At 39.1% G+C, this 115343-nt stretch carries 107 protein-coding genes, 1 tRNA gene, 1 other RNA gene and 1 pseudogene (2 of these 110 running past the window's edge); 43 read left to right on the forward strand and 67 right to left on the reverse strand.

All coding sequences use genetic code 11. From position 1 onward, the window contains the following. Together ATK78_RS04000 and gltB are read right to left on the reverse strand one after the other, a co-directional pair. Positions 1-696, reverse strand: the 5' end (the start) of a protein-coding gene (locus ATK78_RS04000; RefSeq protein ID WP_133574755.1) for a glutamate synthase subunit beta. 771 nt of this gene lie to the left of the window's left edge; only the first 696 of its 1467 coding nucleotides appear in the window; the start codon lies at positions 694-696; the stop codon falls past the left edge of the window. Between the two features lie 85 nt (positions 697-781). Continuing rightward, positions 782-5290, reverse strand: a complete 4509-nt coding sequence (gene gltB / locus ATK78_RS04005; protein WP_133574756.1) for a glutamate synthase large subunit — start codon at positions 5288-5290, stop codon at positions 782-784. A gap of 1152 nt (positions 5291-6442) precedes the next feature. Between gltB and ffs the strand changes: the two genes are divergently transcribed. Continuing rightward, positions 6443-6542, forward strand: an RNA gene (ffs, locus tag ATK78_RS04010) — signal recognition particle sRNA small type. A gap of 156 nt (positions 6543-6698) precedes the next feature. Beyond that, entirely contained in the window at positions 6699-7361 is a 663-nt protein-coding gene (gene fsa / locus ATK78_RS04015; protein ID WP_133574757.1) for a fructose-6-phosphate aldolase, read from the forward strand. Between the two features lie 78 nt (positions 7362-7439). Here fsa and ATK78_RS04020 read toward each other — a convergent pair whose 3' ends face one another. Next, entirely contained in the window at positions 7440-7982 is a 543-nt protein-coding gene (locus ATK78_RS04020) for a D-glycero-alpha-D-manno-heptose-1,7-bisphosphate 7-phosphatase (RefSeq protein ID WP_133574758.1), read from the reverse strand. Positions 7983-8153: 171 nt separating this feature from the next. Here ATK78_RS04020 and ATK78_RS04025 point away from each other — a divergent pair, with 171 nt between their 5' ends. From ATK78_RS04025 to ATK78_RS04035, 3 genes are all read left to right on the forward strand, one after another. Beyond that, positions 8154-8990, forward strand: a complete 837-nt coding sequence (locus ATK78_RS04025) for an alpha/beta fold hydrolase (protein WP_133574759.1) — start codon at positions 8154-8156, stop codon at positions 8988-8990. 219 nt (positions 8991-9209) lie between these two features. After that, positions 9210-9282, forward strand: a tRNA-Lys gene (locus tag ATK78_RS04030). Between the two features lie 998 nt (positions 9283-10280). Continuing rightward, positions 10281-11015: a hypothetical protein gene (locus ATK78_RS04035; RefSeq protein ID WP_133574760.1), complete on the forward strand. Its 735-nt coding sequence runs from the start codon at positions 10281-10283 to the stop codon at positions 11013-11015. A 290-nt stretch (positions 11016-11305) separates the two neighbouring features. Here ATK78_RS04035 and ATK78_RS04040 read toward each other — a convergent pair whose 3' ends face one another. From ATK78_RS04040 to ATK78_RS04060, 6 genes are all read right to left on the reverse strand, one after another. After that, positions 11306-11878, reverse strand: coding sequence for a hypothetical protein (locus ATK78_RS04040; RefSeq protein ID WP_133574761.1), 573 nt, complete (start codon positions 11876-11878; stop codon positions 11306-11308). A gap of 11 nt (positions 11879-11889) precedes the next feature. Continuing rightward, positions 11890-15561, reverse strand: a complete 3672-nt coding sequence (locus tag ATK78_RS04045; RefSeq protein ID WP_133574762.1) for a YobI family P-loop NTPase — start codon at positions 15559-15561, stop codon at positions 11890-11892. A gap of 57 nt (positions 15562-15618) precedes the next feature. Then, positions 15619-16107, reverse strand: coding sequence for a hypothetical protein (locus ATK78_RS04050; protein ID WP_133574763.1), 489 nt, complete (start codon positions 16105-16107; stop codon positions 15619-15621). After that, complete coding sequence (locus ATK78_RS22675) at positions 16104-16274, reverse strand: hypothetical protein (protein WP_166664815.1); 171 nt, start codon at positions 16272-16274, stop codon at positions 16104-16106. Before ATK78_RS22675 ends, ATK78_RS04050 begins: the two co-directional genes overlap by 4 nt. 184 nt (positions 16275-16458) lie before the next feature. Beyond that, positions 16459-18942, reverse strand: coding sequence for a DUF4238 domain-containing protein (locus tag ATK78_RS04055; RefSeq protein WP_133574764.1), 2484 nt, complete (start codon positions 18940-18942; stop codon positions 16459-16461). Positions 18943-19006: 64 nt separating this feature from the next. Further along, the gene (locus ATK78_RS04060; protein ID WP_133574765.1) at positions 19007-19897 is read right to left on the reverse strand and encodes a DUF4238 domain-containing protein; all 891 of its coding nucleotides are present in this window, start codon (positions 19895-19897) and stop codon (positions 19007-19009) included. An 819-nt stretch (positions 19898-20716) separates the two neighbouring features. Between ATK78_RS04060 and ATK78_RS04065 the strand changes: the two genes are divergently transcribed. From ATK78_RS04065 to ATK78_RS04075, 3 genes and pseudogenes are all read left to right on the forward strand, one after another. After that, positions 20717-21277 (forward strand): cysteine hydrolase family protein, encoded by a 561-nt coding sequence (locus tag ATK78_RS04065; RefSeq protein WP_133574766.1) that lies wholly within the window; start codon positions 20717-20719, stop codon positions 21275-21277. 123 nt (positions 21278-21400) lie between these two features. Next, a pseudogene (locus ATK78_RS04070) lies at positions 21401-21508 on the forward strand (transposase); the annotation flags it as partial. Positions 21509-21957: 449 nt separating this feature from the next. Further along, positions 21958-22479 (forward strand): hypothetical protein, encoded by a 522-nt coding sequence (locus ATK78_RS04075; protein WP_133574767.1) that lies wholly within the window; start codon positions 21958-21960, stop codon positions 22477-22479. 8 nt (positions 22480-22487) lie between these two features. On the opposite strand, the gene ATK78_RS04080 is transcribed toward ATK78_RS04075, so the two are convergent. From ATK78_RS04080 to ATK78_RS04090, 3 genes are all read right to left on the reverse strand, one after another. Further along, positions 22488-22991 carry a hypothetical protein gene (locus ATK78_RS04080; RefSeq protein ID WP_133574768.1) on the reverse strand — a complete coding sequence of 168 codons (504 nt, stop codon included), beginning with the start codon at positions 22989-22991 and terminating at the stop codon, positions 22488-22490. Between the two features lie 48 nt (positions 22992-23039). Next, complete coding sequence (locus tag ATK78_RS04085) at positions 23040-24407, reverse strand: sulfatase family protein (protein ID WP_133574769.1); 1368 nt, start codon at positions 24405-24407, stop codon at positions 23040-23042. Between the two features lie 66 nt (positions 24408-24473). Next, entirely contained in the window at positions 24474-26036 is a 1563-nt protein-coding gene (locus ATK78_RS04090) for a serine hydrolase (RefSeq protein ID WP_166664816.1), read from the reverse strand. Positions 26037-26966: 930 nt separating this feature from the next. Between ATK78_RS04090 and ATK78_RS04095 the strand changes: the two genes are divergently transcribed. Beyond that, positions 26967-27383 carry a hypothetical protein gene (locus ATK78_RS04095; RefSeq protein ID WP_133574770.1) on the forward strand — a complete coding sequence of 139 codons (417 nt, stop codon included), beginning with the start codon at positions 26967-26969 and terminating at the stop codon, positions 27381-27383. A gap of 128 nt (positions 27384-27511) precedes the next feature. Next, positions 27512-28348, forward strand: coding sequence for a hypothetical protein (locus ATK78_RS04100; protein ID WP_133574771.1), 837 nt, complete (start codon positions 27512-27514; stop codon positions 28346-28348). 185 nt (positions 28349-28533) lie between these two features. Here ATK78_RS04100 and ATK78_RS04105 read toward each other — a convergent pair whose 3' ends face one another. From ATK78_RS04105 to ATK78_RS04135, 7 genes are all read right to left on the reverse strand, one after another. Next, the gene (locus ATK78_RS04105) at positions 28534-28785 is read right to left on the reverse strand and encodes a hypothetical protein (protein ID WP_133574772.1); all 252 of its coding nucleotides are present in this window, start codon (positions 28783-28785) and stop codon (positions 28534-28536) included. 1 nt (position 28786) lies between these two features. Next, positions 28787-29107, reverse strand: coding sequence for a hypothetical protein (locus ATK78_RS04110; protein WP_133574773.1), 321 nt, complete (start codon positions 29105-29107; stop codon positions 28787-28789). Positions 29108-29116: 9 nt separating this feature from the next. Next, the gene (locus ATK78_RS04115; RefSeq protein WP_133574774.1) at positions 29117-29383 is read right to left on the reverse strand and encodes a hypothetical protein; all 267 of its coding nucleotides are present in this window, start codon (positions 29381-29383) and stop codon (positions 29117-29119) included. Positions 29384-29397: 14 nt separating this feature from the next. Next, a complete protein-coding gene (locus ATK78_RS04120; RefSeq protein WP_133574775.1) occupies positions 29398-31206 on the reverse strand; it encodes a DUF4153 domain-containing protein in 1809 nt (602 codons plus the stop codon). A 78-nt stretch (positions 31207-31284) separates the two neighbouring features. After that, a complete protein-coding gene (locus ATK78_RS04125; protein ID WP_133574776.1) occupies positions 31285-31908 on the reverse strand; it encodes a response regulator transcription factor in 624 nt (207 codons plus the stop codon). Then, positions 31905-33215, reverse strand: a complete 1311-nt coding sequence (locus tag ATK78_RS04130) for a sensor histidine kinase (protein ID WP_133574777.1) — start codon at positions 33213-33215, stop codon at positions 31905-31907. Before ATK78_RS04130 ends, ATK78_RS04125 begins: the two co-directional genes overlap by 4 nt. 51 nt (positions 33216-33266) lie before the next feature. Then, complete coding sequence (locus ATK78_RS04135) at positions 33267-34571, reverse strand: hypothetical protein (protein WP_133574778.1); 1305 nt, start codon at positions 34569-34571, stop codon at positions 33267-33269. A 255-nt stretch (positions 34572-34826) separates the two neighbouring features. Between ATK78_RS04135 and ATK78_RS22680 the strand changes: the two genes are divergently transcribed. Continuing rightward, complete coding sequence (locus ATK78_RS22680; protein WP_166664817.1) at positions 34827-34970, forward strand: hypothetical protein; 144 nt, start codon at positions 34827-34829, stop codon at positions 34968-34970. Here the strand turns inward: ATK78_RS22680 and ATK78_RS04140 are convergent, their stop codons facing one another. Next, positions 34971-35396: an SRPBCC family protein gene (locus tag ATK78_RS04140; RefSeq protein ID WP_133574779.1), complete on the reverse strand. Its 426-nt coding sequence runs from the start codon at positions 35394-35396 to the stop codon at positions 34971-34973. An 88-nt stretch (positions 35397-35484) separates the two neighbouring features. Beyond that, positions 35485-36912: a S41 family peptidase gene (locus ATK78_RS04145; RefSeq protein WP_208112293.1), complete on the reverse strand. Its 1428-nt coding sequence runs from the start codon at positions 36910-36912 to the stop codon at positions 35485-35487. A gap of 329 nt (positions 36913-37241) precedes the next feature. Here ATK78_RS04145 and ATK78_RS04150 point away from each other — a divergent pair, with 329 nt between their 5' ends. The 3 genes from ATK78_RS04150 to ATK78_RS04165 all read left to right on the forward strand — a co-directional run bounded on the left by ATK78_RS04150 (position 37242) and on the right by ATK78_RS04165 (position 39711). After that, entirely contained in the window at positions 37242-37799 is a 558-nt protein-coding gene (locus ATK78_RS04150; protein WP_133574780.1) for a Panacea domain-containing protein, read from the forward strand. Then, entirely contained in the window at positions 37800-38255 is a 456-nt protein-coding gene (locus ATK78_RS04155) for a hypothetical protein (RefSeq protein ID WP_133574781.1), read from the forward strand. A gap of 388 nt (positions 38256-38643) precedes the next feature. Further along, positions 38644-39711, forward strand: a complete 1068-nt coding sequence (locus ATK78_RS04165; protein WP_166664818.1) for an OmpA family protein — start codon at positions 38644-38646, stop codon at positions 39709-39711. A 13-nt stretch (positions 39712-39724) separates the two neighbouring features. Here ATK78_RS04165 and ATK78_RS04170 read toward each other — a convergent pair whose 3' ends face one another. Together ATK78_RS04170 and ATK78_RS04175 are read right to left on the reverse strand one after the other, a co-directional pair. After that, entirely contained in the window at positions 39725-40600 is an 876-nt protein-coding gene (locus ATK78_RS04170; RefSeq protein WP_133574783.1) for an aldo/keto reductase, read from the reverse strand. Between the two features lie 36 nt (positions 40601-40636). After that, positions 40637-41026 carry a helix-turn-helix domain-containing protein gene (locus tag ATK78_RS04175; RefSeq protein ID WP_133574784.1) on the reverse strand — a complete coding sequence of 130 codons (390 nt, stop codon included), beginning with the start codon at positions 41024-41026 and terminating at the stop codon, positions 40637-40639. A 197-nt stretch (positions 41027-41223) separates the two neighbouring features. On the opposite strand from ATK78_RS04175, the gene ATK78_RS04180 reads away from it, so the two are divergent. The 3 genes from ATK78_RS04180 to ATK78_RS04190 are packed head-to-tail and all read left to right on the forward strand — an operon-like array spanning position 41224 to position 43295. Then, a complete protein-coding gene (locus ATK78_RS04180) occupies positions 41224-42018 on the forward strand; it encodes an SDR family oxidoreductase (RefSeq protein WP_133574785.1) in 795 nt (264 codons plus the stop codon). 5 nt (positions 42019-42023) lie between these two features. Continuing rightward, positions 42024-42371 carry a hypothetical protein gene (locus tag ATK78_RS04185; protein ID WP_208112294.1) on the forward strand — a complete coding sequence of 116 codons (348 nt, stop codon included), beginning with the start codon at positions 42024-42026 and terminating at the stop codon, positions 42369-42371. Positions 42372-42386: 15 nt separating this feature from the next. After that, positions 42387-43295 carry a helix-turn-helix domain-containing protein gene (locus ATK78_RS04190; protein WP_133574786.1) on the forward strand — a complete coding sequence of 303 codons (909 nt, stop codon included), beginning with the start codon at positions 42387-42389 and terminating at the stop codon, positions 43293-43295. A gap of 16 nt (positions 43296-43311) precedes the next feature. Here ATK78_RS04190 and ATK78_RS04195 read toward each other — a convergent pair whose 3' ends face one another. Continuing rightward, a complete protein-coding gene (locus tag ATK78_RS04195) occupies positions 43312-44649 on the reverse strand; it encodes a S41 family peptidase (RefSeq protein ID WP_133574787.1) in 1338 nt (445 codons plus the stop codon). Positions 44650-44811: 162 nt separating this feature from the next. Here ATK78_RS04195 and ATK78_RS04200 point away from each other — a divergent pair, with 162 nt between their 5' ends. Genes ATK78_RS04200 through ATK78_RS04215 form a run of 4 tightly spaced genes read left to right on the forward strand, consistent with a single transcriptional unit; the run spans position 44812 to position 49213 of the window. Beyond that, positions 44812-45366 (forward strand): RNA polymerase sigma factor, encoded by a 555-nt coding sequence (locus ATK78_RS04200; protein WP_208112295.1) that lies wholly within the window; start codon positions 44812-44814, stop codon positions 45364-45366. Next, a complete protein-coding gene (locus ATK78_RS04205) occupies positions 45363-46094 on the forward strand; it encodes a HEAT repeat domain-containing protein (protein WP_133574788.1) in 732 nt (243 codons plus the stop codon). Before ATK78_RS04200 ends, ATK78_RS04205 begins: the two co-directional genes overlap by 4 nt. Further along, complete coding sequence (locus tag ATK78_RS04210; RefSeq protein ID WP_133574789.1) at positions 46094-46966, forward strand: DUF4097 family beta strand repeat-containing protein; 873 nt, start codon at positions 46094-46096, stop codon at positions 46964-46966. The genes ATK78_RS04205 and ATK78_RS04210 overlap by 1 nt, the downstream gene beginning before the upstream one ends. A 39-nt stretch (positions 46967-47005) precedes the next feature. Beyond that, entirely contained in the window at positions 47006-49213 is a 2208-nt protein-coding gene (locus ATK78_RS04215) for an outer membrane beta-barrel family protein (protein ID WP_133574790.1), read from the forward strand. 3 nt (positions 49214-49216) lie between these two features. Here the strand turns inward: ATK78_RS04215 and ATK78_RS04220 are convergent, their stop codons facing one another. Together ATK78_RS04220 and ATK78_RS04225 are read right to left on the reverse strand one after the other, a co-directional pair. Then, complete coding sequence (locus ATK78_RS04220; protein WP_133574791.1) at positions 49217-50338, reverse strand: FAD-dependent monooxygenase; 1122 nt, start codon at positions 50336-50338, stop codon at positions 49217-49219. 99 nt (positions 50339-50437) lie between these two features. Continuing rightward, on the reverse strand, positions 50438-51295 hold the full coding sequence (locus tag ATK78_RS04225; RefSeq protein WP_133574792.1) for a helix-turn-helix domain-containing protein: 858 nt from the start codon (positions 51293-51295) through the stop codon (positions 50438-50440). A gap of 264 nt (positions 51296-51559) precedes the next feature. On the opposite strand from ATK78_RS04225, the gene ATK78_RS04230 reads away from it, so the two are divergent. Continuing rightward, positions 51560-52456, forward strand: a complete 897-nt coding sequence (locus tag ATK78_RS04230) for an alpha/beta fold hydrolase (RefSeq protein ID WP_133574793.1) — start codon at positions 51560-51562, stop codon at positions 52454-52456. A gap of 5 nt (positions 52457-52461) precedes the next feature. Here ATK78_RS04230 and ATK78_RS04235 read toward each other — a convergent pair whose 3' ends face one another. Both ATK78_RS04235 and ATK78_RS04240 read right to left on the reverse strand, forming a co-directional pair. Beyond that, positions 52462-54693: a B12-binding domain-containing radical SAM protein gene (locus ATK78_RS04235; RefSeq protein ID WP_208112296.1), complete on the reverse strand. Its 2232-nt coding sequence runs from the start codon at positions 54691-54693 to the stop codon at positions 52462-52464. A gap of 65 nt (positions 54694-54758) precedes the next feature. Further along, a complete protein-coding gene (locus ATK78_RS04240; RefSeq protein ID WP_133574794.1) occupies positions 54759-55733 on the reverse strand; it encodes a GlxA family transcriptional regulator in 975 nt (324 codons plus the stop codon). A 254-nt stretch (positions 55734-55987) separates the two neighbouring features. Here ATK78_RS04240 and ATK78_RS22965 point away from each other — a divergent pair, with 254 nt between their 5' ends. The 3 genes from ATK78_RS22965 to ATK78_RS04255 all read left to right on the forward strand — a co-directional run bounded on the left by ATK78_RS22965 (position 55988) and on the right by ATK78_RS04255 (position 58427). Continuing rightward, positions 55988-56902, forward strand: a complete 915-nt coding sequence (locus tag ATK78_RS22965; protein ID WP_133574795.1) for an SRPBCC family protein — start codon at positions 55988-55990, stop codon at positions 56900-56902. A gap of 115 nt (positions 56903-57017) precedes the next feature. Continuing rightward, positions 57018-57542 carry a PPC domain-containing DNA-binding protein gene (locus ATK78_RS04250; RefSeq protein WP_133574796.1) on the forward strand — a complete coding sequence of 175 codons (525 nt, stop codon included), beginning with the start codon at positions 57018-57020 and terminating at the stop codon, positions 57540-57542. Between the two features lie 312 nt (positions 57543-57854). Next, on the forward strand, positions 57855-58427 hold the full coding sequence (locus ATK78_RS04255) for a hypothetical protein (protein WP_133574797.1): 573 nt from the start codon (positions 57855-57857) through the stop codon (positions 58425-58427). Between the two features lie 27 nt (positions 58428-58454). Here the strand turns inward: ATK78_RS04255 and ATK78_RS04260 are convergent, their stop codons facing one another. From ATK78_RS04260 to ATK78_RS04280, 5 genes are all read right to left on the reverse strand, one after another. Further along, positions 58455-61139 carry a TonB-dependent receptor gene (locus ATK78_RS04260; RefSeq protein ID WP_133574798.1) on the reverse strand — a complete coding sequence of 895 codons (2685 nt, stop codon included), beginning with the start codon at positions 61137-61139 and terminating at the stop codon, positions 58455-58457. Next, a complete protein-coding gene (locus tag ATK78_RS04265) occupies positions 61136-61999 on the reverse strand; it encodes a GLPGLI family protein (protein WP_133574799.1) in 864 nt (287 codons plus the stop codon). The genes ATK78_RS04260 and ATK78_RS04265 overlap by 4 nt, the downstream gene beginning before the upstream one ends. Before the next feature lie 3 nt (positions 62000-62002). Continuing rightward, complete coding sequence (locus tag ATK78_RS04270) at positions 62003-62608, reverse strand: thioredoxin domain-containing protein (RefSeq protein WP_133574800.1); 606 nt, start codon at positions 62606-62608, stop codon at positions 62003-62005. Between the two features lie 11 nt (positions 62609-62619). After that, entirely contained in the window at positions 62620-63636 is a 1017-nt protein-coding gene (locus tag ATK78_RS04275; RefSeq protein ID WP_133574801.1) for an NHL repeat-containing protein, read from the reverse strand. An 84-nt stretch (positions 63637-63720) separates the two neighbouring features. Then, positions 63721-63936, reverse strand: coding sequence for a hypothetical protein (locus tag ATK78_RS04280; protein WP_133574802.1), 216 nt, complete (start codon positions 63934-63936; stop codon positions 63721-63723). 503 nt (positions 63937-64439) lie between these two features. On the opposite strand from ATK78_RS04280, the gene ATK78_RS04285 reads away from it, so the two are divergent. From ATK78_RS04285 to ATK78_RS04300, 4 genes are all read left to right on the forward strand, one after another. Beyond that, positions 64440-65042 (forward strand): helix-turn-helix domain-containing protein, encoded by a 603-nt coding sequence (locus ATK78_RS04285; RefSeq protein WP_133574803.1) that lies wholly within the window; start codon positions 64440-64442, stop codon positions 65040-65042. A 77-nt stretch (positions 65043-65119) separates the two neighbouring features. Then, complete coding sequence (locus ATK78_RS04290) at positions 65120-66124, forward strand: DUF3887 domain-containing protein (protein WP_243732432.1); 1005 nt, start codon at positions 65120-65122, stop codon at positions 66122-66124. Continuing rightward, a complete protein-coding gene (locus ATK78_RS04295; RefSeq protein ID WP_133574804.1) occupies positions 66121-66630 on the forward strand; it encodes an RNA polymerase sigma factor in 510 nt (169 codons plus the stop codon). Before ATK78_RS04290 ends, ATK78_RS04295 begins: the two co-directional genes overlap by 4 nt. Before the next feature lie 2 nt (positions 66631-66632). Next, the gene (locus ATK78_RS04300) at positions 66633-67178 is read left to right on the forward strand and encodes a hypothetical protein (RefSeq protein ID WP_133574805.1); all 546 of its coding nucleotides are present in this window, start codon (positions 66633-66635) and stop codon (positions 67176-67178) included. A 46-nt stretch (positions 67179-67224) separates the two neighbouring features. On the opposite strand, the gene ATK78_RS04305 is transcribed toward ATK78_RS04300, so the two are convergent. Further along, positions 67225-67950, reverse strand: a complete 726-nt coding sequence (locus ATK78_RS04305) for a LytR/AlgR family response regulator transcription factor (RefSeq protein ID WP_133574806.1) — start codon at positions 67948-67950, stop codon at positions 67225-67227. A 165-nt stretch (positions 67951-68115) separates the two neighbouring features. On the opposite strand from ATK78_RS04305, the gene ATK78_RS04310 reads away from it, so the two are divergent. The 6 genes from ATK78_RS04310 (at position 68116) to ATK78_RS04335 (ending at position 76139) form a co-directional block, all read left to right on the forward strand. Beyond that, positions 68116-69852, forward strand: coding sequence for a cysteine peptidase family C39 domain-containing protein (locus ATK78_RS04310; RefSeq protein ID WP_133574807.1), 1737 nt, complete (start codon positions 68116-68118; stop codon positions 69850-69852). A 143-nt stretch (positions 69853-69995) separates the two neighbouring features. Beyond that, a complete protein-coding gene (locus ATK78_RS04315; protein ID WP_133574808.1) occupies positions 69996-70226 on the forward strand; it encodes a hypothetical protein in 231 nt (76 codons plus the stop codon). Positions 70227-70273: 47 nt separating this feature from the next. Continuing rightward, positions 70274-71698: a TlpA family protein disulfide reductase gene (locus ATK78_RS04320; protein WP_133574809.1), complete on the forward strand. Its 1425-nt coding sequence runs from the start codon at positions 70274-70276 to the stop codon at positions 71696-71698. Between the two features lie 35 nt (positions 71699-71733). Further along, a complete protein-coding gene (locus tag ATK78_RS04325) occupies positions 71734-73935 on the forward strand; it encodes a peptidase domain-containing ABC transporter (protein ID WP_133574810.1) in 2202 nt (733 codons plus the stop codon). 27 nt (positions 73936-73962) lie between these two features. Further along, on the forward strand, positions 73963-75303 hold the full coding sequence (locus tag ATK78_RS04330; protein ID WP_133574811.1) for an HlyD family secretion protein: 1341 nt from the start codon (positions 73963-73965) through the stop codon (positions 75301-75303). Positions 75304-75383: 80 nt separating this feature from the next. Further along, positions 75384-76139, forward strand: coding sequence for a hypothetical protein (locus ATK78_RS04335; RefSeq protein ID WP_133574812.1), 756 nt, complete (start codon positions 75384-75386; stop codon positions 76137-76139). A gap of 28 nt (positions 76140-76167) precedes the next feature. Here ATK78_RS04335 and ATK78_RS04340 read toward each other — a convergent pair whose 3' ends face one another. After that, positions 76168-76890, reverse strand: a complete 723-nt coding sequence (locus tag ATK78_RS04340) for a hypothetical protein (RefSeq protein WP_133574813.1) — start codon at positions 76888-76890, stop codon at positions 76168-76170. 181 nt (positions 76891-77071) lie between these two features. Further along, complete coding sequence (locus tag ATK78_RS04345) at positions 77072-77944, reverse strand: class I SAM-dependent methyltransferase (protein WP_166664819.1); 873 nt, start codon at positions 77942-77944, stop codon at positions 77072-77074. A 345-nt stretch (positions 77945-78289) separates the two neighbouring features. Here ATK78_RS04345 and ATK78_RS04350 point away from each other — a divergent pair, with 345 nt between their 5' ends. Next, on the forward strand, positions 78290-79387 hold the full coding sequence (locus ATK78_RS04350; RefSeq protein ID WP_133574815.1) for a fatty acid desaturase family protein: 1098 nt from the start codon (positions 78290-78292) through the stop codon (positions 79385-79387). After that, on the forward strand, positions 79377-80441 hold the full coding sequence (locus ATK78_RS04355; protein WP_166664820.1) for a fatty acid desaturase family protein: 1065 nt from the start codon (positions 79377-79379) through the stop codon (positions 80439-80441). The genes ATK78_RS04350 and ATK78_RS04355 overlap by 11 nt, the downstream gene beginning before the upstream one ends. An 11-nt stretch (positions 80442-80452) precedes the next feature. On the opposite strand, the gene ATK78_RS04360 is transcribed toward ATK78_RS04355, so the two are convergent. Beyond that, positions 80453-80938 carry a nuclear transport factor 2-like protein gene (locus ATK78_RS04360; RefSeq protein WP_133574817.1) on the reverse strand — a complete coding sequence of 162 codons (486 nt, stop codon included), beginning with the start codon at positions 80936-80938 and terminating at the stop codon, positions 80453-80455. Positions 80939-81367: 429 nt separating this feature from the next. On the opposite strand from ATK78_RS04360, the gene ATK78_RS04365 reads away from it, so the two are divergent. Further along, the gene (locus ATK78_RS04365) at positions 81368-82591 is read left to right on the forward strand and encodes a 7TM diverse intracellular signaling domain-containing protein (protein ID WP_133574818.1); all 1224 of its coding nucleotides are present in this window, start codon (positions 81368-81370) and stop codon (positions 82589-82591) included. 15 nt (positions 82592-82606) lie between these two features. Here the strand turns inward: ATK78_RS04365 and ATK78_RS04370 are convergent, their stop codons facing one another. Next, positions 82607-82864: a hypothetical protein gene (locus tag ATK78_RS04370; protein ID WP_133574819.1), complete on the reverse strand. Its 258-nt coding sequence runs from the start codon at positions 82862-82864 to the stop codon at positions 82607-82609. A 274-nt stretch (positions 82865-83138) separates the two neighbouring features. Here ATK78_RS04370 and ATK78_RS04375 point away from each other — a divergent pair, with 274 nt between their 5' ends. Beyond that, on the forward strand, positions 83139-83504 hold the full coding sequence (locus ATK78_RS04375) for a response regulator transcription factor (protein WP_133574820.1): 366 nt from the start codon (positions 83139-83141) through the stop codon (positions 83502-83504). Between the two features lie 41 nt (positions 83505-83545). Here ATK78_RS04375 and ATK78_RS04380 read toward each other — a convergent pair whose 3' ends face one another. From ATK78_RS04380 to ATK78_RS04395, 4 genes are all read right to left on the reverse strand, one after another. After that, positions 83546-84778 (reverse strand): glycoside hydrolase family 88 protein, encoded by a 1233-nt coding sequence (locus tag ATK78_RS04380; protein WP_133574821.1) that lies wholly within the window; start codon positions 84776-84778, stop codon positions 83546-83548. Positions 84779-84829: 51 nt separating this feature from the next. After that, a complete protein-coding gene (locus ATK78_RS04385; RefSeq protein ID WP_133574822.1) occupies positions 84830-86704 on the reverse strand; it encodes a RagB/SusD family nutrient uptake outer membrane protein in 1875 nt (624 codons plus the stop codon). Between the two features lie 34 nt (positions 86705-86738). After that, positions 86739-89975, reverse strand: a complete 3237-nt coding sequence (locus ATK78_RS04390; protein ID WP_133574823.1) for a SusC/RagA family TonB-linked outer membrane protein — start codon at positions 89973-89975, stop codon at positions 86739-86741. Positions 89976-90235: 260 nt separating this feature from the next. Beyond that, positions 90236-92083, reverse strand: coding sequence for a 7TM diverse intracellular signaling domain-containing protein (locus tag ATK78_RS04395; protein WP_133574824.1), 1848 nt, complete (start codon positions 92081-92083; stop codon positions 90236-90238). A gap of 188 nt (positions 92084-92271) precedes the next feature. Here ATK78_RS04395 and ATK78_RS04400 point away from each other — a divergent pair, with 188 nt between their 5' ends. Continuing rightward, entirely contained in the window at positions 92272-92736 is a 465-nt protein-coding gene (locus ATK78_RS04400; protein ID WP_133574825.1) for a hypothetical protein, read from the forward strand. Between the two features lie 172 nt (positions 92737-92908). On the opposite strand, the gene ATK78_RS04405 is transcribed toward ATK78_RS04400, so the two are convergent. The 6 genes from ATK78_RS04405 to ATK78_RS04430 form a co-directional block, all read right to left on the reverse strand. Beyond that, on the reverse strand, positions 92909-93925 hold the full coding sequence (locus ATK78_RS04405; RefSeq protein WP_133574826.1) for an SDR family oxidoreductase: 1017 nt from the start codon (positions 93923-93925) through the stop codon (positions 92909-92911). Between the two features lie 93 nt (positions 93926-94018). Then, positions 94019-94429, reverse strand: a complete 411-nt coding sequence (locus ATK78_RS04410) for a response regulator transcription factor (protein WP_133574827.1) — start codon at positions 94427-94429, stop codon at positions 94019-94021. Between the two features lie 129 nt (positions 94430-94558). After that, positions 94559-95182, reverse strand: coding sequence for a pentapeptide repeat-containing protein (locus tag ATK78_RS04415; protein ID WP_243732433.1), 624 nt, complete (start codon positions 95180-95182; stop codon positions 94559-94561). A 65-nt stretch (positions 95183-95247) separates the two neighbouring features. Continuing rightward, positions 95248-95976 carry a siderophore-interacting protein gene (locus ATK78_RS04420; protein ID WP_133574828.1) on the reverse strand — a complete coding sequence of 243 codons (729 nt, stop codon included), beginning with the start codon at positions 95974-95976 and terminating at the stop codon, positions 95248-95250. A gap of 83 nt (positions 95977-96059) precedes the next feature. Then, positions 96060-96914: a helix-turn-helix domain-containing protein gene (locus ATK78_RS04425; protein WP_133574829.1), complete on the reverse strand. Its 855-nt coding sequence runs from the start codon at positions 96912-96914 to the stop codon at positions 96060-96062. 14 nt (positions 96915-96928) lie between these two features. Beyond that, complete coding sequence (locus tag ATK78_RS04430; RefSeq protein ID WP_133574830.1) at positions 96929-97237, reverse strand: hypothetical protein; 309 nt, start codon at positions 97235-97237, stop codon at positions 96929-96931. Between the two features lie 104 nt (positions 97238-97341). Between ATK78_RS04430 and ATK78_RS04435 the strand changes: the two genes are divergently transcribed. Then, complete coding sequence (locus tag ATK78_RS04435; RefSeq protein WP_133574831.1) at positions 97342-97698, forward strand: hypothetical protein; 357 nt, start codon at positions 97342-97344, stop codon at positions 97696-97698. A gap of 235 nt (positions 97699-97933) precedes the next feature. Here ATK78_RS04435 and ATK78_RS04440 read toward each other — a convergent pair whose 3' ends face one another. The 9 genes from ATK78_RS04440 to ATK78_RS04480 form a co-directional block, all read right to left on the reverse strand. Continuing rightward, positions 97934-100105: a GH92 family glycosyl hydrolase gene (locus tag ATK78_RS04440; RefSeq protein ID WP_133574832.1), complete on the reverse strand. Its 2172-nt coding sequence runs from the start codon at positions 100103-100105 to the stop codon at positions 97934-97936. A gap of 64 nt (positions 100106-100169) precedes the next feature. Then, on the reverse strand, positions 100170-101366 hold the full coding sequence (locus ATK78_RS04445; RefSeq protein ID WP_133574833.1) for a PQQ-dependent sugar dehydrogenase: 1197 nt from the start codon (positions 101364-101366) through the stop codon (positions 100170-100172). A 110-nt stretch (positions 101367-101476) separates the two neighbouring features. Beyond that, positions 101477-102163: a hypothetical protein gene (locus tag ATK78_RS04450; RefSeq protein ID WP_133574834.1), complete on the reverse strand. Its 687-nt coding sequence runs from the start codon at positions 102161-102163 to the stop codon at positions 101477-101479. A gap of 21 nt (positions 102164-102184) precedes the next feature. After that, on the reverse strand, positions 102185-103186 hold the full coding sequence (locus ATK78_RS04455) for a hypothetical protein (RefSeq protein WP_133574835.1): 1002 nt from the start codon (positions 103184-103186) through the stop codon (positions 102185-102187). A 206-nt stretch (positions 103187-103392) separates the two neighbouring features. Continuing rightward, complete coding sequence (locus ATK78_RS04460) at positions 103393-104682, reverse strand: gluconate:H+ symporter (protein ID WP_133574836.1); 1290 nt, start codon at positions 104680-104682, stop codon at positions 103393-103395. A 3-nt stretch (positions 104683-104685) separates the two neighbouring features. Further along, positions 104686-106161: a gluconokinase gene (locus ATK78_RS04465; protein WP_133574837.1), complete on the reverse strand. Its 1476-nt coding sequence runs from the start codon at positions 106159-106161 to the stop codon at positions 104686-104688. Between the two features lie 39 nt (positions 106162-106200). Continuing rightward, the gene (locus ATK78_RS04470) at positions 106201-107427 is read right to left on the reverse strand and encodes a hypothetical protein (protein WP_133574838.1); all 1227 of its coding nucleotides are present in this window, start codon (positions 107425-107427) and stop codon (positions 106201-106203) included. Positions 107428-107673: 246 nt separating this feature from the next. Then, entirely contained in the window at positions 107674-107898 is a 225-nt protein-coding gene (locus tag ATK78_RS04475) for a CDGSH iron-sulfur domain-containing protein (protein ID WP_056087622.1), read from the reverse strand. Between the two features lie 85 nt (positions 107899-107983). Further along, complete coding sequence (locus tag ATK78_RS04480) at positions 107984-108331, reverse strand: 4'-phosphopantetheinyl transferase superfamily protein (RefSeq protein ID WP_133574839.1); 348 nt, start codon at positions 108329-108331, stop codon at positions 107984-107986. A 134-nt stretch (positions 108332-108465) separates the two neighbouring features. Here ATK78_RS04480 and ATK78_RS04485 point away from each other — a divergent pair, with 134 nt between their 5' ends. Then, positions 108466-108894 (forward strand): hypothetical protein, encoded by a 429-nt coding sequence (locus tag ATK78_RS04485; RefSeq protein ID WP_133574840.1) that lies wholly within the window; start codon positions 108466-108468, stop codon positions 108892-108894. 63 nt (positions 108895-108957) lie between these two features. Here the strand turns inward: ATK78_RS04485 and ATK78_RS04490 are convergent, their stop codons facing one another. From ATK78_RS04490 to ATK78_RS04525, 8 genes are all read right to left on the reverse strand, one after another. After that, the gene (locus ATK78_RS04490; protein WP_133574841.1) at positions 108958-109473 is read right to left on the reverse strand and encodes a DsbA family protein; all 516 of its coding nucleotides are present in this window, start codon (positions 109471-109473) and stop codon (positions 108958-108960) included. Between the two features lie 9 nt (positions 109474-109482). Beyond that, a complete protein-coding gene (locus ATK78_RS04495; RefSeq protein WP_133574842.1) occupies positions 109483-109941 on the reverse strand; it encodes a peroxiredoxin in 459 nt (152 codons plus the stop codon). An 82-nt stretch (positions 109942-110023) separates the two neighbouring features. Beyond that, positions 110024-110314 carry a hypothetical protein gene (locus tag ATK78_RS04500; RefSeq protein WP_133574843.1) on the reverse strand — a complete coding sequence of 97 codons (291 nt, stop codon included), beginning with the start codon at positions 110312-110314 and terminating at the stop codon, positions 110024-110026. A 242-nt stretch (positions 110315-110556) separates the two neighbouring features. Then, on the reverse strand, positions 110557-111231 hold the full coding sequence (locus ATK78_RS04505) for a response regulator transcription factor (RefSeq protein WP_166664821.1): 675 nt from the start codon (positions 111229-111231) through the stop codon (positions 110557-110559). After that, positions 111224-112018: a sensor histidine kinase gene (locus ATK78_RS04510; RefSeq protein WP_133574845.1), complete on the reverse strand. Its 795-nt coding sequence runs from the start codon at positions 112016-112018 to the stop codon at positions 111224-111226. The genes ATK78_RS04505 and ATK78_RS04510 overlap by 8 nt, the downstream gene beginning before the upstream one ends. Further along, positions 111999-112523: a hypothetical protein gene (locus ATK78_RS04515; protein WP_133574846.1), complete on the reverse strand. Its 525-nt coding sequence runs from the start codon at positions 112521-112523 to the stop codon at positions 111999-112001. Before ATK78_RS04515 ends, ATK78_RS04510 begins: the two co-directional genes overlap by 20 nt. Positions 112524-112671: 148 nt before the next feature. Next, positions 112672-113088, reverse strand: coding sequence for a hypothetical protein (locus tag ATK78_RS04520; RefSeq protein WP_133574847.1), 417 nt, complete (start codon positions 113086-113088; stop codon positions 112672-112674). Between the two features lie 130 nt (positions 113089-113218). Next, positions 113219-113923 carry a hypothetical protein gene (locus ATK78_RS04525; RefSeq protein ID WP_133574848.1) on the reverse strand — a complete coding sequence of 235 codons (705 nt, stop codon included), beginning with the start codon at positions 113921-113923 and terminating at the stop codon, positions 113219-113221. A 140-nt stretch (positions 113924-114063) separates the two neighbouring features. Here ATK78_RS04525 and ATK78_RS04530 point away from each other — a divergent pair, with 140 nt between their 5' ends. Beyond that, the gene (locus ATK78_RS04530) at positions 114064-114486 is read left to right on the forward strand and encodes an SRPBCC family protein (RefSeq protein ID WP_133574849.1); all 423 of its coding nucleotides are present in this window, start codon (positions 114064-114066) and stop codon (positions 114484-114486) included. 3 nt (positions 114487-114489) lie between these two features. Here ATK78_RS04530 and ATK78_RS04535 read toward each other — a convergent pair whose 3' ends face one another. Then, positions 114490-115161 carry a DUF6766 family protein gene (locus ATK78_RS04535; protein WP_133574850.1) on the reverse strand — a complete coding sequence of 224 codons (672 nt, stop codon included), beginning with the start codon at positions 115159-115161 and terminating at the stop codon, positions 114490-114492. A gap of 66 nt (positions 115162-115227) precedes the next feature. Continuing rightward, on the reverse strand, positions 115228-115343 hold the end of the coding sequence (locus tag ATK78_RS04540; RefSeq protein ID WP_133574851.1) for a hypothetical protein. It continues 550 nt past the right edge of the window; 116 of the gene's 666 nt are visible here — the last part of the coding sequence; its start codon lies beyond the right edge, outside the window — the gene reads right to left on this strand; its stop codon occupies positions 115228-115230.

Below are 115343 nucleotides of genomic sequence, written 5' to 3' on the forward strand. Positions count from 1 at the left end.
AATGGAATGGAAATCGCGCAACAGCGTGTTTAGTTCTACATTGACACCCACATTGGAATTGCACTTGAACACAATGCCTTCTTTTTCCATCAGGCTGATGCGTCTTGTGACCACATCTTTCTGCAGTTTAAAATCAGGAATACCATAATTCAGCAAACCACCCGGTGTATCGTCACGTTCGTAAACGACCACTTCATGACCCGCTTTATTCAATTGCGCAGCCGCGGCTAAGCCTGCCGGACCAGAGCCAATAACGGCTACTTTCTTACCGGTACGGATCAGCGGCTCTTCCGCTTTGATGTATCCTTTATTAAACGCAATTTCAATGATGTGCTTCTCTATTTCTTCAATTGACACCGGCGACCTATTGATTCCCAGCACACAAGCAGATTCGCATGGTGCCGGACAGATTCTTCCTGTAAACTCAGGAAAGTTATTGGTGCTTAATAAAATGGTGCTGGCCAGATGCCAGTCGCCCTGGTAAACGGCATCATTAAATTCAGGGATCACATTACCAAGCGGACAGCCCGACTGGCAAAACGGAACCCCGCAATCCATACAACGTGCTGCCTCTTTATTTACTTCTTCTATTTGATATGCGTTTACAAATTCATTGTAGTGCTTTAAACGCTCCTTCGCATCTTCTTTTGAAGGCGGCGTTCTTTCGTACTCTAAAAATCCGGTTACTTTACCCATGATTATTGGTTTTCAAAGTTTAAAATCCTTAATTTCCTGCAAGCGGTGTTCCGCTGCTGGTCCTGTTCCCTGCGGTTGCCCATCTTTATACGTTAAGGGTATTGATCCTGCTTAACAATACGGCTTTGTATTCTTTAGGGAACACCTTGATGAAGTGGGCAGATTGTGTTGTCCAATCACTTAACAAGAACCTCGCTAAATTACTGTCCGTCAGCTGCACATGTTTTTTCAACAAGTGGTTGATGCGCAGTTCATCCTGCTCATCCAGCGGATCAAGATCCACCATCTCCTTGTTGCATTTGCCGGCAAAATCACCTTTAGCGTCATAGATCCAGGCTACCCCACCGCTCATACCGGCTGCAAAGTTGCTTCCGGTATTACCAATTACGAGTACTTCACCACCAGTCATGTATTCACAACCGTGATCTCCCAAACCTTCAACTACCGCGGTAGCTCCCGAGTTGCGGACCGCAAAACGCTCACCAGCCTGACCGCGAACAAACAGCTCACCAGATGTTGCACCATAGAGTGCCACGTTGCCGATAATGATGTTTTGTTCCGGAACATATTTGGTATTGCTGAATGGAAATATTGACAATCGGGCGCCGGACAAACCTTTACCCACATAATCATTGGCTTCACCTTCCAGGTGCAATGAAATCCCTTTCGCCGCAAAAGCACCAAAACTCTGACCGGCAGATCCTTTAAACTTAAAGTTGATCGTATCGGCAGGCAAACCTTGTCCTTTATAGATTTTAGAAACCTCGTTAGACAACATCGTACCGATGGCACGGTTGGTATTTTTCACTTCAAACTCTGCATAGATCGGCTCTTTGTTAAATAAGGCCGGCTGCGCTGCTTTGATGAGCTCATGATCCAGGATGTCTTCCAGTCCATGGTCCTGATCTTCCGTTTTGTATAAGCTTAAGCCATTATCAGGCGCTTTAAACAAGATGGCAGACAAATCCAGGTCTTTCTGTTTCCAGTCGGCCGGATCAATGGCACGAACGCTTAACGCATCCGACTGACCCACCATTTCCTGAATGGTCCTGAAGCCAAGTTCGGCCATGGTTTCGCGAAGCTCTTCTGCCAGGAAGTGAAACAGGTTCACTACGTGATCTGCTTCTCCTGTAAACAGCTTTCTCAGGTTCGGATCCTGGGTAGCAACCCCTACCGGACAGGTATTCAGATGGCATTTACGCATCATGATACATCCCGAAGTTACCAATGCAGCCGTAGCCACACCCCATTCTTCAGCACCCAATAAGGTCGCAATGGCGATGTCTTTACCGGTTTTCAGCTGGCCGTCCGTTTGCAGGACTACCCTGCTGCGCAGACGGTTTTTAACCAGGGTCTGGTGTGCTTCGGCTAAACCAAGCTCCCATGGCAATCCGGCATGCTGAATGGAAGTTAATGGAGATGCACCAGTACCCCCGTCGAACCCAGAAACCAGGATCACATCGGCATGTGCTTTCGCCACACCAGCGGCAATGGTACCCACACCAGCCTTAGAAACCAGCTTCACATTGATGCGGGCTGCCCTATTGGCATTCTTTAAATCAAAGATCAGCTGAGCCAAATCTTCAATGGAATAAATATCGTGGTGCGGTGGCGGAGAGATTAACCCAACACCAGGTGTTGCATGGCGAACCTTTGCAATCCAGTCGTCCACTTTGTGTCCCGGAAGCTGACCGCCTTCACCAGGCTTGGCTCCCTGGGCCATTTTAATCTGTAATTCGTCTGCATTGGTCAGGTAATAACTGGTTACCCCGAAACGTGCAGATGCAATCTGTTTAATCGCCGAGCGCATCGAATCGCCATTCGGCATGGTCTCATACCTCAATTCATCCTCACCACCTTCGCCGGTATTGCTTTTCCCGCCAATGCGGTTCATGGCAATGGCCAGGGTGGAGTGTGCCTCATGAGAGATGGAGCCGAACGACATAGCACCGGTTGCGAAGCGTTTTAAGATCGCTTCAATCGGTTCAACCTCTTCAATCGGCACTGCCGGGCGGTTGTAATTGAACTCAAACAGGCCACGAATGGTGTATGCCTGGTGCGTTTGCTCGTTTACCAGCTTAGAATATTGTTTGTACGTGTTGTAATCGTTTTTACGGGTCGCATTTTGCAGCAGGTGGATGGTTTGCGGGTTAAACAAATGCTGTTCCCCCTTGCGTTTCCATTTGTAGTTACCTCCTGTTGGCAGGATGGTATCCGGACGCGTTGCAGAGCCGAAGATCCGGTTGTGCTTGATCAGCGTCTCTTTCGCAATCTCATCCAATCCCAATCCGCCGATTCTGGATACGGCACCGGTAAAGTAGTCCTGTACCACCGATTTGTTTAAACCCAGGATCTCAAAGATCTGGGCACCATGGTACGACTGCAAGGTAGAGATTCCCATTTTAGAGAAGATCTTTAACAGGCCGCTATTTACCGCGTAAATGTAGTTCTGGATCAGTTTTTCTGATTTGGTTTCCAGTTCTTTTTCAAAACCGGTAATGGTTTCCAACGCCAGGTAAGGATTTACGGCAGTTGCACCGAAACCGATCAGACAGGCAAAGTGGTGTACTTCCCATACATCGCCTGCCTCAACCACGATCCCTACTGCTCCCCTGTACCCTTTACGGATCAGGTGATGGTGAACCGCAGAAACAGCCAGTAAGGACGGAATTGCAGCATGTTCAGAATCAAGGGCCCTATCCGACAGGATAATTACCTGGAAACCGTCTTCCACCGCATCAACTGCGTAACGGCAAAGGCGTTCTAATCCTTTAGCCAACGCACCCGGTTTGCCTGTAGCCCTGAAATAGGTTTGCAGGGTTTTAGACTGGAATACGCCGGTATCGATACTTCTGAGTTTCTCCAGTTCCAGGTTGGTCAATATCGGGTGTTTGATGCCTACACAATGGCATTGCATTGCATTTTCTTCCAGGATATTGCCATTGTTACCCATGAAGCCTGCAAGACTCATCACCACTTTTTCGCGGATCGGGTCAATTGGCGGGTTGGTAACCTGTGCAAAGAGTTGTTTAAAATAGGAAGAAAGGTGTTGTGGCTTTTGCGACAATACCGCTAAGGGGATGTCGGTTCCCATAGAACCAATCGGCTCTTTACCTTCTTTGGCCATCGGTTTAAGGATGAGGTCAATATCTTCCCTGCTGTATCCAAAAACCTGCTGGTATTTAAAAATAGATTCTTCAGAAAGACCACTGAATACCACTCTTGGATTAGAAAGTTCTTCCAGTCGGATCTGGTATTTATTGATCCAGTCGGCATAGGGTCTTTTACCGCAAACCTGCTGTTTAATTTCTACGTCAGAGATGATCCTGCCCTGCTCCATGTCCACCACGAACATTTTGCCAGGCGTTAACCTTCCTTTTTCTATGATCTTGCTCTGGTCCAATGCGAGTGCACCAGCTTCAGAAGCCATGATCACGAAATCGTCTTCGGTAATGGCGTACCTTTGCGGACGCAGGCCATTGCGGTCTAACGTGGCACCGATCAGGTTTCCATCGGTAAATGAAACTGCAGCTGGTCCGTCCCAAGGCTCCATTAAGGTCGCGTGGAATTTATAGAATGCTTTTTTCAGCTCATCCATATCGTCGTTGCCGTCCCATGCTTCCGGAATTAACATCATCAGCACGTGCGGTAAAGAACGGCCGGAATGCAGCAGTAATTCTACAATATTATCCAGACATCCGGAATCCGAGTTGGATTCATCAATTACCGGAAGCAGGATATTTAATTCTTCTGGTGTAAAGTAAGAGGAAGCGAATGACTTTACGCTTGCCCTAAACCAGTTTAAGTTACCCTGCAGGGTATTGATCTCGCCGTTGTGGGCGATGTAGCGGAATGGCTGGGCCAGTTTCCAGGATGGGAATGTATTGGTGGCGAAACGTGAGTGGATCAGGCCAAATGCCGATACCACGCGTTTATCACTCAGTTCGGTAAAATAGGTACGCACCTGCAAAGAGGTAAGCTGACCTTTATAGACGATGGTCCTGGAAGAGAACGACGCGATGTAAAACTCGCCGTTAATTCCCTTAACCGTATTGTTAATGGTTTTAGAAAGATAGTTTTTGAATACGTACAGCTTCCGTTCAAAGTCGGCACCGGCTTTAATGGCATACGGACGGGCAATGAACACCTGTTCCATTTCCGGTTCCACAGAAAGTGCCATATCTCCAATACCGGTGGTATCGGTAATCACTTTTCTGAAGCCGAGGACTTCCAGGTCTAATTTTTCTGCTGCGCGGTAAATGATCTCGCGGCACTCTTCTCTCGCTTTAACGTCTTTGGGTAAGAAAAGCATCCCTACACCATAGTCGCCGGACTCATTCAGGCTGAATCCAATTTTAAGACATTCATCGTATAAGAATTCATGAGGGATCTGGATCATGATACCTGCACCATCGCCGGTATTGATCTCTGCTCCACATGCTCCGCGATGGTCTAAGTTTTCAAGAATGGTTATGGCGTCTGAAATGATTTGCTGCGACTTTCTGCCCTTGATGTGCGCTACAAATCCGATACCACAAGCGTCGTGCTCAAAACGCTGGTCGTATAACCCCCAGTTTTCTTGTGATTGCTCCATAAGTTTGGTTTAATTATATTAGGTTTGGTATTAGTGTATTGTAAACACTAAGATATAAAAAAAACAGGTGGGATTATAATATTGGCATATTTTTTAAGAAACACGCAGGAATTTGCAAATTTAAAACACCAATATTAACAAATCATCAAATTAACAATACTTAATTTATCAACTTCGTAATGCTATTATTTAGAATTGTTTTGGATAGCGCAGATTTAAGGTTTTGCGGGTAGCTGTTTCACAGCGGTTTGAGTAATTCTGTAATAAAACAAGGTGTACCTTGGGGCTGAGTTGCTCAGGAGCTCGGACAGCGTAGTAACCTTATTCACGTCTCCTTCACACCTTGCTCACATTTAGTCCACAAAAAGGTACCTTTTTGTGAAGAAGAAGTGAATGAGGTGTGTATTGTGTGAGGAGATGACCTTAACGCTACCCGAACGCTTACCCTATTCATAGTCTGCCGATCTGGATCAAAAGAAATTTATTTTCCAAAAGCAAACACTTTCGGAACAATCAAACAGTAGTTTAAAACAGTAGTTTAAAAGCAAAATTAAGCAAACCTGATCGCAAAGTTTTTTACGGTGGATTTAAAACTAACGAAGCACTATTTTCCAGCTAAATTCTGTAAGACAGGACATAGTGTGAAAGCAGACGTCCTGCACATAAGTGTACATTGAATCCAAGTGTTATCCAAGTGTTATCCAAGTTCTATCCAAGTATTCCCGTAAATACCTGGAAGGAACGTGGATTTACCCTATATTTAAGTTGTATTCAATGTAGCCTCCTATCGAACACATGTGCCCCCCATCTGCCGGCAATTATGATGAGAATTACCTGGTATTCTAATACGTTTTAGGGTAGCCGCCAGCCGGATGCTCAGCAGGTTTGGAGATTATGATCCATTGAAAGGATCTTGTTGGGATATATGAAATATGAATTGGACCTAAAGCACAGTTTTAAAGTAGCTATTTTGTCTGTTGAACCTTAAAATCAGAATAATTGATCTGCAACATTAAATATTGTGATTTCGCATAAAATTATTTTGCAACACAATATCTTTAACATCAACACCTTACCGCTTCTATGGCTTAAAGAACGCAGAAATTGCGAAATTAACTTTTGTAGATTGGTATGAATTGCTACATTTGTGCCGGGCAAGTCTTTTACGATCAGCTCCTTTTGAACTCCCCCAGGTCGGGAACGAAGCAAGGGTAGAAGGTTGTAGCGGTGCGATAAAAGTTGCTTGCCCATTTTTTACTTTCCCTATAAAGTAAAATTGGTCACATTATAATCCGGATTTCATTTCTTAGATATAATCTATAATTTCTTCGGAGACCTCGATCTAATTGCCTAATTTAGGCCTTTAATAATTTAGAGTTTAAAAATAACATTCCAAAAATTAAATAGCATGAAGTTTTTTATTGATACCGCAAACCTTGAACAGATCAAAGAAGCACAAGACCTTGGTGTTCTAGATGGTGTAACCACTAACCCAAGCCTTATGGCTAAAGAAGGTATTACCGGTGATGCAAATGTTACCGCACATTACAAAGCGATCTGCGAAATCGTTGACGATAATGTAAGTGCTGAAGTGATTGCCACTACGTATGATGAGATCATCAAAGAAGGTGAAGCGCTTGCGCAGTTAAACCCAAAGATCGTAGTTAAAGTACCTATGATCAAAGATGGTGTTAAAGCGATCAAATATTTCTCTTCAAAAGGGATCCGTACCAACTGTACGTTGATCTTCTCTGCTGGTCAGGCTTTATTGGCGGCTAAAGCAGGTGCAAGTTATGTATCTCCATTCCTAGGTCGTCTTGATGACATCTCTACAGATGGTTTACAGTTGATTGAAGACATCCGTTTGATCTTTGATAACTACCAGTATCCTACTGAGATCTTAGCTGCTTCGATCCGCGGACCATTGCATATCGTTGCTTGTGCTAAATTAGGTGCTGATGTAATCACTGCTCCTTTATCGGCAATCACTGCATTGTTGAAACACCCATTAACAGATAGTGGTTTAGCTCAATTTTTGGCTGACCATAAAAAAGCTTCAGAAGCTAAATAATCAAATCTTATTTCGAGCATAAGTTGAAAAAGCCGGCTTCATCATTGATGAGCCGGCTTTTTTATATCCTAATTCAATCTATTTTGTGAGGTTCTGCATCCCGGCAGATCTGGTCTTAAACTCTGCTCCTGCCAGTACTTCTTTAACCAGGTCGTAATCGATCTGCTCATCAGGTACAATTTCAATACCCCTTACTCCTGCCCCATTTGCGGCATCTACATCCCGGGGCTTGTCGCCGATCATGACCGATAATGCCGGATCTATGTTGTAGGTTGCAATGGCTTCCAGCAACATGCCCGAGGCTGGCTTGCGGCAGTTACAAGGTTCCGGATCTACGGATGGGTGGTGCGGACAATGGTACGCATGTGTAATTACAGCACCCTGCTTTTCGAATTTATCAAACAAGATCCGGTGCATTTCTGCCAGTGTCTCTTCTGTATAGCGTTTTAATGCGATACCACCCTGGTTGGTTATGACGATGAGCATATAGCCTTCATCATACAATCGCTTTAACGGCGGGATCTGGTATTCCAGTACTTCAAAATCTTCAACCCTGGTGATATAGTCGTAGATCTCATGATTCAGGACGCCATCACGGTCCAAAAAAATAGCTTTGTTCATTATTGTTGTGTTAACTCCGGGCACTTGATCTGCCCTGGTGATTCTTAATACCCCAAATATGGCGATATATTGTTAGTTATAGCTACATGTTGTTCATTTTATATAAACAATGCGGTTATGCTGCTGTTATCATTTGTGAAAAACATAATTATTGAAATTAAAGATCCTACTATGCCTTACATTAAGAAAAACACCGACAACAGCGCTTCAGTTAACCTATATTTTGAAGACCTTGGAAGCGGAAAACCTGTTATATTGATTCACGGATGGCCAGTATCCCATGAGATGTGGGAATACCAGGTTACTGCGCTGGTAAATGCCGGATACCGTTGTATCTCGTATGACCGCCGTGGTTTTGGTCAGTCTGACAAACCGTGGACAGGTTACGATTACGATACCTTAACAGATGACCTTCATGAAGTGATCACTGCGCTTGATCTGACGGATGTTACGCTTGTCGGATTTTCTATGGGTGGTGGTGAAGTTGTCCGTTACCTGGGCAGATATGGATCATCAAGGGTTTCTAAAGCGGTACTGGTAAGTTCCGTTGTACCCCTGCTTGTTAAAACTGAAGATCATGAAGAAGGTGTTCCGCGTGAAATGTTCGATGAGATCATTGCCAATATCCATAAGGACAGACCGGCATTTTTAACTGATTTTGGTAAACAATTCTTTAGTGAAGGTGTGCTGAATAAACCGGTTAGTCCCGAAATCCAGAACTGGATGCACCACATGGCGGTGATCAGCAGTCCGAAAGCTACTGCAGACTGTGTACGCTCCTTCTCTGAAACCGATTTAAGAACCGATTTAAGGAACATTACCGTTCCGATGATGATTATACATGGTGACGACGATAAAACCGTTCCTATCAAGGCTACGAGCGAAATTACGTCAAGCATGCTCCCTACAGCAGAGTATTATATTTTTGAAGGTGCCCCGCATGGTTTGTTTATTACGAATAAAGATGAGTTGAATAACCTGCTGATCAACTTTCTTAATAAGTATTAAACTGCGAAATTAGCGTTCAGAGGCCAATATTTAGCTTGATTATTTAATTATTAGGTGTTAAATACGGGTTAAGATTGGGTTAATTGTAAATAATTTATCTAGCAATCAGCATCATAAGTGATTTATGCAGATATTATTTGCAGATTATACAATGTACTTCTATATTTGCACCACTTAAAACGGTAACGCTTTAGGTAAAAGTTCAGAAGAACTTTTGATGATTCCGTAGCTCAGCTGGTAGAGCATTACACTTTTAATGTAGTGGTCCTGGGTTCGAATCCCAGCGGGATCACAGAGAATAGTATCAAAACTACGTAAAGCTTGCAAATCAAATGATTGCAAGCTTTTTTTGTTTTACCGGAAACACCAAAATATGCAATAAATCGCATAAAAAAGTGAGTGATTCGGTGAGTAGTTTTATAGAGTGGCATACTCACTGAAAAAGATTTAAGTTATTGATTTACAGAAATTTCAATTTTAGATTGGTATCATTTAGGGAAAGCAAATCAATTAACGCCATGTCTTTTAATACCCTAATTTCACTGTTAAAAGTGAATGAATCATAGTAGTGGGTTTCGTGGGTAAGACTGTAAGCCTATTTCTCCCCCTCTTCTTTTATCGGGCTTTTTAATTCGGCTTTCGTAATGGTAAGAAGATTAAATATCTGTATTTTGGTTAAAAACTGAATTAAGCCGTTCATATTTTATAGATTGTTGTTCAAATACTAAATTAGGTAAATTTTATTTTATCGATTTGTAGGCTAGTCGGTTACATCTGAAGTATGGAACAAGTAATTGTAATAACTGGCGATATAAAAATAAATTATCTGATTAGGGAGGATGAAAAATAGAAATACTTATATCTTAATTGGACAAGAAGTCATATTTTTCTAAATATTCCATGTACTGACTTGTATCATCAGAGGCTTTTTAATTTGGGTTAATTATGATTTATATTTTGTTTTTTCTTTGTTGTTCATAGCTGTAGCATTTTAATGTTGATTAAGACAACCTCAATTAAACAAAAACACTCATAATAGCCTTATTAATCAGTCAATTAAAAATGTTAGTGAGATAGTTATCAACAATCATTACATTGATATTCAGTATTATAAATACTCGCCATTAGCATTTGAAAGGGCTTTAAGCTGTATTGAACTAAATATCACACGAAAGACTTATATGGATGTTGATAAAAAGCGAATACTAATATTTTTTGGAATAACTATTTTTATTCCTAATTACGCATTTATCTACTGATAATCAACAAGTTAATCAAAGCAATTAGATCATGATAGTTTCTACAGAAGTTGAAGTAAAAACGAGAAAGGTTGTAGAAGACCCAAAATTATCCCTTAAACAATTTGCACGGTATTATGATTCAACCCTAAATGGAAAAGAAACAATATTGAGAGGAAGTAAATACCCAGGGAATTATATTCCAAAATATTACGAAATCGCAAGAACAATCATTGTTGACACATTTGCTTCAAATTTTGGGGATTACGATTTATACTTCGATGAGTTCAAAAGACATTCCGACCGATTGAAAAAAGAGTCATTGCCTTTCGATACCAAAACCGACAACTATAAAAATCGCCATTTTTCTGCAATGGCTCTTGAAAAATTTGCTACTTTGAAAAGAGTAATTATCCCTGTCCTCGAGCGTTATGTGCTCAACAGCAACTTGAAAAACAGGCGTCAGTCAATCTTCATCAGAGAGGTGAAAATTGGCGCAATGTCAGACATCCTCCTTTATGATGAAATTGGAAATCAAATAGGTTTATTAAAGTTTAATTTTACTCAAAGTAAATTAAAGGAACATGAAGCTCAGCTTTCTTTATATGTATTACATACCTTTTTCAGTCAGATAAAGCAACTTAATCTTAAGCCCAGACATTGCATTTTCGTTGATGTCTACAATGCCAAAATATTTAACGCTGAAAGAGCTTCTGGAATAGAAGACATTGCAAATTCATCTTGTATGGAGATAAAAAGCAAATGGCCATCGGTTATAAAACCGTAAAAGCATCGAATCGTCGAAAGAAGATTTACGTCATAAAAGAACTTCATGACACTGAGTTCAATTTTATTTAGGGTTGCTCTAGAAGAATGAGAATCCCTGATCAATACAGTTAATTATATAATTATCTAAAGTTTTTACTATGAAAATTGCCTGCTTTAGGATTCAATTTTCGAAAACTTAAAGGTATTATTGTAGATTTTGGGTCTGATATATCTATTCGTTTTGGAGCAAACAACAATTGTAGTTGCAATCCACCCTGCGGGATGTTTGCCTTTGTCCAGAACCCATTTCTAACCCAGTAATTTTACGACTGCACTTACAAACGTTTCGATGTTCAACAATACAAACCATTGCTGTTTCCCACGGCGTCCAGCAAGCCTTATATAGTCCCTGTAATGTTGCCAATGGATTTCCCTGTCCCCCATATCCTGCTGAAATACAATATCATTTTCATGGGCTTCCGATCCATTAACTAAATGAAGTTCAAAAACTTCGGTGTGAATAATTTTATTGCATGTTTGCCGTAAATCCAGATTCAGATCATCAAAGAGTCCAAAGGAAAATTGATCTGCATGCTTTACCTTCTCCATATATTCTTTTCGTTCGGGACTCTCCGATGGAAGATTGCGCATGTGGTCATCCATTACCCTTAGAGTGGCTGCAATCTCTATCATCAACCTGCTCACCTTACGGTCAAAAAAACGCCGATGTAAAAGATTAAGCGGATCTTGTTCATCGTTTAAATCGCACCTGCGGAAAAGTTCTTTGCTGCCAAAGAATATATTTAACAGGTCATAGACCTTCTCCAGCAGAACTTCCTGTTCAAAAACATAAGTGCCTTTTGCCTGTACTTTATTTATCATCAATGTAAAGTCTAATGAAATACCTGATAGTGATTGCGGTTTTCCGGGAAAATACGGATGATTCCCAAATGCTGTAACTTCTCCAAAATAGAACGGTTCACAGGGTTTTGCGGAATGAACGGTGTTTTGGAATGATCAATTATTTCCCCAAACTTATCACCAATATGAGCCAGTAGGACAGCGTTTTCCGAAGTATCGAAATCCTGCACATGCTTTTCGAACAAAATTACCTTTTGCTCTTGCAAGACGTCCTGCGCGAATAGTGCTTCGATAACCTCATAAGAACGTGAAACGTAAGGAGATGAAGCAAAATGGTTTATCACATGTGCGGCAAGCGGGGTGCTTTGTTGTATTGAGGCATAAGGGACTTCTTCGGCCAGCTTTCCTTTGTCCTGAGAAGAAATCCCGCTTTCCATCAATGCAAGATAGTCCGTAATCCGCAGTTGATAAAGTGAAGTATCCTCGAAATATTTATCGATATTTTTCTCTACCAAAGCTGGTATCAGATCACGATGATTGTTTTTTATCTCATTAAAGTTGTATTGGGAAAATGCAATGACATCTTGCCAGATCAATTTGTTAATCCTATCCTCTGCCACGGATGCAAAAAACGGTTCCTCATCGACAGGCTCCTCAATGCTGAGAATAAGTTCGTCAAAGGCAGCCTCTGAGCCCCTACTTTTTATCAGAGCGATTACGAAAGCCTTGTTTTCGAGTTTGTCTTCCGAAAGTGGTTTATAATTATCTTCATGATCTAAAAAGGCCAGTAAATCTTCATCGATCTGGCTGACCGTTTCAAAATAAGTCAGAACATTTTTCCAAGTCGGATGGATTTTATTGGCGTTCAGGATAGGCTTCCACAAATCTTGCTCAACTTTTTCAAATTCAGAAAGCTGGACTTCCTGAAGTTCGATGATTTTCAGCTTCTGATCCATAAGAATATTCTCACCCAGCCAATAAACAACAGTATCTTCCGATTCTTTAGTGTTATCAGGCAATTCCAAGCCAACAAGTAACAAATATCTGTTGATATCCGATTTGAGATAAGAAATTAGATCCTCAGCTTTTGATGCAACTACAGTGGTAAAGTTGGCGGTGTTTAAGTTATTAGGATCAATATGTAGGCTTCCTTTTTTCCTTGCCATCAGACTGATCATATGTTCATTCATTTTATAATGGTTTCCTTTGTAAACCACCTCGAACAATGAAGAACCTTCCTGATCATCATCTAATTCACCAAAAGTAATTCCAAAATATTCGATAACTTCACGCGCTTTCTGGGTAAGGGAGTTTTCATCTATATAAGTTAAAAAGTCCGGTTTCCACATTATATGCCTGATGAAGAGCAATTCTTCATTGATGGCTTCCATTTCTTCAAATGTCGCAGTCTTTATAATGGAGGCCATAATTTTGTCTGTCATTTCTTCAGGGATATCGCTTTCCCTAGAAATGTAAGCCCACATCCCTTGCCAATTTAAATAAAGTACCCGGATGAGGTAATCAAAATGCGTGGTAACTGGAAAATACGCTTTAAGAAAATTGACACTTGTTTCTGACACGTTAGATAGCTGAGCATTCAAAATTTTGATAAATTTAGGATAGCTGGATTTATGCTTAAACAAATATTCAACAAGGGTAAAGTTCAGTAGTTCCTCCAGAATAAAGTCTTCTGGCTCCAGTCGGTGCAAGAGTTCCTCAATATTCGTAAGCTGATAATTATGCGGCAACCCTTCCTGATTACGAACTGCACGCAAGAAGACCATATCCGAGTCGGTTAGGCTCTTTGGATAAAAGTAGGACATATAATGCTCGTAGAGTTCATTCAGATAACCTCCACGTAGTAAATAAACCAGTAACTTTTCTTTGCTGAATTTTTCATTCAAATGTTCTATGGCCGACTTGTTTTCCGCCAAGAGCATTTTAAATGGGCGGGTAGATATAAACTGAATTTTTCGCGAAAGTTCACTGATTTCATTTTGCAGGTTCTTCTCGGAATTGGCTTTGGAATCAGTTATCAGTTGGGCGCGTTTTTCATAATTGACGTTCGGATCGACTATTTTTTCTAGTTCTGCAAAGGAAATACCACTCCCCGTGGTTTCACCACCATAGGTCGCAAGATAATTGTAACCGATTCTGGATGATTTTTGAAAGGCTTTAAAATTTTCATCATCGCTCATTGCTGAGAGCGGTACGTTACCATTGACATTGATCATCGTGACTTTAGCACCCGTTTTGATGACAAAATGCTGGACATACAACATACGAAGTTCGTTGATACCATTGGCTATAGTGCTCTGAAGAAGCGCTAATTCCTCTTTTGCCTTAACTAAACGTTCTGAGAAGTCTTTGGAAATTTTCCCGGTAAGTTCGGCCTTTTCCGACATTACCGAATAAACGATACCCTCCTGAACATGGAGAGCAGCAAAATCCTGAGGATAAATATTCTTATAGACGATCATGCCCATTAATTCATTGGGATCAAAACTGCTGCCGGTGAGCTGTTTGCGATAAAGCATGAATTCATTAAAAATATTCTTCAATATCCGCATATCACTGATGTATAGCGAGATATCGTAAAGAAACTTCTTCTGTAAAAGATCCTTTAGTCCTGCATTTTCCAAGCTGTCCGTCAGAACGTTGATGGAATTCGAATGGTTTATAGCGGGCAATACTGGCAAGATGAAATCAAAAAATTTAGTCCTGTTGTTTTCACGGAAAATATCATCTCTTACCGCATAAATAAACACAATACGTCTGCCAACCTGGGCGGAGTTATTGAGCAGCAGATTAAGTTCACGCAGTTTGGTAAAGATCTCGGGATCATTGAATCGGTCAAGGTCTTCCAGGATAACTACATTGTAGGGTTGCACCTGAAAAAAATACAATATCTCATCAAGGTGCTTATTGAGGATACTATTGGAAATGTCGTTGCTCATTTCGATCTGCCCACCAGTGAGGTTGATTTTGCTGAATTTGGCAGATGCCAAAACCTTCATTCCCTCCATCAATAATCTGAAAGTACCATAAAGAAAAAAGGCAGCACTGATGATAAACAACAACGCCTCTACCCACAGTTCCATAGATTTCCAGCTATAAAATTGCTCACGGAAAGCACGATTGGAAACATAGTAAAGACAAATCCCCCACAGCATCAGAAAAAGTGGCTTTTTCCAATGTTTATACATTTCAAATTTCTTGATCCGTTTGAACCTAGACTCCGGCAACAGTTCATCCGTTTCACGATAAAATATCTGCTGAAGTATGCTGAGTTCTACGAGCCTATGCTGCTCGACGCGTTCAGTTTCATTAGGTTTCTTAATCCTATAATGCGTTACACCATCCTTTTCATACTGTTCTTCAATCCCATCACGAAAGGAAGCTAAGGAAATGGGGAGATAATTGTAATCCTCATATTTCTCTTTAAATGCGCGAAGAATACTGCTTTTTCCCGAACCGTATGCTCCGGTGAGTGCAATATTCAGTACATCTTCATTCTCCATTGCCCATCTAAGGGCACTCAAATAATCCTTAGACTTTTCCGCATTAGACTTGGCGCACAGGTCGGACAGATGAAAAGGATTTTCAACAGGCGTTCTAGGAAAGTTTCTGGCCTTCCAAGCTGGAAGCTTTTTTTCCAGATATAAGATAAATCTTTGTTTAAGAGTCGGCTTTGGCGTATTCATCGGATCGTTAATTTATGCTTAATCTAAATGGTTCTCTTCAAATTATCAAGTTCTCATCTACAATACGTTTTTAGACAGGAAGTACCTATAAAGTAGAGGTGGAATATTGAGGCTGTTGTCATTAATCAATTCTGAATTTTCACTCATCACGAAATCTAAAGGAATTTCAATACCGAGATAATGAGAAAGTACTCCGGATTTCTCGAATGCTTCAGGGTTTGAATTTAGAGTAACATCAACTACGTGACCGTTCAGCAGGTTAAAACCATGAAACAAATAAGACTGTCCATCGCTGGAAGCAAATCCTTCGACATAGTGTAGTCCAAACCTAACGCTCCCAATCTGTGAATTGCCAATACAGCGATTTCTTAAAAATGCTGCATCGGCATAGCCCTTTTCTGCTGACAGTATTTCATAATGCTTAGCATTGGCATAAAACCAGTTCCAGAACAATTCGCCGTGTTCACCGGCTATCTTTAAGTAATCTGCATCTCCATTTGTATTGAAACTGTAATGAACAGCCTCCTTAACCTGCTCATTTATCATTGGTTTTCGAATTCTATAGCCTTAACAAAACCGCCTAAAGAAGAATTTTGATCGTAAATAATCAATCCCATATCTACTTTTGGCATCCACACTCGACCGAACTCTACGGCTGTGTCATTCAAAACAGCACATTCAGCAGAAACCACATTGAAAGGTTTATTAAACATATCTAAAAATGTTTAGCCTTGAATATAGTGTTTTTTTTACACTCTTTATAGGTCAAAACCATCAATGTATTCAAATCACATAGTAGCTTTTTGGTAACGAACTAAAACCAATCTCGCCTATCTCCGGCAAAATCCATCTAAGTTGTGATTTTAAAACAACGTAAGATAGTAAAACAGGAATTATCTAAGCTTTTATTTTCATAAAAACAGCTATAGGAACATTCTTAGCATATTCTTCCAGTCCAGAAGTTAACAACAATCGTAAAACTCGTTTATCGCCAATTCCTCCATTTGGAACTAGAAGTTGAAAGTTTGCGGTGAAACCATATTTAGCAGAATTTATTTCTGGATTCGAGTTCATTAAGCTATCCATTTCTTTCCTAGCCGCTTCAGTAGCTTGAAGAAGTTCTTTATTCAAAAGCGCTGTCGCCTTAACAATTTCAACTTCGCCAGATTTAAAGATAAAATCATAAACAGTTTGCCAAGCCTTCCTCATTTTTCCGAATTTCCCTTCTCTCCACAATTCAAGAACTGCTGCTGGCTCATAATTAAAAGGAAATTCGATTTTCCGAATGTTTTGTGTTAGTACCTTCCATACAGATCCAGTTAGAATACCATCGGGGTTCTGTGCATTTGCAAATTCTTCCAGCCGGGTTGGGCTATCTGTCAAAAGAATTGCACCGGTAATTTGAGCGAGAAATAATGCCATTTCAAAATTCGGGGCCATGGAGTTTAAATCGACTTGTCCACCGTTTAGGTATAAATCATCTTGTAATAAGGCAAGCGGATCATCATTCCGTTTCTTTTCCATTAGTAAGATGGCCCCCTTAATAAGTTCCTCACTTGCTTCTGGGTTTGCTTTTTTAATCTGCGCGCGCTTTTGTTCGGGTGGCAAACAATAGATCATACGTTCATGATCTTCATGCCAGAGATCACTAAAACTTTCCATCTCCTCTTTATTAACTTCGCTACCACTTCGTCTTAACTTAGCAGAATCGATTGCTTGAAAACGCAGATGTTCGTTAAAAAGACCAGGATCTGGAACCAAGTTTATTTTCCCTGCAACTACTAAAGGCTGAATCGTTAACAATAATGCAAGAGCTTTTAAAGTATGTTGTCTAAATTTAGATGGGTGTTCTAAAGGACTAAATTCTGCTTTAAATCCTCGGGGATTAATAAAGGGGTGATGAACAATGAGTTCATCAAAATACAAGGTTGAACTTAATGCGTATTGTGGAATGGTTCTAACATCGATTCTGCCGGAATAAACTGCGCGTATTTTTCCATCGGATTTTGGGAGGAGACTTATAATATTTGTGTCTTCCGGCCACAAGCTAGCAAATATTGAATGAAGCGCACGAACCTGATCATTATTGAGTTCACGGCGAATATCGTCCCATTCTTTTCCCTTGTCAAAACCAAGGATTTTATCGATCTCTTTAAAAAAAATTATGTTTCTTTCTCTTATACTATAAACATCCCAGGCAGGCCTTTTTGAAACATCAATATCTCTGCAGCAGTTTTTGTACTTTTTACCCTGACCACAAGGACAGTAAGCATTAGCTGGAACTTTTCCTTTGGGAATTTGTTTTAACAGAAAATCGCTGTTTTTAGACGTTCGGCCAAAAGCATCTTGGTAATGTACCTTCCCACTTCTTGTACCCGCAAACATTTCTCCACCAAATTTATATACTTTATTTGATGGAGGAAGCAATGTGTTTTTAATATTTTCCCATCGGATCGTTGTGTCTGATTCGGGGTAGAGCCATTCCTTTTCTCCACCTGCAATATAGCGACGTGCACGTTGCTTTATTACGAAATTGATTTCCCTAACTTGGGTTTCTGTTAGACAACGGTCACGAAGAAAGACAGTGGTATTTACCATTGTGTTTCCAAAATTTCGCGCATTAGTTCGTCTATTTTTTGGATCTTTAATTTCCGGTTCGCTGGCTAATTCGTAATTAGTCAGGATTAGACAATGATTACGATCGAGCGCAAAAATGGTTTGAGATCCTTTTAAAGCAATTGATGGATCTTCTGGGTAGGTACATTCCTTGGAGCCTGGCGGACAAGCATAATTGTAAATGGTTACTGGGTGATCCGAAATAATGAATTTGGTTGCAGATTCTTTCGCTGAAACAATCTCGCGAGTTCCTTCAAGCCACATAGTACAATGCATTTGCTGAATGGACTGCATTTCAGTCATTAGATTTTGTTGATCCAATCCTTGATATCTTGCCTTTAGCCAGGTCAGCCCTTTCGGCGTGCGAGTCTTTTGAGCATCGATATATTTGAAAAAATCAAGAAAGTAGTCATGCCGATCAAGGTCATTTCCATCAATAAAGGCTTTTAAGGCTTTCGCTCCAGTACCGTCTATTTCACCGAAGAGATTTCTTTCTATAAGGTCGCTAATGAAAGGCCCGAAAAAAGTAGTGTAGAGGTCATACTCGAAAAAACATTGACCCGGTGCCAGCAATCGTCTTTCATTATGCTTAATAACCCGGCCATTTTCAAGAACTATCTCATCGGGAGCAAGGTTTAAATAGTGAAGTTTGTTGCCATTTTCGATAAATCCCTTCTGGTACCATTGAGGCACATAATGATTATTCCGAGTAAGTTCCTTAGATTCTTGACTTCCATTGATTACAAAGTCTTTCTTTCCAGCCATACCAAATAAAAATTTTTGAACTAAGGCTTAGTAAAAAAGCCAATCAGCTAACGAATAAAAAATATTATTTAAGAAATGAATTTTTAAAGTCTTGTAAATATTTCTGATTTTGGCAGGCAACCTCATCAAAAGCATTATCAAAAAGTATTTTGTTATATGCAAGCATTGTTTCACCATCGAGGTGATAAATACCATGTCCCTGATCAGGACAAAATTCCGCTTTTACAGCAAGTACCAATATCTTACTATTAATCGGTATAAATATCATACCAATTACCATAGCAGGATTTTTAAAAGTTTTACCATCGATAACATCGTCCTCTACTTTAAACCGCTTGGTTGCTGCTGTACAGTCTGGAAGAAGAAAATAGTGATTATCGGGGGCAATCATAATGGAATACGTAGTTTCGCCCATCAAATCAACAAACGCCTTTGCAAGTATGTCATAGTCTAATTTGAGTTTATTCGTAATTCCAGATAGGCTTTGAATGTGGGACACTATTCCATTTTTAAGTTCCTCCGTGGCATTATTTGCTATTTCTAATAATGCACCAAAAATAACATCTTGACTTTCCGACATATCCATCGGATGTCTTGAGCGGCCAACAAAACCCATCTCAACGATTTTGCTTGCTGCTTCAGTAATCTGCTCAGACTGTGGGTATACCATTCCCGTGATTAAATTTGAGCCTACAGCTTCAACAATTACCTTGTAAAATTTTGGGAAATCCTTTTCGAATGCAACGTTTAGTTTATCCTCCACAGATTTGTGATCTAAATTTCCTTCAGCATCGTAAATTGTATTTAAATCGACCTGAGAAAACAAGTTTTTAGTCGAATTTAATGAAGCTATCTGCTTTTTTGATTTACTATATTTATAAATTCGCCCAACATCTGATAGAAATTTCTTGCTCAATACCTGGGATACATAATGATGGTTTCTAGGAGTGCTCATTTAGAAGACTAATTTAAATTTCAAGATGAATAATTTGAAAAGTAGAGAGCGGGGGAGTCGAACCCCCTACGGCACGCCGTTGGGAAGATAGCCTACCTTTTTCCCGTTCACAATGTGTTACCCGGGGTGGCGTTCCAACAACGTGCTCTCCAGCAATGCCCCACCTAAGATTTTTTTGATACAGTGTTTTAATCCGTGTTCCATAATTCTTCGTTTTAAATTTTCGATTAATGATTCCAGTGTTATGTGGAAGAGCACGCCAACGAAACCCACCCCGAAGACACAATGTGATGCAAGAGCTAAACTAATCTTGAACCCCAATATTTTTTCTAAAAATAGCAAATAATTTCGCAGGGTAAAAATTTTTTGTTTAATTGGCTAAGGGCAAAAGGCAAAATGGCCATTTCCTTCAGAAAAGCTGTGATATGTGGAAAATATGCAAAATAACATCGAACCAGAGCTGCTTTTGGCGTCAGGATAAATTTTTCTCAACTCACTATAAAAATGCGGTTACTCTAGTGTCCAAACTTCGAACAATTCACAACCTTCAACCATTGCTGCACCATATGCGTTAAGGCCCAAGCCGGGAGAAGGGCTTCCATGCCATTGAATTGGGATGAAGTGAAAAAGGGACAGAAGATGAAGGATTTTACGAGCAGGAACGGTACCGCCGGGATGGAAGTTGTTGGAGACATCTTCACGCCGGTACTAGAAAAATGAATTGACCAAAAAAAGTCTTAAGGCCAATAGTAATCGAGCATAGGGGATTGATTACATTTGTGTTTGACAAAAATAGTAACTGAGTAAACTTAAACACAAATGAAAGTTAATAGCACAGCACTTTTAGTAATGGACATCCAGCATGGAATTGTGGAGAGGTATTCCGATTCGGCAGATACAATATCGAAGATAAATACTTCGATCCAGTTTGCCAATAGGCAGGAAATACCCGTAATATATGTGATGGTGGGATTTAGGAAAGGAATGCCTGAAGTAGGGGCCACAAATAAAACATTCAGTGCGAGTAAAGAGCGTATGGCTGGAATTGATCCAAAAGAAGTGATGAAACTACACTCGGATTTGGACATTGATACTGATGATATTATTGTCACCAAGCACAGGTTCAGCGCATTTTCCGGAAGTGATCTTGATATGATACTAAGAAGCCTATCGATTCGGCACCTGGTTTTATGTGGGATCGCAACAAGTGGTGTTGTTTTATCTACCTTAAGGGAAGCTTCCGATAAAGATTACCTGCTGACCGTCCTAAGTGATTGTTGCACTGATACTGACCCACAAGCTGAGGAAGTACTCATGCGGAAAGTTTTCCCTGCCCAGGCAGAAGTAAAGACCACAGAAGAGTGGATGGAAAACGAGTAAAATGAAAATAGCTGATCATAATTTCTGATCAGCTACAACTGACTCAATTTAAAACTATTGACAAGCTGTAAATTCAAGCCCCATGTATGGACAGCTGAAGTTATTTTTCTTTGAAAGCTACATATCCTGGTCGCCTGCATCGACGGGCTAAAAGGTTTCCCTGAAGCTATAGCGACTGTATATCCAAAGATGCAGGCTCAGTTGTGTGTTGCCCATCAGATCCGCACAGCTTGTGACCAATAAAGCGTTAATTACCCATTGACAAGCAATACGGTCAATCTTTGGACGCTCACAGGTGCTCCATTTCATCTTTCGGTTTTTGGGGTAATAGCAAAGTTAACTAACGGAAATGATTTTAATAATAATCAGGTGAAGCATGTTTCATACCGTCGGTCACCTATCACAATTGTCTACTCGAAAGCCTCAATTGCCGTTTCCAACTTTGATATGCACACCAAAGTGACGTTTTATTACGAGATATTGTAGGTATAGGCGATATTGATGAAGTACATTGGTGTTTACAGGCATTAAATCACATAAAAAAGGATCAATATTTTACTCGGGTTCGTAGTTGATTTTTGAGAAGTAATCATCTGAAAACTGGTGTCTCAGTGACAATGTGCGTAAATAAATTAACACCAATTGATTACTTAAATGTTATTGAATAAAACACAATTATTATGAACAAAAAATTCATCTTCATCTGTTTAGTTTTAGCTGGCATAGCCGATATTACCAGCGCGCAAGAAAATTTAAAAATAGCCTGGCCGGGAGAGTACAAATGGAAAATAGGCTCTGACCAAAAGAGCGGAAATACGCGTATGGTTGAACTGTTACCCGGAAATGAATCCATGAATAATTGGACAATTATCGGCACTATGGTATCTATGATTGGCTCAACATCTGTTTCGGTAGAACAAGCCATGAAAATGACCTATAATCAAACGCTCAAGAATGCGCCTCAGGCCAAGCTGAAAATGATTGAGAAGGGTATTAAATCGGGCTCTTCCTGGGTATTGTTTCGCATTGAGTCGCCAAAGTTCAACAACAGCGCCATTCCCGAATCGCAGCTCTACTATATCATTCAGGGCAAACAGGCGCTATACTCCAATTTCGTCGCTATAAAGCAACCTGCACTTGGCGTGCTGTTCGTGGAAAAATGGGCTAAGGTATTTAAAAACAGTATGCTTGCAGGTAAATAAAATGCCACTTACAAGGCTGATCTATCAATTTTATATCCTAATGCTGCAGGTTTCGTAATTACGTCACTATCTATCCACTTCGACTGGATATAAAACTTACCATGGTCATTAATCAAAGTAAATTCTGGATTCATACCCTTACCCCTATTATAACCTGATACATTTTTAAAATGAGTTAAGATTAGTTTCGAACCGCTTACTTTAGCCCTTAACTCATCCACAAATGCCATTTGAAAACCTTCTCCTGTAGCGGTAATCTTATCCTTTGTGATATTGATTTCTAATGCCCAGCCAGCATTTTGCCCGGCAATATCCCCATAACTAAAATATGCCGAATACTTACCCTGCCAGATTGCGGGAACTGCTGAAACCAGGGTATTGCCAGATTCAGCTAGTTGATTTGATCGCTGAACTGCTTTGTTGATAAAATGATCATTCTGGGTTCCGGTTTTTTCCGGGTAACTGCAAAAAATGATCAAACTGCCGGTGATAGATAAAATTAAGCTCCTCATATTGGTAGTTATAACAGATTAAATTAAAAAAGGATTTAATTAGTTTTATCATTTGGATGTAAGTCTTGGCAACGATTTCCACCAGTTATTTAATTGTGATTTTAGTTGATTCGTAACTTTCTCGTTTACTGATGTTATGTTGGTTGTCTCGTTCTTGTCCTTTATAATATTGTAAAGTTGTACATCGGTACCATCACTGTTCATTAGCAATTTCCATTCGCCGGAACGGACAGCCAAATTCGGACTTCTATCCTGGGTTTTCGGATATTTAAAGGCTACCTCATTTCGTCCGTATTCCCAAAACATAGCTTTCTTGCGGAACGAAGGTTTTCCCATTAACACGCCACTCCTATCTATTCCATCACCGGGATAGCCTGCCGGGAGTTTTACTTCGGCCAGTTTGACCAGCGAAGGCAATAAATCTACTGCATTAACTTCTGACTGATCATCTATTTTTCCAGCAGGAACTTTTCCAGGCCAACTGATAATAAATGGCATCCTGGTTCCACCTTCGTAAAGCGAGAGTTTTGAACCTCTCAAACCACCGGTGCGGCTTCCCCTGAAACTAGGCAGCGGGCCATTATCGCTTATAAAGACGATGATGGTGTTCTCCAGCTCACCCATTTCCTTTAAGCCAGAGATAAGTCGGCCAATCTGCACGTCAAGTTCCTTAAGCACTAGCTTAAATGCCGCTTCATCCTCCTGTCCTACTGGAAAATTGCCGATGTATCCATCGTCCTTTTTTGGCACCCAGGGTGTATGCACATCGTCTGGCCATAAATTAACGAAACATGGCTGACCTTTATGACCTTTCATGAAAGCGAGCGTCTGATCGACAAAATACTTGGTTCTGTCCCAACGTTTGATGCTGTCCTTTTCGGACCAGATCCAGTTGGTCGCTGTAATCAGCGGATCCGGATCCGGGCTTTCGTAGGTGCTTACATGTTTATCAAAACCATATTTCTCAAATCCAGGGGCATTTTTGACATCTCTGCCTCCACCCATATGCCATTTACCAAAATGACCCGTAGCATAGCCAGATGCTTTAAAAATCCGGGCAATTGAAGGTGCTTCCGGATTCAAAAAATCAGCTTGTTCCGCGTCCCTATTGTGCTTTTTATTATCCAGGTAAGTACTGAAATTCCATCTGCCAGGATACATGCCCGTCATCAAACTTGCACGGGACGGTGAACAAATTGGTGCGCCACTGTAATATTGCCCAAGCTTTAGGCCGTTTTTTGCAAGTTGGTCGATATGAGGGGTGGGAACAAAATTACCGCCAAACACACCGATATCACCAAATCCCATATCGTCGGTCAAAATAACAACAATATTGGGTTTTCTAGTTTGCGCGGATGTCAGCAAGTTAGTAACCATCAGGATCATTAACGCTACTGAAAAGGTCGATCGTTTCATATTAGTGTTCAGGTTTGAGTCTTGGTCTTACACAAATCTAACAGTTATGAAATAAAAAATAGGCGCTTATTTTACTCTCTTTAGATTCAAATCGCCAAAGTCAAAACTAAAATCAATAGCAGGCGAGATCCCCTTCATGATGAAGGATTCTGCTTTTCCTTTTTCATTTAAAGTAAAGGTGGCAAATGCATCACAATTCATATCCTGATACTCCCATTTTATGGCAAAGGTATTTGCATCATAAAAATACATCGGTCCATTTAATTTTGGTGAACGCAGGCTTTTAATCCAAAGTTGTTTACCCTTCATCAACACCTCCATTTGACCAAACCATTTATCTTCATATAAGCCGATATATTTGTCATTCTTAACTTTGGTAGTTTTTACACTATCTACCTTTTCCCAAATCTTTTCTTCAACATCGTTCACCTTATTCGTGTTTGCAGCCAGATTTCTTGCTCTGTTATCTATCCATTTGGCGTCATCCAATCCAAAATAACTGTCTAAAATTGCTCTTGAAAGTGCAAAAGTGAGACTTCCACCTCCACTTTCAGTATTAGTTAACACAACAACACCTAAATTCAGATCCGGAACCAGGGTTACCTGTGACAACATTCCTGGCAAACCACCCGTATGCATGGCTACTAGATTTCCCCTCATATCATTCAGTTGCCAACCCAAACCGTATCCATTAAAATGGGTGTTATACCGCTCTGAAACATAGTTCGGCAAAACGGTTTGTATCGTCCACATTTTACTGCTGTTCGCGGCAGAAAATAACGAGGTCTGAAGACCGTCCCCGTATTTGCCTTTATTAAGTTGCACCATCATCCACTTCGACATATCTGAAACATTTGAATAAATACCTCCTGCAGGGCTGATCATACCAATATTGAAACGATTAATTGCTTTAATGGTACCTGTTGCAGTAGAATGAGGCCTGGCCAAATCTGTTATCTGATGAATCATCGAATCGCCCACAAATGAGTTGTTCATTTTTAAGGGCTGGAAGATGCGCTTTTTAATAAATTCTTCGAAACTCATCTTACTCACTCTTGCAATGATTTCGCCCGCAATAATATAGAGCAGATTGTCGTAGTTATATTTTATCCTGAATGCAGAAACCGGTTTAAAATGCTGGAAAATAGTAGCGATATCTTTTACGGTAAAATCTGCTCCATCCGGTATAAATGTTAGATCACCAGCTCCGAGTCCTAAGCCACTCCTATGGGTTAAAAGGTCAACAATATTGAAATTTTCAGTGACATATTCATTATACATCTTAAATTCTGGCAAATACTTTTTTACTTCGTCATCCCATTTTAATTTACCTTCATCAACCAGTATGGCGAGTGCCGCTGTCGTAAATGCTTTACTGTTAGATGCGATCTGAAAATTTGTAAATTCAGTGGTCGGTCGTTTTGTCTCCATTGAACTCAGCCCATAACCTTTTTGATGGATCACCTTTCCATCTTTTACAATCGCTATTGCAGCTCCTGCTACTTTTAATTTAACCAGGGCTTCCTCCATCAGCGAGTCGATCCTGGAAGATGTTAGCTGGGAATAACCTTGAAGGCTTGTAAAAAGAAAAGCGATGGATAGAACGGTGATCTTTGTTGTTGTTTTCATGATGATTTCGGTTCAATTATAAAGTTTAATTCCATGGTGTGGCTCAAGAATAAATTTAATAGGTCATTGCCGTATTAGCTTAATATATAACGGACAATTGTTTTCTCCTTAAGTTGCATGGCAGATGAATTAAATTACACATTAATGTCCCGATATGACATTTTGTATATGTCATCCCGGCGAGCAACCCGACCTTTCATAACAGTATTGCATCAGCTTTCTGTAAACTGGAAAAGGAAGCCTAAGTTCGAATAAGCAGTGATTAACTGGAATGGTCGAAGATCATGCCTGGTTTGTATTTATTTAGTGGATGACCTTCCGGTCTATTCCTTAAAATTAAGTTGATTATGAAAATCATCTATAAAAAGCAACACAGCGCATTCATGCTCTAAGTTTTTATGAATGACTGAAGCTTTATGGATTATAAATTCGCTAAGGTTAAACTGAAGAAAAACTTGAAGTGCTTTCTTACTAACTATAAAAGCATGAGCTAAAAACAGCCGCTATACTGATAAATCTGTAATAGAAAAATATGTAAATCATCATCTGGCTTAGAACGTACTCTGATACTGGCAAGAGATTTCCACAACCTTATGGGAAACAAGTCGGGTAATCAACTTCGGGCTAGATAGAAAATGTGCAGAACTCAGGCATTAACGAGATCGCCAGTTTTGCAAACGGTCTGCTAACGTACTACCACTCTGTTGAAAACGCAATCGGCTTGCCTTGGAGCAATGGCCCCGGTGGAAGGCAACGTAAATAAGCTTAAAGACTATTAAACGGCAAATGTATGGCAGAGCCAGCTTTAACTTGCTCAAAAAAAGATTAGTGCCGACTTCAATATAACCATCAAAAGTGGGGAGAACTACATTCCTTGAAATATACAAACAATAGCTATATTTACTAATAAGTCTCAATTATTTAAACAATATGTTTGGAAAGCTATTTCGAAAAAAACCCAAAGAACCAGTATTTGTAAATTTAGATTTTTACGCCAACAAGGATAAGTATTTTGTAAGACTCCAACCATGGGACTGGTTTACCGATGTTTCAATCTATACAATAGGTTTGGTCGACAAGAAGCCTACTATGTTGACTATGGATCCGTGGACACAGGAAGTATATCTAAATGCTGACGGCCAATCTACTGTTTCCGAGTATGTGAACCGAAAAGCGCAAGAATATGTTAATAGCAGGTCTATTGTGCCGGTCAAATTGGGGCAAACCATTGTCGAAGAACTTGAGAATTTGGTCCATAAATATGGTGCGATTGAATTGAAAGATGATAAAACCATTTTGCCGCTAAAGCTTGCTTTTCCAATTTCAGAACAAAAAGACCTAAATTAAAGATTATCAAATGAGTCACATCAATAGATTGTCCCTATTCAGATTTGTTTTTTCTTTTTTATTTTAGTTTCGTTAGTCGATTCCAATTATGCAAATCAAGTTAACGAAGTAAAACTCGACGCAATTCTATGGACATCCTAAAAATCTTTGAAATATATCAGAAACAGCTCAATCATATTCGCGTGAATAATTATTATGAACCTCCACAAATACTGCAGGATTTTCGTAACGAATTTAAAGGCTTTAGTGACGATGACGTAGAAACACTTAAGATATTTCTTACTAACAATGATAAAAAGACATTCGTGGCACGTTTACTTGAGTATGTTGATACGTTCCCAATTAACTTGTTAGAACCGATGCTTATGGCAGCGGTTAATGAGCCAGATCCAAGTTTCAATAATGATTTCATAAGACCTTGTCGCCGAGTTTTTGGTTATGTAGACATTCAAAATATTTTGCTCGACATATTTCGCAATGGCGATAAAGACAAAAAAATTGGAGTTCTTAGAGCTTCGTATTGGGCAAGACCTACAGTCTATTTTGTAACAGTTCACGAAGGGAATAAGATTTATAAACAACAGGGATACGACATGTTTTTTTGGGATGATGAATTGAAATCATTTGACGAAGACTTTATAAAAGATGTAAAGATTTTTGAAATGGAATATCCAAGAACACAAATTGCCTATATAGAACGACTGAAAACTTTTCTTTCAGCGTTTTACACGACAACTGATATTGATTTAAAATATCAAATTGTATTGTGCCTTCCAGAAAAACTAAGTAGCTATCCAATAGAATTACAAAACCAAGCAAAAGCTTTTCTGCTCGATGTAGAAAAAGAGGGTACAGCCCGGAATATACCAGAGTTAGAAATGGTTCGAAGTATTAACTCTCCTTTTTTACGCAAATTTTTATTAAAGACAAAAAGACTATTTACAAACACAAAGGCAACATCCTGAAAGGAAGATAAAGTCTGTGGATAGAATCCTCATTTTGTAAGGGTATTGCGCCAATGACCTGCTTCGTAAGTATGCAATGCAAAATGCGTCAATACAGTATGAAGTGGATCAATAATTTCACTGCAATTTCCTGTGATGATTACCAACTGCGTTTTATTGATAAATTCATTGAGAAGATCATCTGTTTAAGCAATTATTAATGTGAAATTTTTTCCAGTTCGGAAAATGTCAAAAAAGTATGCTCCTGGCTCACACCACCAAGTAACTCTTTTTGTTTCATTATCATCTAACCCAATAATTGTATTAAAGAGTTCCTTAACAGGGTTGTTTAACGCATCAGAAGCATCAAACTCCAAATCAAAATCACGATGACGAAAATCAACAAGTAACCAACCATATTTAGGCCTCCCAAATGTGATAGATATTGTATTTTCCATTTTAAAATTCTTCGTTTAAATATTTTAGAATTTCAGATTCAATCTTTAGATCAACTGTAATTGTCAAATTCCAATCATTCAAAATTAAATCCAATTCATTTCCAAGCTTTAATAAAACATCTTTCAGTTTAACTTTAGTTTTATCGTCTTCATGAAATCTAAATCCATTAATCCAAAAATCTTTAATATAGCCTTCTTTTAGGGAAATAAATATCTCAGCTCCATCGAAAGTATAAGCAAAAGTATTTTTGCATTTCCACTTGGTTGAACCGTAACCTTCATAAACCTCTGAAATTTTCTTAAGCCCAAGGTCAATGAGCATTTTGTCCAGTTAGCCAAATGATATTTTTTTATCTTCAATACTTATTGGGTTTTCATTTCGACGGTAAATATCCGTGAATCCATAGCCATTGAAATTTTCTTTTGTAAAATTTTCAATTTGCTCATTCTCTTTTCTGAGATAAAATAAATTTTCACGTGGCAAAAATTCAACTTGATTAAAAAAATCTTCATGAAAATAAACACCGCTTTCAGGATCGTTAATTAAGATGCTTATCTTTTCCCTGAACATTGCTATCAACTTGCTTATGTATGCCATATAAAATAAGCGGTTTATTTCACCTTTTTTATTAACAGATAGCTGGTTGAATTGGTCCAGTTTCCATCCTCGGAATTACCGGGGTAATTATTCTCAATGGAGGTAATTACAACGGTATATTCATATTGTCCTTGCACTTTGCTGAAACGCATCATTTCTGCAGGATAATAATAGCCTTGCTTTGATTTGGCTGGTTTAAGGCCACCTTTTTTATAAATCATTGCTGCCTTATGGAAAACGCTATACAAATCTATATCCAGTACAGACTGACCGTCCACGATTATATTTAGATTACTTCCATTACGATTACTGTCTGTTTTAATTATAGAACCCCCTATTTTCAACTCTTTAGGCTGTGGATAGGTGTTTAGCTCTATCAAATAATCGTATCCACTAACCTTTAAAACCTCGTTTCCTTCGTTTATAAATGTCATGGTGATCGAACCAGATCCTTTTTCCTCTTTGACCTTTAGAATCGATAGAGCAGTATCAATCTTCATTTGCTTTTGGACATAACTATCGACACTTTTCTGATCAATTTTATTATCAATTTCCCTCAGATTTCTTGTGGTAAATGGCTGTAGTGTTTCCAGGCCATGCGCAGTGATCAAATATCTAATAATAAAAGGCCCTTCTTTTTGATCACTAGCATTTTTTGAGGATATAATTTTTTTAAGCCGGTATAGCTGAGAATATTTTGAAACAGAAAACGCACTTTGGGGACCGTATACGGCCAATAATGCGAGAATACATAAGCTGATGGGGATTACCTTGATGTTATCCTTTTTACTCATTAGAAAATATACCATTATCCCAGCCAGCCACAATGCTAAAATGATCAGGATGTAACGGCTTTCTGTAATTCCATAATGGCTTACGCGCTTCCATATGGCAAGTATCAAAAGGATAATCAGTGGGGTCATCATGAAATAAAAGAATCTTGAGAATAACTTGATCCAGTTATTTCCCTCAGTCTCTTTAATGGGATGGACTAATAGCAACGACAAAATGCCAAATACAGCATAACCTAAAATAAGACTCGATACCAAACCTTTTGGCAACTCCCAGAATACGATGATCTTCACTTCATAAACCAATAAAATGGCCAGGTATATCGTCATCAAAGGAATCAATACAAATTGGGTAAATATTTTCAGTCCTTTCGGATAACTATGGTCTTCACTTAACAGATGAAGATCTGCCGGTACTCCCGCTAAGAAGAAAATAGTATTGAAACCCGCCGTAATCACTGCAAATAACACCATATAGGTTCTCCATTCAATGTCCACATTAAAAAGACCTCTTATGGCCGTAAGCGCAATAGCCAGGCCAGCATATAATACGGCCGAGTATAATGCTGAAGTCAGAAATCGCAGAAAAAGTATTTTGTTGAACTGCCAGAACCCGCCGATATTATTTTTTCCTGCAAAGGGAGCAAACGCTATGAGCAAGTGGAATGCAAAAGCAAGTAAAGCAATGCGGTATACATCTGAAATATGATCTGCAGGAGATAAAATGAAGAACAGCAATATACCGATCGCCAATCCAGCCAGGCGGAGACCCCACTTCTTTCCCCGGGTGAATTTGTTTACTTCGGCATATAAATCTAATGCGAGCAAAAGGGCAAGGGAAAGGTTCGAAATCAATATGCCCTTTATCAGGTTATCCATCAAGTCTTCATTTATTCCACGGCCACCATCTGAAAGAAAAATATATAGACACCAGCAGAGCGTTGCGGTGATTGAGCAGATCAGTTGGAGCGGAAATCTATTGGTTACATTTATAAATCCGGAGTAGAGCTGTTGTATAGAGGGCAATTTCATGATTGGTTTTTTATAAAGATATAAAAGTTTTGCTGGTACGATTGATGAAAAACCTAATATCGCAGAGCAGAGTTCATGTTAACCAAACCATCTGTTGCCTCCGGCAATCTTTAACGCTTCGGCCTTGCTATTGACGGCCAGTTTCTGATAAATATTTTTGATGTGACTGCGCACGGTTTCCTTACTGATAAACAGATCATTGGCTATTTTTGAATAGCTTTTACCTTCTGCTATATTGCGCAGCACCTCGCGCTCACGCTCTGACAATGGTGAATCTTGTGGAACTTTGAACGACTGCACTACCATCTTCGCGATGTTCAGGCTCATGGGAGCTCCTCCTGCAAAGGCTTCGCTGATGCTTCTGACTATGTTTTCTGTATCTGAATTTTTGACGATATACCCTCCCGCACCGGCACACAACGACCGGAATACTTTATCGCTATCTTCTAGAACGGTAATGATCAGGACAATACATTCCGGGCAGCGCTTTTTGATCCTTTCCGTACCTTCGATGCCGCTTATTCCCGGAAGGCCAATGTCCATCAGTACGAGATCTGGCTTATCTGATGGCAGCTTTTTCAGGGCTTCTTCACAGTTGGAATATTGTCCGCATACCTGGTAATCTGCTGTGCCATCGATCACGGCAGCAAAACCTTCCCTGATAACCCGGTTATCTTCGATGATGGTAATTCTTTTTTTCATAGGTTGGCGGCGGTAAAGGTTGGCACGGAAATTTCGATATAAGTGTTGGCGGGTTGTTTGAACAGGTTAAACCCAAAACAGTTCTTCTCGCAGCGTTTGTTTATGTTGCCTAATCCATAGTGCTCCCGGGTAGGATCTTCATCACTCCAGCTGCCATTATCATGCAAAATGTAGCTGATCTGATCTGCGTAGCAATGCATTTTGAACACCACTTCCTTCGCGCCTGAATGCTTGACAACATTCGTCATCGCCTCTTTAAAGATGTAGATGACATTTAACGCGGCAGAGGGTGCAAATTGGACTTCCGGGCATTGATCTCCTATTGATGAAAAGGAGATATCGAATTGGTTGTAGTACAACTGGCCATAGGCGGTCAGATAATCGAAAAGTTCCTGGGGATTGTCGCCATCATGGTTCAGGTGCCACAGAAAATCCTTGCTGCTGGCGTATAGCGCATTGCTGTTTGAAATGATGTTCTCTACAATCTGCCCTGCTTGAGGGTGATCGCCGAGTTTTTGCTTTAACAAGGATGCCTGACGCGTAATGGCCGAGAGCATGTTTCCGGTTTCATCATGAAAGTCTGTGGCAATGCTCTCGCGCATGGTGCTGAGCTGCTCTGTCCGCTTCTTGACCGCCTTGTCCAGCATTGTTATTTTATGGTCCTGCAGTTCCCTGATCTTTATCCTATCGCGCTCCTGGTCTAACTGCAGATAGGCTAGAAACCCGCCGAAGAAAATGGTGATCAGGCAGTTCATCACCAACGGATACAATGGGCGGTCGACTATGCGGTACAGATCTGCATCCATCCCCACTTCTGTAGTCTGATAGTAAATGAATCCAAATAGCATTAAATTCGAAAAAATGAGCCACCAGCCATAGCGCTTGTCTGCCCAAATGGCGCATAACAGGTACATATGCAGCAGGCTGATGTTTGGCGAATAGATAAGCCCTGAATTTTCTATCCAACCGTAAATGATGAAATAGGTAACGAGGGCCGTAATGCTCATTGGTATCCGGTAATGGCCAAAGAACTTTATGCACAACAGCGTGATCATGACCAGCACGTCATTGATGATAAACCCGGAAATGGGTTTGTCCATGTAATATAAAACAGGTGGAAACAGCAGCATCAGCGGCATTCCGATGAGACATGTACTTACCACCACCCTGATCTCGTTGTAATCAGGATGGTTTGGGTTGTCCCGCATGGTGCCGGGCATAAAGAAATCGACGATCCGGTTAAAGCGCATGATACCCAAAGTTACATCTTTTTGTTTTCTCTTATCATGGCCGGACAAATCACCCAATCTGGATTAAAATTTCATTCGGAATGGGTAAATGAGCATCAGCAATCAAACTTAATAATTAAGATAAAAGACACCACTGGTAACCGATTTCTTCTGCGGCGTCGCACCAGATTTTTCATTCATCAGTGTGGCCGAGAATGTTCCGCGTATGGTGCGGGCTGCCGGATCTATAGCAACTATTTCTACCACCCCGGTGGCATCGCTTCCATTTATGCTCCAGGTACCTGTTGTAGTAGTTTGCGGGTTTGGAGTGGTCCTTCTACCTTCCACATAGGTCATGTTAGAATTAGCCGTTCCTTTGCAAGTATAGGTTCCCGGTGCGGTAATGTTTTCCATAGCTACAGAAAGTGTTGCTTGTCTGTAGGTCTGCCTTCCCAACATCTGACCAACGCTGATCAGCGTTGTCTGCATTAGCGAGAACTTCAATATACCGTCTGTAAAACTTCCGGATACGTTATATCTGGTTGTACTTGTCCCGTCAATTTTGTACGTTAGGACGCGTACGGTCGCATCCTGTACCAACGAAATGGTACCCATATCTGTTTCTTTTGTAGTGGCAACAATTACATCCAGATCTGCCGGGGTTAGGTAAGGGACATATGGGGTAATACCCACCTTGTAGGCGCCAGGCATCATTATAGGAAATCCAACCGCTCCTGTAGTGCGGTTGATTGTTCCAAGAACGACATCGCCAGATTGCACATTGGTGGCTTTTATGGATGCGAATCCACCTGCTGGAATCACTTTTCCGATAATACTGCCAGATGTTCCCTGCTTGCAGATCACACTGCCGAGGCTAACGGGACCGCCGCTTATGGTGACAGCAATGTCTGCAGGTGGTTCTGCTGGGGCATTAGCGGTAAAACTGATGTTATAGTCTCCATTTGGTAAAGTACTTGAAAAAAAACCAGTTTGAGCGTTTGGTGTAATCGAGTAAACTACGCCTGAAGCGAGATTTTTTACGGTAACACTTTTCCCAAATCCAATGGGCAAGATACTGCCAACTATTGCTCCTGATGGGCCTACTAATGGCTCGAAGCCGATAACTCCAGCATCAATATCCTGGCCACCTTGTACCTCAAGTTCTATACTTCCTGACGTATCAAACCGGGGATCGGCAGGTACGGTCAGCGTATAGGTTCCGGGTGTAAGGTCTTCAAACATAAAGGTGCCTGTAGCTGGCGATACTTCGGTAGAGATTCTCGTTCCCGAAGCGTCTGTAGCATAAATTAAGGAAAATACGCCAGGAGGATATATGCTTCCATAAATAGCGCCTGTTTGCGGCTCTGGGTTGCTTTTCTTTTTGCAGGATGCAACAGCGGCCACAATACATAACAGAAGTAAAAAATTTTTCATGCTTGACTGGTTTAATTTCTAGGTTTATTTGTATGGTATTTTAAAATCGACCGGCAACGTTTATTCTACGTGCTTTGCCGATGTTTTGCCTGAACAAAATTAGCGTGATGGTTTGCGGTACGCAATCCCCCAAATTGGGGGATTTTGTAATCTTAGCTATACTAGCTAGTCTACCATATTGGGGAAACCAAAAAAGCTTTCTGATAAAAGTTTGTAGGACTAAAACAAGATGATTCTCTAAAGCCCAGCAATCAAGTGGTCAGTATCTCTGCAAAATCATTGATCGAGATAGACCGGTCCATTAAGGAATATTGGGCAAGTGTTTCTTTTTCTGCCAGCATTAAAAATGACAATACCGGTGAACTGTATACCGTAAAGGGCAAATGGAAAGGAAATTAACTATTGAGAATGCTTTGTAAGATGATTTTTCAGGTTACTTCCGAGTATTTGTCTCCATCCGCCTTCAAACCTGATTCTCGCAAAATGCGGATCGCCAGGAAAACTTGCCAATCCGGTATGAGTAAGTTTAAGCCTGGTTCTATCTTCTTCTTTAAATAGCTCAAAAGTAACTTCCGAGCTGCCGGGATAGCCTTTATAGATCCAACTGTGTGCCAACACCCTTCCATCTTCAACTTTTGTAACACGCCATTCTTTTTGATATGGCGATCCATCATTAGAAAAGACAAACTCAAACCCAACAACTGGCTTGAATTTAACCAATTGCGGAAAATACCACGCGCTCATTTCGTTTTCGTTAGTTAGTGCCTGCCAAACTTTTTGTATCGGAGCATCGTAAACCTGTTCAAATTCAAATGGTGTTTCCATAAATTTATCGCTGTTGGTTATTACTATTCAATAATGAAGTGAATTAAAGGATAGTAAAGGTAACCATCCAATGAGAAAATAAAGGATTCTATTGTTCTAAATATTCCAAAGCAAATTGTACCCAGTCTTTGATGCTTTTATCCAGGTAAATGTCTGGTTGCATACCGATGTTGTCAATTGGGTAGTCTGGTAATCTTAGTGAGCGATAGGTTGGTAGTTGCAGCATATATTCAGGACAGCCAAAATCAAACATACGGGCTGCGGCATAATCCAATCCTCCCGAAGTTACAGTGCCTGCTATTTTTACCTTTTTACTTTGTTTGGCCTTCATCACGAAACTCTCGGCAGAGCTTCCTACCCTCTTATCTGTCAGGACAACTACATTGCCGGGACTTCTTTTGGGGAAAGTTACATTTTGTATGGAAAATGTGCTGTCTTTAACGTTTACAAATTTCCCCATATCTTTTTCAAAAAGACCAATCCATCGCCTCACCATTTCTATTTCCTCTTGCTTCTCTTTGTTGTCATACACTGTTTTTATATAACTCTCAAGCCCATTTACCAAAGTTTGGGTTGCCAAATATTCAACCCCCATATTCCGGATTGAATTACTCATAATATAAGGCAGTAGTATTTGATAGGCATCGTCTGTTCCTCCCGAGTTCCCTCTTATATCGATGATTAAATTCTCAGGCTCCTCTAGTAGGGAAAGATTGTTCGTTACAAGATCTTCGATGATGCTAACGAAAGGATAATCAAAAGATGGAAGTGTGAGCAGCGTTGTTTTATCGCTTAGCTTTTTTATACCAAATCCATAAAATTCGCCTACTTTTCTTTTTACCTGTTCTTCTGTCAAATTTGACGGCGGGGTCTCTTTTATAAAAACAGCTCTTACCTCTTTAAAATAGATGATGCTATTGTTATAAGTCCCATAACTTCCGGTCTTCAATGTCTTGTCGAAGGAATAGAATTCGAACTTCCCATTAGGATACAATCTGAATTTTGTCTCATTGGGCTTCCAGAAAGCAGATGTAGAACTAATTACGAAACCTACCTGTACGCCATCGTTATTTTTGGTAATTCCGATTTCATAACCTACCCCTCCTGTCCATTCAAACTTGTTTTTCCAAATTCCTTCGAGTGGATTTTGAGTAGCTTTTAGCCTTTTTCGGAATTTTTCAATATCCATGTTAATCCGATCTGTACTTACTATGCCTTTTGTATTTATAGACGTTGCAGGATTTATCCAAATGTGGCCATCTCTGAAAAAAGAGGTATACTTTTTCAGTATATCAAAGCATTTTGCCTTTTCTGCGTTACTCGCTTGCTCCTTCAGCTGTTGTTTAAAACTATCATATAATATTTTGTCCTTTGTCTTTTCTTCAAATCCGGGATATTCACTTTCAATCTTCTTAATTAACCGGTCTAAAGCATCATCGCATTCACAGATACTTTGTGCATAAACCATATTGGTAACGAAAAGTATAGCTATTGAAAGAATGGTTTTGATCTTCATCTTTTACAAGGTTATGTACCGCAAAGGAAACCATAAACGAAGATTAAGAATTGTAAAAATCATGCGGGATGTTTAATTATTTTATTTACCCACATGTCTTATTGACCACAATTGTTCAATATTTCCTTTTGTAGCCTCTGGGGTATAGTTCACAAAATCCTTAATTTAAATTGATTTTGCGTGTTAAAATAAATCTGTGTTTTTCAAACATGAAGAGTAAATTGCATAATAAAAATACCATTCTGTTAAATACTAAAGTAAGATAACGACACACAAAGAACAGACTAAAAATATTAGTATTTTCCATTTATTCTTTTTAACTTTGTCTAATGCAAGGATTTAACGTTGATAAGAATAAAACTTTGAATGCTGCCCTATACGTCCTCAATCGATTGGGTGAGATAGATTACCATAAAATTTTCAAGATTCTCTATTTTGCAGATCAGGAACATTTGAAAGATTTTGGCAGGCCGATTACCGGTGACTGTTATCAAGCTATGAATTTTGGACCAGTTCCATCGTTTCTTTACGATATTTTTAAGGCTGCAGAAAAGGGCATCCATCCGTTTTATGAGGCAGTAGAAATGTCTGCTGCATTTTCTATAAGACGAAGTGGAAACATTCCTTATGTTACCGCGAAAACAGAGGCTGATCAGGATGAGTTATCTGATAGTGACTTAGAAATACTCAACAAATCTATTGAGTCTAATAGAGAACTGAATTTCGAGGAACTTGTGAAAAAATCACATGACGCTGCGTGGACAAGTGCTGCCGAAAGAATGGATATCGAAATGCCTTACCTGGAAATCGCGGAAGCCGCAGGCACGAGCCAAGACATGATGCGCTATATTACTCTTAACGCGGAGAACGACCAAAATATGCATTAAATGTTATTAGCCGATCTGATACCAGAGGAATTCAAAAATGGATTTGCTGAGCGGAACGTAGAGATCGGATCGGTGATTAAGGTTTTTGTTACTGATACAACTCCTCCTAAGGAAAAAAGGCTGATTCTAGTCGGAGCATCATATGACCACCTGCATTTCGCATCGGTTTTTATCAACTCGGAGATTAATCCAAACATCTTCCATACGCAAGAACTGGTAGACCTAAACTATGAAATGCTTGCAGTGAAATGCGAATTTTTAGACGACGATTCCTTTGCTAACTGTTCTGCTATAAAAAGCCGCACTACCGCATGGTTGCACCAGATGGTCATGGAGAATCCCAGCCGAGTACTTGGTGTTGTTTCCAAGGAAGACATGACTGAGATCAAAAAACGTATAAAATCAGCACGCACGATTACACCTGCAACTAAAAAGACTTTTGGATTGTTCCTTTGAACCAAAAAGCACGTCGTACTCATCAGCTAAGATCAGATACAGGTGGTAAACCTAAATGTGCACATTGCACCAAGTTAAACTAGTTAATCAAGATTCTCAATTAATGAAAGCCCCTTGGGAATTGAAACTACTTCCCATCTGCATGAACAAATGCTATCGAAGAACGAATTTTCTCAACCCAACATACACATCAATCGACCTATCTGACAACTCTATCAATTATTCAGGTAACCTTTTTCTTTTAGCTTGGCAATCACTTTTTCGTCAATCTTTTTACCCCACCCTTGTCCTGCCATCATAGATTCCCAGACATCATGATATACAAGTTTTGTTAAGGATTAAAATGTTTGTGGATTGGTTTTTGTTAATATATCTGACAAACCCCTATATGACGACAAACCTAACTTTTGAAAAATTATTTTTTGCCTTATCCTTGACTGTAGCTGTTGCCGGTTGTGGATCTGCTTCCGATAAAAAAGACGAAACTCCACAAGATTCTTCAATTGTAGCCACCTCTATAACAGAAACTATACCAGTGCCCACTGGAACTACCGAAGTATTTAAAGAGTTTGACTGGACGACCATTCCGCAATCAAATTCAGAAATAGGAGCTTTCCCATACGTGTCTGCTCCTGCTGGCTTTTATATTCAGGAAAAGGATAGTTATTCGGAATCAAAAACCGGGTATTCTCACCTTAAAGATTTTAATAAGCTGATCATCTTCAATGGCCAATCATTTTTTAATGCAGAAGGTAAAGTGGCTGAACTCAAGTTTCGCAGGAAAGATGAGAATGCCGAATGGAACCAGTATGGTTTTGACAGCAGCGTTGATAAATACCTGGCCAGTATTGGTGCTAAATTACTGGCTAAACTTAATATAACCAAAGCCCAGGAAGATTTTTTAAATAAAGATGATGACAAGGCCATCTACAACCATATTATTGGCGACCCTTACAACGATCCGGTCCGGTTCTACGCCTTAAACCATCCGAAAGGTAAAATAATGTTCCAGGTATCTTCCAATACAGCCACTGGTGAAATTGGGGTAGTAGAATTAGCCGACTTTGAGCAGACCATCAAAGCACCAACCGCAGTGCAAATGAAAAAGGACATTGATGCAAATGGCAAAGCCATTTTGAACATCAATTTTGATACGGATAAATCGACCCTGCTGCCAGATGGTCAAAAAGCCGTTGACGAAATATTAACACTCCTGAAAGACAATTCATCACTTAAGATTGCGATTGAAGGACATACAGATAATGCTGGTACTGCTGCACGCAATAAAACCCTGTCGGCCGAACGTGCAAATACCATTTTGAAATCGCTAACCAGCCGGGGTGTTGCCAGCAACAGATTAACAGCTGCTGGTTTTGGAGCTGAGAGGCCACTGGTTGCTAATGACAGTGATGAAAACATGGCCAGGAACAGAAGAGTAGAATTGGTTAAAAAATAGCTAACCTTGCAACTCACCCTAAAAAATCCAGCTCCTCTTTTGAAAGTGAAATATCAGCTGCTTTTATATTTTCTTCCAGATGATGGATGGACGTTGTGCCTGGAATCGGTAAAATCCATTCAGATTGATGAAGCAGCCATGCAATATTTAGCTGCGCAACAGAAACACCTTTAACAGCTGCCAACTCTTCCATCTTGTTCTGCCCGGTTGGTAATGAGGTTTGGAGTGAAAAGAAAGGAATAAAAGGAACCTGATGTTCTTCACACAAGGGCAGTATCTCGCCACCCTGAAATCCGTATGGACTTCCCGGATCTGTAACCCGCTGCATATAACTATACATATTCTCTACACTGGCAATATTAACCATTCTGATTGCGGTATTAAATTGATCAACGCTCGCGTTACTGAGTCCCAGATGCAGGATTTTACCCTCCTTTTGCAGATCTACCATCGTTCCCAGACCATCTTCATAATCTCCCGGGCTATTTGCCGCCTTTCCGAAATGTACCAATGGAAGCTGTTCCATTTTGAGTTCTTTAAGATTATTTTCGACACTTTTCCTTAATTCATCCGGTTTACCATATGGCAGCCAGCTTTTGTCAGCCCCCCGTTTTGCGCCAACCTTAGTCGCAATAATAAGGTCGTCAGAATAAGGATATAATGCGTCTGCCAGCAGTTTATTCGTTATCCCTGGCCCGTAAAAATCTGCGGTATCAAAAAAATTGACACCAAGTGCTGCTGCTCTTCTTAAGAGTGCTATGGCTCCATCTCGGTCTTTGGGTTCGCCCCAGAAATTCTCGCCTGTTAAACGCATGGTTCCATAACCTGGTTTACGAGCTCTTAGTGGACTTGTTGTGCCTGCTCCAATAATGATTACTTTATTACTCATTTTCTTAATTTTTTAGTTGAAATATCTGCCAGATGTTTATTCAGAATGATTGGCTATAGACTTTCTGAACGATGATGGCGTAATCCCCGTGAACCTTTTAAAAAACTTGGTGAAATTTGAAACGTCATAATCCAGCCTGTGGGCAATCATCCCGATAGGTAAAGTAGTATCAGCCAGTAACTTTTTAGCCTCCAGTAAGATTCTTTGCTCGTAGAAATAACAGGCATGATGACCTGTTTCCAGTTTGATCACTTTACTCAAATGGACGGGATGCAGGCCCATGATATTGGCAATCTCCTTAATTTCATGCATTTTTTCTATTCGACCTGCCATAAAATCATCAAGATGATCCTCTAAAACCTGCTTGAACCGGGCCAGGATCTCAGCTTTGCGGGAAACATATTCTGTAGGTATTGGATTCCTCATTTTCGTTGTATTTCGGTAGCAAAGTTATAAAAGAGGATTAACACAAAATGGTGAAGAATCAAGCCTTGTATTACAAAATTCAATTGCTAACGGATACACGCCAGCAAACATCAGCTTTTCAACTACAACACTGCGACTTTTGGTTACATCTCTTGTCTGGCTGATGCTGACATTTGTTGTTACAAAACATCAGAAAAATGAACTTACAAAATAATACCATTTTGATTACTGGCGGAACAGGCGGTTTCGGCTTTGTGTTTGCAAATAAACTGATTGCATTGGGAAACACCGTGATCATTACCGGTAGAAATGCCGAAAAATTAGCGGATGTAAAACGCAGGCTTCCGCAGGTACATACTGTATGCAGCGATGTAAGCAAAGTTGAAGACATCATCAATTTGTACGATCAGGTTACCCAGCAATTTCCTGACCTGAATATCCTGATTAACAATGCTGGGGAAATGCGGAAGATTAGCCTTAATGAAAATCAAGATATAACTGATCTTACACGTGAAATTGAAATTAACCTGATAGGCCCTATCCGGATGGTGCAGCAGTTTCTTCCCCACTTGAAAAAGCAATCCTCAGCCACCATACTGAATGTTACGTCGGGTATTGCCTTTATGGCACTTCCAATTTCACCAATTTACGGCGCAAGTAAATCCGGACTTCGATCTTATACCCAATCTTTGAGGGTTCAATTAAAGAAAACCAACATCAAAGTGATTGAGTTGGTTGCTCCTGGTGCTTCTACTCCATTGAATGATAAATTCGTGAACGAAGACGGCTTTAGTGCCTTAGCCTTAATGACACCAGAAAAAGTAGTAGATGCGGCCATCCGCGGAATGCAGAAAGATAAGGATGAGATCTTCCCCGGACTGGCTAAGATTATCCGCATGATGAGCAGGATTGCTCCAAAATTCCTATTGGCGCAAGCTGCAAAAATGGGTGCATCAACTATATACAGAAATAACTATATTCAAAAACCATAAAACTCATGATGAAAATACTTAGTATGCTATTACTATCCATTTCGGCATTTCTTAGCCTGAAGCATGGATGGGACGCTTTTCAACCTGCCAATGCTGAGCAGGCAAAAATGATGACAGATTTGGGCATCACCAAAACAGTGATGCCGTATTTTGGCGTGTTTTCCATCATTGTGGGATTGATGCTGTTTTTTCCACAAACATTTTTCTTCAGCAATGTATTGAACGCCATTACTATTGTTTTGATCATGGCATTATCTTTAAATGCCGGAAACTATAAAATGACTTTGATAGAAATCCCGTTTCTTGCTATGCCGCTGCTATTGATCTGGTTGAAGTATCCATTTAAGTTTTAAAACTAACTTTGTACAATGGCAAACACCAAACCATACAGAATAAAATCTATAGCGGAATTACACCGTTTGATGGCACTTCCAAAGCCACAGCATCCGCTGATCGGAATTATTGATTTGACGGGGATGAAAAATGATCGGGATATAAATGCAGTTATATTTGATTTTTATGTGGTTTCGCTAAAAAGAGGTTGCGACAAGCTTTTGTATGGACAGCAGAAATACGATTTCGATGAGGGCTTAATGGCTTTTATGGCTCCAGGCCAGATTTTACGGAAAGAGGAAAGCGGTGTGTCCCAGAAACTTGAAGGCTGGATGCTGTTTATACATCCCGATTTTTTATGGAACACACCGCTTGCCAGGAAAATTAAACAGTACGATTTTTTCAATTACTCCACCAGCGAAGCACTTTTCCTTTCTGATAAAGAAGAAGCGATCATCAATGGAATTGTTGAAAACATCAAACAGGAATATCATTCCAACATCGATAATTTTAGCCAGAACATCATCATCTCACACATTGAAACCTTATTGAATTATTCGGAACGATTTTACCAGCGCCAATTTATCACCAGAAAAATAACCAATAGCAAAATCCTGAACCGCCTGGAGGACGTGTTGACAAACTATTTTGATCAGGAGGATCTGCTTTCAAAAGGGTTGCCATCGGTTCAATATGTTGCTGATGCGATAAACATCTCGACCAAATACTTAAGCAGTTTGCTTAAACAGCTTACAGGGCAAACTACACAGCAACACATACATGACAAGTTGATTGAAAAAGCCAAAGAGAAATTATCTACAACCGAATTGTCCGTTAGCGAAATCGCCTATGAGCTTGGATTTGAACATTCACAATCGTTCAGTAAATTGTTCAAAAGCAAAACCCGGCAATCACCACTGGAGTTTCGGCAGTCGTTTAATTGAAATAAATTATGCCTTTCTATTTTATGCCCTTGATGTAATCCATTGCAGCCAGCAATTCCTTATCCCTGACATCGGTAGAAAAGACCGGTTTTGCCGGCACCTGGATATCTGGCTGTATGCCTAAACCTATATAATCAGTGCCATCGGGAAGCATATCTCGTTTAGCACAGATCCTGGCTGTCATGTCCAGAGGCAGTTCTACCCGCAAAGGCTGTCCGGAACTACCTGCGCTGGCTTGTCCTATGCGGATTATATTTTTACTTCCCAACAAATAAATCAGGAAATCTTCTGCAGCGGAATAGGTGTTTTTAGAAGTCAGGATCACTACAGGCAGATTTAATCTGGATACTGCCGGACTGGCCGCTACCGTATCTCCCGGATGATATTCCCAGGCATTCATTTCCATATAATCCTTATACTTATATTCCGGGGTTTTGCTTTTTATCTTGTCAAAAGATCCCCATGCTTTATTTGCAGCATTATGGATTCTGGTACGCCAGGAAGGACCAACGAGATAAGACTTATCCGTAATGACTTTTGCAATTTCCAACGCATAATCGCTGTTGCCACCCCCATTATTACGTAGATCCAGGATCAATGCCCTATTTTGTTTCAGTATGGGCATCACGTTTTTAAAGCTATCTATTACTGCAGCATCTGAGAAGGTATTGATCTGAACATAGGAAATATTCTCTTTAAGCTTACGGTAAGCGAATTTTGGTGTTGCTGAGGTTGGCGATGAAGGAAAATATTTAAAACCTCCCTGTTTAAACAACTCATTGAGATTTCTCCTGACCACAATTATCTTTTCCTTACCATCTGGGGTTTTGTAAAGTAATTTTACCTCAGTTCCCCTGAAGCCGAGCCATGAATCATTTTTTAGAAACTCATTTGCCTCGCGATCATTGATCTTTAAAACCTCACTCTTTACCGGCAGTTGGGCCTTAAGGTTTGAATCCAGTTTAGATACCAAAAGTTTTCCTTCAAAACGTGTTAAGGATACAGGTGGCTGATCTATTTCATCCCAAAAGCCCTGGTTTGTCCACACTGCGGTATGTCCGTCCTTAAGCTCTTCCAAAAATCTGGTAAATACCCTATTCACTTCGAAGACATTTGAAGCTTTTAGAACTTTCGGGATATATGCACGATAAACACTGTCCCAGTTTAATCCAGGAAACTTATCAAACCAGACAAAATTATAGGCAGACTCTTTCCAAAGCGTTGACAGACCGTATAATTTGTCTTCCGTGGAGACGCTATCGCTCATTTTAACTTTCTTAGTCTGCTGGGCCTGGGCGCTATAAAACACAAAGTTTAGCAAAAAGAAAAGTGCTGTAATGTTTCTTATCATCATAGTTTAGTTGGTGGTTCATGATAAAAGACACCTTCCCGGCCCATTCGTTGCATAAGAAGCACAAATACGTTAAAACTAAACGTTTATAAAAAATAACCTAACTTACTGGTAACTATTTTCATTTCTCAAAGTTTCCTTTCATATAAACAAAAACCAATACACTTGACCGATCTGAATGATAACCAGCTGATGCAATTGGTGAAGGAAGGAGACCTTGACAAAATGAGCTTATTGTTTAAGCGTCATTACCGCGCACTGTATGGATTCCTTTATCACATGACCCACGACAAAGGTGATAGTGAAGATATGGTCCAGAATATTTTTTACCGGATGCTTAAATATCGGCGTAGTTATACCGGAACCGGCGCTTTCCAAACCTGGATGTTTCACATTGCAAGAAATGTGCTTAAAGACCGTGCAAAAAAGCGGCCGCCTGCTCCGGTATCGGACAAGATGGACCGGCTGACAGAAAATTTGAGTGATGGAAAAACAGCAAGCGATCAGTTGGAAAAGACACAGGCACAGCAGGAATTATACAGGGCGATGGAACTATTAAATGATGAAGCGCGTGAAATACTGACGCTCAGCAAATTTCAGGAACTTAAATATCAGGACATTGCCCTGATCCTCAACATTGGCGAAGGAACGGTTAAAGTAAGAGTGCACAGGGCGATTAATGAATTAAAGAACATTTACAAGAAAAACAGACTGCTATGAGCGGAGAAAAAGAAAATAAAGATGAACTGGATGATCAGCAAATGTGGAACCTGCTTGACGGCCTGAAGACACCTGAGCCCGGTTCTGATATGGAGATACGTTTCCAGGGAATGTTGGATCATTATAAACAAACTCAACTAAATAAACGAAGCTACTGGATGGAACTTTGGACAGGAACAATATCCATTTTCAACTATCGTATGCAGGCACAGCTCGCTTACAGCTTGATACTGATTGCCTTTAGTATGGCTATAGGCTATTCGCTAAGCCAGAATGAAGCAATTAAAACTGATGAAACTGAAAAGCTGGCCGTACTGGCTAACCAGGTAGATGAGATGCGCAAAATGATGGTGGTTTCGTTACTGGAAAACCCTTCGCCTACTGAACGCCTGCGGGCGGTAAACTATACGGGAGAAATGGATGGTGCCGACCGGCAGGTTATCGCTGTCCTGCTCAGCACACTCAATGGAGATCCTAATGTCAACGTTAGGCTGGTTACACTGGATGCACTGGCTAAATTTAGCGATCAGCCTGAAGTGCGGGCAGGCTTGATTAAGTCGATTATTGGCCAGGAAAGCCCGCTTGTGCAGGTGGCTATGGCTAACCTCATGATGAGGCTCCAGGAAAAGAGATCAGTAACACCATTTAAAAAATTGCTGGAGCAGGAAGCGCTGAACAATGCGGTAAGGATAAAAATAGAACACACCATTGATAAACTTATAATCTGATGAAAACAAGACCAATCAAAACCTGGATCATATTCATCCTCGCAGTTTTTCCTGCGGTGCTGATGGCGCAGAGCAAGAACTTTGATCAGCTGAATGTATTGCTCAGCAGTCCCGGAAAACCATTCAAACTGAATATGAACCTGGCAGGCGGCTCAGTCAATATTAGTACACATGAAGGCAAAGACCTTCGCATTACCGCATTGCCTGCGCCCGCTACGAATGACAATACTGGTATGGGGAAAAATCAAAACGTAAACATCAATACCAACACCAATGTTAACGTGAACGTTAACAGCGGGCCAGTTGGCATCAACGTTAATAAAGGCAAGTTGCTCAGAATAACGGAAAACAGCAACGAAGTATTTATTAGTCAGCTGAAACAGAAGCAGATGCTTAATATCGAAGTTAGCCTGCCCAGAAACAACACCAGTCTAAACCTCTCATTAAGTGAAAAAGGCAATGTCAATGTAGATGGAATAACCGGCGAGATTGTAGTGAACAGTGCAAATGGGCCAGTGACACTGAAAAACATATCTGGTTCGGCTATGGCCACTACTGTTAACGGAAACATCACCGCAACATTTAAATATGTCAATGGAAAAGCACCAATGGCATTCTCTACACTAATCGGCAACATTGACCTCTCCTTTCCCACTTCTGCTAAAGCCAATTTCACAATCAAATCAGATCAGGGTATAGTTTCTTCAGATTTTAACCTGGCAGGGGATTCAAAAACCAAACTGATCAGAAACAAAAATGGCTGGTATCAGGCTAAAATTGCAGGCAGCCTTATCGCAAAAGTTAATGGCGGCGGCCAGGAAATAACCATTACCAACATGCAAGGCGACATCTATCTCCATAAGCGCCAATAACGGCTTCCTATCTAATCCCACACTTTTAATCTTTAAACAATGAATACAAAATTCATGGCTGTTTTGGCCATATGGATCTGCTTTGCCCTGATTTTTGGATCAGCGAATGCCCAGGACACCACAAAAAAAGACACCGTAAAACTTAAAGAGATAAAGATCATGGGCAAAAAGCCAATGATCCAGCATAAGATTGACCGCACGGTAGTTAACGTTGGCGCCATGGTTTCAAACACAGGTGTCAACGCACTGGAAGTTCTGGAAAAATCACCTGGTGTAATTGTTGATCAGAACGGCAATATTAGCTTTATGGGCAAATCTGGCGTTACGATCCTGATTGACAGCAAACCGACCTATCTTTCTGGCGATAACCTGGCCAGTTACCTTAAATCCATTTCTGCAGCGCAGCTGGAGGAGATTGAACTGATGAGTAACCCACCAGCCAAATACGAAGCCAATGGCACTGCCGGTGTGATTAACATTAAAACCAAAAAAGAAAAAACCCCGGGATTAAATGGCACGCTTACCAGCAGCCTGGGAAAGACCGGTTACTGGCGCAACACTGAAAGCCTGAGCCTGAACTATTTTACAGGCAAGGTCAATGTATTTGCGAACCTGGGCTACAGCTTTTCCAAAACGAATAAAACACTCAACCTTCGGCGTAATTACTTTGACAACGATGGTACAGTCTTAAATTCTTACCAGCAGCTGGCCTACTTCAGACCGGTAACCAATAATGGTAATGGCAAACTGGGCCTGGATTATTACCTTTCGCCCAAGACTACGTTCGGCATGGTATTAAGTGGTTCACTATCCCCTGGCCATTACAGCAGTCCGGTAAATACAGCACTATATAACCCATTTGGTGCATTGGATTCTAATATTATTGCCGACAATACTGCCACAAGCAGGTTTAATAATGCGGGGATCAACCTCAGTTTCTCTACAATACCAGACAGCACAGGCCGGTTGCTTACCATAGATGCCGACCACATCACCTATAATGCCAGGAACAATCAAGCCTTTATGAACAGTATTTTTCTACGGGACGGCAGTTTAAAAAACAAGGAGACTACCTTAACTAACCTGCCTGCCAAAATTCAGATCTATTCGCTTAAAAGCGACTACACCCATCTTTTAAGCGGCAAGACAAAACTGGAAACCGGTGCCAAAACCAGCTATGTAAATACGGATAACCTGGCGAATTATTTCAATGTAGTGGATGGCATTAATGCGGTTGATTATGACAAAACCAACCGCTTCAGGTACAAAGAGCAGATCAATGCCGGCTACCTGAATTTTAGCAAAGAAATGAACAGATTTGCCTTCCAGGCCGGGCTACGCCTGGAGCATACCCGTGTTAAAGGACTTCAAAGCGGTAATCTTATAAATCCAGACTCTGCATTTAACCAAACGTATCTGAACCTGTTTCCGACTGCTTACCTATCCTATAAGCTGGATTCAGCAGGAATCAATTCACTGAACTTCTCCTTTGGCAGACGAATTGACCGTCCGTATTATAAAGACCTGAATCCTTTTATTTACCTGATTGACAAGTACACCTATTCTTCCGGCAATCCTTTGCTGCGCCCGCAGACGACCACTAATTATGAACTATCCTGGCGCCATAAGGGATTTTTTTCTGCAACTGCATTCTACAACCATTATCAGGACTTTCAAACGGAGACGTTGAACCAGCTAAATGGTATCTTCATCAGCACACCTGCCAACCTTGGCAAAAAAATCACCAAAGGTGTCAATGCGAATGCTGTGATCAGACCTGCTCCATGGTGGGACGGAAACATTTACAGTGAGGTGGTGAACCTGAAGTTTAGCGGACAACTCATCGGTGGTTATCTCCATACATCTACAACCTATTTCTACCTGGAGTCTGGTCAGCAGTTTAAGTTGTCTGATACCTGGGGTGCTGACCTGAGCGCGTTCTATATTTCAGGCAGAACCGTTGGACAGTTTGAACTGGATAGCAAAAGCCAAATCAGCGTTGGGCTACAGAAAAAAATCCTGCAAAATAATGCTTCCTTAAAACTGGCAGTATCTGACCTTTTCCGCAGGAACATTTCCAGTGGAAGTATCACTAATGTTTCCGGGGCAGCTGCCGAATACCGCAATGATTTTGATACCAGAATGGTAACAGCGGGATTTTCATACAATTTTGGCAGCAAGAATAAACAGGAAAAGAAAAAGAACGGTGGAAGTGCGCAAAGCGAGCAGAATAGGATTAAGAATTAATTGCTAAAAGCCAAATCCTTCTGTGTTTCTTCTACGAACTTCTTCTTCAGTTCGTGGAAGAAGAAATTCTAACATATTTACGGCCCCTGCCTGAACTTCTTCTATAAAAGGACGCAGTTCTTTGTTATACTCCTCAAAGGCTAATTCATAGTTGCCCTGATGTTTTTCTAAGGCATCTGCCAGTGCTGTTGCACCGATTATGGCTAATGAACCACCCATACCTGCTGCCGGCGATGCACAATAGCCTGCATCGCCCACCAGGGCTACCCTGCCTTTTGTCCACGAGGGCATTTTTATCTGACAGAATTTATCGAAGTAAAAGGTTTTGGAATGCCTTACTTCTTCCAACAATTCTGCAGTTCTCCAGCCTTGCCCGGCAAACTGTTCTATAATAATTTTCTTTTGCTCCTCTTTATCACGATAATCGTAAGGAATTTCGTGCTCTGAACGGAAAGAAAGCACGATATCTGTTTTATTGTTGTAAGCATTGAGCATCACTCCTTTGTTTGGTACGCCATACATTTGAAATGTATTTTGCTTGATCAGCGACTTATTCACAATAGTTATAAAGAAATATTGTCCAAGAAAATGTGAGTATTCTGCTTCGCTCCCAAACCAGATTTTTCTAACTGCAGAATGTATGCCATCACAACCAAGCACCAGGTCATATATGTCTTTTGAACCATCTTTAAAAGTAACTTCAATGTGGTCTTTTGTTTCATTTAGGGCTGTGATGCTGTTGTTGAAGATAAATTCAACATCGTTCTTAACGGTATCAAATAACATATTCAACAGCGTGTCCCGTTCAATCTCAAACTCATTGTCTGGCAGCTCTTCGCCTGACTGTTTTAAGATCGTAATACTCTCAGTAACATCGTCAGTGTTTTTAAATTCCGTTGATTCCAGGTTTAATCTATTGGTTTTTATCTGCTCAAAAAGTCCCATTCGCTTTACAATATCGACTGTATTTCCTTTAATATCAACAGGTGAACCACCCATTTTAAGGTGGCTTCCAATTTCAACTACCGTAACTTTGCAGCCCATTTTATTGGTCCAATAGGCAGTTGAAAGTCCGGCAAAGCTTGCTCCTGATATAAGTACTTTTTTTTCTTTTATTGATTCCATTTTACACAGTTTTTTTACTTGTTAGACAAATTAAATTTGACGCTGCAAGTTGCACCTACTGAGAAAGATGACCAATGGCAAAAAAGGGTAAGTATTGGACTAATCGTGGTTTTTGCTTCGGAAAGCCAACGCAGTTATCCCTGCTACTTTGGTAAACACCCGAGAAAAATATGGATAATCATCAAAGCCCAATTCAGTTGCTATTTCCTTTACTGATTTATCGGAATGATAAAGCAAGCGTTTTGCTTCTAAAATAATGCGCTGCTGTACGTGATGTGAAACGGAGTAACCTGTGGTGTTTTTCACACATTCGTTCAGGTAAGCGGTAGATATATTCAGTTTTTCTGCATACGCTGCAGGACTTTTTACTTTGCTGTAGTTACGTTCCAGTGTTTCATTGAAAATTTTGGTAACCATTTCAAATCGTGATGGCTTAGCTGCTGATTCTGACCGTTCCATATATTGTGAAATAACTAACGCCACCAATGCATTGCAACTGTCTTTTAGTATGGAATGATATAGTTTGCGATGCTTACTTTCAAAGAAATTTATGCAAAGTGATACTGCTTCGGAAATAATGGAAAACGTTTCCTTTTCCAGGAATAGCGGCTTTGCAGGTGTAATGCCTTCCAGCAATTTCAGATATTCAGGATTCAGATTTTCATTATTGATTGCACAGCTGCTAACCGTTACATTTTTAGATGCCAATATAAGATGTACCTGGTTGGGATGCATATAGATGACAGACGGCGACTCAATGTGATGTCTTTTAAAATCAATTTCAATGGAGACTGATCCTTTTTCAAGGAAGAAGAAGGAATGAAAGTCATGCCGGTGTGCTTGTTTTGCTTCCTTGAATATAATTAAATCTTCGGGCAATAGTCTTTCTACGGCAATGCCTAAGTTATGTCCGTCATCAAAATAATTTACAGGAATGGAAGTCGTTTTTTTACGCATCGCTTTTAGTTCGACTGGTAAAGATAAGTTTATGGTTTTGCGTACAAAGATTGAGCAATGATTCGGTGTCTTGCATAAAGTAAAAATAGTGAAATTATCTGTTTCATAACATCCGATGTATATAACCTATCAGATAACATTTTCGGGGCTATTCTAATTTAAAAATACTTTTATATTTGTATCTATATTGAAAAAGAGCAATTTAAAGGATTAACAGGCATAATATAGTAGTACAGTTAACCGCTTATATAATTCTATACAACGATGAAGATAGTTTTCATTTTATATCTGTTTGCGCTTTCATCCGTGGCCTTTGGACAAGAAAAGTTAGTAAATGTAAATGGAAGTAATTACCATGTTCTTGTAAAGGGATTTGAAAACAGGAGAGAAAATGCACCTGTTATCATTTTTGAAAATGGTATGGGGGTTGATTTGGGGAACTGGAAAAAAATAACTGACCAGGTATCATCTTTTGCTCCTGTTCTTGCTTACGACCGTGCTGGCGTAGGCAAAACTGATAAAATTTTCAAAATGCCTACCACGAAATTTGTAGCTGAAAATCTCCATGATCTTCTAAAAGTTTTAAAAATAGCACCTCCATATATATTGGTCGGACATTCACTTGGAGGGGTTTATATCCGGAGTTTTGCAGGCCTTTATCCCAATGAAGTTTCGGGTTTGGTTTTTATTGATCCTGCTGATTTTACAGAAACCAAAAATGACTGGAATGCCATTTTTAGAACGATGGGTGTTCCTGAAAAGAAAATTGACGATATGTTATATACTCGTCTTTACCAGCAAAAGCAGAAAGTTGATTCACTAAATTTTGGACCCTGGAGCGAAAGGCTGGTTTTAAATGATTTGAGAATAACAGATTTTGCCGAAATCTCCAAATTGCCATTGCCTAATGTCCCGATTTACTTTTTTGTTGGCGGAAAATTTGAAGTTCCTCCTGAGCAAAGAAGCAAAGATTTTGACCAGGAAGCTTTTTTTCACATAAAAAACAACGCTAACATAGAACGTTGGAAAAAACTGATGTACGCATCAAATAAAGGCGGGACTCTTATTTATCTTACCAATTCAGGTCATTATGTTCATTGGGATGATCCTAAATCTGTGATTAATAACATCAAAATTTTGGTTGAAAGCCTGAAAGAGTAAAATGGTTATAGAACCAGCAGCCCAAAATCTCTTAATGTATAAATGGGTTTTGAATACCAGAACAATTCAAAATGTTCCATTGTAGTTTCAAAATCAGCTTTAATTTCTTGAAAGGTGTAAACCTGCGTATTGGAAACTGTTATTTTTTGTAAGATTGAACACAGCCATTCTCCTTCGTTCTTATTGGTCTGGATGGTAAAGGTTTCCTTTTTATCATAAAAAGTTAAAACCATCATTTCGAAAGATGAACCTTTTTTATGCTTAGCAAAACTTGTTGTATCCGGCTTCCCTCCTAACCAAACCACTTTAGCAGTTGATTTAGTGTCGAACTTACTTTCTTCCGTTATCGCTTTTTCAATAAAATCTGAAGGAACCGTTACTTTCGGGATCTTAAAATCAAACCACTCCTGCAATTTATAATCGAAGCAAATGCCATGCATAAAGTTAAAAAGCGATTTCTTTAAACCAAAGCTGAACTTATTATGGTCTATTCCGGTTTTATCGGTATAGTTGATGTCATTATTGGCAAAAGTCCCGATAACTTCAGTCTCTTTAACCACACCAAATCTTTCCGGATACATGCCGACAGGGCTATGCGCCGTCATTGCAAACTGGTGCCAGAAGCCGGATTGTAAAATACCTGCTTCAAACAATTGTCTCACCATTTCCAGACTGTCTACCGTCTCCTGAATGGTCTGTGATGGGTAACCATACATTAAATATGCATGAACCAGTATTCCTGCTTCTGTAAAATTGCGGGTAACCCGGGCTACTTGTTCAACCGATACCCCTTTGTCAATTAGCTTCAATAACCTATCTGATGCAACTTCTAAACCACCAGAAATGGCAATACAACCTGATGCTTTAAGCAGCATACACAGGTCTCTGGTAAAGCTTTTCTCAAACCGAATGTTTGTCCACCAGCTTACCGTAATTTTTCGTCTCAGGATCTCCAGTGCTACTTCACGCATCAGGGCTGGTGGTGCAGCCTCATCTACAAAGTGAAAGCCATTCTGCCCCGTTTTTTCACTTAGCTCTTCAATCCGGTCTACAATCAATCTAGCCGCAACAGGCTCATATACCTTGATGTAATCTAAAGAAATATCACAAAATGTACATTTTCCCCAATAACAGCCATGGGCCATTGTCAATTTGTTCCAACGGCCATCACTCCACATCCGATGCATTGGATTTACAATTTCTATCACCGAAATATATTGATCCAGTTGTAGATCACTATAATCCGGCGTTCCTACATCAGACTGTTTGTAGTCACTTCTTAATGCATCATTTTTATAGGTAACTACTCCATTTTCCAGTAAAAAAGTTCTTTTATACAGGTTAAATGCTCCTTTATTTACGATTGAATTATAGATCAGTTCAATAGGCAATTCTCCATCATCTAACGAGATGTAATCAAAGAATTCGAATACACGCTGATCAGAAACAGAACGTAGTTCTGTATTGGCAAAACCACCGCCCATTGATATTTTAATGTCAGGATAAGTTCGTTTTACACATTGTGCACATCGGAAAGCGGCATATAAATTCCCCGGAAAGGGAACAGAAATGATGAGCAGCTTAGGTTGAATAACAGCAATTTTGGCTTCCAGAATTTTAATCAGGATCTTATCCATATAGGTGTATCCCTGATTTAAAGCCTCATAAAGTTCATCAAATGAATTTGCACTCCTACCTAATCTTTCGGCATACCGGCTAAAACCAAAATTCGGGTCAACACATTCAATGATAAAATCCGAAATATCCTCCAGATAGAGTGTGGCTAAATGTTTACCCTTGTCTTGGGTCCCCATTGAACCAAATGCCCAATCTAACTCTTCCAATTGCGAAAACCTTGATGCTTCCGGTAAATAATCCTCCTGACAAATTTGTAAAGCTAAGGTTGGGTTCTTGCCTTGCAAAAAAGCGATAACCGCATCAATGGTTTTGATGTACTCATCTTTTAAAGCAAAGATCCGTTTTGCATTTGCACTTTTTGTTTGGTGAGCCAGCTCCTCCACATGAAAGAAAAGTTCTTCCAAACCTTTTCTGGAAAACAAGGCCAGGATCACTTCAATTCCTAAATCTGCCTGAGTTGAAGAAATATTCTTAGTATTCAAAAATCCTTTGATATATGCCGTTGCTGGATAAGGCGTATTCAGTTGGGTAAATGGAGGTGTAACAAGAAATAGATCTGTTTTCAATATGGAATTGTATTTCGTGGCAAAAATATCCATAATTATTTTAGTATTGTGTCATACCAGGCATACATTTTTAAATTGTGCTGATCTGTCGCTTTAACCTATGCATTTCTGTTATACTTGCCCTTGTATTCTAAGGGGCTTATTCCGGTAACTTTTCTAAACACTTCGCGAAATGCTTTCACATCTGAATACCCTACTTCGTACATTACTTCATTAATTGTTTTACGGTTGGTTTCAAACGCCCGCTTTGCCCACTCTACTTTTGCCCGCTGCAAATATTCGAGTGGTGTATTGCCTGTTGCTTTGATAAACCTCCTGTCGAAATTGCGTCTGCCTACGGCAAACCTGGCCGACAAATGTTCTATGGCTATTTTTTCATGCAGGTTGCCTTCAATATATTGCTGCGCTTCTTTAACCATGTCATCATTATGCTGCTTCTGACCTTTAAAAATTATAAACTCCTGTTGGCTTTGCCTGTCCATCTCAATCTGAAAAACTTTAGAACAGTAAATAGCAGTCTGCCGGTCATAATATTTTTCTACCAGGTAGATGAGCAGGTTCAGGAAAGAATACGCTCCGCCATTTGTATAGATCCCGTTTTCGTCGGTGATCAGTTTATCCGTTTGTAAATTTACATTAGGAAACATCGCCCTGAAATTATCGGCAGCTGCCCAGTGTGTTGAACAGCTTTTGCCATCTAACAATCCGGTTGATGCCAGAAGATATGCACCTGTACACACGCTTGCTATCTCGGCTCCATTTTTATACTGCTGCTCAATCCAGCTTATCAGTGCTTGATTTTCTTTAACCGCTTGCTCATAATTATGGTTTAGTGAAGGTATGATTATAAGGTCTGTTTTTTTCAAAGCCGTAATGTTGGTGTGTGGCTTTACACTAAACAGGCCGTCATAAAATTCTATATTTTCGCAACTTCCAGCCAGCTGTATATTAAATACCTGCGGCTTACCGCCTGCCTGCCAATATTGATTGGCCCGGGTTAGTATCTTATAGGCACCTACTATACTGCTGAGGTTGTTCTCTCCATTGGGCACTAATATGGTAAGATGTTTCATCTTTAAATAATTTATGTTGAGTGTTCAGGGTCAATAGTTTACTAATGATCTTTTTTGTAAAGTTAACGAATTGACTTGTCCATATCAACCCATCATAATGTCTATTTCACACCTCAATAGACAATATTTAGACATTAACTTTGTAATTCAATAATTTAAAAAAGCCAACTGCCATGACAAAATCCTTTGTGTATTTACTTTTAAATATTTCCATTCTGGTTCCCTGTAATAATAACAATTCTAAAAATATAGCTATGAAAACATCTGATTATACAACAACACTACTGGTTGATCAAACTCCAGCTGAAGTATTTAATGCGATTAATAATGTGCCATTGTGGTGGTCTGAAGATTTTAAGGGGCATGCTCAAGCGGTTAACGATGAATTTGAGGTCCGGTTTGGCGATGTACATTACTCTAAGCAGAAATTGGTAGAGTTGGTGCCCGGTAAAAAAATAGTTTGGCTGGTTACAGCAAGTCATCTAAGCTTTCTTAAGAACAAAACTGAATGGACGGGTACCAGGATAATTTTTGATATTTCTAAAGTGGGTAATAAGACACAAATACGCTTTACCCATCAGGGACTAACCCCGGAGGTTGAATGTTATAAAGACTGCATACAAGGCTGGGGGCAATATTTGCAAAATAGTTTAATGCCTTTAATTACAACGGGGAAAGGCAATCCGAATGTACTGGATAAAGAAATTGAAAAGAAAGCTGCCATGGATTCAAAAGATTATAACACCTCTTTTATAGTGAGTAATAGTGCTAAAGAAGTATTTGATGCGGTTACAAACATTCGTGGTTGGTGGTCTGAAGAAATTGAAGGCGATACAGAGCATCCCGATGCTGAGTTTAAGTATCATTATAAAGACGTTCATTCTTGTACCATGAAAATGGCAGAACTCATTCCCAACAAGAAGGTAGTGTGGCTGGTTACCGACAATCATTTTAATTTTACGGTTGATAAGACTGAATGGATCGGTACAAAAATTATATTTGAAATCACGGAGAAGGACAATAAAACACAACTGCACTTTACGCACTTAGGTTTGGTTCCGGAATATGAATGTTTTGAAATTTGCAGGAATGCCTGGACTGATTATATCAATACCAGCCTGCAAAACCTGATTACTACAGGGAAAGGAAAGCCTAATCCGAAAAGTTGATCGTTCATATCATGCATTCTATTCATTCAACTTTGTTACAATTATAAATGAAGGTGTAAATAATTGGCAGAGTTTTCGTGATAAATTTCATTATTCACTATTAAACATTAATAGAATGCATTTATCTCGAAAAACAATTGTACTGACCATGTTGATGTGCTGGGCGACAAGCGCACTATTAGCGCAACAAAGAGACAAAAATTCCGACTGCCGTTATACTAAAACATCCTCAGGTTATTTGATGGTGCTTCGGGAATCTGATGATGTAATTGCCGCCATTGAAAATCTGGCTAAGATGGAACAGCTTCCTTCCGGAAACTTTACTGGTATCGGCTTTGCCAAAGCGGTTACTTTTGGATTTTACGATTTTAAATCAAAAGAATTTGATCCTAAAACATTCAGCAAGGTTGAAATGGGTAATCTTACTGGTTCCATTGCATGGAGCGATGGAAAACCATCTATACACATACACGGGGTGGCGACGGATGATAAGTTTAAAGCTTATGGCGGTCACATTCTTTCATTGGTGGTAGGAACGGGATCTATGGAAGTTTATATTACACTTAATCAGGAAAAGCTGGAGCGAAAAATAGAGCAGCCATTAAATGCCAATGTGCTGCAGCTGCCATGTTTAAAATAAAACTGCAGGAGCTATTAAAAAAATATGCAGTAATTTAACGCCTAACACAATATTTAGCCTGAGTTAGCGTCTATATAGGTGAGAGCGTTAATTTAGATTTAGCGGGAATGGTCGGAGATCATTCCCGCTTCTTATTTTATCAGATCCCTGATGTCGCTTCAAGTTCCTGAATTAGAAAGTATTAGTAATTATTTGACTTGTTGTCCTGAACAACTAAACTAATTTACTCGCGACCCATTCAAAGCGCATTTAATACTTTTACGAATGTAACCCGAAATGATTACATTAGGGATATAAGTAACTATACTCTAAATGATCCTTAAAAAGCACTTTCTATTTCTTCTATTGATGATAACTGGTTTTGCAATCAGCTATGCACAAAAAAAAACAACCCATAAACCCAGGGCAAAGTCAATCCATGATGCTGCAGTTAACCACAAACAGATCTATAATTCATCTTGTATCCCGATGAGTGTAGAGCTGGTTTTAAAATACAACAAAAAGGTGCTTCCGGATTATTACAAACTCCAGAATAACTGGAAAGAAAAGACCGATGGAACTTTCAATAACTTTGATGGTAAAACTATTGAAGGTATTCAATTTAAACATCAATTCAATTTAAAAAGGGGCGATAGCTTTCCATTTAACCAGTTATTTAAAACTATTGATGCTGAGTTGACTGCTGGAAGAAAGGTAATTATTTCACTTCCCTCCGGCTATAATTTCTGGCACATGTATGTAATAGATGGGAAAGCTGACTCAGGTGATTACATTGCCTATTCCCGATATTTCAACGACAATAACTTAATAACGATGCAGAATATAAAAAAGTTGATTTTTGAAGTTAAAGGAACGGATATTTTGACTTACAGGATATTGAATTAATCGGTTTATGCTTTAGATTTGAGCATCCTAAAAATAGAAAAACACTTTAAAAATTGCCATTCTGGGGTTCAACCTATATTCATTATTTACAAAAGACGTATTATTAATAGAGTAAGTAGTCAGGCTTCTGCTATTCATAATATTGGTTACACTAAGTTCCAGGTCTGCTTTCCAATTCGGAATTTTTAACCTGAAATTAGCATCAATAAAATAGATATTGATATTAGACAGGCGCTCTTGAGTTATGTGTATGGATTGACCTTCCACATTGATAAAAAAGTTGTCTGCAGGGGCGTATTTAACACTTATAGACTGCCTGTAATTATAATTCTTTTGGCTCTGATATGAGCCACCTGCACCGGCCAGGCGGAAGTTATTGCTGATGTACCTGATATTCGATCTATGCTCTACACCAATCTTCTTAAACAATTGAAAATCGATATTTGCAGATAGTTCATAGTTATTGTAACGAACTGAATAAATGTCATTGTTAATCAATTCTTTCAATTGAATGTGGCTCCAACCCGGCTTTAAGGTGAGCGTTGTACCTATGGGGAAGATATACTTGCTTAAAGTGGTATTTATGCCGTAAGATTTGATCTGGTTATGATATGACAAATTTGATTGTTGTAGTATATTATTATCTGATACTATAGTTGAAGTAAGTACATTTCTGTTTACGATAGAATAACTGGCTGCTATGTTTGCAAAGAACATTTCTATAGGTCTCTTTATGTTGTAATCCATGTTCAAAGCGTGGCTGCGTTGTTCTGCCAGGCCATTGTTTTCATTGTTGCGAAATGTTCTGTAATTGGTGAACACATATCCCCTGTATAAAGTGGTGATATCATCAATAAAGTAGTCGGAATTGTATTTAAGTATCAGGCGATCCTGGGAATTAACCCGATAGCTAAACCTCACGTTCGGGTTGAGCAGTAAATAATTCTTTGATTTTTTCATTTGAAAGGAAGTATCCCGATAGCTGATGTTGAGCGATTTTACAGGTAGAGATAACGAGGCCTCTATCCTATTTTCGGTGTATTCAAAAAATCCTGTTCCGGTAATTGAATGATCCTGCCATTTGAGAGAATTGTCATTTGACCCCTGTTGGTAGTCTTTGTAACTACCCTCTAAAATATCAATATCTGATTTAAGATTTTGGTAATTGCTCTGCAGTGTTAAGCCATAAGATTGGTTAATTTTACCCTTATTTATTCGGTAGTTTCCCGAAATATGGTTTGAAAAAACGGAGATACTTGATTGTTGATGCAGCTGCTGGTAGGGATTCCCCCCGTTTATAATATCCTCATGAATGCCCGGACTAAGTTCAAGTTGCTGAGGAGCATGATTGGCAGTAAATTTCCAATTTATATATAAGGTATTGTTATTTTTCAGGACTGGAATGTAACTTAGGTTATTCGAAAAGATTAGCGATCTATCCTTTAGGTGTTGCGCAAAGGCATTCTCATTGTCGAAGATACTCGAACTCGTTCTGTTCTCATTATATCGGAACCTAAACTCATCCTGAAAATAATAATCTGCCTTATTCTTTTCCGCAGATACAGTCAGGCTATTTAAATTTGAAGTTTTATAGCCAGATTGGTTTTCTAAAAAACGAACCGTTCCATTCTGGGTATAAATATCATTAAGACTGTTAAATGCAATCTGGTTTTTATCGCGCAAGATACTGAGGTTGGTCTTTAACTGTAAACTATCCTTAAACTTAAAGAAGTTGTTTGCATTGAGCATCCCGGAATTATTATCGTAATATCTTTTTTTAGAAACATATGGCGTTGAGACCGTGCTTGAGCTAACCAGCATTTTCGAATTTTCGACAGCGGGCCCCGATAGCAGATCGAGTACATCAATTGAAAGATCATCTCCAATGTTGTTACCCTTTGCTACATTAAGCATCTTGTAGTTTTTATTCAGTAAGATCGCATTTACCTCCGGATCGTATTTCTTTGGCAGTCCGAACCCAGCTTTTGCATTTCCTACCAGCTTTAGTCTGGCATCATCTTTTATTTCCAGGTTGAGCGCAACCTTATCCGTGCTGTTTTTGTTCTTTAATGCCTTTACATGTTCATGGTTATCATAGATTTGAACATTGTCTACCATGCCATGAGGAATGGTTTTTGTACCAATGCCGTACTTGCCGCCCAGGATATCGTCTCCATCAATATAAAAATTTGAAATGGGCTTATTGTTAAATTTAACCTCCCCATTTTCACCAATCTCAATTCCAGGGATCCGTTTCAGCACATCTCCTATGCTCCGGTCTTCCTTTTTTGCAAACCCTTCCACATGATAACTTATGGTATCTTTATTTTGAGTAACCTTTGGCCTGCTTTTAATTACGACTTCATCCAAAAGTGCAGCCGATTCTTCTAATACAACATCATAACGAAATACATTGTCCAGCACTGGTATTTGTTTACGCTTATAACTAAGATGGTTAACTTCTAATACAAGATTGCTTAAAGCTTGTTCTGTCTTTGTTGTAATAGAGAACTTTCCGGTGTTATCTGTAGTGGCATAGCCCAGTGCCAGGCTAGCATCTTTAAGCTTTAAGGTTATTGTTGCGTTACTTACGGCAATTCCACTGGTTGACTTTACGGATCCATTAAAATTGTAGACCTGAGCATTTAAAACACCCGGTACAGAGAGTATGGCTATAATTATTAAATGATAAACCCGTAAAAGTCTGCTCACTTCTTCAATATTTCTATAGGATTGTTTATGACTTTGGCTTTATAGTTTTCCTTTTTATGTTTTCCTGAACTGAAACCAGTTACGTACATATTGGTAAGCATAACTTGTCCCGTGGGGCTTGCCGCCTGGGCAGCTTTAAATGCTGCATCCGGATTCTTTTTCAGTGCATCATACAGTTTATTGAATTTGGCCTCATTGGTCTTAATGGCTTTTTTAGGATAATTAATCAGCCCGACTGTATCCTTTACGGTTTCAAACCCTGCATACGACCAGCTGACTTCTTTTTTTTCATCTTCAGCCTCCAGGATCAGACCAGGCAATCCATGTAGTTTCCATGGACCAAAAGACTGAGGAATCTCTAAGGTAAACCAGGCTATGTAGGTACGCCCTTTCCATAGTCCTTTCGCCTTTTGGCAATTATACCCGCCTATTATCTTTTGTTCATTTAACAGTTCCCAGTTGATTACCGGGTAATCCTGATCTATAATATAATAGGTATCATAGATATTATTGAGCAATACATATTCTTTATCCTTGATGTTATTTAAATATTCATAAGATGATGCATCCTTGTCAATCTTAGGAACTCCAAAAACGACCATACCTTGCTCATTTTTTTTTGGATGGTAGATCATATCATTAATCGAATTTCTAACATTTTGGACGGTGAGACTTTTCTGAATACTTACATCCTGTGACATCAGTACAAAAACATCTTCTACATAAGGATTATCGGGTTGGCTGGTGTCATCAACATGCTTAAACTCATACTGTATTTTAGATATGGCTTTGATATTGTCCTGAGCATTCAATAACTGGCTGAACAGGACCATTGTGATAAGGATGATATATCGTTTCATGTTCTATAGATTACGATTTAAAAACTTGACAAAGACTTCCTGCTTACCTAAATCACCATAGTTGGAATTTGTTGCAGATACCAAATCGCCTTGCTTGTTTACAAACAGAACGATTGGCGTATATACATTTGGTATTTTTTTCAGAACCGGGAACAGCTGATTTTCTGTATCTATAAAAACAGGAACATCTATGCCGTTGGCCGTGATAAAATCCTTCATATACTTTTCATTGCCTCCACTGATCACAACATAAACTTTCAGTGAATCATAAAGGTGCTGCGTACTGTTCCAAAAAGGTACATCTTTATAACAATCATAGCAATCGCCCTGACCGATTAGCACAAATAGATGGTTTTGGCCCAGGTTATTCTTTATTTGAAGTTTAACAGATTTACCGGCTTCTGTTTTCTTGAAAGAAAGTATTGCTCCTAACGGAATTGACTTTGGTAATAAATTTTTAATCTCACTTGCCGGCAACGAAGGCTTTGCTATCTCTGCTTTTGCGATTAAAGGTGTTGCTTTTGATTCCCTAATTGCATATATGGCATAACTTATAACAATAGAGAGAATTAAAATAGCCAGATATTTAAAATATTCTTGTCTTTTCATTTGATTAAAATTTAGAGGGCTATCTGGTATTCTTTTAGTGTGATTTTACCAGATTTATCTGAAGCACTTTTTTGAACTTCATTATTAAGCGTAGTCATTTTATTCTTTTCTACCCCCAATATCAGATCATCCATTTCAATCCCTGGAAAAATGACATCTCCATTTGTATTAAAAATATCTAATACATACTTTGACGTTTTAGGAACCGAATTTTCATATTGAATAAAGATATAATCCTTATAAATGTTTATGTTCCTAATAAAGGCATAAGATTTATCCTCTAAGTAGGCTATGATTTCTGTTGGTGTCAAATCATCCAGCTTTTTACTGTCCAACAGTGTTTCCAACGTTGGCGAGTTCAATTCAATCTTTCTCAGGTACTCGCCATTTATGTTGTAGACATCTATATTTTTATAAATTATGTTTATGTGATATACATTTTCTGCACTATCCAGGCAGCTTCTCCAGGTGGCAATATTTGCTCTTGGAGGACTTGCAAATGCTAGCAGTTGCTGATAGGTATCGTTAAACTTTTTGAACAATACAACTTCCTTGTCATCCCGCTGAGTACCATGGGCCAGAATATTTAATTTATCTGCTTTATCCCTGATTAAAAAAAACTTATCAGTCTGACCCAAGATCTTGATTATTGATTCTTTTTTATAGTTCAGGTCCAAGACTTGAATCTGATGGTTTCCTTGATCATTCACATAGATTTTTTCCCTATAAAAACCAATTTGGGAGGGAAGTCTGAGTGCGAGTTCATCATTTTTATTGATCACATCTGTTAGATTACCTTTTAAATCACATACATATATCCTATTGGTGGAGTACGAAGGAATATAAATTTTATCTTTTACCTTAAGAGGGTCTTGTACCCCACTTAGTTTTAGTTCTTCAGTTTCCTTAATTACAATTTCATCTTTTATTTGGAAAGCTTTTTCAAATGCTATTTTTTGGGGAGCTTTTTTTTGACATGAGATCATTAAAAGGATTATAACACATATAACTGTAGCTTTTTTTATCATAATTTATGCTTTAAAAAAACATACCTAATGCCGATCTACTATATAGCCGACATTAGGTATAGCTTTAATTGGTTAGAAATTCAATTAATTAAGCTCAGGTGTTTTTGGAGGTGTAGGTGGATCGAAAGCCCCGCAAGGAGAACAACTCATACCATCTGTTGCTACAAGACAACAGATGCCAATTCCTGATGTAGTTGTACAAACCGTTGGCGAACATCTTGCTGCTTCCGCTTCTACTTTAGCACTTGTTGGCGCGATAAACGCCACACTAAGAAATCCTACGGATAACATTAGTGCCATGGATTTAATTAAATTTTTCATGCTTGGGTTTTGTTTAGATTAATTAATAAACAAATATTCCCATATTGAATATAACTGCAAATTTTTTTATACAATCGCACCGAAAGTTTGTACGAAATACCGCTTACATGGGATAACTTGTATTTCCCGGTACTTATAAAGCGCATATTTATTTGCTAATGGCATAAAAGCGAACGAATTTCTTTATAAACCGCATCTAATTAGAATACAAGCCTTATTTTATCTAAAAATTCTTATATTTTTCTTCACTACGCTCTCCATTCACCTGCAATTCCTTCACCATATGAAAAATCATGAGGATTTAATCGTGTTGCTATTGTAATCTGATCAATTATTCACACAAATATGGTAACATTGCGAGATCAAACGCCGAAAAACAAGCTCTATTCGTCTTAGACAGCTTTGCCGTAATTATGCCGTAGACAAGCCGCAAACAAAAAATTGTACCTTCACATACCTTTACAGCAACAAATAAAAAGAAAATGAAGAATACAGAACTTGCACAAAGAATCAAAGAGTTTCGTAGCCGTAAAGGGTTAAGTCAGGAACAACTGGCAGATATTGCACAGATTAATTTAAGAACCGTCCAAAGAATTGAAGGCGGAGAAGTAGAACCAAGAGGCGATACTTTAAAAAGAATTGCCAATGCGTTTAACATCACTCCTGATGAACTGATCGACTGGGCAGAGCAGGAAGATACCGGTCTGCTGGCATTTCTCAATTTGTCGGCCTTGAGCTTTATTGCTTTTCCATTGCTTGGAATTATTATTCCCCTTGCAATTTGGATGTTAAAGAAAGACCGGGTTAGAAGTTTAAATGAAATTGGCAAACGCTTGTTAAACTTCCAGATCTCCTGGTGCCTCCTTCTGTTTACCGGTTATATCTTATTCTTTGTCATGGCATTTGGAAATTTTAGAATTCCACTTCCAGACATTTCTAGCTTCGGTATAGGCAAAATGGAAATATTGATCTTGTTGGTACCCTTGTTATATCTTATCAATATCATCATGATCATTATTAACACAATTAGAAGTTACCACGGTAAAAAGGTTGTCTACCTGCCAGCGTTCCGCTTTTTAAAATAATTTGGTAAAACTTTTTAAAAATTAACACAGTATGTAATGTTTTCGGAAGTTTGACCACTAATGGTTCAAATCCAATTATGATGATCAAATTATTTCCTTTTAACTCCATTAAAAAAGCAACCCTTACCATCTTCTTCTGCCTGTTATCTGGTTTTGCATTTCCCCAGGCAGAAAGTGCCATTAGCAAGCAATCATTTTCAAATTTTAAGAAGTATTACAACGCGTCAAAGTTTGACAGTATTTATGGTATGTTCTCTTCACAGGCCAAAACCAGTTTGCCATTTGAAAAAACCAATGCCTTCTTGCACTCTCTAAAAAGCAAATACGGGAATATAGAAAGCTATAACTTTACCGCATACGATAATGCTTTTTCAGTTTATAGAACGGAGTTTGAGAAAGGTCAATTACTTATAAATATCGCTGTAGATGAAAATAATCAGATTAATGGCCTATTTGTAAAGCCCTATCTTCCAGAAACATCAACTGTATCGAAAAGAAATACCACTGCGATGCACCTCCCTTTTAAGGGAGAATGGACTGTGTTTTGGGGCGGCGATACCAAAGAACTTAATCAGCATGCCGGCGTTGAGTTTCAGAAAAACGCTTTTGATATCATCATGACCAATAGCGCAAATAAATCTTTCAAATCTAATGGTAAAACCAATGAAGACTATTATGCTTTTGGACAACAAATCCTCTCCCCTTGTGACGGAGAAATAGTTGTAGCCGTTGATGGCATAAAAGACAACATTCCTGGTGTTGCAAACCCTTTGTATATTCCTGGAAATTCGATTCTTTTGAAAACTAAAAACAATGAATTTGTTTTCCTGGCGCACTTTAAGCAAAACTCAATACAGGTTAAGCAGGGCGACTTGGTTAAACAGGGACAGGTTTTAGGTTTGTGCGGTAATTCTGGAAATTCATCAGAACCACATTTGCACTTTCACCTGCAGAACGTTGATGATTTGCTTCAGGCTACTGGCATCAAATGCTATTTTGAAAAAATTGATGTGAATGGAACTACCAAAATGAATTATTCACCCATTAAAGGCGATCGGATAATTGAAGCTAAGCAGCGATGAAAAAAGAACATGAGCAAAAGCATGACCAGGTTCTTGAAGCTGAATTCTTGTCTTTAATTAGAACGCATAACGGAATGATCCATAAGGTTTGCCGCATGTATCGCGATGGCATCGAAGATCGTGAAGACTTGTTCCAGGAAATCACGTTTCAACTTTGGAAGTCCTTTTCCTCTTTTAAAGGTGACTCGAAAGTAAGTACCTGGCTTTACCGGGTGGCCCTGAATACAGCAATATCTTCCTTTCGCAAAAAAAAGCCCTTGATCAGCTTTACCGGGGTATTGCCTGATTTAGCAGAAGAACAGCCTAACGAAGAATATGAATTACGTCAGGAACTGCTATTCAAAGCACTAAAACAGCTGAACGACAGCGAAAAAGCACTAATCACACTCTACCTTGAAGATTTGAGCTATCTGCAGATTGCCGAAATCATTGGTATCACAGAAAACAATGTCGGTGTTAAAATCAATAGAATTAAAAGTAAAATCCAAACAGCATTAAATAAATAACGATGGAACTAGACGACCTTAAATCTACCTGGAATACTGCAGAACCACTTGCAAAAACAAACAGCGAGATCGTGATCATGATGAAAGAAAACAAGCACCCTGTTTTAAAAGGAATTAAAAGACAAATGATTATAGAGGTAACCTTTTGGATTGCTTTTCTCGCTTGCTATTATACTATGTTTGATGGCGCTTCCAGACCCGTTCATATCAATGTTGTATTGGCTGTTTCTGTTTTAATACCCATCCTTCATAATTTATATGGATATCATATGGCTAAACATCTGGTGGTTGGAGAAAGCCTAACGGCTTCTTTAAAAAAATATATTCATCGCATTAAAAAGTATGCCGCAAGCACTATCCTTTCCAGAATTGTATTTGTAACTGGTCTGATGGTATTTTTCAGTTATACTATACAATTCAATATGGCCAGGTATTATTCGCTGGCCGCCATTATTCTAATTTGCATTGTTCAGTTGTTCCTTTTATATAAGATCTGGGAAAAACGAATAAAAAATCTCAATAATATATTGGATATGTTATCAACTTAATAGCCCTTTATTATATCTAAAAGCAGGGCAAGGCTATGTTACCTTGTTAAGGCTTCAAAATGCTATCATTTAAAAATAGCTGAAATGCAGGTTTATACACATCACCAAGTTGAAGGTCTTTTCCATTTTTCAATTTAATATTATGCCCTTCCACTTTCTTTATTGCATTTTTAGCAATAATAAAAGATTTATTGATTCGTATAAAACTGCTGTTTAAAGCGGCTTCGACATGGTTTAATCCCATATGGGTCATATACCTCTCTTTTTCATTTGAGGTATAAATGATGACATAGTTTTTTGCTGCCTCGACATATACAATATCTTCAAAATCAATATAATTGTAGGTGTTCTTATGATCGGCCTTAATGAAGCATAAATGTTTTTCTTTTTTTTGCGGTAATATAATAGTTTCCTTATCCTTTATCAGATCAGCGATGGTTAACGCAAATTTTGAAAAGGAAATCGGCTTAAGCAGGTAATGGCTTGCATTCAGATCAAATGCAGTAATGGCGTGGCTTGAATGACTGGTTGTGAAGATTAGAAACCTGGTCTTACTTCTTAAATGCTGAGCCAGTTCTAAACCCGATATATCAGGCATTTCGATATCAATAAATATGAAGTCGATCTGATCTTCCGTCCTAATGGAACTTAAAGCTTCTGTTGGATTAGTGAAAGTTTTGAGCAGATCCAGATCAGGTATTTGGTTGATATAATTTACCAGTGCATCAATAGCATACTGCTCATCGTCAATTATTACGCATTTGAACCCCATAACAGCTAGTTAATCTTTTATGTAATGCAAGTTAATCTATTAATTCTATTTTGGAAATGAATTAATACACAGTAACCATGCCATCGTACAAATAAACTAACGGTTAGTATAATATTTTTTTTTTTGAAATGGGCAGACCTTAAACTTAGATATAATTTGGTCCCTATGCCTAATCTACTTATGAAAAAGAAAGACAATGCTACTGCGGTAGCTTGTCTGCTTATTAACGCATTACACGTAAAAATTAATCCAGGTACTGTTGAAGCTTGTTTAAAAGAGCATCCTGAATATCCAAGCTTATTAGCAGTAAGTGACTGCTTAACGGAATGGAACATTCCAAATCAGGCATATAAGATCAGCAGGAAGGATTATGATGCCAATGAACTCGAATTTCCATTTATAGCTCACCTGAATACCAATGGTGGTTATTACATGATGGTACATGAACTAACCGACGGCAGGATAGTTTACAGTGATGAAGAGCGTATCCGGAAAAACATGTCTGAGCAAGATTTCTTAAAGATCTGGAGTGGCATTGTATTGTCTGCCGATGTTAACGAAAATAGCGGTGAAGAAAATTACCCGGCCAATCGCTTAAAAGAAAGTTTTAACAGGCTTAAGGTTCCCCTGTTGCTTCTGGTGATTTTAGGTATTGTCTTATTAAACATAAATAATGTACATGGCTGGAGCTACTTCGTTTTATTAGGTATTAAATTAGCCGGCACAGCAACAAGCATTCTATTGTTAATGCATAGCATTGATGCAAATAATCCGCTGATACAAAATCTCTGCAGCCTGGGTAGTAAAAATAACTGCAATGTGATTTTAAGATCTGATGCAGCACAATTAACTCCCTGGCTTAGCTGGAGTGATGTGGGCTTTTTTTACTTTTCAGGTTCTTTTTTAAGCTTGCTGCTCATTCCTGCCAGCCTGCCATTGCTAAAGTTATTAAATGTTTTTAGCCTACCCTTTATCGTTTTCTCCATCAACTATCAATACCAGCATAAAAACTGGTGTATACTGTGCTGCTTCATTCAGGCTTTTCTATTGCTGGAATTTTTGACTTCACTAAGTAGCTACTGGTTTTCAGATCTACCTGACTTAAACTTTTTCATGATTCAGGTTGCTGACTACTCTCCATCTGCAATACCAGCTATTGTCTTCTGCTTTTTAACGCCAATTCTAACCTGGTCTGTTTTGAAACCCGGTCTGTTGAAGTCTGCACAATTTAACCCCATGAAAAAGCAGCTTCTAAAGTTTAAGTACAACAGCGAACTATTTAATCAGGCACTTACCAGTCAGCCCCGATACGCTGTACCAGACGACCTGATGCCAATTAGCCTCGGTAATCCAAATGCCGAAACTACGATTACAATGGTTACAAACCCATTCTGCGGACCTTGCGCTAAAGCGCATGAAACCCTGGATAAATGGTTAAGTGTGCGTGATGACATCAATATTAAAATAATTTTTACGACGGCTGACCACGACGACGATGATCGTACAAAAATTGCACGTCATGTAACTGCATTAAGCTTATTAAACGATACTAAATTAGTAAGTCGTGCACTAAACGACTGGTATAAGCAAAGCGGTAAAAAGTATGACAGCTGGGCATCGAAATACCCTGTTAATTTTAAACCCAAGAGCGTTGAGAAAAGTAACAGCGTTGAGAACGTTGAGAGCGTTAAAACTATTGATCGCTTTGATAACACCGCTAAGACCACTGAGAACGTTGAGAACGTTGAGAGCGTTGAGAGCGTCGAAATGGCTTTAGTTACGGCTAAACAAAAAGCATGGTGCAATTTAACTGAAATTGCGTTTACACCAACCATTTTAATCAATGGGTATAAACTACCCGATCCCTATAGATTGGAAGATATCAAGTACTTGATTAACTAACCCTACCAAGAATTTTGCAAAAAGGGGCAGCCGGTTGCAACGAAACTGCCCCAGAAACGAGTACCGACGTTTATCGGTACCGCTTAAGTAAACCAGGCGTGACTGGATTACAAAATCTTCAAAACAAATCTAAAATTCAAATTATGAAAAATGTAAACCAACTCAGCAAAGCTGAGATGAAAAATGTAACCGGTGGTGGTGATATCTGCTACATGTCTGTAACGTATGATAACGGATCAGTAGGAAGTGACAATTACTACATTGGTGGTGGAAGTTCAGGTGCAAACGACCTTTGTGTTGCATGGATTACCGGATCAAGCTATGGTGTGTCAAGCTGCAGATACGATTGCCTGTCAGATGGAATCGGACAATAAATTAACCTTAACCCACCCTTTTATAGGGTGGGTTTAAATTCAATAAAATGAGAATATATTCCCTCTGTTTCATTCTGTTATTAAATTTTTCAGCAAAAGCGCTGCACCGTTTTTATCCGAAGCCTGATGCTATTACCATTAGCGCGCACTTAAAATCAAACGAAGCGCTGATATTGACCTATTACGATGATTATTTAGTGAACCAAAGGCTGATCTTCAATAATCAATCTAAAAAAGACAGCACAATTACACAAACGATCACTTCAAACCATATCCTGGAATTTAGATATAGTATTATTAATGGATCAACAAATGAAAGCTTTTTTACCATTTTCTACGCAAAAAGAGGTGATCAGATCCATATAGGATTGCAGGGGTTCGTATTAAAGAACCTCGGTAATAACAACTTGCTTTTTATTAGTGATTTTTTAGCATTAAACGACTCCATGTTTGCTGCAAAAAACACTGGTACAACAACGCCCGGAAGGGTTCAATTCCATAAAGAGGAATTGACTAAAAACTTAAAAAAGATTGATGCCCTGCTATTAAATAGAAAACTAACCGATTCAATAGCCAGTTTATGGAAAGAGGCGGCCCGTAATTTCTATTATCTGAAACTTTCCAGGTTAAAATACAGTCCTCAGGATCCGTATCTGGACACCTTATTTAAAGCGCTCAAACAAGTTCTTTCACAAAAGACCAACCTCAATTCCACTTTTTTGAATGCTGCAATGTACAGCATCGGGAATTATCGAAAGATTAAAAATAGCCCGAATTTTAATCTGAAGTCTTTTGTGGAAGAAATAATAAAAATAAATACTGAAAAAAGATACAAAACAGGGATTGTTTACCAGGCACTCAATAGCTTTCCTGAAAAAACCTCTAAATTATATCTGGACAGCTATGCTCTGTTTGACAATAACCTCAATGATGCTGGTTTTCGGTCCCAGAACTATGCAGCCAGGATAATTCCGGTTCAAAAATCTTTCGACAAAACCACTATTAAACTAATTACTACTGATGGTAATGCTTTAACGCTTGCTGATGTATTTAAGAAGAACAAAGGCAAGTTTATCTTCGTTGACTTTTGGGCAAGCTGGTGTGTTCCCTGTATTTATGAATTTCCTTACCTGGAAAAAGCAAAGACCAGGCTTGCCAATAAGAACATTGTCTTTGTATCCCTTAGCCTGGATCTTGATGCCAAAGGCAAAGACTGGAAGAATGCGATGCTTAAATCTAAAATTACCGGGAAGAACCAGTTCCGGGTAATTGAAAAATCGAATAAACCATTGAGCAGACTATATCAGATTGAAGCGATTCCTAAGTTCATGGTCTTTAATGAAAACGGGATGTTACTAAATGACCAGTTTGTAAAGCCATCTGATAAAACTTTTGAGGAGAAGCTATTGATGCTTTTATCACCAGGAAAACCTGGAAGGCCAATTGGAATTACCAATCTACCAAAAATTTGAAACCCGATTTTTAAATATACCCTAGCAGCTATAACTTGAAAAAATTCCAATTTTACAAGCAACCAGACCGAATGGACTGTGGCCCTACCTGCCTGCGTATGGTAGCCAAATATTATGGTAAAAACTTTAGCGCACAGCGACTCCGAAATATTTCGGGCATTAACCGCGAAGGTGTTTCTCTATTGGGAATTAGTGAGGCTGCAGAAAAAATAGGCTTTAGAACTATAGGTACCCGCCTTACTTTAAATCAACTGGCCGAAACCGAGTTGCCAGCCATCCTCCATTGGGACCAAAAACACTTTGTGGTTGTTTATAAAGCTCCTTCTAAATCTGCAAAAGAAAGGCTTTGGTATATTGCTGATCCGGCAAAAGGCTTGATCACCTATACCGAGAAAGAATTTCTGATGCATTGGTTAAGTGTACATAACAATGGGCACAGTCAGGGTATTGTGCTCATGCTCTCCCCTACACCCGAGTTATATGCGCAGGAAGGCGATAAAAAAGAGGGGCTGAATTTTAGCTTCTTATTGAGATATCTATACCGTTATAAACAGCTGGTTATTCAATTGCTTATTGGTTTAGGTGTAGGTAGCTTATTGCAGCTGATTGTTCCTTTCCTTACTCAATCCATCGTTGATATCGGAATCAATACACGTAACCTCAATTTTATCTATATAATCCTAATTGCGCAAACCATGCTCTTTATAGGTAGAATGAGTGTAGACTTTATCAGATCATGGATCTTGTTGCACATAAGCACCCGCATAAACATTTCCATTCTGACAGATTTCCTGATCAAACTGATGAAGCTGCCAATGAGTTTTTTTGATACCAAAATGACGGGCGACATTATGCAAAGGATGAATGATCAAAAGCGCATAGAGACCTTTTTAACGGGCTCTACGTTAAATGTAATCTTCTCTATGTTTAACCTCGTTGTATTTACAGCTGTCCTTGCTTATTATAATCTTAATATATTTATTATTTTTCTTGTCAGCAGTGCATTGTATTCCCTCTGGGTAATTGCCTTTTTAAAGAAACGCAGGGATCTCGACTTTAAGCGTTTCGATATTTCTTCGAAGAATCAGAGCAGCATTGTACAGCTTATTAGCGGAATGCAGGAAATTAAGCTAAATAACTGCGAACAACAAAAACGCTGGGAATGGGAAAGCCTGCAGGCAGGTTTGTTTAAGTTCAGTATAAAAAGCTTGTCACTAGGCCAGGTTCAGCAGTCGGGAGCGTTTTTCATTAACGAGGGTAAGAACATTATCATTACTTTTTTAGTAGCTAAAGCTGTAATTGACGGACAATTAACATTGGGCGGCATGATGGCCATTCAATACATTATCGGACAAATGAACAGTCCGATTGAACAGCTGCTCGGTTTTATCCAATCGCTGCAGGATGCCAAGATCAGTTTGGAAAGACTAAATGAAATACATCAAATAAGTGACGAAGAATCGGTTCAGCAGGTATACTTAAATGAACTGCCGCAAAGCAAGACAATTAGCATCAGCAATTTAAACTTTACCTACCCGGGGGCGGGAAATGAACCTGTTCTGAAAGGCATAAACCTGACCATCCCCGAGGGAAAAACGACAGCAATTGTAGGCATGAGCGGTAGTGGAAAGACTACGATCTTAAAGCTTTTATTACGTTTTTACGTGCCTGAAAAAGGAGAGCTTAAGGTAGGCGCTACAAACCTGGACCAGGTCGGTTACCGGTACTGGCGTGGCCAATGCGGTACCGTGATGCAGGATGGCTTTATTTTTTCTGACAATATTGCTAAAAACATTGCCGTAGCTGATGAGTATCCTGATATGGAGAAATTACAGCACGCCATTAAAGTAGCGAATATTACAGACCTGATAGAAAACCTTCCGCTTGGTCTTTATACAAAGATCGGTGCAGAAGGCAATGGCATTAGTCAAGGCCAAAAACAACGGATCCTGATTGCAAGAGCAGTTTATAAAAATCCTGAATACATTTTTTTTGACGAAGCCACCAATGCGTTAGATGCAAATAATGAAAGCGTAATTATGCAAAACCTGGAAGAGTTCTTTAAGGGCAGAACCGTTGTAGTAGTCGCACATCGCCTAAGCACCGTTAAGAATGCAGACAACATTGTCGTTCTGGATAAAGGAATAATCATTGAGCAGGGCACTCACGCAGAACTGACAAAAAGTAAAGGAGAATATTATCAATTGGTAAAGAACCAGCTGGAGCTGGGAAATTAGCTATGTTTTAACCATTATACAAAGAATATGAACCTGCCACCGATAGCCCCACCCGCTGCACCAAGTGCAGCACCTCCTGCTGCAAAGCCACCCGAAGTTATATACCAGAATAGTGATGAAATGAACGAAATCATCACGGCAGTTCCTTCCTGGATCCTGCGCCGCGGAATTACCTTAATTTTGCTGGTTCTGATTTCTATAATCCTGATGTCGGCCTTTATCCGTTATCCGGATATCGTTAGAACAACGTTAAAAGTAAATTCGCTAAACGCACCAAAAGGTGTTATTGCGCATCAATCGGGTAAATTGATCAAACTGTTAGTAAAAGAAAACCAGCACGTAACTGCCAGGCAAGCGTTGGCATTTATAGAGAGCACAGCCAATGCCAATGATGTGATCAGGTTGGCAGAAAAGTTGAAAACACTGCGTAATCAGTTTGGAAACGCTAAATCAATCAACCTTAATGATTTGGAATTTACCGGATTAAACTTTGGTGAACTTCAGGGTAGTTATCAATCCTTTTATCAGGAATACCTTCAGTATATTAATACTCAAAATGGTGGACTCTATGTAACTCAAAAAGCCTATCTGCAAAAAGATCTGGAAGAGATTAAGAAGCTACAGGACCAGATTAATCAGCAAAAGAAAATCCAGCAGCAGGAATATGCCAATGCACAGGAAGAATATGATTCATACACGAAACTGAAGTCTAAAAATGTAATATCCAACAGTGAATTTAAGCTGCAGGAAAATAAGTACCTGTCAAGCAAATACCCGCTCCAGCAAACAGCAACCGCCCTGTTAAATAACAATAGCAGTTATATGGCAAAGCAAAAAGAGATTATTACACTGGAAAACACCATCAAAGAACAGCAAGCCAAATTCATGCAGGCACTAAACAGTATGATTAATGAAGCAGATATCTGGCTAATGAAGTATGTTGTTACCTCTCCACTTGATGGTACGGTAGGTTACGCAGGCATCTTACAGGAAAACCAAAATGTAACAACAAACCAGGAATTATTTATCGTAAACCCTGGCAATACTGATTTCTTTGGCGAGGTTCAGATCCCCCAGTATAATATGGGGAAAGTGAACCTCGGACAAAGCGTACTGATTAAACTAAGGAGCTACCCTTTTGAAGAATATGGAATGATCAATGGAAAAGTCAGTTTCATAACCGCTGCGGCATTGAAGGACAGTGTTTTCATTGCAAAGATCGATTTTAAGAATTTTGAACAGAAAGATCCATTTCATGCAATCGTTCTAAAACCCGGTATGATGGGCGATGCCGAGATCATAACCAGGGAGAGTTCGCTGTTGCAGCGCTTTATGAGAAATATGACCAAAATGATGAATAGTAATTAACAGTTCGGGTGTATTAGAAAATATGGTCTTAATTATGATAATGTAGAAAGTATTTTTTATTTACATTGCAGTATATAATTATGAACATGATATCCCCTACCTGCGCTAAAATATTAAACAAGATCAATATATTGATTGTTGCTACCCTTCTATCCTGCCAGGGAAACACCAGATCTACCACTGCTGATACTACTCTACCTATATCATCAGACTCAACGGAAAAAAGAAGTAGTTCTCCAGAGATTAAGAAAGAAAAAAGTTTCGTGATCCTGGAAGGAGAAATTACCAAGACAGTTTATGAGGCATCAAAATCTTCTTATCACGATTTTATTACTTATGATTCCTTAACGTATGCTGCGAAAGACGGAAAGATAGTCCTGCCGGTAAAAAATGGACAAGTTGTTTTAACAGACAATACTGGCGTTCCCCATGATGAAAATATAGAGACCCACAAATATATTGGACAAGTTAAGCCCATTCATAAATATGTAATTGAAGTACATCTGTATGAAGATAACTTTTTCGTGCTTATAGATATGGAAAGCGGAAAAAAGGATACTGTAAATGGATTTCCTTACTTATCGCCAGATCATCAAAAGATTTTTGCAAGTCAATTTAATCCTTATGAGACTTACGACCATATTAACCCGCCTACACAAGATGTTGAACTTTTTGCGGTTACAAAAAATGGAATTGGGGTAATTGCTTCAAAACCCTTCAGTTGGTATTTTAAAGAAGTGTATTGGAAAGATAACCATACCATTTATGTTAAGGCCACTACAGTAGCAGATGGATCAGATTTCATATTTAAGAAACTGACGATAACGGAACAGTAACCAGAAGTTCCCAGAAACATGCCCTATGCTAAAATTCATTTTTATGCGCAATGCTCCAGTCGCCATCTCTGATCTTTCTAATGCTGTTTAAATGTGTCTTATTAAATTTAAAATAGTCAATTGAGTATTCAGGAGTCTTTTCAATTTCCTGCTTTCCATCAGCAGATGTAGATAATACGCTTTGCATGGTATCAACCTTTATTCTCAAAATGATCAGTTCCTTCGCATTTTCCCAATTCAGGATCTGTTCTTTTTCCGGATTACTTTCAAATGAATGTTTCGCCTTTCCATATTTCTTATTGAAATAATTGGTTAAATTGATCTGGTTCTTATTTTCACTGGTGGTTTCATTGGTAGCTTGCATTGCTAAAAATTCGCCTTTTTTAGACTCCATCATATCTAATTTCTGAAAATAGATACCGTTCAAAACGGCCAGACTATCTTCTTTATTCCAGCTGACAGTTATATAATTATATCCGAAAGTACTCAATACCTGTCTTTTTTCATTGTATCTCTTTGCGCCAATCACTGTGTCAGGATCATCATAAATATTATACAATGTATCTTTTCCAAAGAAATTCTCGTCCAGCAATTTTAAAGTTTCTTCTTTACCCAAGTCTTTTGGATCTTTTGAAATGGTATTTTCTGTCCGTGCTACTTTGTCGCCATAAAAGTCAGAAACATCAAAATCCATGTTCACCGTTTCTAAATTCAGGATCTTATCATAAACCGTACGGGGCTTACAACTCATAATTATTAAGACGATAGAAAAGATAAGCAGCGTATTGAAAATTCTCATAAGTTAAAATAGCTTACATGGAATTGATTGTCCAGGCGTTGTTATAACAACTGTATAATCCTGAAAAAGTTTTAACTAACCAGTGTGATCATTAAAGCACAGGGTCTATTAAGAAGAAAATGTAATGAACTACCTATTTCTTGTACAAATAAAAAGCAGCAGAATCTCCCCTACCTTTTAAATTAAGCTGCTCTGCTTCTTTTTCAAAATCCTGTAATTCAGAAGAGCTAAACACCTTATTAACCGGATACATACCGTGATGCTCATCGTCAACGAATAAAGGAATATCGCGACGATAAAGTTCACTTCCCCAAAATTGAAAGCCGGTTGAATCGAAGATTGTCTTTTTAATTTCGAATCCTGAATCTTCCGCCAAAATATTCATACTCTTTACCGTATGCAGAAAGAAATGCCTGGGCGCATCTAACTGAACCCAGTTTCCCTGATAACGATCCCAGGCGTCCCCTATTACAGGAATCCGAACGATTAAACATCCGTCTTCCTTTAACAATGCACGGCATTGCACGAGTTCTTCCTTCTGTTGATCCATGTGTTCCAATACATGATTCATTAGAATTATATCGTAAGCATCTTGCTGCAATTCACTCAGGTCTTTCTTCATCACCTTTACTCCGTAACCATAATCGATTTCTGAAGGAAGAAATTTATCTACCCCCTCTACATTTTCAAATCCAAGGTTAAATAACTCACAGATAAGCTGCCCCTTTCCACAACCAACGTCCAGAATTCTGTCATTTATTCCTGTATGGATCGGCTTCAGGTTTTTTAAGGCGTATTTATCCTGTTTGTATTTTTTCTTTAACCGGAAGCCCTTAAATAACCGCTTAAAGAAAGGAAGTATTTTTAATGGAGGTATAATGTGGGTAAAAGAATAATAATAAGGAGGATAGTATTTGGTAATATTTTTGGGAATATCTGCTATTTGCAAACAGCCGCAAGATGAGCATTCCTGATAACGGAATTCATCTCTTAAACCAAACATCATCTCTCTAAAACTATGTTCTTTATCAATTGGGGATTTACATATTCTACAATTTCCGGTACGGCTCATTATATTTGGTGGTTCATTTTTATTGAAGAGGGCTATATTGCATATTTGGCCTTTTCCCAGTGTACAGGCATACTGGAGAACACTGGAAGAGGGATAAACAAGGTAGCATATCTGGAGGCTAAAAACCTAAAGTTAATTAAAAAACCAATAACACCAAATAAAAGTAATTAATAGTAAACAACATAAAGATTCTTATTCGGAAAACTCTATCTTGCTTATGATTAAGCAATAAGAATAAATGATTACGTTATATGTCGATCTTAAACTAATAATTACCCGATGAAAAAGCTAAAGTTCTCCAGGGATGAAGGTTCTGAATTCTATAAGGACCTTAATGAAAGTTTAGAGGTATATTTTTCAAAAGCAGGCCGATCGAGAACCGGGAATACGAAAATGAAATTTAAGATCTTCCTTTACTTCAGCTTAGATCTGTTGTTTTATTTGCTGATGATCAACAGTTCATCTCCTGCATTGTTCTTTACATTTTATCTTTTAATGGGGCTGTCAATCCTGTTAACTGCGTTTAATATTTCTCATGATGCAGCACATGGTGTTGCGGTAAAGAGTAAATTCTGGAATAAGCTGCTGTTCTCTCTGAGTTTCAATCTGCAGGGAAACAATGCGTATATATGGGGTAAGAATCACAATGAATCACATCATTTATATACCAATGTAGAAGGGAGTGACATTGATGTTCTCAATAACCCGGCATTCAGGATGACTTCAACACAAGAGTTAAAGTGGTTTCATCGCTACCAATATCTCTATGCACCGGTATTATACCTGCTGTATTCTTTAAACTGGTTTTTGTTCAGAGAAACCCTGATGCTCTTTAAAGTGTCCAGCAGAACCATTAAAGTGGAAATACCTATAAATGAAGCTATAAAACTGATCTGTTATAAGCTGATCTATATTGGTTACATGATTGTTTTACCATTATACCTGCTTCCATTCGGCTGGACAACGATATTACTCGCATTTCTGATCAACCATTTTTTGATCTCTATCTTATTTGTTGGTGTGCTTGGCGTTGCACACTTATCAGACTTTGTGGTTCATCCTGTTCCCGATGCAGACAATAAACTGAACATGAGCTGGCCAAAACTACAGATGTCTACTTCCATAGATTACAACGCATCCAGCAAATTCCTGAACTGGACATTAGGTGGCTTTAATGCGCATGCCCTGCATCACCTGCTTCCTAACGTTTGTCATATTCATTACCTGGATATATTACCCATATTTAGGAAACTGGCGAAGAAACATAACATGACCTATATGGAAATGAGTTATGCCGCATCGCTTGCTTCGCATTTTAGATTTTTAAAAGTAATGGGCAAAGAACATGAGTTAATCCCTGCTGCGTTTGAAGGATAAACATTTACATATTGCTGAAGATAGCGAATTGCTGAAAACCATACACAAACGTGTACAGGATGGAATTGTTATTGATCAAAAAAGTACCGCTTTAAAGCTTTCTTTAAAGTTTGCAGTTTACTTCTTAAGTACTGCTTTTATTTATACATTGCTTTATATAACCTCAAATCCTGCTTTATTTATTTTATTCTTTATTCTATTTGGTTTTACCTCTTTACTTTTTGCATTTAATTTTGCTCACGACCTTTCTCACAACACGATCTTTAAAAGTAAAAAACTAAACAATATATGCTATACCATCATATATTCAATGCTTGGAGCACATGCAGAAGCCTGGAAACTAAGACATGTAAATTCACACCATTATGCACCTAATGTAGCAGATTATGATTCAGACCTTAAGATCACAAAGCTCATCCGGGTAATTCCCAATAGTGAATATTTCTGGTTTCATAAATACCAGCATATTTATGCACCATTGGCCTATACCAGCTATTCCTTATTTTGGATCTTTATTAAAGACACCGTTATCTTATTCTCAAAAGATGATTACAGCAAGAAAAAAGGGCTTAAATACCATCTTTCGTTTTGGATTCAAAAATTAAGCTACCTCATTTTTATATTGATCCTACCCCTGCTCTACACATTACAGCCCTGGTATCTGGTAATTACGGGTTTTTTGCTTATGCATTTGAGCTTGTCATTGTTCCTGCTGTTCACTTTCTTTATGACACACCATGTAGAATCTACTGCTTATCCGACAACAGATCAAGACGGTATCATTAATACCTCATGGTTAATGAATCAAATTAAAAGTGCCAATGATATGCATCCCTTTAGTGAGGCTGCAAATTTTATACTTGGCGGATTTAATAATCACATTGCACACCACCTTTTTCCAAATTACAACCACATTCACTACCCCAGGCTAAATTTGATCTTGTACGCCACACTAAAAGAATATCACATTATACCCAACCAAACCACCTATTGGGGCGGTATCGTTTCTCATTTAAGGTTATTAAAAAAGATGGGGTTAGGTGATCAGATCTAATCGCGCTTAAGTTACTTCATAGCTTCCAGAAGCGGGGTACTGTCATGGAAGCTCATCTCAGAAGATATCTTTCCATCTTTATTAAATGAATGAAAAATAACCTCAAAAAATGTAGCTTGTTTTTTTGTTTTTTTATTAACGACTTTAACCACCCACCAGGATTGCACAGTAAATGGATCATTGGTATATTCCAAGGCGTCCGGATAACCATTTGGCGTTATAGATACAATTTCCCATTCATTAGCAATATATCGCCAACCAGCTTTTATACTGGCAATTCCCTTAGTCTCTGGTGCACCGGTGCCAAAAGCATACGCAGTATCGGCATAATACTTAACCATACCTATGGTATCCATTTTGGCCATCATTCTTTCTAATGATTCCACAATGGTGATGTAAGGATGTTTTTTGTAAATGGTTCCATTTTTCTCAATGGCTGTTTGTGCACTGGCAGCAAAAGAACAAACCATCAGGCTGATAAAGATTAGTTTTTTCATTGTTTTTAAGTTTAAGTTTGATTCTATTATTGTATTATTTGGTTCAATAGGTATGCAGGGCCAATTGGTAATTAGTTACACAAAAATATCTCTGACAAATTGAATTATGCCTATACTTATGGGTAGTTTTAAATATTTGAACCATTTTTCGAGTGATATTTAATCAATCATTATTCATCCTTATATCTTATCATGAGATATTTCCTTTTCAAGTATAAATTTTATATTTTCGATTAACTTAACTACGTCAATGTGACTTTATTACCTAAATCAACGCTACTCTCCATTTTATTTCTTTTAATAACCATTTCTTGCCATGCTAATAAATCATATTCCATAACTTACCACCATTCCAACAGAAATATCGATCTAAAAAAGGTTAATCTTCTGAATTTCCAGCCACTGTCCAATCCTCATCAATTGCCTGTTATGGACAACAATGGACCTTATCTTTTTAAGATCAGCATGCCTGATAAATCATCAACAGAAGACTGTATCCTACTGATAGAAAATGAACATTTAGATACGGTAGAATTATATAAAAAACAAGCTGATTCTCTTGTACTACTGGCGGTAAAAGGGAATAGTTTTAGTCATGACGATAGCCGGTCTGGCTTTCCTGAATTCAGGTTGTCTGGAAATTTAAAAGAGTACTATATAAAAACGACCTTTAAAAAAGATGTCTCTTTTACAGTTCAGATCAATACTTTGGCAGCTGTAGATAAAATGATCATTAAAGTTTTCTTCTTACTGGGCCTATATTACGGGATTAGCCTGATGTTCTTTTTCCTAAACTTATGCTTATTCATTTATCTGAGAGACAAGAGCTTTATCTATTACTGCGCATTTCAATTATTTATTGTATTGTCTATTGCATACGCCGATGGACTTCTAACTTTTATAACTCCGGGTCCATGGATGTTGAATCATGCAGACATCCCCTTACATCTAGGCATGGCCATCAGTGGTTCTCTATTTGCGCACACTTTTTTAACAACAACATATCTGCACAAGAAGATCTGGATTGTTGCCGGTATCTTAACCCTTATACTGATTTCGTTTACATTGAGCATCATCTTTAATAACTATTTTCTTTTTTTAACCGGAGAACTGGTAACTTTTATAGTATTATGTTTTTACTGGGTAGCAGGGTTACTTCAGTTTAAAGTGAATATTTATTCCCGGTTTTTTGTTATCGGATATGGCGCTTTTCTCATTTTTGCGATAGATTATTTTATTTTAAGGAAGTTTGGCATTTTTTACCTGGATGTATATTCCGGACAGATTAAAACAGGAAGTATAATAGAAATGCTGGTATTAACCATTGCCATTATTTTTCGGATAAAAACCTTAAGGGAAGAAAACCTGCACTATCGTTTGGAAATAGATCAATACATGCGCCGTGTATTTCAACTTCAAACTGAAGCCACTGAGACAATAAATGATCTTTTTAGAAAAGTACAGCTGAAATATAAGCTTAGCGACCGGGAAATTGAAGTGCTGCATGGAATTACAGATGGTTTAACCAATAACCAGATTGCAGATAAGATCTTCTTATCCACAAGCACCATTAAATTTCATACCCGGAATATATTTGAGAAAATGGAAATTACCAACCGGACCCAGGCTTTAGGGCGGCTGCATGAACATTAGTTGGACTTAGAAGCTTTAGATTGGTTTATTCTCAGTATAGGTATCGATCTGTTCGCCGATAAGATCCAATAGTTCTTTAACAATCAGTCCTTCTCCACACCAGAATCGACCTTGTTTACCTGTTTCTGTCCACACAGTACCGATAGAAGTATGTTGGTCAAACAGTTCATATTTCGGTTCTTCACGGTCTGGAATAACCAATAGCCTTTCTGGTTTACCCTCAATAGACAACTCAATATTAAATGGTTCCCAGGGTTCTTCAATTTTGCTCATCTGATTTAAAATTACTGGTAATGTATTTGATTATTTTATTGAAATTTAAACTTCTTTACAATAAGTTCCATTTCTCAAACCTATCTTATTATTGCTCTTTTTCGATACCAACATTTAGTCTTCATAAAAGTTTTATAATTTCTTTAGTCAGGTTCATTTAACACCAATTAATGCACCTATAATTAATTGATCTTAAAAAGTTTATAAGCGTATTCCAGCACATCTTGGCATTGGCTTTGCTTAATACAACTCGAGAAGCGGGGAAATATCACTTATGAAAAAGAGCATTTATATTGTAGAGGATAATAAGGATATTGGTTATATATTACAATATTTTTTAAGTGATGAGGGTTTTGATGTATATCTTTTTGAAACGGTTTCTGAATTTTATGATGCACTTTCTACAAAAGTCCCCGACCTATTTATGGTGGATGTGATGCTTCCTGATGGTGATGGACTTGTGGTGTGTGAAAATATCAAAAACATACCAGAATGTATGAAAAAGCCCGTAATCATGATGTCGGCAAATTTCCCTGCTGAACTAATAAGGCAGGCTTCCTGCGCCGATGACTTTATTCCAAAACCTTTTGATCTGTTTCAAATTCTAAAAAGGGTTAACGACTTCCTGGAAGTTGCCTAATAGCAAGTACACCGCACTGGAATTCATCAACCAAAAATAAGTTACTTACCGCTACTTCTTAGCAAAGCTTCCAGGTAATAATAATCTGCATAATTTATAGGTACATCTACTTCTGAATTTGCGGGTCTGTGGCCTGTACTGTGTTCCAGTATAAACCCATGATTTTCTCCTGGTTTACTGGTATAACTTGTGTTGAGGCTATTCAATATCTTATCAGCAGCACTTCGATATCCTGCTTTCACATCATATTTATTCAACTCGTAAAGTGCCGAAGCCGTTATTGCTGCCGCAGAAGCATCACGGGATACATTGGGTATTTTAGGATCATTATAATCCCAATATGGAATTCCATCTTTAGGAATGGATGGATGAGTGAGTATATACCGGGCAATACCTTTGGCCTGAGCCAGGTAGGCGGGATCTTTTGTTTCGCGATAACACATGGTAAAGCCATAAAGAGCCCAGGCCTGTCCCCTGGCCCACGAAGAAGCATCGCTATAACCCTGGGCCGTTACCTTTTGAAGTACCTTGCCGCGATCAGCTTTCTCAACGTTCTGCTGATTGCTGCCGGCTTTCTCAACGTTCTCAACCAGTTTTGTATCATAGTCAAGCACATGCCAGCTACTGAAATCAGGCCTAAAATGGTTCTTCATGGTGGTATTGGCATGGGTAACTGCAATTTTATAAAAAGAACTGTCGCCGCTTAATTTTGTGGCCTCGAATAAAAGTTCCAGATTCATCATATTATCAATAATTACCGGGTATTGCCACTTATCGTTATTATGGTCCCATGATTTTATTACCCCCGCAACAGGATTAAACCGCTTTGAAAGAGATTTTGCAGCCTGAATAATCACAGACCGATATGCCGTATCACCAGTTAAACGATACCCATTTCCAAATGGGCAATAGATCATAAAACCCAGGTCGTGGGTTCCTGTGTTGAATTGTTCTTTCTTAATTTTTTCGGTGTATGTTCTCGCGAGTTTCAGCCACTTTTCATCTTTGGTATAGGCGTACAGGTACCACAGCTCAGCAGGAAAGAAGCCACTGGTCCAGTCTCTGGAATTTACCATCTTAAACTTCCCATTTTCAACTGTTCTTGGAGAAACCAGGTTCTTCTGCATGGCCAATGTATCTGATCCTATTTCTTTAACCAGCACTTCCATTTGCTTTGCTGCATCGCTGAATGCTTTTTTCACATTTACTTTTTGTGCCTGTACAACACTGAAGTTTATCATCATCAGCATACCAGCTATCAATTTCTTTATCATAATTTTACATATTTGGCCTGCATAAGCCAGGAGACTTACGCAGGCTTTAATTTATGGAATTTTATCGAGTGCAGGAACATTTGTTTCATAGCCGCTATATCCTTTGTTCTGATTGATGTGGCCTTGTGTGTTGAATCGCTGGGCACTGATTGGCACCGGCCAAAGTACATGATATGGAGAGATCCGATATTTCACACCCTGAAGTGTGGGCACTTCATTTTTATAGAAATCATTCTTCTCCATAATGCGGTCATAGAAAAAGTTGGCGTCTGAGAAAGCAGCCATGGTATATGTTTTTCCATTGTAGGCCTGCTTGCCGGTAAGTGCAAAAATATAAGCCATCCGGGTAAGCTCAGTTTTCCGTGGTTCTTCCCAATACAGTTCCCTGGCACGTTCATCTAAGATGGTTCCGATGGTTATGGCATTTGCATCAGTTAGCAGCGCAGCATTGGCCCTTGCCCGTACCACGTTAATATCATCCATCGCCAGCCCCAGATTACCTTTCCAGTACTGCGCTTCTGCACGAAGCAGATACGTTTCTGCTGCCCTAAAAATATACCAGTCTGTATTGGTACCGCGCGGCGGGGTCCAGTATGGATCGGTGGCAAGGGCATTGGTAGAATTGATGAATACTTTGTAATGCGGCCAGCCAAACCAATGGCGGATCGTGTCTAAAGCACCATTCTGAAACCTCGCCGCCACATTGCTGCTGTTATAGTCTACCAGCGGTTTGCCATATAACGCTTTATCTGCTGCGTTGGATGAGGTCTTTAATGCCGGGTTGTTGTATACCAGATCGGTCATATCCATCCACATTCCTTTGGCATGGCGGTAATCGGTATTGTCTGTCCAAATGTATTTAGTGCTGTAGGGTGTACCGCGGTACCGTCCTATTCCGCGTCCGTACATCCTGGTAAGTGGAATTTCAGCCGTAGCTGCATCCGTTATGGCAGTTGCACCAGATGGTGTTTTTACATTTGCAAAATGCCATGCAGGAACGGTATTGCGCATTAGCTGCGAACCATTTGCTGTAAATCCCTGAAGTGCTTCCCTGTCAATAACCAGGAATATGGATTCTTTGTTATTAGGAATAGATTTATTATCCATTCTATGCAGGTCCCATACTACATTTTTAGTGGCATCGCTTGCTGTACTACCAAAACGGGTAGTCATTAATCCATATTTACCCGTATTGAGCACATTATTGGCAGAAGTGATGGCGTCGTCAAATTTACCAAGGGCAAGATTAACTTTAGTGAGCAGGTGACTCACTGCTCCTTTAGTAACCTGTCCGCGGTTCACATTGTCGTTAAGTACACTTTCTGCAAATTCAAGATCTGATTTCATTTTGGTTAAGATAACTTCACGTTTTGTAGAGTAAAAATCATCCCTCGGACCATCAAGATCTTTCAGTAAAAGAGGTACGTCACCAAACTGGTGTACCAGCCTGTAGTAATGATATGCCCGGTAAAAATACGCAGAGCCCAGTATCACATTCTTTTCTGCATCAGAAGTATATGTTGGCCGGTCTATGTTAGAGATAACGGTATTGGCGAACCTCACCCCTCTGAATTCTTGTTCCCAGTACCATCCGATCTTATTAAAATCATCACTGTTTAGATTGGCATCTGGTGTGATGCGTGTGATCAGATCCTGAGCTGGCGTGCTCTTATCGGTTGTTCCTTCTACTGCAACATCAGAAAAGATAGACTCTGTGAGCATGGGGGCAGCATCACCAAAAAACTCCTGCCTTACATTAGCACCAAGGGCATTAAGTCCTCCCCTTAATGCCTCCACATTATTCAGGGACTCTGGTGAGTATTGCGAGAGCTGATCAGAGTCCAGAAATTCTTTTTTACATCCGCCTGCAGCAATCAGCAAGGCTGATAAAATGCATATGGCAAGTTTTTTAGATATATTATTCATTGGAATATATTTAAGTTGATAAAGGCCTGTGTGTTTATAAGGAAACATTCAGACCGAGGGTATAATATTTTGGTGTTGGCCCATCATTCTGCGGATCCCAATAATTCCAGTCTGGCGCATATACTGCAGCATTGTTAACATTCATGTATAGCTTAGCCCCTTTGATATTAATCTTACTGATCCAGCTTGCCGGAAGCGTATAAGCAAGGGCAACGGTATTTAACCGGATGAAAGAATTTTTTCGATAGGTACCGAAACTTGTTCCGCTTAAGCCAGAATTGAGCCTTGCATAATCATTGATTGGGTTTTCTGCAGTCCAGTATGGGATAACGTAAGAAGTCTGACGGGCAAAACCAACACTGCCCGGCTGGTTTTTTGCCTGATCAAATCTTTTATATTGTCCCCAGTTTGAAAGCAGCTGAAATGAAAAGTCGAAGCTTTTATAGATATTGAATTCATTTCTTAGTGCCCAGGTAAACCTTGGGTTGGTATAGCCCAGAAATTGTTTATCACTATCATTATAAACGTAATTTCCATCTACATCTTCCAGTTTAAAATCTCCAGGTTTAATACCCTTATTAAACTTATTTGCTTCTTCCGTTTCATTTTCCTGCCATACACCAAGCACCTTATATTCCCAAATTACATCGATATCTCTTCCAATAAACCAGCCATTACCCGGATCATCTGCAGGTGTAGCGAGTTTTACGATCTTATTTCTATTGAGAAAGAAATTTAGGCTGGTATTCCAGGTGATGTTACCTTGCTGAATATTGCGGCTGTTCAGATTAAGTTCCAGTCCCCTGTTATCTACCCGTGCAAGATTGGAGTATACGTTTAAATATCCGCTTACATTGGGTATAGTTGGTCTAACCAGCAGATCTGTGGTCTTCTTATTATATACATCAACAGAGCCGCTGATTGTACTGTTTAAAATACTGAAATCCAATCCCATATTGAAGGATGCAGTTTGCTCCCACCGCAAATCCGGATTTCCCATCCTGGTGCCAATCACTACGGTGTTTACTTCAGATGCTGCACCACTTCCATTAACCGTCTGGTACTTGCCTACGGTTAGTTGTGTAAGTGCTGCATATGGATCTACTGTTCCATTATCCGGATTACGCAAGTCCCTGTTGCCGTTAATACCGTATGAAAAACGAAGTTTACCATAATTTAACCAGGTAACTGGTTTGAGAAATGATTCTTCTGTAAATGTCCAGGCTATTGCTGCTGCCGGAAAGTTGGCTCTTTTCGAATTAATTCCAAATACAGAATATCCATCCCTGCGCACAGAAAGCGTAAGGTTGTACCGCTGCATAAAGCTATATCCTAGTCTGGCCATCAGTGCATCGCCTGTATAAACCTTATCTTCGCTGTTCACCGTTGGTTTTATTCCGCTGGCTACATTGTGATATCCTAAAACATCACCGGGAATAAAACCTTCGTTTCCTGCTTGTGTCCACCAGGTTTGGTATTTTTCTGCGTTGGCCAATAGGGTCACATCCAGGTTGTGTATCCCGTTAAACGTCTTATTCCATTTCAATAAGTTATCCACCTGCCAGTTATAGCGTACCTCATTGGCCCTGGTTACTGAACCACCCGGTGTGGTTACATTTGGATTTTTTGAAGAACTGTGGTTAAACGTACGGTACATATCTATACCCGGACTAAAATTGAGCTGGTAGGTAATACCAAAAGGAAGTTGTGTACGGGCAAACAAACTTGCAAACAATGTATTTTGCCGGTCAAACCTATCGTTATAGGTCATGTTTAGAAATGGATTTCTAGCATTTAACCCATTGTCATCCGTCGGGATCCGTCTTAGCGTACCATCGGCGTTATACATATCCCCATAGGGGGATAAATTGATCAGCTGTGCCCAGTCGGCTTCAATTGCACCTTCATTCCGGTCTGCATATTGAAGATTTAAGCCTACGGTGAGGAATTTTGCCGCTTGTCCCTCCAGGTTAATCCTGGAACGGAACGTGCTGAACTTACCCCCTTTAATGAGGTTTTCATTATCCTGATAACCGATTGACATGTAATACGTCAATTCATCTTTTTTACCGCCCATGCTTAAGGTATGGTCCTGTCGAATTCCCTTTCTAAAGATCTCATCATACCAGTTCACGGTTTTACCTGCCAGGTAATTCGCCTTTTCATTTGCAGTAAGTCCGAGCCTGTTTAACCACAGATCCACAGGATCGCCATTTTGGTTGTTTAACCATTGGGTGATCGTTACTCCTTCCGGCAGATTTCTGGGATCATTGTACAAATAAGGTGCGGTTGAGCCTCCGCTGCGCATTACATCTGCACGCCAGTTTAAAAACCCCTGCGGATCATAAGGGCGCATATCCTGTGCCAGTGAAGCGAAACCAAAATTAGTATTGAAAGTTATGGCAGGCTTATCGCTTCTTCCTTTTTTTGTAGTTATGGCGACCACCCCTGTTGCTGCCTTAGCTCCAAAAACGGCTAGTGAACTCGCATCTTTTAATACATCTACAGATTCGATGTCATTGGGATTGATGTCAGAAAGCTGCCCGTTATAAATTACACCGTCCAGTACGATCAATGGTGATGTACCGGCGCTAAGAGTTGTCTTCCCGCGTACCAGCAAATCTCCGCCACCTTTAGCGCTCGTATTCAGGCTCACGCTCAAACCAGCTATGTTGCCTCTTAGGATGTCCGAGACACTTTGAGGATTTTCATTTTCCAGCTGTGTTGCTTTAACACTCGATATAGATCCCGTTACGTCCTTTTTTTGAGCGGTTCCATATCCGATAACCACTACTTCAGAGAGTCCTTTGATGTCATCAACCAAGGTAACATCGATCTGGATCCGGTTGTTTACCGGGACCTCCTGCGTAGTAAAACCTACTGCAGAAAAGATTAATACACCATTTCCGGGTACTGAGATCACATAATCCCCATTTTGTCCGGTCGATACACCGTTCTTTGAATTTTTAAGTGTGATGGATACCCCTGGTAACGGTATTCCATCTTTGTCTTTTACTACACCTTTTACAGGTCGATCCTGAGAACGTACTTGTGAAGACTCCTGAATACGTTGCTCTAAACGCTCTTGAGAACGTTCTTGAGAACGTTCTTGAAAGCGCTCTTGAGAATGTTTCAGATAACGCCCTTGAATACGCCCTTGAAAACGTTCTTGAGAACGTTCTTGAGCATGTTTCAGAGAACCTTGCCGGGCAACAGATGCCAGGGAAGATGTAAGTAAAAAAACAATTAGCAGAGTAATTCTTTTTTTCATTTCTATTTGGTTAGAATTTAAATAATGGGATAAAACTATTCGATTAATAGGATATAAACAAGTAAATAAAACCCATAAATAACTGATAAACAAACAGATATAATTATTTTAATACGTTATAACCACAATGACAAAATGCAGGTTGTTGCTGATTACTAAACCATTACGCAGCTTGCCATTTTCTAACTGATACGGTTAAAAAACATTAAAAAAATATTAAAAAAAATGATCACGGGATTGTGATCATTATGGAAATGAAGCTAGTTTTCAAGAACGAGCTTACTCCAGCCATCGGCGCCTGTATCTTTTAAACTCTTTTTCTTATCTGAAAGAATCTTTTGCATTTTACTATTGTACGCCCAACACGTACTCTGGCGAATTAGCAGCAGTTCGGAAAGTTTATGAGAAGAGATCTTGCCTTTAGTAGAATATACTAAAAAGAGCATATAAAACCCTTTATTAATTGGGATCCTGCTATTCTGAAATATAGTATAGGCAATCACAGACTCATCATAACCACATTTGGTACAGCGTCTGCTATAAGGCAGATACCCGGCAAGGTACTGATGATTGTTACATTTTCTGCAGCTGTACCCATTTGCCCATTTTAACTCAGACAGGTATTTGAAACACGTTTCCCTATCTGGATAAATCTTACTGAATTCTGTAAAGTCTACCTCGTTAGACATGACCCTGGCCCTTGTTACCTTCTCAATATTCAGATGCAGTTCCTGATTGTCTTTTTCAAGCATGGCATTCATCATAGAGATCTCTGCATTCTGCTCTTCAATAATGGCTGCTTTATCCATCACCTCTTTCGTACGTGCATCTACCAGTTGATTCAATTCTTTGTTAAGACTGTCTTTCAGCTTTTCATTGATCTGCAGCTGATTAATAATCTTCCGCTGTGCCCTGTCTTTCTTCTTTCTCAACGTACGGATGCTTTCTCCAATGGCAAACGAAACCAGCACCATCTCTATTACAAAACAAATGCTCAGGCTATAATAGGTAATTGGACTGTATGGCAGCCATCTAAGCAGCAACAGGATCTTTATGATAAAGCCAAGCACTAAAAAGCTATATCCAATCACAAAAAAACGGGCAGGCTTGTATTTGGCCTTAAGGATATAAATACCAGTTCCATAAGCCACAAGCAGCGGGATAATTTCGATAAGCTTATAGCTGAACAGCTGTTTATCAAAAAGACATGCGATAAAAAATAGCGTTCTTACTCCGATTACTGCCCAAATTAGTTGATACAATTTTGGTGCTTTGGCCTTTACGTACAGAAAGTTAAGGGTAAACAGCAGGCCGAAAACACTGCTTAGATACAGTGCAAAGCCAAATCCGTAATTGTTCCACCAGGGATGATCCGGCCAGAGGTATTGAAAGGCAATGCCATCATTTGCCATTTCATATAAGCCAATGCTTAAATTATATAGCACATAATATAGATACTGCTTTTGACGGATGGCAAAGAACATTAAAAGATTGTATAGCCCAAAAACGATGACCATACCATAGAACATTCCAAAAATGAGGTATTCCGTTAATCCGTATTTAATAAACCAGTGGATCTCTCTTAAGGCAATGATAACACCTACAGATTGGGATGATTTTAGTTTGACGTAATAGATGAGTTCATCATTGGATGGATTACCCAGCGCATAAGTAAAATTCTTATGGGCATATTCCCGTTGATTAAATGAATATTTTGTTCCAAAATAGTGGGCAGTATAACCACCGGAGATGTCTGGTACGTAAAGATGGATGTCGTAAATAGATTGATCGTAAAACTCCAGGATCCAGTTCTTTGCAGATGCCCTTTTGTGTTTTATTTTCAGCCGGTACCAGTAGGAAGAATTCGGGTTGTAATTTTTAGGGGTGTATTTTTTATTGATCTGGAATTTAGAAGAAAGATCTGGCAATAGGACATCGGCAATTGTGAGGGCATTGTTTTTGTCTTCCAGGTATTCAATCTCCCCATAAGAAAAGATGTGATGTTCAACCTGGTCATTAATGATAACGGGCTGTTGGGCACTGCTCTTCTGAATAAAGATATTCAATAATAAAAAGGGTATTAACAGTACTTTAAGCAGATTAATCATTGATAAGTCGTTCAAAATCAAGAATCCGAATCCGGATGCCTGCACATTACTTTAGTAATATGGGTTATAAATATTTGGCTGTATAAATTTAAATTAGTTTTCTGTTAAACAATAGATTTTTCTAAAAAAATGCCAGCGCAACTTGTAACCTATAATTTCTTTAGCTATCTTAAACTTAATTATTCACTATGCAAAACAAAGAAACCTGGGCTGTAGAACAACTGGCTATCCTTGAAAACAAAACTTCAGCACTAACTGAAAAAGAAAGAAAGGCACTTGGTGCAGATTTTATAGCGGGAGCACTCCAAAAGGTTCCGGTAAAGATCAATAATCAAACAGAATTAGAAATTTTTCAGTCGGAAACTGCCCAATTAATCAGTCAAATTCCGCTATTGAATACAACTGGCAGGATCAGTGACCCTGTATTTTCGAAATTATTATCTGCTTACAAAGCGTCAATACGTAAAAAGTACAAGCTTGTTGCCAAAGGGTATTACATGATCATGTGGATGCCACTCGGCGTAGCCATTAGCTTATCATGGGGAGTGGCATTAGGAAATATTGCGTTGGGCATTCCACTTGGCATTGGCATTGGTATGGCAATCGGTGCTGGCCTCGACCGGAAAGCCGAGAAAGAGGGAAGAGTTATTTAATGATACAATGCCCGCTCAAAAAAGTATACCGGTAAATAATCGGAATATTGGTATCAATTACGATTAAATAAAATCCGTCAATGATTATTGCTAATGTAAACGTTTACAGTTATAATCAACAGTAAGACGTTTAGTACTACACTAGTAAAATCATTGACGGATATATTAGCTATTAAGGCTGACCGTTACCACCAGCAGCTCCATAGATCTGTCCGGTAGAAAAACTCGCATCATTTGCTGCAAGCTGAACATAGATAGATCCCAATTCTGCAGGTTGTCCCGGTCTTCCTAGTGGGGTATCGCCTCCAAAACCTTTCAGTTTTTCCTGTGTTGCGCCACCGCTTACCTGCAAAGGCGTCCAGATTGGTCCGGGTGCTACACCATTTACACGAATTCCTTTTGGTCCAAGCTGCTTAGCCAGAGATTTAACATAACTGGTTGTAGCCGCTTTAGTTTGTGCATAATCATAAAGCTCTGCCGACGGATCTGTGGCCTGTACAGATGTGGTACCGATAATTACCGAGCCTGGTTTTAAATGGGGCAATGCGGCTTTAATGATCCAGAATGGTGCGTAGATATTGGTTTTTATGGTCCAGTCAAATTGTTCCGTAGATATATCCATGATCGATGGATGGGTTTGCTGACGGGCAGCATTATTCACCAGGATATCCAGTCCGCCAAGTCCTTTAACTGCATCCGCTACCAATTTTTTACAAAACGATTCATCACGAAGATCGCCTGGAATCGCTACCGCTTTTCTGCCGGCCGCCCTAATCAGTTCAACAACTTCTTTTGCATCTGGTTCTTCATCCGGAAGGTAATTAATAGCTACATCGGCACCTTCGCGTGCATACGCAATGGCTGCGGCTCTTCCCATTCCAGAATCACCTCCTGTAATTAAGGCTTTACGTCCTGCTAAACGTCCGGATCCTTTATAAGTTTTCTCTCCATGGTCAGGACGGGGATCCATCTTGCTTGCTAAACCCGGCCAGGGCTGTAGCTGGCCATTAAAAGGTGGTTTAGGATATTTCGTAGTTGGATCTTCTAATATTACTGCAGATACCGGTTCAGTATCTGACCATTTTGTTGCACCAAAAACCGGTGCTGCAGCTACAGCGGCAATACCTGCACCTATTCCACCAATGACTTTACGTCTGCTGATTTTACTTTCATCTTTTAAACTTTCCATAGTACTATTATTGTAGATTGACAATAAAAGAACAATCATAAAGCTGATGCAGTTTTGGTGGTAAATACCTATTTTAAGGAAACAGACTACCTATTATGCCACATTTTTATGGTTTTTTGCAAGTTTTTTTATTTTCCTAACCAAATCAGTTATATCAAATGGCTTTTCCAAAAAGATATCACATCCATAGTCGCCAAGTGATAATAATACTTTTGAAAAGGCTGAATAAATGATTACCGGTATATGATTAAATTTTTCGTGTTGTTTGATCTGACTGCATAATTCTCCACCATTTACTTTAGGAAGCATGTAATCCAGCAGCACCACATCAGGTTTAAACTCATTTACAAGTGATAAAATATCTGATGTATCTGAATAGCAATTTATAATATAACCTTCATCTGTGAAGATTTGAACAAGAATTTCGGTTAAAGATTCATCATCCTCGATAATCAGAAGATTTAAACGATCACTTTTGCTATTTTTCTTAGAAATCTTTTTCATACTAAGGGATTCTAGTATAAATTTAAGATCTCTTATTTTAATCAGCACCCGTTTTTATACTGGTTTTATGCAGTAAAATACTGGTTATTAATCATCAATATGCTTTCTACATTCAATTGGTGTAATATATTACCTGCCTTCAATCTCAATATCATATTTACTCAAAAGTCCAACTACACCAGGCAATGAAAACCTGGCCTTCTTGATCCTGTTCAGTTCCGGATCAATTGAATAGTTAAATGAGCTTCTAAAATCCGTCTTTTCCAAGATAGTGCGGTCAAAAGTTGCCATTAACAAATCACAATCATCAAATACAGCAGCAGACAGGTCACATTCTGTAAAGTCTGCTTCGTGCAGCTGTGAATTCTTAAAATGAGATTTTTTCAATTTCATCTGGAAAAAAGAAGAATGATTGAGCAGGCATTTGTCGAAGCTAAAAGAAAGTCCGAATACATTGCAGTTTTCAAACCGCAGCCCCAACATTTTACAATCTTTAAATACAACATCAGATAACCTGGTCTTAACCAGCCTCGCCATACTCAGATTGCAGCCGGCAAATACACAGTTAGAAAAAGTAATTCCAGAAAGATCAGCCTCGTAAAAATTGCAGCTGCTAAAGGTACAGCCATCATATTCTCTGTCAGCCAGTAATTCTTGTGTATAATCTATTTTTGTAAATGTTTGGTCTGCAATATAATCGGATCCCATTTGTATAATATGCGTATAATAGTAAGTGAGGTACAAGGTATACATCTTTAATAAAATTTAATAATTTACTATAAATTAGTTGCAAAGGGTATTCAGCACTGTTTTGATTGCTATAGGCCTGCTTTTCCTGCTGCCCAGTAGGCCTGTGTTTTAATCTGCTTTGAAATTACACCACGCATCTTTAAAGCCTTTCTAAACTGCTGTACAGATGCCGCATTACCAGTCAAATAAAAAACCCCGCTTTCAAATGCATCCGGATGGTTGTGCTGCAGATCATCTAAACAGGCAATCGAATTTTGTGCAGGATTTTCTGGCGATTTAAGCACCGCTTTTACCTTTAACCCCAGCTGATCAATAAGTATGAAATTTTCAGGATCAAGCTCCAGTATACCCATGTATTGCTGATGGGTACGGTTTATTTGATCTGCAAAATTGTAGTAAAGGCTTAAAGTAGTTTCATCGCCAAAAAAGAAGTGGTTCTTTTTGTCGCGATCGAGCATTTTATGTCCGCGCGGAGGTATCATTTTAAGATTTACTCCCGGCTTAAGATCATCTGCAAACCGACTGCCCGGACCAGCTCCGTGTAAATGGAAAATGATTTCAAGTACACCATTTTCCGGATCAAATGAACAGGGCGTATAATTACGGTGTTCGGTATCGCTTACCCTTAAAGACACCGCTTGGCTGGGGTAAAAATCTGTCTGGGTAAAATCACCGGTAAAGGATATCTTTTTCACCGACGGACTTAAATATTGTGTTGAACTTACGGTTACGGATAGGAATTTTGAAGCCAGCAAATTTTCTATTGCATCTCCAACCCATTTAGGCACTTTAGGCATCTTTTTCTGGTTATGTTATTTGATGAACAAAGTAACAGTAAACCAGAACCTCAAACAATGAAGAATTCTACGTGATGTGTGGACTATTTGCGGTATTCCTGTCGAAACTGCAATGGCGACATGCCAGTAGTCTTGCCGAACAGACGTATGAAATAAGTGGTATCCTGGTAACCCAGATCATGAGAGATCTCTTTAACGGTATTATCGGTATAAAACAGCCGCCGCTTAGCCTCAAGGATTATTTCATGATGAATCCAATAGCTAACGGGGTGGCCGGTTGTATCTTTTACCACCTCGTTTAGATAGGAAGAAGAGATATTTAAGAGAGATGCATATGCTGATGGACTTTTTATAACCCGGAACCTGGACAACAGCATACTTTTAAATTGCCTGGTAATTGAAGTACTGCGTAATTCGGCCTTAGGTTGCGGTGGTTCTCCCTGCTCGTAAGCGACGGCAAAAAGGCTTATGCAAACATCAAGCATAGAACGGCGTGTCTGGTCATTAAAATAATCCTGCTTGCTTTCATAAAGTGCAGACAGGAGCTGAAGGCTTTCTTCAAACAGCCGGGCCTTGCTGGTATCTAAAGGAATTGCTTGATTTCGTGTTGAGCCATCAAAAACGGAACGAAAGGAATCCAGAACCCAGGAAGTGTCTACCGCTAAAAACCATGCAGTAGTTCCTATTGCATAGATACCATGGTGTACCTGACCTGGAATAATACATAAAATGGCACTACCACTAGCTTCAATCTCTTGAAAATCAATTATTAATTTACTCCTGCCGGTTTTCTGCCAGAAAAAGATATAATTGTCATCTCTATGGGCATGGTTTATGACATTACCCTCCAAATCAATCTCCTTAATTTCATGGATCTCAAATGCGGCCACTCCCCTTTCCTGTAAAGTATGTGTTGGTATTTGGGATGATCTTTTCATAAAATTATATTGGCCTACCTTATGGTTGGATCTATTTTTTGGAAAATTATAAAATACCTTTCAATTTGCTTAAGAATCTCCTGCTTATTTTCAATTAACGCTCCGGTATCCCATTTATGTATGGTTTTTTCAAAAATAGATCCGTTCCTGATCTGAATTGCGCAGATAAAAGCAGTGTTGGTCTGCAGGTCATGATAAAACAATTCTTCTCCCTTGTTTATGAGTCTAATCTTGTAGTGGTCAACGGTATTGTGTTCGATCATGATGCCCTCACTCATATCCGTCTTTAATTCTTTAAGGTATTCTAATTCAGTTGAATTCATCAATTTATTCTGTTAAACCCACTTTAAATGTATGTAAATCACATTCAATTCGATAAAATACTAAGTTTTTAGCTTATATTAGCCATACCAACCAAACTAAATTCATGAAACACCCGTACAAATCCCAGCTTCTGCTAAACCTGAAGGCGCATTACCGTGATCCAAGCTGGCGTACTGTTACTTTTTTTGATTCTTCCAGGGACGAAATACTTTTTATAGTACCTGATGGTGAAAATATCAAGACTGTCTTCAAAAACCTCTTTAATATCCTGGATGGCTTACCTGAAATTGAACATCCGAGTGAACGGGTAGTGATCAGTTTTTGTTATAAGAATGGAGAGGGTTATTGTTCAGAATTAATCAATCCGAATAATCAGGATGAGATTAACCTCGCACTGATCGGGTATCGTCCGGAACGACGGATCAGGCTGGAGGAAATTCAGGATTATCCAATCGTTTAAAAGTAATCTTCGCGCGCTCAATACTTATTATTATACGCAACACGTTCAATGTCCATATTGCGCCATTATTTCAATGTTCTCAATGCTTTCGAGGTTCTCAACGTTCTCATGTTTTCAACGTTCTCAACGTTATTCAGATCTTTGAATTCTCAACTCCCTTGATATGAACATGCGCTCAAACCATGCATTGCCGGCTTCCTGAATCTGCAACTCAGGAAGCCAGAACAAACCAATATTATTTGGTAATGACATCAACCACGCCACCATTCTTAAACAGATCGTGTGATACAAAATAACCGGTATTCACTTTTCCATTAACTTTAATCGACGTTATCCCTCTCCCTTTTCCAGGTTTCTTCAAAGTGAGTACTTTTCCATTACCAGTATCCCATCTAACCTCATCGAATATAGGTGCAGTTACAATATATTCAGCATCTGTTGCAGAAAATGGGTACAGTCCCAACGCACTAAATACATACCAGGCAGACATTTCGCCGGCATCATCCATTCCGCAAAGTGTTAATCCTTTCTCATCTATGCCGTATAAGTTATCTAAAATGTGATCAATGATCTCCTGCGACTTCTCCGGTTTACCAATAAAGTGATAAGCGAACGGTGCTTCATGATCTGGCTGGTTACCGTGGCAATACTGGCCAACCATCGTTTCTACATTTCTGGCTATGTATTTTGGATTCCATGGAACTGTGAACAGAGAATCTAATTTTGCTTCAAACTTTGCCGCCCCGCCATATAATCCAATTAGTCCTTTCATATCATGAGGTGCATAAAACGATACCTGCCAGGCGTTTGCTTCGCGATACATGTATTCATAATATGGATATTGTGGATTAAAGTTTTTAACCCAATCGCCATTCTCCAGACGGCCCCTCATAAACCCGGTTGATGGATCAAATACATTTTTATAGTTCTTTGATCTTTCCATCAGTATCCTGTAATTTGTAGTATCGCCTAATTTTTTAGCCAGCTGGGCCAGTGAATAGTCGTCATAGGCATATTCCAATGTCTTGGATACCCCTGCTTTTCCTTTCGTTTCCACATGCGGTCTTTCTACATCCGGATCAGAAATATATCCTTTTTGAATGTACTCTTTAATATGGGGACGCGTACCACCTTCTATATTGGCATTTCTTAATAATAAGTCATAAGTTCCTTTAACATCAAAACCATCAATACCTCTTAGATATGCACCTGTTATAGAAGATGCAGCATGATCGCCATGAAAGAACGTAGGAATAAATCCTGTTTTATCACCGATGTCTTTCATAGACTTGATCACGTCTAAAGTAACCTGGGGCGATAAAATACCTAAAAGCACATCTTTATTCCGGTAGGTGTCCCACAGAGACGGAGTCGTGTAATAATTGAAATCAGCTTTGATCACTTTTCGCTTTACATCGGTGTATTCGCCATTCACATCGCTTCGCAATGCAGGCCACAGACAGGATCTGTACAGGCAGGAATAGAACATTTCTTTCTGCTTTTCTGTGCCGCCTTTTACCTGGATCTTTGAAAGCAAGGCTTCCCATTTCTGAGTTCCTTCTTTACGAATGTCATTGAACGATTTATTGCCGATCTCCTGTGCCAGGTTTTCCTTTGCATTTTCAATACTCACGTATGATAATGCAATCTGTAACTCAACCGGACCGTTGTTGCTATTGCTGATATGCACCAAAGCCAATCCCTGTGGGGTATTTTCGTTTCTCTTTTCTAATTTATCAATGGTATGATTTAAGGTGGCATAGAAATAGATCCTGCCTTCTCCGGCTTCCTGATGCCCCTGTAGTACAGAATTGCCTACCTGATCTATTTTCCAGCTGGATACCTTATTATTTGCCTTACCCAAATCAAACAGGATCTGACGATCCGTGTTATCGGTATACTCATATTTATGGTATCCGCATCTTAAGGTTGAAGTCAGGCTAACATTTACCTTATAATCTTCCAGGAAGACCTGGTAAAAGGCAGGTTCGGCACTTTCTCTTTCATGAGAAAATTTGGAACCAAATTTAGTACCTGGTTTAGATACCGGAAGTATAGGAATGTTGCACAAATTCCAATGTCCTTTATTGGTATGCGTAAATCCGTAAATAAACGTGTCTTCGTATTCATACCCCGCACCAGATCCATACTCCGTGATCGGACTCAACTGCACCATGGCATTGGGCAACGAACTGCCCGGATAGGTTAGTCCCGCCCAGGATCTCCATCCCCTTGGCAATTCATAGCCTAATACTTTTGGATCTGTGAGCGGAGCGGTCCCTATAAAAGGATTTACATACCGCGTGTAGCCTGTTTTACTCTGACCTGTATTTACTCCTGCAACTTTACATGATACCAACAGTACCAGAAGAAATAAACCCAGATTACTTTTAACCTTACTTTTCATTTTATATCATTTGTGTTCAGCAATATAAAAATAATTTTTAGGTAAGGTACCAAGCAGGTTAACTTTAGGGAATTATTTGATAGACTGCATTTTTACCAGACTCCAGAATAGCAGCCAACAGGTATAATTCTCCTGCCTGATCTTCGCCAAAGCTGGTGATCTGCCAATATCCTGCATCGTGTGATATTGATAACTTCTCCCTGTTCCATTGCGGTTTCTTTGTGTCAGTTAATGTCCACAAAGGCCCCATCCAATCTGCAAAAACATATTTACCATATAGTGCAGGAATCTTTTTACCGCGGTAAACAAATCCACCGGTTACACTGATTCCTTCAGCATGCGGATAATCAGTAATCGGATCAATTGAGTTCTTTGGATCCGGATCATTTGGGAACCGCGCATTTTCATGCAGGCCTTCCCGAATCCGCCATCCGTAGTTCCCTCCTTTGGTTACGATATCTATTTCTTCATATTTATTCTGACCAACATCACCAACAAATAATTTGCCGGATACCTTATCAAAGCTAATTCTCCATGGGTTTCTTAATCCGTAGGCATAGATCTCTGGTTTTGTGTTTGCCTTACCCACAAAAGGATTGTCTTTAGGAACCGCATAAGGTTTTTGGTTCACATCTATTCTTAAGATCTTACCTAAAAAAGTATTCAGGTTTTGTCCGTTTCCAAACTCGGCATGACGGTCGTCTCCCCCGCCACCGTCACCAACTGCAACGTATAAGAAGCCATCCGGACCAAACTTCAAGTCTCCGCCATTGTGGTTAGCCTCAGGTTCTTCAAATTCAAGAACAATCCTGCCGCTTGCTTTATCCGCAAGATCACTGTTTTGACTGGAAGCTGTAAATTCGCGGACAATACTATGGTGATTTACACCTGCTGTTTTAGGAATCCTTGAGCTGTAGTAAATATAAAACTTACCATTTTTGGAATACTCAGGGTGAAATGCCAAGCCCAGCAGCCCGCGTTCATCAGAGCCATTGCCTTTAAGTACCTCACTTTGAATATCTAAAAATGGCGTTGTTAATAAGATTCCTTTTTTAATGATCTTAATGCGTCCTTCCTGCTCTACCACGAACAATCTTCCGGTTTTATCATTTGGCTCTGCAAATGCGGTTAAGCTGGTAAACTTATCGGAGATCAGCTTTAGTTTTAACTTGATGGGTGATGCAGGTACTTGCGCCATTGCTGCAGAACTAAATATAAGCAAAGCAGTAGTAAGCGCTTTTAAAGAAGATTTAATGGACATATATGAAGTTTAAAAGATGTGCAGGTCTAAAAATAGTGTTTCATTCGGTGTAATCAAAAAAACTGCTGTCTTTATAGAGGCAGCAGTTTTTAATAGGGCATTTATATACCCTATTTTGGATTGGTAGTATTGGAGATTTTATTTACTATTTTCAATTCTCCGGTTTCCAGAACGGTCAGGTTGCCGCTTTCTTCATTAAGTAAAGACATCTGAATCCAGATCACCTTATCTTTTGTTCTGATTACATAGGTTTTGATGTCATCTAAAAGATTTGCATTAATGGAAGCTCCATAATGTTTTTCAATAAGTTCTTTATCGCCAACTCTTTTATATTCTTCGTTAGAAACCGGCACATGGTTAACCTTTACACCACCTAAGGCTAAAATAGCCTGTTCATAACTTCGCTCTACAATTAAGCTGTTAAAACGCTTACCATCGCTCCGGTCTTTTTCTATAGAAACTTTATAGCTTTTACCTTCCTGCGGAATAAGCTTACCATTGACGGCAAAATATTCTTTATCAAAATCTTTTATGTCACTTTGCCTGATCTGTTTATCAAAACCATAAGTGTAAGTTTCTGGCGGATTAAGATAAGGAAATGTACCAGGATCTTTATCGGTCACCGGGATGGATTGGATATCAAAAGTGGTATCTGCGGCACCTTTTGATTGATCTGCTTCAATGGTCGACGCTGTTGATACCGAATCCTTTCCTTCAACCGATCCGGATGTGTTTGATTTGTTTTTGCAGGCCATAAAGGCGCATACTAGTAAAACGTAAATTGCTGTTCTTTTCATTTCAATATTCTATAAAGGGATTTAATTGTAACTTTGTTCTGTTGCTCCAAGCATTACGCCAAATAATTTCCAGCCTAAGGTTTGAATATCCTTTCCATAATCGTAAACTTTTGCAGTTTTCTTTACAGTCATTTCAGCACTCGTAACCGGTCTGCGCTCTACACTGGTAAATTCATACAATACTTTAAGGTCAGATTCTTTTTTTGGATAGATCACCAGCTTCATAATTCCGCCAGCTTCTTCTACATATAGCGGATGTAAGAAATTTATGGATCGTGGCATGAGGTCTGAGCTCCAAACTTCAACCTTATACGCACCTACACCTGATGCAGAAGCAGCCTGGGCAGCAGACGCCGGTTTGCCAGCATTCTTTTCCGTATAAATACTTTTAGTACACACATACCCGGCAACAACCTCAGTTTCTTTCGTTTTAACGATATTGTATTCCTTATCCGTTAAGGTACCCGCAAATGCTTTATAAGAATTCTTATCGTCGTACGTAAAGCTAATATCGGTTTTATTGGTTCGCGACTTTACATAGAACATCCCTTTTTTAGTTCGGCTGTTGATGGTGTTTTCGCCGCTATAGGTTAGCGCTTCCATTTTTGCAGTTGCTTCATCACCTTTCATATATATCGTTGTCTTTGGAGGGAGGAGAACAAGCCCCATCATGGCGAATCCCAGTTTCTGGCTTTCTTCCTGAAATATTTTTTGGTCAGCAGCAGACATTTTATCGCGGATACTTTTCATCTGTACCTGCATGTTGCCTTTTTCAGGATCTATCTGGGCAAATACTTTTCCCATCGGACTGCCGGGCAACGATATACTTACCTTAATTACTCCTTCTGTAAAATCTTTCTCAGGAGCAATTGCAGCCTCTGGTTTACCAGAGACATCAGTTATTTGGTTGCCAGACGGAGTTTTATTGTTGGATGGTATTTTATTATTGGCTGGTGTTTGATTACAAGCAGACAAAGCAATAACCAATAGGATTGCGCTAAAATAATTCAGTTTGTTCTTCATTTCGTTTAATCAGGTTCACACCTAAAACATTGGTCTGATATTAATGTTTTAATACCCACGTTAAATAATAATTAAATATGATCATGACTATTGAAGTTTGCGTTTAATTGAGTTATGAACCAAACGGATTAGCTATTCTATTTAACGGCTTCATCATGAAATATGTACAAAATTATAGAACTGATCATCCTTTAGAAAAAATCAGCTTATAAAAACTGACCGAGTAAAAGAACACCTAAAAGACCCAATATAGAAATGATACTTTCCATGGCTGTCCAGGTTTTAAATGTTTCTTTAAGAGATAAGTTAAAATACTCTTTAAACATCCAGAATCCAGTATCGTTGACATGTGAAAACATCAGGCTTCCTGCTCCTACAGACAACACCATCAATTCTGCAGAAACACCGGGCCCAATTAATGGGATCACTATCCCTGAAGCTGTTAACGCGGCAACAGTTGCAGAACCTAGTGTAACACGCAACAATGCGGTAATGAGCCATGCTAAGAATAAAGGGGATAAAGCCAGCTGGGCGGCAAAGTCTTTGACCGTATTGCCAACACCACTGTCTACCAAAACCTGCTTAAAAGCACCACCTGCAGCAATGATCAGTATAATCATCGCAATGCTTTTTACCCCTTCTGCGCAGGATTCCATCGCCATAGCAACAGGCGCACTTTGTACCATCACAGTGATCACCACAGAAACCAGTAAGGCAACTGTTGGATCGGATATAAATTTAAAGAATTCCTGAATGGAAGGATTGCCTTCTATTCCACCGCCAATAGTTCCTATGGCGATAATGAATACAGGCAGTAAAGCCACCAGAAAGCTTTTAAATGCAGATGGCATTGGGGTATCTGATGCGTATGAAATTGCTTCTGTTGTAGTGAAAGCTATATTTCTCAGGATCATCTTTGGAAAAAAGATACCAGCAATAATGGCTATAGGTACGGATAAAGTTAAACCAAATAACAATGTTCGGCCCAGGTCTGCTTCAAAAAGTGCAGCAAGTGCAACAGGACCCGGATGCGGTGGTAAAAACCCATGTGTTACCGATAAGGCCGCAGCCATCGGAATACCTACATACAGCTTTGGCAACCCGGTAGCTGCAGAGATGGCAAATACCAGCGGGATGAGCACTACAAAACCGGCATTGTAAAATAAAGGAATGCCCACCAAAATACCGGTTAACAGAACAGCCCATTGTATGTTCTTATATCCGAATGATTTCATGAGGATGAAAACGATCTTTTTTGCTGCGCCGCTGTCTTCGATCAGCTTCCCCATCATCGCGCCCAGTGCAAGTACCATAACCATGCTTCCGAGCGTGCTCCCAATTCCCGTTCCAATCGTTGTCATCACTTTTTGTACCGGCATTCCCAAAAATAATCCGGTGAGTATAGCTACGATCAATAAGGCGATCATCGGACTTACCTTCTTTAAGATCAAAATAAAGAGCAGCAAAATACCTAGAAGAACAATGAGTAATGACATATATTAAGAGATCTCGTGCATGGTTTCTTTTAAACTTGAATAGAGCTTTTTAAAGATGCTAAAATTCCTTGAATATAATGCAGTGCGGACTGGGTTTGGCTCAATGGTTTTTGAGTTTAAATGCTTAGCATCCGGATATTTATCCAGTTCACCAACAGCTTTCATTGTCAGAAATGCTGCACCAATGGCAGATGCATCGGCAGTTTCTAACAATACAAGCCTTTTGCCTGTCAGATCTGCCAGTAACTGGGTCCAAACGGCAGACCGTGTAAATCCACCATTAATATATACCGTATCAATTGAAGGGGCACTTTCTGCCACTGCATCAAAAACATCTTTCATTGCATAACAAATCCCTTCCAGTACAGCCCTGGAAAAATGTGCCTTACGGTGAATCAATTTAACCCCAAAAAAGGCCCCGCAGCTTTCGCTATCCCAGATTGGTGCACGTTCTCCGGTTAGATAAGGTAAGAAAATCAATCCTTCACTTCCTGCCGGCACGGTTTCTATCTGATGAAATAGTTCATCATAATCCGAACTTTTAAGTTCCTGTTCAACAGCAGTCTTTAACCACCACTGCAATGCGATACCTCCATTATTGATTGGTCCGCCGCAAATAAACGTTTCCTCATCCAATATATAGCTAAACGTCATTGCCTGTTCATTCGGCAATGGATAAGTACTCGCAATTCTAACGGCACCACTTGTGCCTATGGTCATCACTGCTGCACCTGGCCTTACTGCCCTGCTCCCTAAATTGGCTAAGCAACCATCACTGGCACCAATGATAAAAGGAATACCAGCTTCTAAAAAACCAAGTCCATCATGAGGTTCTACCGTAATTCTCTGGTAACTCGTTGCCACCGGACTGGAAAGTTGTTGTTCTGTTATTCCGGCTGCAGAAAGGGCACCAGTATACCACATCCGTCCGGTAACATCAAACAGTCCGGTACATGAGGCAATGGAATGATCAATCTCAAACTCTTTAAATATTTTGTACCATATAAATTCCTTTATTCCTATAAACTTATGGGTTTTAAGAAAAAGTTCAGGTTCATGTTCAGAGATCCAGATCAGCTTACACAACGGCGACATGGCATGGAGTGGCGTTCCGGTAACTTTATAAATGGCCTGCCCCTGTGCTGAAGATCTTAATTTAACAGCTATTTCGGAACTTCTGGCATCAGCCCAGGTCATCATCGGTGCCAATGCATTCCCGGCTTCATCCACAGCAACCAAACTGTGCATTGCACTGCTTAAACCTATAGCTATGGGCTGTAAAGTCATCTTCTTCAGAAGTTCTTCTAAACAGGCTTTAAATGCAGTCCAGATCTGATCCGCATCTTGTTCATGGTATCCTGGCTTCAAGCTTTCATACCCGTACATAACCTGGGTAGTTTCCAATGAATTGCCTTCCAGATCAACTGCAACAGCCTTTACACTGCCTGTACCAATATCAACTCCTAAAACGTATTTCATAATTACAGTTGCAATACGTACTAAGCTATGAAATTAAATTTATTCTTGTTCCCCATCATTTTCGGGTACCAGTTCTTCCCAGTAATCCTTAGCCTTTTCAAACCGGACCTGAAACTCAGGAAGGTTATAATACTTATTCCGCTTAAATTCATTCTTATAGATATCATTGTAATCCCTAAGATAGACGCGGCCCATGAATTTAAGATCATCGGACTTAGCGCCATTCTGATACCTGAACCTTTCTCCAAAATTTACCAGGCAGGCAATGATCTTACTCTTTTGAGCATTGTTAATGTTGAATGGTTTCTTCTCATAATCGAGAAAATAGTTCAAATAAGCGTTCAGATCATTCAGGTACTTTGTTTTTTCAGCCTCATTCATGGAATTAATAACCTCAAATGTTTTACTATGGATAGAAATACTCTGGTCGCAATTTTTCATCCAGATCAACTTCCCAAAATCATCTTCGTCTCCGGCTTTCAAAGAACTGGCTTCCAGTACCCATTTCAGCAATTCCGGATCATCGGTGTACCCAAATGTTTTTACAAGGGCAGTCATAAATTCAGGCTCATTTTTCCTTAACCAGGCTCCATGTGTTTTACTTGCATTAAAAAGATAGCTGTTTTGAGCCACCAATCGCTGGATATTCATTTTACGTTGTTCCTTCAGATCTGTAATATCTTTCCAATGTGGTATTTCCATTGAATTTCCCAGATCAGGATTCTTTTTAAGAATTTTTAAATCTTCTATTTGATTTAGTTCCGGAAATTTGGATTGGTAATCCAGCAGTTCCGGGATGGCATACAATTCTGTAATAAAGTAATTGTTCTTGATTACATATAAGCCGTTAGCGATTACTTTTACTCTGGAATAAATGGGTTCTTTAGCACATGCATCATTAAAATCGACATATAGCTGCTTTGAAATAGAATTACTGACCGTACGTTTAAAGATACGCTGTATGGCCGCATTAAATTCTTCTTTAGCTGGAAATATATAGCCGCTTTTTTCCAGTTCATGACGTACAATTGGTACAATAGCCTGCAAATCCTTTTCTGTATACTGATGGGATTCGTATTCATCACCACCGGTTTCTTTCCCGTCTGCAAGCTGGGCGGTTAATACTTCTTTTAATAGGGTATCGTTCTGTTTGGTATTAGTAACTGCTGAATCACCTGTAATTTTGTGATCATTATTATTCCCCTTACCCCGACAGGATGCAAAGATCAGTACTGTAATAAAAAGTATGGCGTTAACTCTGTTCATAGATAGGATAAACATTGCTTTTTAACTTAATGTTTTACAATTTCAATAAACAAACAATTAAACAACACGTAATTTAAATAAAAGCCAGCCAAACTATAATTTAATGCCATTAAAAAAGCCCTCAAAAAGTTAGACACTTTTTGAGGGCAAGCATTCAAGTTACGGGGCTTCTTATTAATGTACAAATATTGATCTCAGACCTGATTTGAAATCATTTCCTAATCATCAATTGTTTTATTAATAGAATTAAACTTTTTTTGGAGGAAGATCAAAAGCAATTGCTTCGTGTTCAAAATGGCCATTGTGTGCACCATCGCAAAAAGGTTTATTTTTAGAAAGTCCGCAACGGCAAATGGACAGTACTGTTCTGCCCTGAAGTCCGTACTCATTTCCATTTCTATCAACGATTTCAAAATCGCCTTCTATCTTTACCGAGCCGTTATTATTGATTGTAAGTTTTGTTTTCGACATGTACTCTTTATTTTCAACAAAATTACATCATTGAAATGATGGTCTGGGAATTCATTATAATTTAGAAACATTCCTTAAAGCGGACCTAAATGATTAAAAATCCCCTGATCTTATTTATAACCATCCCATTGGCTATGCTAATCATATAATTGCCTGTTTCCATAAAGCTCAGCACCTGCCAGTTTAGATCTGCTCCAGGTATGCTCTGGTGGAGAATGTGCCGGCCAGCTAACGAGGGTATTAATTTCAAATGATCTCCCAGTCCCAGACCTGTTACTTTTACAAAGGCTTCTTTGCGTGTCCATAAGGTAAAAAACCGGTCTAAAGAGTTTTCTTCTTCAACATAATCAATTTCTTCCGCACTAAAAGTATCCGCTATAATCTCCTGATAACCAAATGCAGGATCTATATATTCTACAATAGCAGGCAGCAATCAAAATAACAGGCAGGAAAAAATGTGGTTATAAAAATTACGATTGTACAAACTGACATTGTGACCATACAAACAAATTAACCCTTAGTTATGTTGTCTTGTTATAATTATTATCCGAATCTTAACTTACGCATATGCAGGACAAAATTTTTCTCTCTAAAGAAGTTGCCGATGGTGAATACCAGGGCCTATTGGAATTTTTGCTGGAAGACCTTAAACTTTTTAAGCGCAATTTCTTTTTTTCCATTAAACATGTCGAAACTGGTGAATCTCACGAATATTATACCAGGTATTTTGAACATCAGTACCAGGATCAATTGCTAAGGCTGTTTGATGCCAACGACTTTGAAGGCATGTTAGCCATCCCTATGGGTGAATACGGCAAATGTGCTACACAGCTGGAAGCACGTTACTTAAAATCAGGAAAACTTGTTGGCTTGCAGGTTATTGAAGCACGTCCACATGAAGATGGCAGGTATGTTTCGTTAACTCCTGCTAAAGTGTTTGTTGATGAAGAGGGACAGAAAATATTAAATGTGACCAAACAATTGAGACAAGACTAGCCTTTACCTGATCATCCCAATTCAGATTGGGATGATCAGGTAACCTATAGATCCATTTCAGCGCTATTGTGTACTTTCTTTGAGCATTGCCATAAGATCTTCTGCCCCACCATCAAATTTTTGTCCGTTAACAAAAAAGGATGGGGTTCCGTTTACGCCGCTTCGTACACCGCTTTCAAAATCATCTTCTACCTTTTTAACTGTACTTTCCGCCTCCAGATCAATCTGAAACTGATCTACATCCAGTCCAATCTGCTCTGCTAAGCTGAATAAATATGCATCACTTAACTGCTGCTGGTTTTCAAAAATAGCATCGTGCATTTCCCAAAACTTATCCTGACGGGCAGCCGCTTCTGCAGCCTGTGCTGCCACCATAGCAAAGCGATGTGCCTCCTGTAAAGGAAAATTCCGGAATACAAATAGAATCTGATCGCCAAACGTATCTTCAATCTGTTTGAGGATGGGATAAGCTGCACCACAATACGGGCACTGATAGTCACCATACTCAACAATCTCAATGGATGCTTTATGACCTCCTTGTTTATGGTCTGCCTGACCTATAGCTGGTTTTAACGACATAAGTTATTTCTATTTAGTAAGTTCTTCCAGTGCATCTAATATACCATCAGCACCGGGATTAATAGCCGTTGGTGATAAGTAACTCCATGCAATTATACCATCTTTGTCAATAACAAATAAAGCCCTTTTACTTTCTCCTGCCTTTTCATCGTAAACACCGTATGCTTTGGAAACGGCACCCTTAGGCTCAAAGTCAGACAATAATGGAAAATGCAGCTTGCGGTCCTGCTCAAATGCGAGGTGACACCATTTACTGTCTACCGAAACACCCATGATATCTGCATTGTATTTATTAAAGAACTTTAACATCTCGTTGTACAGTGCCATTTGATCACTGCATACCGGGCTCCAATCTGCCGGATAAAACGCAAGGATTACATTTTTACCTTTAAATTCACTCAGTTTAATCTTTTGATCAGGTGTGGCATACAATTCAAATTCCGGCGCTTTATCTCCTGCTTTTAACATAAATAGACTTTTATAAATTTAGGGTAATATAGCCTTTTCATAATTCAACAGCAATTCAAATGACTATTTTTCTATTTCAGAATTAAATAGCCGCACTTTTAAAGCCAAGCCTGATTTCTTGTTCAATTTGATCAGTATCCAGTTTCAGGACATTAGAAGTAAACTTTTCAATACTAAACATCCCTTTAGCGGTGATCACAAATGTATCTTCCGGGTCATTAAAAAAGCCATCCGGAATTGGATATTTTGAATCTAAAATAGCAACAACTGCATCCTTCGATTCCCAATACCCATATTCCGTTGACCAAACTTCAGTTGAGGCGCTGTTAGTATCTTGTTTAGTTATAGTCAAATTGATAATTACTAGAGGCATATTTTATTCATTGATAATTGCACCTATGCTTTTCAGGTTTTCAGCGTATACTTTGTCATCATTTTATAGCTTCGATGACATGATCTAAATTCCATATTTATGGAGTTACCTGTATGAGTGGAATTACCCGTTTAATAAATCAGGTAGTTCTACCTGGTCTGACTAAGGATATTGGGGAAGATCAATCGATCAGAATTGGCATTGTATAAGAAAAGAAAGCTAAACAGAAGTTAGCTGAGCGGCTAAAGCAGCAGTTGAAACAAATCGTGCTTTAGTGCAAACATCACCAGGCCCGCTGTATTTTTGGAGTTGGTTTTTAGCAGCAAATTATTTCGGTGCCCTTCAACCGTACGGATGCTTAAATAAAGTTTATCGGCAATCTCTGCACTGTTATATTCTTTACAGATCAGTTCCAGAATCTCTTTTTCACGTTTGGTTAGTTCTTCCAGAACCGCATTAAACCCTTTTATCTTTTTTATGGTTTGAGAGGTAGTCTGCCGGATCGCATGGAGAACCTCGCCCGTCATGTAAAATCCATTTTTATGGACTGAATCTATGGCTGTAAATAACTCAGCAGCATCACAATTTTTGTTCAAATAAGCACAAGCACCAGAATTGATCATTTTCGCGATTAAGCGGTCTTGTTTATATACAGACAGAATAATCACCTTAATAGCAGGAAAGTCGCTTCGCAGGATTTCTGTAAGTTCCATTCCATTTAAACCGGGCATGTTAATATCAATAAGTGCAATATCTGGCAGCAGCTCCATGGCTTTAATCTTTTCTAAAAACGTTTTTCCATTGTCCTCTTCCAGCAGGATCCTGATATTAACCTGAATAGAGAGTAAAGCGTGCAGGCTTTCCCGAAAAAGGTGCTGGTCTTCAGCAATTGCAATATGAATCTTCTCCTTAGGCATGAACAGGAATTTTAATCTCCATACTAAACCCAAAAGCAGCTTTGCCAATATTGGATGAGGCATTCAAAAGACCAAGCCTGCTTTCAATATTCTGCATCCCTCTCCCCTTTTTCAGAGAATCACTTGTGTTTAATCCTTTTCCATTGTCCTGGTAATTAAGAGACACCGCACCATGCTCAATGGCAATTAAAAATATGACTTCTGTGGCATCTGCATGTTTTATCGTATTTGTGATCAGCTCTTCAACAATACGATAAATGGATAATGCCGGGTTCAGCTCAAAACCATTAAGGACAGTTTCTGCATCATTGTTAAAATCTACAGTAATGTGGTCTGCATGGTTAAACGAATCACAAAGTTCTTCCAGGGCCTCTGAAAGCGTATTCAGCGTAAAAACTTCCGGAGATAGGTTATGAGAGATGTTCCTTACTTTTTTGATGGTTTGATCGATACTTTTTCTGGTAGATTGCTTAAATTCCAATAAAGAATCTACACTGTATGGTATCCGGAGAAAACGCTCAATGATCAGGTTTAAATTGGAAAGTGCAGCACCAACATCATCATGCAAATCCCTTCCAATACGAATTCGTTCTGCATCCTGTGATTCAATAACTGACCGTAATAATAGTTTTTGATGCAGCAGTTCATTATGCTGGATCTGCTCACGTTGTGCCAGCAATTTTTTCTGACTGCGCAGCAACAGCATCACAAATGAAAGTACCAGGATAAATGTACCGGTAATGGCTATAATGAGCAGTACATAAAAGTTATCTGTCAGCTTTTGCATAAATGAAGGCGAGCGTAAATAATGAATACATGATTAAAACTAAAGTTGCATGGATGTTCCAAATGATCATTTTCAACTCATACTTAACCAGGTAGCTAATATAATTTGAGAATGTAAAATGAAAAAAACTCCCGGAGAAATAGATCAAAAAACCAACTACCGCCAGTGTCACAGAATAACTTCTAAATACATTTGGACTGGAATCCAGTACCTCTTTAAAGTAAATCATACAAAAAATGATAATGATGATCGCTTCGAATGCCCGGGTATACGAATTAAACATGAACACGCTTTCAAAGCATATAAAATTTATAATGCAGAAAACCGGGAATAACCATTTAATACCATAAATTGACCATACTGCTTTTTTGCCCGTAATCACGATGGAGAAGAATCTCAATACCAATACCAGTTCCAATATGGTATACAAATGAAGAACCGGCATATTATTAATTCCATTAAATGCCAGTACAGATGCAATTACATTAATAACTCCCGCAAACAAGATGTATACGAATAATGATTTTAAAGCACGGTTGCTATACCGGGCATTAATTTTCGCAGTTATTATAGGAACTAGTATAGATCCGGGGACAATAACTCCTTGATAAATATAAGACCAGGAAGCCATGACGTCAGAACGGTTGGTTAAACTAAATATTTGAGTTTAGGGGATTGTCTTTAGCGCAACTATCCGGACAAGGCATTGTAAAATCATAAATTGATGATTTATCTTCTTCAGATTCAGCGTTCTTGTTGTCATTGTAGAAGTCTTCAGTTAGCGTAGCAGGAACAATGAACAGCTTAAGATCAGACGATCCGATCTGCTGCTGCGTGTTAGACACACCAATATATGCCCTTGCGCCTGTAACACCGCAATCGCTATAAAGATTTACAAGGGCCTTCAAATCTTCCATAGGAATAAAAAAAGCCTTTACAAGATTTGCAGACTCATGTAGTTTTTCGAAGTGCAGTTCACGCCATGCGCGTGTTGCCTCGCTGGCCTCTTTAATTGGTACCCTGTTTCCTGCCAGCTTTTCGTATAAAGATTCATCTTTTTGAGTTTCCATAACGGTGTTAATTTAGGTGTGATAAGCATGAACAAGTTAAATAAAAAAATATTTATTCTATCATAAATTATCAATTATTGTATTTAAAAAAATAATTATACCCATAGAACAATACACCAGCAATCAACACTTATTTTTTAGCTGTTTTTTTCTCAATGGCATCCATTCTTTGCAGTAACTGTGTAATCACTTTATCCTTTTCAATAAGGTATAGACTCAATTCTTCCACCTGTTTAACTAATTTCTTATTCATTTCGCCAAGCGATATACCTTCAGTTTCTACTTCTTTAGCAGATGGCATATCCGGCAAATGTTTATATGCTTTAATGTAATACTCAAGCTCCGGTAGTGTTCTGATTTTATAATCATTTTCAAATACAAAATCGGGCCAATTGGCAACCTCCACTTTAATTTCTTTAGACCGGATTGTCCCATTTACTGCAAGTTTATCTGCAGGATTGCTGATGCCTATTCCAACATTTCCATTGTAAAGCCAGCTCATCGCTAATTGATCTGGGATATCAGATTGATTATTATAGCTGTTTATATATAACTCCAGTTTAGAGCCCCAAAAGGATGGTCCGCCATGTCCAACTCTAAATTCTGCAGATTCGCTGTAAGAATTACCAGGTGTCCCTGATCTTGATAACTTAAACACGGACTGTGTTGGGGCAACAACCCCTGCAGGTTTACTATCCGCCGATAAATTAACATGCAAAGGTACGAGAGGTGAAGTTACCCCTACTCCTGCATTTCCAGTGCTGTTAAGTGTGTTTTGTGCCATTATCGCTTGTGCAGATAATAGAAAGATCGCTAATAAAGATTTTAATTTCATTTTAAGGTTCTAAATTTTAATGAAATATACTGTATAATTATTTTAATAATTGCAAAATCGCAATTACACTATAAAAATGTCATACTACCCCCTTTTGGTTTATGTGATTATACGCTATATTTATCTTATTAATATTGAAAATGGAATCAACCAAAACTTTTATAACTGTAAAAACTACGGTAAATGCGCCTATAAACAAAGTATGGGAATTCTGGACTAAACCTGAACACCTGACACAATGGACTCATGCATCTGACGATTGGCATGCGCCTTATGCTGAAAACGACCTGCGTACTTCAGGTAAGTTTAAAACCACAATGGCCGCAAAAGATGGTAGTTTCAGCTTTGATTTTGAAGGCATCTATACCCATGTAGAAGAGAATAGGATCATAGCGTATACACTGGGTGACGGCAGAACGGTAAAGATCTCTTTCAGCAGTGAAGGGAATAACACCCAAATTATTGAAACATTCGAAGCTGAAAATACAAATCCTGTAGAAATGCAACAAACCGGTTGGCAGTCTATTCTTAATAATTTTAAGAAATATACAGAAAGTAAATAGTCGTTACTTGCCGGTTTCTAAGTGTGGGGCATCTACAGGTTTTGATTCCGGAGAACCCTTTTGCCTTAAATAAATGGTTAGAAATACAATAGAACAAACCGATAAGAATTCGCTTTGCCAGTTCTGAAACGTTTCGAACCAAAATGTAGGCTGAGCGAGAAACTGAAGAACGGTATCTTTAGGCTCGTGTTTTAAAACTTGTTCTACATTATGATCCTGCCAGCTTCCGTAGAGATGAAGTCCCCAGCTTATAAAAAACAGTAGAAAAAACACAATGGAAAGAGAGTTGCTGTAGATCTTCAATACCCAGCCTCCTTTTCTAACTGGCCATGGCGCGTCCTTACCTGTAACAGGCGCCCTGTCTACCTCCTCCTTCTCATCCAACGATTTAGACTCTGCAGATCCAATTTGTCTTAACCCAACAGTAAGCAGCACGTAAAGTGCCATCTGCAGAAATTCACTTTCAAAGTTCTCGAAGGTAGCTGAAATAAAGTGACCGCTTTGAAGATAGGTACCCAAGCCAATTTCTTGTGCCTGATGGTCCTGGAGTTCCTGGTTATGCTGTTTCCATCCGGAATAGGCCTGCGCAACAAGCGTAACCATGAACAAGGATAAAAAAACGATAGACAAACCGTTACGATAAAAGAAAGAATGCTTTTTAGGATTAACCGACATGTTGTTTGCTTTTAATTAATCGCATAACAACCTGCCAGATAAATTGTTTACAACATTAAAAAAGCATTACACAGTCAGAATCTGCATTTTTTTCACACACAATCTCATAAATGAGCGGATGTAAATACTGGTTACAAAATACAAGGTCAGAATTACAAGTACCTTAGCCGCTTTACTGATTT

This window comes from Pedobacter metabolipauper, assembly GCF_004362715.1.
Taxonomy (GTDB): domain Bacteria; phylum Bacteroidota; class Bacteroidia; order Sphingobacteriales; family Sphingobacteriaceae; genus Pedobacter; species Pedobacter metabolipauper.

Bases quoted from the DNA above. Each gene is read 5' to 3' on its own strand.
- gltB (WP_133574756.1), bottom strand. From the start codon at position 5,290: ATGGAGCAATCACAAGAAAACTGGGGGTTATACGACCAGCGTTTTGAG.
- fsa (WP_133574757.1), top strand. From the start codon at position 6,699: ATGAAGTTTTTTATTGATACCGCAAACCTTGAACAGATCAAAGAAGCA.
- ATK78_RS04020 (WP_133574758.1), bottom strand. From the start codon at position 7,982: ATGAACAAAGCTATTTTTTTGGACCGTGATGGCGTCCTGAATCATGAG.
- ATK78_RS04025 (WP_133574759.1), top strand. From the start codon at position 8,154: ATGCCTTACATTAAGAAAAACACCGACAACAGCGCTTCAGTTAACCTA.
- ATK78_RS04035 (WP_133574760.1), top strand. From the start codon at position 10,281: ATGATAGTTTCTACAGAAGTTGAAGTAAAAACGAGAAAGGTTGTAGAA.
- ATK78_RS04040 (WP_133574761.1), bottom strand. From the start codon at position 11,878: ATGATAAATAAAGTACAGGCAAAAGGCACTTATGTTTTTGAACAGGAA.
- ATK78_RS04045 (WP_133574762.1), bottom strand. From the start codon at position 15,561: ATGAATACGCCAAAGCCGACTCTTAAACAAAGATTTATCTTATATCTG.
- ATK78_RS04050 (WP_133574763.1), bottom strand. From the start codon at position 16,107: ATGATAAATGAGCAGGTTAAGGAGGCTGTTCATTACAGTTTCAATACA.
- ATK78_RS22675 (WP_166664815.1), bottom strand. From the start codon at position 16,274: ATGTTTAATAAACCTTTCAATGTGGTTTCTGCTGAATGTGCTGTTTTG.
- ATK78_RS04055 (WP_133574764.1), bottom strand. From the start codon at position 18,942: ATGGCTGGAAAGAAAGACTTTGTAATCAATGGAAGTCAAGAATCTAAG.
- ATK78_RS04060 (WP_133574765.1), bottom strand. From the start codon at position 19,897: ATGAGCACTCCTAGAAACCATCATTATGTATCCCAGGTATTGAGCAAG.
- ATK78_RS04065 (WP_133574766.1), top strand. From the start codon at position 20,717: ATGAAAGTTAATAGCACAGCACTTTTAGTAATGGACATCCAGCATGGA.
- ATK78_RS04075 (WP_133574767.1), top strand. From the start codon at position 21,958: ATGAACAAAAAATTCATCTTCATCTGTTTAGTTTTAGCTGGCATAGCC.
- ATK78_RS04080 (WP_133574768.1), bottom strand. From the start codon at position 22,991: ATGAGGAGCTTAATTTTATCTATCACCGGCAGTTTGATCATTTTTTGC.
- ATK78_RS04085 (WP_133574769.1), bottom strand. From the start codon at position 24,407: ATGAAACGATCGACCTTTTCAGTAGCGTTAATGATCCTGATGGTTACT.
- ATK78_RS04090 (WP_166664816.1), bottom strand. From the start codon at position 26,036: ATGAAAACAACAACAAAGATCACCGTTCTATCCATCGCTTTTCTTTTT.
- ATK78_RS04095 (WP_133574770.1), top strand. From the start codon at position 26,967: ATGTTTGGAAAGCTATTTCGAAAAAAACCCAAAGAACCAGTATTTGTA.
- ATK78_RS04100 (WP_133574771.1), top strand. From the start codon at position 27,512: ATGGACATCCTAAAAATCTTTGAAATATATCAGAAACAGCTCAATCAT.
- ATK78_RS04105 (WP_133574772.1), bottom strand. From the start codon at position 28,785: ATGGAAAATACAATATCTATCACATTTGGGAGGCCTAAATATGGTTGG.
- ATK78_RS04110 (WP_133574773.1), bottom strand. From the start codon at position 29,107: ATGCTCATTGACCTTGGGCTTAAGAAAATTTCAGAGGTTTATGAAGGT.
- ATK78_RS04115 (WP_133574774.1), bottom strand. From the start codon at position 29,383: ATGGCATACATAAGCAAGTTGATAGCAATGTTCAGGGAAAAGATAAGC.
- ATK78_RS04120 (WP_133574775.1), bottom strand. From the start codon at position 31,206: ATGAAATTGCCCTCTATACAACAGCTCTACTCCGGATTTATAAATGTA.
- ATK78_RS04125 (WP_133574776.1), bottom strand. From the start codon at position 31,908: ATGAAAAAAAGAATTACCATCATCGAAGATAACCGGGTTATCAGGGAA.
- ATK78_RS04135 (WP_133574778.1), bottom strand. From the start codon at position 34,571: ATGAAAAATTTTTTACTTCTGTTATGTATTGTGGCCGCTGTTGCATCC.
- ATK78_RS04140 (WP_133574779.1), bottom strand. From the start codon at position 35,396: ATGGAAACACCATTTGAATTTGAACAGGTTTACGATGCTCCGATACAA.
- ATK78_RS04145 (WP_208112293.1), bottom strand. From the start codon at position 36,912: ATGAAGATCAAAACCATTCTTTCAATAGCTATACTTTTCGTTACCAAT.
- ATK78_RS04150 (WP_133574780.1), top strand. From the start codon at position 37,242: ATGCAAGGATTTAACGTTGATAAGAATAAAACTTTGAATGCTGCCCTA.
- ATK78_RS04155 (WP_133574781.1), top strand. From the start codon at position 37,800: ATGTTATTAGCCGATCTGATACCAGAGGAATTCAAAAATGGATTTGCT.
- ATK78_RS04165 (WP_166664818.1), top strand. From the start codon at position 38,644: ATGACGACAAACCTAACTTTTGAAAAATTATTTTTTGCCTTATCCTTG.
- ATK78_RS04170 (WP_133574783.1), bottom strand. From the start codon at position 40,600: ATGAGTAATAAAGTAATCATTATTGGAGCAGGCACAACAAGTCCACTA.
- ATK78_RS04175 (WP_133574784.1), bottom strand. From the start codon at position 41,026: ATGAGGAATCCAATACCTACAGAATATGTTTCCCGCAAAGCTGAGATC.
- ATK78_RS04180 (WP_133574785.1), top strand. From the start codon at position 41,224: ATGAACTTACAAAATAATACCATTTTGATTACTGGCGGAACAGGCGGT.
- ATK78_RS04185 (WP_208112294.1), top strand. From the start codon at position 42,024: ATGATGAAAATACTTAGTATGCTATTACTATCCATTTCGGCATTTCTT.
- ATK78_RS04190 (WP_133574786.1), top strand. From the start codon at position 42,387: ATGGCAAACACCAAACCATACAGAATAAAATCTATAGCGGAATTACAC.
- ATK78_RS04195 (WP_133574787.1), bottom strand. From the start codon at position 44,649: ATGATGATAAGAAACATTACAGCACTTTTCTTTTTGCTAAACTTTGTG.
- ATK78_RS04205 (WP_133574788.1), top strand. From the start codon at position 45,363: ATGAGCGGAGAAAAAGAAAATAAAGATGAACTGGATGATCAGCAAATG.
- ATK78_RS04210 (WP_133574789.1), top strand. From the start codon at position 46,094: ATGAAAACAAGACCAATCAAAACCTGGATCATATTCATCCTCGCAGTT.
- ATK78_RS04215 (WP_133574790.1), top strand. From the start codon at position 47,006: ATGAATACAAAATTCATGGCTGTTTTGGCCATATGGATCTGCTTTGCC.
- ATK78_RS04220 (WP_133574791.1), bottom strand. From the start codon at position 50,338: ATGGAATCAATAAAAGAAAAAAAAGTACTTATATCAGGAGCAAGCTTT.
- ATK78_RS04225 (WP_133574792.1), bottom strand. From the start codon at position 51,295: ATGCGTAAAAAAACGACTTCCATTCCTGTAAATTATTTTGATGACGGA.
- ATK78_RS04230 (WP_133574793.1), top strand. From the start codon at position 51,560: ATGAAGATAGTTTTCATTTTATATCTGTTTGCGCTTTCATCCGTGGCC.
- ATK78_RS04235 (WP_208112296.1), bottom strand. From the start codon at position 54,693: ATGGATATTTTTGCCACGAAATACAATTCCATATTGAAAACAGATCTA.
- ATK78_RS04240 (WP_133574794.1), bottom strand. From the start codon at position 55,733: ATGAAACATCTTACCATATTAGTGCCCAATGGAGAGAACAACCTCAGC.
- ATK78_RS22965 (WP_133574795.1), top strand. From the start codon at position 55,988: ATGAAAACATCTGATTATACAACAACACTACTGGTTGATCAAACTCCA.
- ATK78_RS04250 (WP_133574796.1), top strand. From the start codon at position 57,018: ATGCATTTATCTCGAAAAACAATTGTACTGACCATGTTGATGTGCTGG.
- ATK78_RS04255 (WP_133574797.1), top strand. From the start codon at position 57,855: ATGATCCTTAAAAAGCACTTTCTATTTCTTCTATTGATGATAACTGGT.
- ATK78_RS04265 (WP_133574799.1), bottom strand. From the start codon at position 61,999: ATGAAACGATATATCATCCTTATCACAATGGTCCTGTTCAGCCAGTTA.
- ATK78_RS04270 (WP_133574800.1), bottom strand. From the start codon at position 62,608: ATGAAAAGACAAGAATATTTTAAATATCTGGCTATTTTAATTCTCTCT.
- ATK78_RS04275 (WP_133574801.1), bottom strand. From the start codon at position 63,636: ATGATAAAAAAAGCTACAGTTATATGTGTTATAATCCTTTTAATGATC.
- ATK78_RS04280 (WP_133574802.1), bottom strand. From the start codon at position 63,936: ATGGCACTAATGTTATCCGTAGGATTTCTTAGTGTGGCGTTTATCGCG.
- ATK78_RS04285 (WP_133574803.1), top strand. From the start codon at position 64,440: ATGAAGAATACAGAACTTGCACAAAGAATCAAAGAGTTTCGTAGCCGT.
- ATK78_RS04290 (WP_243732432.1), top strand. From the start codon at position 65,120: ATGATGATCAAATTATTTCCTTTTAACTCCATTAAAAAAGCAACCCTT.
- ATK78_RS04295 (WP_133574804.1), top strand. From the start codon at position 66,121: ATGAAAAAAGAACATGAGCAAAAGCATGACCAGGTTCTTGAAGCTGAA.
- ATK78_RS04300 (WP_133574805.1), top strand. From the start codon at position 66,633: ATGGAACTAGACGACCTTAAATCTACCTGGAATACTGCAGAACCACTT.
- ATK78_RS04305 (WP_133574806.1), bottom strand. From the start codon at position 67,950: ATGGGGTTCAAATGCGTAATAATTGACGATGAGCAGTATGCTATTGAT.
- ATK78_RS04310 (WP_133574807.1), top strand. From the start codon at position 68,116: ATGCCTAATCTACTTATGAAAAAGAAAGACAATGCTACTGCGGTAGCT.
- ATK78_RS04315 (WP_133574808.1), top strand. From the start codon at position 69,996: ATGAAAAATGTAAACCAACTCAGCAAAGCTGAGATGAAAAATGTAACC.
- ATK78_RS04320 (WP_133574809.1), top strand. From the start codon at position 70,274: ATGAGAATATATTCCCTCTGTTTCATTCTGTTATTAAATTTTTCAGCA.
- ATK78_RS04330 (WP_133574811.1), top strand. From the start codon at position 73,963: ATGAACCTGCCACCGATAGCCCCACCCGCTGCACCAAGTGCAGCACCT.
- ATK78_RS04335 (WP_133574812.1), top strand. From the start codon at position 75,384: ATGAACATGATATCCCCTACCTGCGCTAAAATATTAAACAAGATCAAT.
- ATK78_RS04340 (WP_133574813.1), bottom strand. From the start codon at position 76,890: ATGAGTTGTAAGCCCCGTACGGTTTATGATAAGATCCTGAATTTAGAA.
- ATK78_RS04345 (WP_166664819.1), bottom strand. From the start codon at position 77,944: ATGATGTTTGGTTTAAGAGATGAATTCCGTTATCAGGAATGCTCATCT.
- ATK78_RS04350 (WP_133574815.1), top strand. From the start codon at position 78,290: ATGAAAAAGCTAAAGTTCTCCAGGGATGAAGGTTCTGAATTCTATAAG.
- ATK78_RS04360 (WP_133574817.1), bottom strand. From the start codon at position 80,938: ATGAAAAAACTAATCTTTATCAGCCTGATGGTTTGTTCTTTTGCTGCC.
- ATK78_RS04365 (WP_133574818.1), top strand. From the start codon at position 81,368: ATGGACAACAATGGACCTTATCTTTTTAAGATCAGCATGCCTGATAAA.
- ATK78_RS04370 (WP_133574819.1), bottom strand. From the start codon at position 82,864: ATGAGCAAAATTGAAGAACCCTGGGAACCATTTAATATTGAGTTGTCT.
- ATK78_RS04375 (WP_133574820.1), top strand. From the start codon at position 83,139: ATGAAAAAGAGCATTTATATTGTAGAGGATAATAAGGATATTGGTTAT.
- ATK78_RS04380 (WP_133574821.1), bottom strand. From the start codon at position 84,778: ATGATAAAGAAATTGATAGCTGGTATGCTGATGATGATAAACTTCAGT.
- ATK78_RS04385 (WP_133574822.1), bottom strand. From the start codon at position 86,704: ATGAATAATATATCTAAAAAACTTGCCATATGCATTTTATCAGCCTTG.
- ATK78_RS04390 (WP_133574823.1), bottom strand. From the start codon at position 89,975: ATGAAAAAAAGAATTACTCTGCTAATTGTTTTTTTACTTACATCTTCC.
- ATK78_RS04395 (WP_133574824.1), bottom strand. From the start codon at position 92,083: ATGATTAATCTGCTTAAAGTACTGTTAATACCCTTTTTATTATTGAAT.
- ATK78_RS04400 (WP_133574825.1), top strand. From the start codon at position 92,272: ATGCAAAACAAAGAAACCTGGGCTGTAGAACAACTGGCTATCCTTGAA.
- ATK78_RS04405 (WP_133574826.1), bottom strand. From the start codon at position 93,925: ATGGAAAGTTTAAAAGATGAAAGTAAAATCAGCAGACGTAAAGTCATT.
- ATK78_RS04410 (WP_133574827.1), bottom strand. From the start codon at position 94,429: ATGAAAAAGATTTCTAAGAAAAATAGCAAAAGTGATCGTTTAAATCTT.
- ATK78_RS04415 (WP_243732433.1), bottom strand. From the start codon at position 95,182: ATGTATACCTTGTACCTCACTTACTATTATACGCATATTATACAAATG.
- ATK78_RS04420 (WP_133574828.1), bottom strand. From the start codon at position 95,976: ATGCCTAAAGTGCCTAAATGGGTTGGAGATGCAATAGAAAATTTGCTG.
- ATK78_RS04425 (WP_133574829.1), bottom strand. From the start codon at position 96,914: ATGAAAAGATCATCCCAAATACCAACACATACTTTACAGGAAAGGGGA.
- ATK78_RS04430 (WP_133574830.1), bottom strand. From the start codon at position 97,237: ATGAATTCAACTGAATTAGAATACCTTAAAGAATTAAAGACGGATATG.
- ATK78_RS04435 (WP_133574831.1), top strand. From the start codon at position 97,342: ATGAAACACCCGTACAAATCCCAGCTTCTGCTAAACCTGAAGGCGCAT.
- ATK78_RS04440 (WP_133574832.1), bottom strand. From the start codon at position 100,105: ATGAAAAGTAAGGTTAAAAGTAATCTGGGTTTATTTCTTCTGGTACTG.
- ATK78_RS04445 (WP_133574833.1), bottom strand. From the start codon at position 101,366: ATGTCCATTAAATCTTCTTTAAAAGCGCTTACTACTGCTTTGCTTATA.
- ATK78_RS04450 (WP_133574834.1), bottom strand. From the start codon at position 102,163: ATGAAAAGAACAGCAATTTACGTTTTACTAGTATGCGCCTTTATGGCC.
- ATK78_RS04455 (WP_133574835.1), bottom strand. From the start codon at position 103,186: ATGAAGAACAAACTGAATTATTTTAGCGCAATCCTATTGGTTATTGCT.
- ATK78_RS04460 (WP_133574836.1), bottom strand. From the start codon at position 104,682: ATGTCATTACTCATTGTTCTTCTAGGTATTTTGCTGCTCTTTATTTTG.
- ATK78_RS04465 (WP_133574837.1), bottom strand. From the start codon at position 106,161: ATGAAATACGTTTTAGGAGTTGATATTGGTACAGGCAGTGTAAAGGCT.
- ATK78_RS04470 (WP_133574838.1), bottom strand. From the start codon at position 107,427: ATGAACAGAGTTAACGCCATACTTTTTATTACAGTACTGATCTTTGCA.
- ATK78_RS04475 (WP_056087622.1), bottom strand. From the start codon at position 107,898: ATGTCGAAAACAAAACTTACAATCAATAATAACGGCTCGGTAAAGATA.
- ATK78_RS04485 (WP_133574840.1), top strand. From the start codon at position 108,466: ATGCAGGACAAAATTTTTCTCTCTAAAGAAGTTGCCGATGGTGAATAC.
- ATK78_RS04490 (WP_133574841.1), bottom strand. From the start codon at position 109,473: ATGTCGTTAAAACCAGCTATAGGTCAGGCAGACCATAAACAAGGAGGT.
- ATK78_RS04495 (WP_133574842.1), bottom strand. From the start codon at position 109,941: ATGTTAAAAGCAGGAGATAAAGCGCCGGAATTTGAATTGTATGCCACA.
- ATK78_RS04500 (WP_133574843.1), bottom strand. From the start codon at position 110,314: ATGCCTCTAGTAATTATCAATTTGACTATAACTAAACAAGATACTAAC.
- ATK78_RS04505 (WP_166664821.1), bottom strand. From the start codon at position 111,231: ATGCCTAAGGAGAAGATTCATATTGCAATTGCTGAAGACCAGCACCTT.
- ATK78_RS04510 (WP_133574845.1), bottom strand. From the start codon at position 112,018: ATGCAAAAGCTGACAGATAACTTTTATGTACTGCTCATTATAGCCATT.
- ATK78_RS04520 (WP_133574847.1), bottom strand. From the start codon at position 113,088: ATGGAAACTCAAAAAGATGAATCTTTATACGAAAAGCTGGCAGGAAAC.
- ATK78_RS04525 (WP_133574848.1), bottom strand. From the start codon at position 113,923: ATGAAATTAAAATCTTTATTAGCGATCTTTCTATTATCTGCACAAGCG.
- ATK78_RS04530 (WP_133574849.1), top strand. From the start codon at position 114,064: ATGGAATCAACCAAAACTTTTATAACTGTAAAAACTACGGTAAATGCG.
- ATK78_RS04535 (WP_133574850.1), bottom strand. From the start codon at position 115,161: ATGTCGGTTAATCCTAAAAAGCATTCTTTCTTTTATCGTAACGGTTTG.